100 protein-coding genes and 1 tRNA gene (1 of these 101 only partly in view) are annotated in these 114864 nt (G+C 67.1%); 48 read left to right on the plus strand and 53 right to left on the minus strand.

Annotated elements, in window-relative coordinates; translation table 11 throughout:
• Nucleotides 1-426: 426 nt before the first annotated feature.
• A complete protein-coding gene (gene parC, locus PKE75_RS05285; RefSeq protein ID WP_271167664.1) occupies nucleotides 427-2667 on the plus strand; it encodes a DNA topoisomerase IV subunit A in 2241 nt (746 codons plus the stop codon).
• Nucleotides 2668-2703: 36 nt separating this feature from the next.
• Here the strand turns inward: parC and PKE75_RS05290 are convergent, their stop codons facing one another.
• The 3 genes from PKE75_RS05290 to PKE75_RS05300 form a co-directional block, all read right to left on the minus strand.
• A complete protein-coding gene (locus tag PKE75_RS05290) occupies nucleotides 2704-3339 on the minus strand; it encodes a hypothetical protein (protein WP_271167665.1) in 636 nt (211 codons plus the stop codon).
• A gap of 4 nt (nucleotides 3340-3343) precedes the next feature.
• Nucleotides 3344-4096 (minus strand): arginyltransferase, encoded by a 753-nt coding sequence (locus PKE75_RS05295; protein ID WP_271167844.1) that lies wholly within the window; start codon nucleotides 4094-4096, stop codon nucleotides 3344-3346.
• Nucleotides 4097-4183: 87 nt separating this feature from the next.
• A complete protein-coding gene (locus PKE75_RS05300; RefSeq protein WP_271167666.1) occupies nucleotides 4184-4684 on the minus strand; it encodes an RDD family protein in 501 nt (166 codons plus the stop codon).
• A 210-nt stretch (nucleotides 4685-4894) separates the two neighbouring features.
• Here PKE75_RS05300 and PKE75_RS05305 point away from each other — a divergent pair, with 210 nt between their 5' ends.
• Entirely contained in the window at nucleotides 4895-6496 is a 1602-nt protein-coding gene (locus PKE75_RS05305; protein ID WP_271167667.1) for a class I SAM-dependent methyltransferase, read from the plus strand.
• A gap of 83 nt (nucleotides 6497-6579) precedes the next feature.
• Nucleotides 6580-7260: a glutathione S-transferase N-terminal domain-containing protein gene (locus tag PKE75_RS05310; protein WP_271167668.1), complete on the plus strand. Its 681-nt coding sequence runs from the start codon at nucleotides 6580-6582 to the stop codon at nucleotides 7258-7260.
• A 70-nt stretch (nucleotides 7261-7330) separates the two neighbouring features.
• Here the strand turns inward: PKE75_RS05310 and katA are convergent, their stop codons facing one another.
• Together katA and PKE75_RS05320 are read right to left on the minus strand one after the other, a co-directional pair.
• Nucleotides 7331-8827, minus strand: coding sequence for a catalase KatA (gene katA / locus PKE75_RS05315; RefSeq protein WP_271167669.1), 1497 nt, complete (start codon nucleotides 8825-8827; stop codon nucleotides 7331-7333).
• On the minus strand, nucleotides 8824-9090 hold the full coding sequence (locus PKE75_RS05320; protein ID WP_271167856.1) for a hypothetical protein: 267 nt from the start codon (nucleotides 9088-9090) through the stop codon (nucleotides 8824-8826). Before PKE75_RS05320 ends, katA begins: the two co-directional genes overlap by 4 nt.
• On the opposite strand from PKE75_RS05320, the gene PKE75_RS05325 reads away from it, so the two are divergent.
• The 3 genes from PKE75_RS05325 (at nucleotide 8983) to PKE75_RS05335 (ending at nucleotide 11257) form a co-directional block, all read left to right on the plus strand.
• Complete coding sequence (locus tag PKE75_RS05325) at nucleotides 8983-9921, plus strand: hydrogen peroxide-inducible genes activator (RefSeq protein ID WP_271167670.1); 939 nt, start codon at nucleotides 8983-8985, stop codon at nucleotides 9919-9921. The genes PKE75_RS05320 and PKE75_RS05325 overlap by 108 nt on opposite strands.
• An 82-nt stretch (nucleotides 9922-10003) precedes the next feature.
• Nucleotides 10004-10426, plus strand: a complete 423-nt coding sequence (gene ndk / locus PKE75_RS05330) for a nucleoside-diphosphate kinase (RefSeq protein ID WP_271167671.1) — start codon at nucleotides 10004-10006, stop codon at nucleotides 10424-10426.
• Between the two features lie 78 nt (nucleotides 10427-10504).
• Complete coding sequence (locus PKE75_RS05335) at nucleotides 10505-11257, plus strand: TerC family protein (protein ID WP_271167672.1); 753 nt, start codon at nucleotides 10505-10507, stop codon at nucleotides 11255-11257.
• A 6-nt stretch (nucleotides 11258-11263) separates the two neighbouring features.
• Here the strand turns inward: PKE75_RS05335 and purN are convergent, their stop codons facing one another.
• Nucleotides 11264-11908 (minus strand): phosphoribosylglycinamide formyltransferase, encoded by a 645-nt coding sequence (gene purN, locus PKE75_RS05340; protein ID WP_271167673.1) that lies wholly within the window; start codon nucleotides 11906-11908, stop codon nucleotides 11264-11266.
• Entirely contained in the window at nucleotides 11905-12987 is a 1083-nt protein-coding gene (gene purM / locus PKE75_RS05345; RefSeq protein ID WP_271167674.1) for a phosphoribosylformylglycinamidine cyclo-ligase, read from the minus strand. Before purM ends, purN begins: the two co-directional genes overlap by 4 nt.
• Before the next feature lie 145 nt (nucleotides 12988-13132).
• Here purM and PKE75_RS05350 point away from each other — a divergent pair, with 145 nt between their 5' ends.
• The 5 genes from PKE75_RS05350 (at nucleotide 13133) to ppx (ending at nucleotide 19441) form a co-directional block, all read left to right on the plus strand.
• On the plus strand, nucleotides 13133-13684 hold the full coding sequence (locus PKE75_RS05350) for a CDP-alcohol phosphatidyltransferase family protein (RefSeq protein ID WP_271167675.1): 552 nt from the start codon (nucleotides 13133-13135) through the stop codon (nucleotides 13682-13684).
• 30 nt (nucleotides 13685-13714) lie between these two features.
• Nucleotides 13715-14878, plus strand: a complete 1164-nt coding sequence (locus PKE75_RS05355; protein WP_271167676.1) for an AI-2E family transporter — start codon at nucleotides 13715-13717, stop codon at nucleotides 14876-14878.
• Complete coding sequence (locus PKE75_RS05360) at nucleotides 14878-15564, plus strand: P-loop NTPase family protein (RefSeq protein ID WP_271167677.1); 687 nt, start codon at nucleotides 14878-14880, stop codon at nucleotides 15562-15564. The genes PKE75_RS05355 and PKE75_RS05360 overlap by 1 nt, the downstream gene beginning before the upstream one ends.
• Nucleotides 15565-15660: 96 nt before the next feature.
• On the plus strand, nucleotides 15661-17862 hold the full coding sequence (locus tag PKE75_RS05365) for an RNA degradosome polyphosphate kinase (protein WP_271167845.1): 2202 nt from the start codon (nucleotides 15661-15663) through the stop codon (nucleotides 17860-17862).
• Between the two features lie 37 nt (nucleotides 17863-17899).
• Nucleotides 17900-19441 (plus strand): exopolyphosphatase, encoded by a 1542-nt coding sequence (gene ppx / locus PKE75_RS05370; protein ID WP_271167846.1) that lies wholly within the window; start codon nucleotides 17900-17902, stop codon nucleotides 19439-19441.
• Nucleotides 19442-19527: 86 nt separating this feature from the next.
• On the opposite strand, the gene rnd is transcribed toward ppx, so the two are convergent.
• Nucleotides 19528-20766 (minus strand): ribonuclease D, encoded by a 1239-nt coding sequence (gene rnd, locus PKE75_RS05375; RefSeq protein ID WP_271167678.1) that lies wholly within the window; start codon nucleotides 20764-20766, stop codon nucleotides 19528-19530.
• Nucleotides 20767-20916: 150 nt separating this feature from the next.
• Here rnd and aspS point away from each other — a divergent pair, with 150 nt between their 5' ends.
• The gene (gene aspS, locus PKE75_RS05380; RefSeq protein ID WP_271167679.1) at nucleotides 20917-22704 is read left to right on the plus strand and encodes an aspartate--tRNA ligase; all 1788 of its coding nucleotides are present in this window, start codon (nucleotides 20917-20919) and stop codon (nucleotides 22702-22704) included.
• 14 nt (nucleotides 22705-22718) lie between these two features.
• Here aspS and PKE75_RS05385 read toward each other — a convergent pair whose 3' ends face one another.
• Nucleotides 22719-24701 carry a hypothetical protein gene (locus tag PKE75_RS05385; RefSeq protein ID WP_271167680.1) on the minus strand — a complete coding sequence of 661 codons (1983 nt, stop codon included), beginning with the start codon at nucleotides 24699-24701 and terminating at the stop codon, nucleotides 22719-22721.
• 251 nt (nucleotides 24702-24952) lie between these two features.
• On the opposite strand from PKE75_RS05385, the gene PKE75_RS05390 reads away from it, so the two are divergent.
• Nucleotides 24953-27277 carry an NADP-dependent malic enzyme gene (locus PKE75_RS05390; protein ID WP_271167681.1) on the plus strand — a complete coding sequence of 775 codons (2325 nt, stop codon included), beginning with the start codon at nucleotides 24953-24955 and terminating at the stop codon, nucleotides 27275-27277.
• A 188-nt stretch (nucleotides 27278-27465) separates the two neighbouring features.
• Nucleotides 27466-27750, plus strand: a complete 285-nt coding sequence (locus PKE75_RS05395; protein WP_271167682.1) for a YMGG-like glycine zipper-containing protein — start codon at nucleotides 27466-27468, stop codon at nucleotides 27748-27750.
• Nucleotides 27751-27808: 58 nt separating this feature from the next.
• On the opposite strand, the gene trpE is transcribed toward PKE75_RS05395, so the two are convergent.
• Entirely contained in the window at nucleotides 27809-29329 is a 1521-nt protein-coding gene (gene trpE / locus PKE75_RS05400) for an anthranilate synthase component I (protein WP_271167683.1), read from the minus strand.
• 8 nt (nucleotides 29330-29337) lie between these two features.
• Nucleotides 29338-31227 (minus strand): SurA N-terminal domain-containing protein, encoded by a 1890-nt coding sequence (locus PKE75_RS05405; RefSeq protein WP_271167684.1) that lies wholly within the window; start codon nucleotides 31225-31227, stop codon nucleotides 29338-29340.
• Nucleotides 31228-31412: 185 nt separating this feature from the next.
• Here PKE75_RS05405 and tpiA point away from each other — a divergent pair, with 185 nt between their 5' ends.
• Both tpiA and secG read left to right on the plus strand, forming a co-directional pair.
• Nucleotides 31413-32180, plus strand: coding sequence for a triose-phosphate isomerase (tpiA, locus tag PKE75_RS05410; protein ID WP_271167685.1), 768 nt, complete (start codon nucleotides 31413-31415; stop codon nucleotides 32178-32180).
• Nucleotides 32181-32310: 130 nt separating this feature from the next.
• Nucleotides 32311-32841 carry a preprotein translocase subunit SecG gene (secG, locus tag PKE75_RS05415; RefSeq protein ID WP_271167686.1) on the plus strand — a complete coding sequence of 177 codons (531 nt, stop codon included), beginning with the start codon at nucleotides 32311-32313 and terminating at the stop codon, nucleotides 32839-32841.
• Nucleotides 32842-32945: 104 nt separating this feature from the next.
• On the opposite strand, the gene PKE75_RS05420 is transcribed toward secG, so the two are convergent.
• Nucleotides 32946-35537 carry an Rne/Rng family ribonuclease gene (locus PKE75_RS05420; protein WP_271167687.1) on the minus strand — a complete coding sequence of 864 codons (2592 nt, stop codon included), beginning with the start codon at nucleotides 35535-35537 and terminating at the stop codon, nucleotides 32946-32948.
• A gap of 677 nt (nucleotides 35538-36214) precedes the next feature.
• On the opposite strand from PKE75_RS05420, the gene PKE75_RS05425 reads away from it, so the two are divergent.
• Nucleotides 36215-37444: an N-acetylmuramoyl-L-alanine amidase gene (locus PKE75_RS05425; protein ID WP_271167688.1), complete on the plus strand. Its 1230-nt coding sequence runs from the start codon at nucleotides 36215-36217 to the stop codon at nucleotides 37442-37444.
• Between the two features lie 144 nt (nucleotides 37445-37588).
• A complete protein-coding gene (locus PKE75_RS05430; RefSeq protein ID WP_271167689.1) occupies nucleotides 37589-40048 on the plus strand; it encodes a penicillin-binding protein 1A in 2460 nt (819 codons plus the stop codon).
• 40 nt (nucleotides 40049-40088) lie between these two features.
• Here PKE75_RS05430 and PKE75_RS05435 read toward each other — a convergent pair whose 3' ends face one another.
• A complete protein-coding gene (locus PKE75_RS05435) occupies nucleotides 40089-40397 on the minus strand; it encodes an EthD family reductase (RefSeq protein WP_271167690.1) in 309 nt (102 codons plus the stop codon).
• A 150-nt stretch (nucleotides 40398-40547) separates the two neighbouring features.
• Between PKE75_RS05435 and prfB the strand changes: the two genes are divergently transcribed.
• Nucleotides 40548-41679 (plus strand): peptide chain release factor 2 gene (prfB, locus tag PKE75_RS05440; protein WP_271167691.1). Its coding sequence is split into 2 segments (ribosomal slippage): nucleotides 40548-40616 and nucleotides 40618-41679, totalling 1131 coding nucleotides; the frame shifts between segments, so codons are not numbered across the junction.
• 6 nt (nucleotides 41680-41685) lie between these two features.
• Here the strand turns inward: prfB and PKE75_RS05445 are convergent.
• Complete coding sequence (locus PKE75_RS05445) at nucleotides 41686-42879, minus strand: M23 family metallopeptidase (RefSeq protein WP_271167692.1); 1194 nt, start codon at nucleotides 42877-42879, stop codon at nucleotides 41686-41688.
• Between the two features lie 64 nt (nucleotides 42880-42943).
• On the minus strand, nucleotides 42944-43414 hold the full coding sequence (locus PKE75_RS05450; RefSeq protein WP_271167693.1) for a peroxiredoxin: 471 nt from the start codon (nucleotides 43412-43414) through the stop codon (nucleotides 42944-42946).
• A 233-nt stretch (nucleotides 43415-43647) separates the two neighbouring features.
• On the opposite strand from PKE75_RS05450, the gene PKE75_RS05455 reads away from it, so the two are divergent.
• The 9 genes from PKE75_RS05455 to nusB all read left to right on the plus strand — a co-directional run bounded on the left by PKE75_RS05455 (nucleotide 43648) and on the right by nusB (nucleotide 53651).
• Complete coding sequence (locus PKE75_RS05455) at nucleotides 43648-47013, plus strand: YhdP family protein (RefSeq protein WP_271167694.1); 3366 nt, start codon at nucleotides 43648-43650, stop codon at nucleotides 47011-47013.
• Between the two features lie 378 nt (nucleotides 47014-47391).
• Nucleotides 47392-48615, plus strand: coding sequence for a L,D-transpeptidase family protein (locus PKE75_RS05460; RefSeq protein ID WP_271167695.1), 1224 nt, complete (start codon nucleotides 47392-47394; stop codon nucleotides 48613-48615).
• Nucleotides 48612-48836, plus strand: a complete 225-nt coding sequence (locus tag PKE75_RS05465; protein WP_271167696.1) for a DUF6898 family protein — start codon at nucleotides 48612-48614, stop codon at nucleotides 48834-48836. Before PKE75_RS05460 ends, PKE75_RS05465 begins: the two co-directional genes overlap by 4 nt.
• Before the next feature lie 200 nt (nucleotides 48837-49036).
• Complete coding sequence (gene glyA, locus PKE75_RS05470) at nucleotides 49037-50344, plus strand: serine hydroxymethyltransferase (RefSeq protein WP_271167697.1); 1308 nt, start codon at nucleotides 49037-49039, stop codon at nucleotides 50342-50344.
• Nucleotides 50345-50372: 28 nt separating this feature from the next.
• Nucleotides 50373-50858 carry a transcriptional regulator NrdR gene (gene nrdR, locus PKE75_RS05475; protein WP_271167698.1) on the plus strand — a complete coding sequence of 162 codons (486 nt, stop codon included), beginning with the start codon at nucleotides 50373-50375 and terminating at the stop codon, nucleotides 50856-50858.
• Nucleotides 50858-52018, plus strand: coding sequence for a bifunctional diaminohydroxyphosphoribosylaminopyrimidine deaminase/5-amino-6-(5-phosphoribosylamino)uracil reductase RibD (ribD, locus tag PKE75_RS05480; protein WP_271167699.1), 1161 nt, complete (start codon nucleotides 50858-50860; stop codon nucleotides 52016-52018). The genes nrdR and ribD overlap by 1 nt, the downstream gene beginning before the upstream one ends.
• A gap of 36 nt (nucleotides 52019-52054) precedes the next feature.
• The gene (locus PKE75_RS05485; RefSeq protein ID WP_271167700.1) at nucleotides 52055-52669 is read left to right on the plus strand and encodes a riboflavin synthase; all 615 of its coding nucleotides are present in this window, start codon (nucleotides 52055-52057) and stop codon (nucleotides 52667-52669) included.
• A gap of 30 nt (nucleotides 52670-52699) precedes the next feature.
• Entirely contained in the window at nucleotides 52700-53182 is a 483-nt protein-coding gene (gene ribH, locus PKE75_RS05490) for a 6,7-dimethyl-8-ribityllumazine synthase (protein ID WP_271167701.1), read from the plus strand.
• A 4-nt stretch (nucleotides 53183-53186) separates the two neighbouring features.
• Complete coding sequence (gene nusB, locus PKE75_RS05495; protein ID WP_271167702.1) at nucleotides 53187-53651, plus strand: transcription antitermination factor NusB; 465 nt, start codon at nucleotides 53187-53189, stop codon at nucleotides 53649-53651.
• Nucleotides 53652-53753: 102 nt separating this feature from the next.
• On the opposite strand, the gene PKE75_RS05500 is transcribed toward nusB, so the two are convergent.
• Both PKE75_RS05500 and PKE75_RS05505 read right to left on the minus strand, forming a co-directional pair.
• Nucleotides 53754-54257, minus strand: a complete 504-nt coding sequence (locus tag PKE75_RS05500; protein WP_271167703.1) for a CinA family protein — start codon at nucleotides 54255-54257, stop codon at nucleotides 53754-53756.
• Nucleotides 54254-55480, minus strand: coding sequence for a bifunctional 2-C-methyl-D-erythritol 4-phosphate cytidylyltransferase/2-C-methyl-D-erythritol 2,4-cyclodiphosphate synthase (locus PKE75_RS05505; RefSeq protein WP_271167704.1), 1227 nt, complete (start codon nucleotides 55478-55480; stop codon nucleotides 54254-54256). The genes PKE75_RS05500 and PKE75_RS05505 overlap by 4 nt, the downstream gene beginning before the upstream one ends.
• A gap of 131 nt (nucleotides 55481-55611) precedes the next feature.
• On the opposite strand from PKE75_RS05505, the gene dusB reads away from it, so the two are divergent.
• The 12 genes from dusB to PKE75_RS05565 all read left to right on the plus strand — a co-directional run bounded on the left by dusB (nucleotide 55612) and on the right by PKE75_RS05565 (nucleotide 70861).
• Nucleotides 55612-56640: a tRNA dihydrouridine synthase DusB gene (gene dusB / locus PKE75_RS05510; protein ID WP_271167705.1), complete on the plus strand. Its 1029-nt coding sequence runs from the start codon at nucleotides 55612-55614 to the stop codon at nucleotides 56638-56640.
• Nucleotides 56637-57764, plus strand: coding sequence for a two-component system sensor histidine kinase NtrB (locus PKE75_RS05515; RefSeq protein WP_271167706.1), 1128 nt, complete (start codon nucleotides 56637-56639; stop codon nucleotides 57762-57764). Before dusB ends, PKE75_RS05515 begins: the two co-directional genes overlap by 4 nt.
• A 7-nt stretch (nucleotides 57765-57771) precedes the next feature.
• Nucleotides 57772-59211 carry a nitrogen regulation protein NR(I) gene (gene ntrC / locus PKE75_RS05520; protein ID WP_271167707.1) on the plus strand — a complete coding sequence of 480 codons (1440 nt, stop codon included), beginning with the start codon at nucleotides 57772-57774 and terminating at the stop codon, nucleotides 59209-59211.
• Between the two features lie 279 nt (nucleotides 59212-59490).
• Nucleotides 59491-61728, plus strand: coding sequence for a sensor histidine kinase NtrY-like (locus PKE75_RS05525; RefSeq protein ID WP_271167708.1), 2238 nt, complete (start codon nucleotides 59491-59493; stop codon nucleotides 61726-61728).
• Nucleotides 61729-61768: 40 nt separating this feature from the next.
• A complete protein-coding gene (ntrX, locus tag PKE75_RS05530; protein WP_271167709.1) occupies nucleotides 61769-63133 on the plus strand; it encodes a nitrogen assimilation response regulator NtrX in 1365 nt (454 codons plus the stop codon).
• Between the two features lie 138 nt (nucleotides 63134-63271).
• A complete protein-coding gene (locus tag PKE75_RS05535) occupies nucleotides 63272-64135 on the plus strand; it encodes a D-amino-acid transaminase (RefSeq protein ID WP_271167710.1) in 864 nt (287 codons plus the stop codon).
• A gap of 188 nt (nucleotides 64136-64323) precedes the next feature.
• On the plus strand, nucleotides 64324-64596 hold the full coding sequence (hfq, locus tag PKE75_RS05540; protein ID WP_271167711.1) for an RNA chaperone Hfq: 273 nt from the start codon (nucleotides 64324-64326) through the stop codon (nucleotides 64594-64596).
• Between the two features lie 13 nt (nucleotides 64597-64609).
• Complete coding sequence (gene hflX, locus PKE75_RS05545) at nucleotides 64610-65965, plus strand: GTPase HflX (RefSeq protein ID WP_428979113.1); 1356 nt, start codon at nucleotides 64610-64612, stop codon at nucleotides 65963-65965.
• A gap of 604 nt (nucleotides 65966-66569) precedes the next feature.
• Nucleotides 66570-67715, plus strand: coding sequence for an acyltransferase family protein (locus PKE75_RS05550; RefSeq protein ID WP_271167712.1), 1146 nt, complete (start codon nucleotides 66570-66572; stop codon nucleotides 67713-67715).
• On the plus strand, nucleotides 67712-69301 hold the full coding sequence (locus PKE75_RS05555; protein ID WP_271167713.1) for a GMC oxidoreductase: 1590 nt from the start codon (nucleotides 67712-67714) through the stop codon (nucleotides 69299-69301). Before PKE75_RS05550 ends, PKE75_RS05555 begins: the two co-directional genes overlap by 4 nt.
• A 13-nt stretch (nucleotides 69302-69314) precedes the next feature.
• On the plus strand, nucleotides 69315-69731 hold the full coding sequence (locus PKE75_RS05560) for a hypothetical protein (RefSeq protein ID WP_271167714.1): 417 nt from the start codon (nucleotides 69315-69317) through the stop codon (nucleotides 69729-69731).
• Complete coding sequence (locus tag PKE75_RS05565) at nucleotides 69728-70861, plus strand: acyltransferase family protein (RefSeq protein WP_271167715.1); 1134 nt, start codon at nucleotides 69728-69730, stop codon at nucleotides 70859-70861. Before PKE75_RS05560 ends, PKE75_RS05565 begins: the two co-directional genes overlap by 4 nt.
• Nucleotides 70862-71049: 188 nt before the next feature.
• Here the strand turns inward: PKE75_RS05565 and glnA are convergent, their stop codons facing one another.
• On the minus strand, nucleotides 71050-72465 hold the full coding sequence (glnA, locus tag PKE75_RS05570) for a type I glutamate--ammonia ligase (RefSeq protein WP_428979108.1): 1416 nt from the start codon (nucleotides 72463-72465) through the stop codon (nucleotides 71050-71052).
• A 63-nt stretch (nucleotides 72466-72528) separates the two neighbouring features.
• On the minus strand, nucleotides 72529-72867 hold the full coding sequence (locus PKE75_RS05575) for a P-II family nitrogen regulator (RefSeq protein ID WP_271167716.1): 339 nt from the start codon (nucleotides 72865-72867) through the stop codon (nucleotides 72529-72531).
• A gap of 290 nt (nucleotides 72868-73157) precedes the next feature.
• On the opposite strand from PKE75_RS05575, the gene PKE75_RS05580 reads away from it, so the two are divergent.
• Nucleotides 73158-74642, plus strand: a complete 1485-nt coding sequence (locus tag PKE75_RS05580) for an NAD(P)H-hydrate dehydratase (RefSeq protein WP_271167717.1) — start codon at nucleotides 73158-73160, stop codon at nucleotides 74640-74642.
• 149 nt (nucleotides 74643-74791) lie between these two features.
• On the opposite strand, the gene PKE75_RS05585 is transcribed toward PKE75_RS05580, so the two are convergent.
• Genes PKE75_RS05585 through PKE75_RS05605 form a run of 5 tightly spaced genes read right to left on the minus strand, consistent with a single transcriptional unit; the run spans nucleotide 74792 to nucleotide 79476 of the window.
• Complete coding sequence (locus PKE75_RS05585) at nucleotides 74792-75205, minus strand: ester cyclase (RefSeq protein ID WP_271167718.1); 414 nt, start codon at nucleotides 75203-75205, stop codon at nucleotides 74792-74794.
• 12 nt (nucleotides 75206-75217) lie between these two features.
• Nucleotides 75218-76021, minus strand: coding sequence for an MBL fold metallo-hydrolase (locus tag PKE75_RS05590; RefSeq protein WP_271167719.1), 804 nt, complete (start codon nucleotides 76019-76021; stop codon nucleotides 75218-75220).
• Nucleotides 76018-76833, minus strand: coding sequence for a TatD family hydrolase (locus PKE75_RS05595; RefSeq protein WP_271167720.1), 816 nt, complete (start codon nucleotides 76831-76833; stop codon nucleotides 76018-76020). The genes PKE75_RS05590 and PKE75_RS05595 overlap by 4 nt, the downstream gene beginning before the upstream one ends.
• Complete coding sequence (metG, locus tag PKE75_RS05600; RefSeq protein WP_271167721.1) at nucleotides 76830-78380, minus strand: methionine--tRNA ligase; 1551 nt, start codon at nucleotides 78378-78380, stop codon at nucleotides 76830-76832. Before metG ends, PKE75_RS05595 begins: the two co-directional genes overlap by 4 nt.
• A gap of 31 nt (nucleotides 78381-78411) precedes the next feature.
• A complete protein-coding gene (locus PKE75_RS05605) occupies nucleotides 78412-79476 on the minus strand; it encodes a DNA polymerase III subunit delta' (RefSeq protein ID WP_271167722.1) in 1065 nt (354 codons plus the stop codon).
• A 93-nt stretch (nucleotides 79477-79569) separates the two neighbouring features.
• On the opposite strand from PKE75_RS05605, the gene PKE75_RS05610 reads away from it, so the two are divergent.
• Nucleotides 79570-79950, plus strand: coding sequence for a DUF427 domain-containing protein (locus PKE75_RS05610; protein WP_271167723.1), 381 nt, complete (start codon nucleotides 79570-79572; stop codon nucleotides 79948-79950).
• A 6-nt stretch (nucleotides 79951-79956) separates the two neighbouring features.
• Here PKE75_RS05610 and PKE75_RS05615 read toward each other — a convergent pair whose 3' ends face one another.
• The 4 genes from PKE75_RS05615 to PKE75_RS05630 form a co-directional block, all read right to left on the minus strand.
• Nucleotides 79957-80967 (minus strand): LLM class flavin-dependent oxidoreductase, encoded by a 1011-nt coding sequence (locus tag PKE75_RS05615; RefSeq protein WP_271167724.1) that lies wholly within the window; start codon nucleotides 80965-80967, stop codon nucleotides 79957-79959.
• Nucleotides 80968-81121: 154 nt separating this feature from the next.
• The gene (gene tmk / locus PKE75_RS05620) at nucleotides 81122-81772 is read right to left on the minus strand and encodes a dTMP kinase (RefSeq protein WP_271167725.1); all 651 of its coding nucleotides are present in this window, start codon (nucleotides 81770-81772) and stop codon (nucleotides 81122-81124) included.
• The gene (locus PKE75_RS05625) at nucleotides 81772-82986 is read right to left on the minus strand and encodes a D-alanyl-D-alanine carboxypeptidase family protein (protein ID WP_271167726.1); all 1215 of its coding nucleotides are present in this window, start codon (nucleotides 82984-82986) and stop codon (nucleotides 81772-81774) included. The genes tmk and PKE75_RS05625 overlap by 1 nt, the downstream gene beginning before the upstream one ends.
• Nucleotides 82987-83086: 100 nt before the next feature.
• Nucleotides 83087-84265, minus strand: a complete 1179-nt coding sequence (locus PKE75_RS05630) for a septal ring lytic transglycosylase RlpA family protein (protein ID WP_271167727.1) — start codon at nucleotides 84263-84265, stop codon at nucleotides 83087-83089.
• Nucleotides 84266-85025: 760 nt separating this feature from the next.
• On the opposite strand from PKE75_RS05630, the gene PKE75_RS05635 reads away from it, so the two are divergent.
• Nucleotides 85026-85115 (plus strand) — tRNA-Ser (locus tag PKE75_RS05635).
• Between the two features lie 261 nt (nucleotides 85116-85376).
• Here PKE75_RS05635 and PKE75_RS05640 read toward each other — a convergent pair.
• Together PKE75_RS05640 and PKE75_RS05645 are read right to left on the minus strand one after the other, a co-directional pair.
• Nucleotides 85377-85985 carry an NIPSNAP family protein gene (locus PKE75_RS05640; protein ID WP_271167728.1) on the minus strand — a complete coding sequence of 203 codons (609 nt, stop codon included), beginning with the start codon at nucleotides 85983-85985 and terminating at the stop codon, nucleotides 85377-85379.
• A gap of 3 nt (nucleotides 85986-85988) precedes the next feature.
• Complete coding sequence (locus tag PKE75_RS05645) at nucleotides 85989-86324, minus strand: YciI family protein (protein WP_271167729.1); 336 nt, start codon at nucleotides 86322-86324, stop codon at nucleotides 85989-85991.
• 106 nt (nucleotides 86325-86430) lie between these two features.
• Here PKE75_RS05645 and PKE75_RS05650 point away from each other — a divergent pair, with 106 nt between their 5' ends.
• On the plus strand, nucleotides 86431-87360 hold the full coding sequence (locus PKE75_RS05650; protein WP_271167730.1) for a LysR family transcriptional regulator: 930 nt from the start codon (nucleotides 86431-86433) through the stop codon (nucleotides 87358-87360).
• A gap of 52 nt (nucleotides 87361-87412) precedes the next feature.
• Here the strand turns inward: PKE75_RS05650 and PKE75_RS05655 are convergent, their stop codons facing one another.
• Nucleotides 87413-88651: an MFS transporter gene (locus PKE75_RS05655; protein WP_271167731.1), complete on the minus strand. Its 1239-nt coding sequence runs from the start codon at nucleotides 88649-88651 to the stop codon at nucleotides 87413-87415.
• A 108-nt stretch (nucleotides 88652-88759) separates the two neighbouring features.
• Here PKE75_RS05655 and PKE75_RS05660 point away from each other — a divergent pair, with 108 nt between their 5' ends.
• On the plus strand, nucleotides 88760-89212 hold the full coding sequence (locus PKE75_RS05660; protein ID WP_271167732.1) for a winged helix-turn-helix transcriptional regulator: 453 nt from the start codon (nucleotides 88760-88762) through the stop codon (nucleotides 89210-89212).
• Between the two features lie 376 nt (nucleotides 89213-89588).
• Here PKE75_RS05660 and PKE75_RS05665 read toward each other — a convergent pair whose 3' ends face one another.
• On the minus strand, nucleotides 89589-90551 hold the full coding sequence (locus PKE75_RS05665) for an SDR family NAD(P)-dependent oxidoreductase (protein ID WP_271167849.1): 963 nt from the start codon (nucleotides 90549-90551) through the stop codon (nucleotides 89589-89591).
• Nucleotides 90552-90681: 130 nt separating this feature from the next.
• Between PKE75_RS05665 and PKE75_RS05670 the strand changes: the two genes are divergently transcribed.
• The gene (locus PKE75_RS05670; RefSeq protein WP_271167733.1) at nucleotides 90682-91611 is read left to right on the plus strand and encodes an AraC family transcriptional regulator; all 930 of its coding nucleotides are present in this window, start codon (nucleotides 90682-90684) and stop codon (nucleotides 91609-91611) included.
• Nucleotides 91612-91735: 124 nt separating this feature from the next.
• Here PKE75_RS05670 and PKE75_RS05675 read toward each other — a convergent pair whose 3' ends face one another.
• From PKE75_RS05675 to rpoZ, 21 genes are all read right to left on the minus strand, one after another.
• Nucleotides 91736-93919, minus strand: coding sequence for a putative bifunctional diguanylate cyclase/phosphodiesterase (locus PKE75_RS05675; protein ID WP_271167734.1), 2184 nt, complete (start codon nucleotides 93917-93919; stop codon nucleotides 91736-91738).
• 443 nt (nucleotides 93920-94362) lie between these two features.
• Nucleotides 94363-95007 (minus strand): outer membrane protein, encoded by a 645-nt coding sequence (locus PKE75_RS05680; RefSeq protein WP_271167735.1) that lies wholly within the window; start codon nucleotides 95005-95007, stop codon nucleotides 94363-94365.
• Nucleotides 95008-95184: 177 nt separating this feature from the next.
• Complete coding sequence (locus PKE75_RS05685) at nucleotides 95185-96150, minus strand: NAD(P)H-dependent flavin oxidoreductase (protein WP_271167736.1); 966 nt, start codon at nucleotides 96148-96150, stop codon at nucleotides 95185-95187.
• 90 nt (nucleotides 96151-96240) lie between these two features.
• Complete coding sequence (gene lipA / locus PKE75_RS05690) at nucleotides 96241-97224, minus strand: lipoyl synthase (protein ID WP_271167737.1); 984 nt, start codon at nucleotides 97222-97224, stop codon at nucleotides 96241-96243.
• 156 nt (nucleotides 97225-97380) lie between these two features.
• Nucleotides 97381-97638, minus strand: a complete 258-nt coding sequence (locus tag PKE75_RS05695; RefSeq protein WP_271167738.1) for a GlsB/YeaQ/YmgE family stress response membrane protein — start codon at nucleotides 97636-97638, stop codon at nucleotides 97381-97383.
• A gap of 91 nt (nucleotides 97639-97729) precedes the next feature.
• The gene (lpdA, locus tag PKE75_RS05700; RefSeq protein WP_271167739.1) at nucleotides 97730-99169 is read right to left on the minus strand and encodes a dihydrolipoyl dehydrogenase; all 1440 of its coding nucleotides are present in this window, start codon (nucleotides 99167-99169) and stop codon (nucleotides 97730-97732) included.
• A gap of 3 nt (nucleotides 99170-99172) precedes the next feature.
• A complete protein-coding gene (locus PKE75_RS05705; RefSeq protein ID WP_271167740.1) occupies nucleotides 99173-99700 on the minus strand; it encodes a nucleoside 2-deoxyribosyltransferase in 528 nt (175 codons plus the stop codon).
• A gap of 4 nt (nucleotides 99701-99704) precedes the next feature.
• Nucleotides 99705-100085: a tautomerase family protein gene (locus PKE75_RS05710; protein WP_271167741.1), complete on the minus strand. Its 381-nt coding sequence runs from the start codon at nucleotides 100083-100085 to the stop codon at nucleotides 99705-99707.
• Nucleotides 100086-100118: 33 nt separating this feature from the next.
• Complete coding sequence (locus PKE75_RS05715) at nucleotides 100119-101465, minus strand: pyruvate dehydrogenase complex dihydrolipoamide acetyltransferase (RefSeq protein WP_271167742.1); 1347 nt, start codon at nucleotides 101463-101465, stop codon at nucleotides 100119-100121.
• Between the two features lie 10 nt (nucleotides 101466-101475).
• Nucleotides 101476-101784 carry a DUF5076 domain-containing protein gene (locus PKE75_RS05720; RefSeq protein WP_271167743.1) on the minus strand — a complete coding sequence of 103 codons (309 nt, stop codon included), beginning with the start codon at nucleotides 101782-101784 and terminating at the stop codon, nucleotides 101476-101478.
• Entirely contained in the window at nucleotides 101781-103253 is a 1473-nt protein-coding gene (locus tag PKE75_RS05725; protein ID WP_271167744.1) for a pyruvate dehydrogenase complex E1 component subunit beta, read from the minus strand. Before PKE75_RS05725 ends, PKE75_RS05720 begins: the two co-directional genes overlap by 4 nt.
• Nucleotides 103254-103350: 97 nt before the next feature.
• Entirely contained in the window at nucleotides 103351-104454 is a 1104-nt protein-coding gene (gene pdhA / locus PKE75_RS05730; RefSeq protein WP_271167745.1) for a pyruvate dehydrogenase (acetyl-transferring) E1 component subunit alpha, read from the minus strand.
• Nucleotides 104455-104613: 159 nt separating this feature from the next.
• On the minus strand, nucleotides 104614-104937 hold the full coding sequence (locus PKE75_RS05735) for an FtsB family cell division protein (RefSeq protein WP_271167746.1): 324 nt from the start codon (nucleotides 104935-104937) through the stop codon (nucleotides 104614-104616).
• 25 nt (nucleotides 104938-104962) lie between these two features.
• Nucleotides 104963-106798, minus strand: coding sequence for a potassium/proton antiporter (locus tag PKE75_RS05740; protein WP_271167747.1), 1836 nt, complete (start codon nucleotides 106796-106798; stop codon nucleotides 104963-104965).
• 170 nt (nucleotides 106799-106968) lie between these two features.
• Nucleotides 106969-107895 carry a GTPase Era gene (gene era, locus PKE75_RS05745; RefSeq protein WP_271167748.1) on the minus strand — a complete coding sequence of 309 codons (927 nt, stop codon included), beginning with the start codon at nucleotides 107893-107895 and terminating at the stop codon, nucleotides 106969-106971.
• Nucleotides 107892-108602, minus strand: a complete 711-nt coding sequence (gene rnc / locus PKE75_RS05750; RefSeq protein WP_271167749.1) for a ribonuclease III — start codon at nucleotides 108600-108602, stop codon at nucleotides 107892-107894. Before rnc ends, era begins: the two co-directional genes overlap by 4 nt.
• Nucleotides 108599-109363: a signal peptidase I gene (gene lepB, locus PKE75_RS05755; protein WP_271167750.1), complete on the minus strand. Its 765-nt coding sequence runs from the start codon at nucleotides 109361-109363 to the stop codon at nucleotides 108599-108601. Before lepB ends, rnc begins: the two co-directional genes overlap by 4 nt.
• A 97-nt stretch (nucleotides 109364-109460) precedes the next feature.
• Entirely contained in the window at nucleotides 109461-109862 is a 402-nt protein-coding gene (gene acpS / locus PKE75_RS05760; protein ID WP_271167751.1) for a holo-ACP synthase, read from the minus strand.
• Complete coding sequence (locus PKE75_RS05765; protein WP_271167752.1) at nucleotides 109859-110614, minus strand: pyridoxine 5'-phosphate synthase; 756 nt, start codon at nucleotides 110612-110614, stop codon at nucleotides 109859-109861. Before PKE75_RS05765 ends, acpS begins: the two co-directional genes overlap by 4 nt.
• Nucleotides 110615-110739: 125 nt before the next feature.
• Nucleotides 110740-112953 carry a RelA/SpoT family protein gene (locus tag PKE75_RS05770; RefSeq protein WP_271167753.1) on the minus strand — a complete coding sequence of 738 codons (2214 nt, stop codon included), beginning with the start codon at nucleotides 112951-112953 and terminating at the stop codon, nucleotides 110740-110742.
• A 156-nt stretch (nucleotides 112954-113109) separates the two neighbouring features.
• Nucleotides 113110-113499, minus strand: a complete 390-nt coding sequence (rpoZ, locus tag PKE75_RS05775) for a DNA-directed RNA polymerase subunit omega (RefSeq protein ID WP_271167754.1) — start codon at nucleotides 113497-113499, stop codon at nucleotides 113110-113112.
• 191 nt (nucleotides 113500-113690) lie between these two features.
• On the opposite strand from rpoZ, the gene PKE75_RS05780 reads away from it, so the two are divergent.
• Nucleotides 113691-114278, plus strand: a complete 588-nt coding sequence (locus PKE75_RS05780) for a LabA-like NYN domain-containing protein (RefSeq protein ID WP_271167755.1) — start codon at nucleotides 113691-113693, stop codon at nucleotides 114276-114278.
• A gap of 15 nt (nucleotides 114279-114293) precedes the next feature.
• Nucleotides 114294-114864, plus strand: the 5' portion of a protein-coding gene (locus tag PKE75_RS05785; RefSeq protein ID WP_271167756.1) for a uracil-DNA glycosylase. The gene runs 86 nt beyond the window's last position; only the first 571 of its 657 coding nucleotides appear in the window; its start codon is at nucleotides 114294-114296; its stop codon lies off the right edge, out of view.

Here is a 114864-nt window from a genome sequence, read left to right on the forward strand (position 1 = left end):
TCGCCGCGCGCGGAGCGCCGGGCGACCGACTAACGGAAATGCCCCACGACGGTGGCCCGGCGCTCTGCGCCTTCCCCGTTACGTTCGTGGCGTTGACCAGAGCGAGGACTGAAGCCAGCCGCGGGCGCTCGAGCCGGCGGCGGATTTGGCGCGCCGTCATTCCGGCTGGAGCGTCAGCGGAATGCCGGAATCCAGACGCGTGACGCCGCCGGAAGAGGCGCGGCGGCGGAAGCGCCTGTTTCTTCGAGCGTTGCGGCTCTGGATGTCGGGACAAGCCCGGCATGACGGCGGAGAGGGCGGGCGCCACGTCCTGAGGACGATCCCGGCTATCCGCTTCGCTCCGGCCGGGATGACGCTTGCCAGGCCGCCGGCGCTTGTTCCCAAGCGCTTCTTGTCCCGAATCACCCCAGCGCTTAAGCCCTCGATATGAGCGACCTCAGCCCCCCGCCGGAGGACGGCGTCCTTCCCGTCGAGCTGCGCGCCGCGCTCGAGGAGCGCTACCTCGCCTACGCGCTCTCGACGATCACCCAGCGCGCGCTGCCCGACGTGCGCGACGGGTTAAAGCCCGTTCATCGTCGCGTGCTGTGGGCGATGCGCGAGCTGAAGCTCGATCCGGGCGCCGCGTTCAAGAAATGCGCCCGCGTCGTCGGCGACGTCATCGGCAAGTATCACCCGCATGGCGACCAGTCGGTCTACGACGCGCTGGTGCGGCTCGCGCAGGACTTCGCCCAGCGCTGGCCGCTGGTCGAGGGCCAGGGCAATTTCGGCAATGTCGACGGCGATAACGCCGCCGCCATGCGGTACACCGAGGCGCGGCTGACCGAGGTCGCCCGCCTGCTGCTCGACGGGCTGGAAGAGGACGCGGTCGACTTCCGCCCGACCTATGACGGCTCGGAAGAAGAGCCGATCGTGCTGCCGGGCGCCTTCCCGAACCTGCTCGCGAACGGGTCCCAGGGCATCGCCGTCGGCATGGCGACCGCGATTCCGCCCCACAACGTCGCCGAGCTTGTCGACGCCGCACGGCTGCTGCTCGCGAACCCGAAGGCCGAGACCGACGAGCTGCTGGCCCATGTGAAGGGCCCGGATTTCCCGACCGGCGGCGTGATCGTCGACGGCTTGGCCTCGATCGCCGAGGCCTACCGCACCGGGCGCGGCTCGTTCCGGACGCGGGCGCGCTGGTCGGTCGAGGATCTCGGCCGCGGGACCTGGCTCGCCGTCGTCACCGAGATCCCCTGGCTGATCCCGAAGAGCCGGCTGGTCGAGCGCATCGCCGAGCTGATCAACGACCGCAAGCTGCCGCTGGTCGTCGACGTGCGCGACGAGTCGACCGACGTGATCCGCCTCGTGCTTGAGCCGCGCGCCCGCACCGTCGATCCGGTCGTGATGATGGAGTCCGTCTTCAAGCTCACCGAGCTCGAGACCCGCATCCCGCTCAACATGAACGTGCTGGTGCGGGGGCAGACGCCTGTCGTGCTCGGCCTCAAGGACGTGCTGCAGCATTGGCTGGACCACCGCCGCGAGGTGATCCAGCGCCGCGCGCAGCACCGTCTCGACGCCATCGTCCGCCGGCTGGAGATCCTCGACGGCCTGCTGATCGCCTATCTCAACATCGACGAGGTGATCCGGATCGTCCGCGCCGCCGACGACCCGAAGGCCGACCTGATCGCGGCCTTCGCGCTCACCGAACTGCAGGCCGACTCGATCCTCAACATGCGCCTGCGCTCGCTCGCCAAGCTCGAGGAGATCGAGATCAAGCGCGAGCACGACAAGCTGTCGAAGGAGGGCGACGAGCTGCGCGCGCTGCTCGGCTCGGAGGCCCGCCAGTGGAAGCGCGTGGGCAAGGAGCTCGACGGGCTCGCCAAGAGCTTCGGCCCCGACACGCCGCTCGGCGCGCGTCGCACCACATTCGAGGCGCCGCCGTCGGTCGCCGCCGACGCAGCCGACGCCTTCGTCGAGCGCGAGCCGATCACGGTCGTCGTCTCCGAGAAGGGCTGGATCCGCGCGCTGAAGGGCCACGTTCAGGATCTGTCGGGGCTGACCTTCAAGGCCGACGACGCGCTGAAGCTCTCCTTCCACGCCGAGACGACGGCGAAGCTGATCGTCGCGACCGACAACGGCAAGGCCTTCACGCTCGACGCCGCCAAGCTCCCCGGCGGCCGCGGCGCCGGGGAGCCGGTCCGGCTGATGGTCGACGTCGACGAGGGCGCCGAGATCATCGACGTCTTCGCCTATCGGGCGGGGGGCAAACGGCTGGTCGTCACGACGACGTCGCGCGGCTTTATCGTGTCCGAGGACCAGCTGCTGAGTTCGACCCGCAAGGGCCGCCAGGTCGTGAATCTCGAGGCGGGCGCGACCCTGCTCAAGCTCGCGCCGGCCGACGGGGACACGGTCGCGATCGTCGGCCAGAACCGCAAGCTGCTGCTGTTTCCGCTCGCCCAGATCGCCGAGATGGCCCGCGGCGCGGGCGTGCGCCTGCAGCGCTACAAGGACGGCGAGGTGTCGGACGCCAAGGTTTTCACGCTCAGCGAGGGGCTGAGCTTCACCACCAATGGCGGAGTGCCGAGGCGGGTGTTGGGCGAGGATTTGCGGGACTGGATCGGAAACCGCGCTGAGGCGGGACGGTTGCCCCCGCACGGCTTTCCGAAGTCGAACAAGTTCGTGGGGTAGGTCGCGGCGCTCCCCCATACAATCGCGGCTAGCCTCCTATCCACAGCTGGTCTCCAGAGCGAGCCGTGGCTCAGAGGCCTGCTCAGGAGGAACAAACCTGATCTCATTTCCCCTTCCGCCTGATCGAACCAAACCGAACCGGCCCAAGTATCTCAGGTCGACGTAGTATTTCGAGTCCGGCGGGGAAGCCGGAATCTCACCATGGGATTGATCTCGTTCCACATATCGAAAGAGATGCTCGGAGGCGGGGTCGATCCTGTCTGCATCAACTCTTTCGGCCTTAGCCAGCCGCTCGCCGAGTTCGCTGCGGCGCGGCGCGCCCTCAGAATCGCAGGACGATCTCAGCTCCCCACTTTTCGTATCGAGGGTAAAGAGCCGATAGATGGCCCCAAAGTAATATTCGCCGTTCTCTTTGGAGCGATAGATAGCCACGCCGGAGTTATAAGGTTTCTTCCAAAGAGAGAGCCATTCGCTGGACGGCCCTGAGAAATCGAACCAACGCCGTGTCAGGCTAAGCCTCTCGTCCATCCCCCATCCCCAAGCCATCATGTATGAGAGGCTGAAACCGCTGTCTTCAAGCCGGACGGTCTTGGAGCGCGTCATCAGAAGGCCCCAGGCGACATAGCTTGCTGCAATCATGGCAAGGCCAACCAGGACGCAACGGCCCAGCACCGGCTCACTCGCCCTCGCGCAGCGTCCAGCCGGCGGGCGCCAGAAACTCCTGCGGGCGGAAGCGGCGCTTGTAGTCCATCTTCGGCGAGCCATCGACCCAGTAGCCGAGATAGAGATAGGGCAGGCCGAGCGTCTTGGCGCGGGCGACGTGGTCGAGGATGACGTGGGTGCCGAGGCCGCGGTCCTGGGCGTCCGGATCGTAGAACGAGTAGACCAGCGACAAACCGTCGGAGAGCCGGTCGACCAGAGCGACCGCGAGCAGGGGACCCGCGCCGCGGCCGTTGATCGCGGTGTCCGGCCCGCGCCGGCGGTATTCGACCAGCCCGGTGCGGACGTGGCTGTCCTCCACCATGGTGGCGTAGTCCATCACCGTCATGTCGACCATGCCGCCGTCCGCGTGGCGGCGGTCGAGATAGGCGCGGAACAGGGAATACTGCTCGGACGTCGGCGTCACGCCGACCTCCGCGCTGACGAGATCGCAGTTCACCGCGCGGTTCCGGCGAAACGCCTTGGTCCAGAGGAAATCGTCGACCCGCACGCGGACCGAGACGCAGGCCCGGCAGCCCTCGCAGGCCGGCCGATAGGCGATCGTCTGGCTGCGACGGAAGCCGCCGTGAGTGAGAAGATCGTTCAGCGGCGCGGCCTGCTCGCCCACGAGATGGGTGAACACCTTCCGCTCGAACTGACCCTTGAGGTAGGGGCAGGGCGAGGGCGCGGTCAGGTAGAATTGCGGCGTATCACGCGAGTGGGCGGTCAAGGCGTTCAACCTGGGACTCGCCGCGGTCCCGCCCGCGGCGCCGGTCCGGCCGAGAGGATATCAGGCGCCGGACGCCCGGCAAGCGGTTCAGGCGCGGCCTTCGAGAAGGCCGCGATCCACGAACAGCGTGCCAAGCACGAGGTCGTGCAGCAACTGCTTGCGTCGCGTGAACAGGCCGACGAGCAGAACGAAGGGCGTGAGCAGCGAGATCGAAAGATAGAGGAACACGACGTGTGCGGCTGCGATGACGAAGCCCGGCTTGCCGCCGTGCCAGAGCCGGGCGGTGAGGCCGGTCAGCCGCATGCCCCAGGTCGCCGCGCGGTCGCTTCCGAGCGTCGCGCCGGAATAAAGGATGGCGGCCGCCGGGAACACCATTCCGTAAAGCAGCCACGCAAGCCCCAGCGTGAACACGCCGAGCACGCCAATCACGACGCTCGCGATCGCCGTCAGCGTCAGCACCACGAAGAAGTCCACGCAGAACGCGAGGACGCGGCGACTGAGCACGCCGTCGTAGAGCCGCGGTTCGACCAGCGGATCGAACGCGTCGCGCGGCGCGATGGCGGTCGGGTAGGGAGCGGAAGAGTTCATTGGATAGCCGGGTCTCTTGGAACGGAGGGCATATCGCCGTTGCGGGAACATGGCGTCTCAAAAGCATCCCCGCAAGCGCGCTCGCCCCAACCGACTTAGCCTATTGGTTGAGGCCGGAAAGCTTGCTTGCGTCGCCGTCCCCCTCCAGACATATTTTCGTCCGGGCGCTTAGATCGACCGCAAAAAGCATTGATCATAGGATTCGGATTAATGCAGATTTCCGATATTGATCTGAAATCACTCAAGAAATTCCATTATAAGAGCAAATGGATCGAGCAGTTTACGTCGTTCGGTCGAGTGCCGCCCCGAGCTATTTTCCGGGACGAGAAATACTTCTATAAAATATGGGACGAACGATACATTGAACATAAAATTCTGATTTTTGCAGGGGAGCGCCTTACCGTCGATAACAGGAATGCTGCGGGCGACGAGGTTCTCCTGGGGTATCTATTCGGGCTTTATGACAATTCAGTTTGTCCAGCGTTCGTTGATCACATTTACGACGGCTCGCGTCTTGCCGGATACCGAACGCTCGCTGGCGAGATTCCGAAAACGTTTTCGGTTGAAGAGTCTGCGGCGAGCGCTTTTATCCAGCAGTTTATTCAACGATCGCTTAGTTCGGGTTTCGTACACCGAGACTTTAAACGGCGGAACATAATTAAACTTTCAGATGGAAGACTGTCGCTCATTGATCTCGAAACTCCGATAGTCGCTCTTGCCAAACTCAAGCGACGGAGCAAGTCAGGAACCCGCCTGCTCCCGACGCTTATTCACAAGGACTACCTTGAGTTCATTCATTCGTTCATCGATGGCTCGACCAAGGATCCGGAAATACTCTCGGCGCGTCGAAGGTGGAAAACGCCGCCTCCATTCAGGGTAATTTTATCCGAGAGCAGTCCGACCGAAGCAGAGACGAAGATTGTGAGGGTTGCAGACGTGAAAGAACCACCACTAATCGGGGGAATTCGACTTCCGTCTGGAGAGGTCACGCCGGGACGGAGAGCAAAGGGAACGTTGAGACGGCGGAACGCGGTCGTCGCATCCTCCTTTGATCTGAAAGGCAAGCGCGTTCTCGACGTGGGCTGTTCTCACGGCCTCTATTCTCTTTCGATGGCGCGGGTCGCAGACGAGGTGGTCGGCATAGATCATCGAATATCCAAGATCGAATTGGGCCGCAACACTGCCGAAAAGCTTGGCATCAAGAACGTAACTTTCGACTATGGCGACGTGAGAGATCCAAACCTGCTTAAGAAACACGGTAAGTTCGATCTCATCATCGCTTGGGGGTTTCTTCACCGTGTCAGTGACCTTTTCTCCCTGCTGTACGGTCTGGAGCCGCTCTCGGACACTATCTCTTTTGAATGGCGCACCCCCATCATCCCGTTGATGTCTACGATGAGCATCGCATATCACCCGCCATTCGGCCCGAAGCTGGATCCGATGAACGTCGGATCCGGTCACGAAATCGAGAAGGTCGGTGACGCCGAGAAAATTGAAGGCGGCACCGCTTTTTGGGAGCCGACGATCGGCGCTGTCTCCGCGATCATGAAGCGGCTCGGCTACGAGCATTCACGCCTGCTGGGCTTTGACGACAAATTGCAATCTGAAGAGCGGACGTTGCTGCGCTATTGGTACGGCCACCAACTCAGGGTGAACGAAGGCAAGGCGCGTCTCGACCATCTTCCGCGGGCGCGCGTCCATATGATCTACGAGAAACAGCCGAACTCGATCACGCTGCAACCTTTCAGGGGCGCCGAGCTGCGCTTTCCCGAATGGGATTACGCTCTGCAGCAGCGCTACGGCGTCAAGTAGAACGCCGGGGCCCAAGGGCGGCGACGTGCTCTGCGACGAAAGTTCGCCAGTCGCCCCGTCCCCTCGACCCGAAAGCGGATTTCATGACGGCCCACATCCATGATCTCGCCACCGCGGACGGTCGCCGGCTCAGCCCGTATTGCTGGGCGGCGAAACTGGCCCTCGCGCACAAGGGCGTTTCGTTCGAGACCACGCCGACGCGCTTTATCGACATCCCGAGCATCGGAGGCGGCGGATTCCGGACCGTGCCGGTGACGGAGCTCGGCGCTGACAGGATCGGCGACTCGTTCGACCTTGCGTTGAAGCTTGAGGAGGCTCATCCCGATCGCCCCGCCTTGTTCGCCGGGCCTGGAGGTGTGGCGCTCACGCGCTTCGTCGGGGCGCATATGGCGCATGTCATGGGCAAGATCGCACGGGTCATCGCAGTGGACATCTGCGCGGCGCTCGATCGGGAGAACCAGACGTATTTTCGCACTTCACGCGAGAAGATGCTGGGCGGCCGCCTCGAGGACGTCGCAGCCGACCGCGCGGGCGGCGTCGCGGCGGTGAAGGATGCGTTGAAGCCGCTTCGCATCATGCTGCGGGGCCAGCCCTTCATCGGCGGGGAAGACCCGTTCTTCGCCGACTTCCTGTTCGCGGGCGTCGTGCAGTGGACAAAGATCGTCGGGACGGTGGACTTTCTGGAGGGAGAACAGGCGATCGCCGACTGGTTCGGCAGGATAGAGGCGCGCTACGGCGCGGTGCTCCGCGCGACGAGAGGGTAGCTAAAGCGCCAAACGAAAGGCGGCGAGCCGGAGGCCCGCCGCCCATCGTCCGTTCGGTCGGTTCAGCCGATCACTCCGCCGCTTGCTGCGGGGTCGCTGGCGTCACGGAGATCGCTGGCTCGCGGCCGGTCAGCGTCGCGCGCGCCGTGCGGACGCCGGCGGCGTAGGCCGGATGCACCCTTTCGAAATGCACGAGTTGGCGCTCGGCGATCTCCTCGGGGATTCCGCTCATCGCCGCCGCGATGTTCGCGAACAGCCGGTTCTTCTGGCCGTCGTCGAACAGATTGAACAGCGCGGTCACCTGCCCGTAGTCGTCATTGCCGTCACGGTGGTTGTAGCGCGCGGCGTCGCCCGAAATTTTGAGCGGAGGCTCCTCGGCCGATTTGTCCTCGACCGGGCCGTTGAACGAGTTCGGCTCGTAATAGGCGTCGGGGTGCCCGGTCTTGATCCCGCCATAGACGTTCATCTGGCCGTCGCGATGATAGTGGGCGACCGGGCACTTGGGCTGGTTCACCGGGATCGTCTCATAATGCGTGCCGAGACGATGGCGGTGGGCGTCCGCATAGGAAAATACGCGCGCCTGCAGCATCTTGTCGGGCGAGTAGCCGATGCCAGGAACGATGTTCGACGGCGAGAACGCGGCGTTCTCGATCTCGGCGAAATAGTTTTCCGGGTTCCGGTTCAGCTCCATCACGCCGATGTCGATCGGCGGATACTCACCGTGCGGCCACACCTTGGTAAGGTCGAACGGATTGTACGAGGTCTTCTCGGCGTCGAGTTCGGGCATGATCTGGATCTGGACTTTCCAGCGCGGGAACTCGCCCCTATCGATCTTGCCGAAGAGGGCCTCCTGATAGCTCTCGCGGGTCTTGCCGATGACCTGGTCGGCCTCTTCGTTCGTGTAGTGCTTGTGGCCCTGCTCGGTCTTGAAGTGGAACTTGACCCAGTAGCGTTCGCCCGCGTCGTTCCACAGCGAGAAGGTGTGGCTGCCATAGCCGTTCATGCGGGTGGGATCGACCGGGATGCCGCGATCCGACATCAGGATCGTGACCTGATGGAGGCTTTCGGGGGAAAGCGACCAGAAGTCCCACATCGCCGTCGGCGAGCGCATGTTGGTCTTCGGATGGCGCTTCTGGGTGTGGATGAAGTCCGGGAATTTGTAGGGATCGCGGACGAAGAACACCGGCGTGTTGTTGCCGACGAGGTCCCAGTTGCCGTCCGGCGTATAGAACTTGAGCGCGAAGCCCCGCACGTCGCGTTCCGCGTCGGCCGCGCCCATTTCGCCGGCCACCGTCGAGAAACGCGCCAGCATCGGCGTTTCGGCGCCAGGCTGCAGCACCTTGGCCTTGGTGTATTTTGAGATGTCGCCCGTGATCTTCAGCACGCCGTGCGCGCCCCAGCCCTTGGCGTGGACCACCCGCTCGGGGATGCGCTCGCGGTTCTGGTGGGCGAGCTTTTCGATCAGCTGATAGTCCTGCAGCAGCACCGGGCCGCGCGAACCTGCCGTCTGTGTGTTCTGGTTGTCCGGCACCGGCGCGCCGGCCGACGTGGTCAAGCGATCGGTCATGAAAAGCCTCCGTCTTTGACGCCCGTCTTCGCAAGTCCGCCTACGCCTTCGGTAGGCGGCGCGATCATGCGGCGTTTGATGCGCGCACTGTGCTCCGGCTCTTCCATAAGGGCAAATAAGATTGAACCAGTTCTAAAATAAGATAATCTGATCGCATGCTGACCCTTAGACAACTCCGCTATTTCGAGCACCTTGCGCGCGAACGTCATTTCGGACGCGCCGCCGAAGCCTGCGCTGTCACGCAGCCGGCGTTGTCCATGCAAATTCGCGAGCTCGAGGCTGTCTTGGGCGGTCGCCTGGTCAACCGGACACGCGAGGGGGTGAGGCTGACGGAGCTCGGTGAGGACGTCCTGTCCCGATCCGCCTCGATCCTTGCGGCCGTTCGAGATCTCGAGGTCCGCGCGCGGATGGGGCGATCCGAGCTCTCCGGGCCGATCAAGCTTGGCGTGATCCCGTCGATCGCGCCCTATCTTCTACCAAGACTCTTGCCTGAAATTCGCGAACGGCATCCGCTGGTGCAACTCTCCCTTCGAGAGTCGCAGACGGCGGTCCTCGTCAAAGAGCTGCTTGCCGGCGCTCTCGACGCAGTCGTGATGAGCTTGCCGATCTACGAGCCGGACGTCGAAACCGAAACGCTGTTCGACGACGCCTTTCTTCTCGCCGCCGCCGTCGGCAGCGCGACAGCTCAACGTTCGATAGCGACAGCGGACCTCCTGGACGACGATGAGCTCTTATTGCTCGAGGACGGGCACTGCTTCCGTGATCAGGCGCTGACCGTTTGTCGGACCATCGATCCGCGACGACTGAAAAGCTTCGGCGCCACGAGCCTCTCGACCTTGCTGCAGCTGGTGGCCAACGGGCAGGGGATCACGCTGCTGCCACGCTTGTTCGTGGATTCCGAGGCTCGCGAGGATCCGCGCGTGAAGCTGCTGCGTTTCGCCGATCCCGAGCCCAAGCGAACGTTGGCGCTCGCTTTCCGACGGACGTCGCCGGCCAAGGCGGCGTTCCGGGCTCTCGCCGAGACAATAAGAAGCGCTCATGCCGACAGGTCGCCGGCCGTGGGGCCTTCCGCGCCGGCGCCCACCGCGTTATAAGCCGCGCGCTTCCGGCAATCTTGGCGCGGCCGGCCGGCGTTTCGCCCGCAGTCCAGCGCTCTTCCAACGAACAAGGCGTCTTATGGCCCTCGAACGCACTTTCTCCATCATCAAGCCTGACGCCACGCGCCGGAACATTACGGGCAAGGTCCTGTCCTATATCGAAGGCGCGGGCCTCCGGGTGATCGCGCAGAAGCGCATCCACATGTCGAAGGCGCAGGCCGAGGGCTTCTATGCGGTTCACAAGGAGCGGCCGTTCTTCGGCGAGCTCGTCGAATTCATGATCTCCGGCCCGGTGGTCGTGCAGGTTCTCGAGGGCGAGAACGCGATTGCGAAGTATCGCGAAGTGATGGGCGCGACCAACCCGGCGAATGCTGCTCAGGGCACCATCCGCAAGGATCTGGCCGAGTCGATCGAGGCGAACACGGTCCACGGCTCCGACGCGCCTGAAACGGCCGCTCAGGAGATCGCCTACTTCTTCAAGGACGACGAAATCGTCGGCTGACGATCTCTTCGTCACTGCTGCGAGACATGGGCGGCCGCCGACGAACCTTCGCGGCGGCTGACCCGACAAGGGACGGGAATGGAATTCAGTTTCGCCTTCGACCAGCCGTCCTTCTGGATCTCGTTGCTCCAGATCGTCTGGATCGACCTTCTCTTGTCGGGCGACAACGCCGTCGTCATTGCGCTCGCCTGCCGCAAGCTTCCCCCCGGACAGCGGAAGAAAGGCATCCTTCTCGGCGCCGGCGCGGCCGTCGTCCTGCGCATTCTGTTCGCGTTCGGAATCACGTTCCTGCTCGCTGTCCCGTTCCTCAAGATCGGCGGCGCGCTGCTTCTGTTCTGGATCGCGGTGAAGCTGGCGACCGACGACCATGAGGCCCATGACGACGTGGAGGCCGCGGCCAGCCTTTGGGGCGCGGTGCGGACGATCGCGATCGCCGATGCCGTGATGAGCCTGGACAACGTCGTGGCGATCGCCGCGGCGGCTAAGGGCCACCCGGAGCTGTTCATCTTCGGACTGCTGCTCACGATCCCGCTGATCGTCGCCGGTTCGTCGGTGCTGACGAACCTGCTGACGCGCTATCCCGTCCTTGTCTGGTTCGGCGCGGCGCTGCTGGGCTGGATCGCCGGCGAGATGCTGGTTGGCGACGTGAAGGCGATCGAGTGGCTGCAGGGCTACGACCCGTCGCTTGTGACCCCGGATCCGGAGACGCCCGGCGTCTTCACGACGAACAAGCCTTTGCACTATGGCGCAGCCGCGGTGGGCGCCGCGGCTGTGCTCGCCATCTCGTATCTCGTGAAGAGGCGCGGGCGGAGCGCCAAGGCGAGCGTCTGACCGTCGTCAGGGCCAGACCAGCGCCTCGCCCGGCGCGTTCTCGTCTTTGATAAGGACCCGGTCGCCATCGAGCCTGGCGCGTCCGGTCGCCCACAGCGCGAGCGCGCGCGGAAAGAGCTCGTGCTCGGCCTTCAGCACGCGGGCGGCGAGCGTCGCCTCGTCGTCGTCGGTCAGCACCGGAACGGCCGCTTGGGCGATGATCGGGCCGGAATCGACGTCCAGCGTCACCAGATGAACCGTGCAGCCGTGCAGCTTCACGCCGGCCGCGAGCGCGCGTGCGTGGGTGTCGAGCCCCTTGAAGCTCGGCAGCAACGCAGGGTGAACATTGATCAGCCGACCCGCCCAGCTTTCGATGAAGCCCGCCGTCAGTAGCCGCATGAAGCCCGCAAGACAGACGACGTCCGGCTCGAACGAGCGGATCGTCCTGTCGAGCTCGGAATCGAAGGCCTCCCGGTTCGGGAAGGATCGGTGGTCGACCACGGCGGTCGCGACGCCTGCCTGACTGGCGATCGCCAGAGCGCCGGCCCCCGGGCGATTGGAGACCACGGCGACGATCTCCACCGGGTAGTCGGGATCGAGCGCTGCGTCGATCAAAGCGGCCATGTTCGAGCCGCGGCCAGAGACCAGGATCGCGACCCGCAGCTTCGTCATGCGAAGCCGAGCGACCCGATGAACCGAACCGGCTCGTCCGCCTTGTCGATCGGCGCTATCTCGCCGATCCGCATCACGGTCTCTCCCTCCAGGGCGAGCAGCGTGGTTAGGCGATCTGCCTCATCCCGCGCCGCCACCACGACCATGCCGACCCCGCAATTGAAGGTCCGCAGCATCTCGGCCTCCGCGACGCCGCCGGCTTGGGCGAGCCACCCGAACACCGGAGGCGACGAAATCGTCGAGAGGTCGATTACGGCGCCGAGACCATCCGGCAGCACGCGGGGAAGGTTGTCCGGCAGTCCGCCGCCGGTGATGTGCGCGAGCGCCTTGATCCCGAGACCGGCCTTAAGCGCGGCGAGAAGCGAGCGCACATAGATCCTGGTCGGCGTCAGCAGCGCGCGGCCGAGAGGTTGCGACGGCGCGAACGGCGCGGGCGCATCCAGTTCGAGACCTGCCCGCGCGACGATCCTGCGGACGAGCGAGAAGCCGTTGGAATGCACGCCCGATGAGGCCAAGCCGAGCAGGACGTCGCCCGGAGCGACGTCACGGCGCGGCAGCAACCGGCCGCGTTCCGCGGCGCCGACCGCAAAACCCGCGAGATCGTAGTCGCCGTCCGCATACATGCCCGGCATCTCGGCGGTCTCACCGCCGACGAGCGCGCAGCCCGCCTCCATGCAACCCGTCGCGATGCCCTTGACCACCTCGTACGCCGTGTCGCCCGACAACCGGCCGCAAGCGAAATAGTCGAGAAAGAACAGCGGCTCAGCGCCCTGAACGATGACGTCGTTGACCGACATCGCCACAAGGTCGACGCCGACCGTGTCATGGATGCCGGTTTCGATCGCTATCTTGAGCTTGGTGCCGACGCCGTCGTTCGCGGCGACGAGCACAGGATCGGAAAAGCCCGCCGCTTTCAGATCGAACAGCCCGCCAAACCCGCCGATCTCGGCGTCCGCTCCGCTCCGCCGCGTGGCGCGCACCAGCGCCTTGAGCCGCTCGACAAGCGCATTGCCCGCGTCGATATCGACCCCGGCGTCCGCATAGGTGAGGCCGGCGTCTGTCGTCTGAGATCCGGCCATGACCGCCTCTATGCTACGTCGCCGCCCCCTTAGACCGCCGGGGCGCCCCGCGCAACCAAAGCATGTCGTTCGCCTTTGCGACGGGCGGCCGGCGGCTTATGTCCCCCTGAGGCGCCAGCGTCGGCGGCGTCCGGGAGGCGCGCTCGTGAACCTGCCGAACATCCTCACCGTCGGCCGGATGCTCGCGGTTCCACTTGTGGCGTGGTTCATCTCGAACGGACAGCATTTCCTGGCGTTCTGGCTGTTCGTGCTCGCGGGCGTCACAGACGCGCTGGACGGCGCGATCGCCCGGAGGTTCGACCAGCGAACCGAGCTCGGCGCGTATCTCGATCCCATCGCCGACAAGGCGCTGCTGGTCTCGATCTATGTGACGCTTGGGATGCTGGGCGAAATCCCGGCCCTGCTGGTTATCGCGGTCGTCTTCCGCGATCTGGTGATCGTGGCGGCGGTCGCTCTCGCCTGGGCGATCGAGAAGCCTCTGCCCATTACGCCGCTCGGCGTCAGCAAGGCGAACACGGTCGCGCAGATGATCTTCGCGGGGGTCGTGCTCGGCGCAGACGGCTTCGCGCTCGATCTGAGCATCATCGAGCGGCCGGCCGCCTATCTGGTCGGCGGCTTGACGCTCGGCTCGGCGGGCGCATATCTCGTGGCCTTCATCCGCCATATGGCGCTGACGGAACCAACGCCCGACGCATGATCGCAGCCGGGCGCAAGGAGAGCGCGCGCGATGACCTTGCAACGCCAGGCCCTCTTCTGGACCGCCGCGTTTCTGGCGCTGGCCTTCTTCCTCTACCTTTTTTCAGGGATCCTGCTGCCCTTCGTCGCGGGTCTGGCGCTCGCTTACCTGTTGGATCCGGTGGCGGACCGGCTGGAAACCTTCGGCGTCCCGCGGGTCGCCGCGACCATTCTCATTCTGGCGTCCGTGGTGCTTGTCATCGTGTTCGCGATCGTTCTGATCGCGCCGGTTCTGTTCGCTCAGCTTTCGGGCTTCATCGAACGACTGCCCGAAACCGTGGCGCGGCTGCAGGAGCTGCTGGCGACGCAAGGCGACAGCTGGCTCGGCAGGATCGTCGGGCAGGGACTGGGTCAGGCGAAGGCGTCGCTCGGTGCGGTGGTCAGTCAAGGCGTGGCCTGGATCACGTCGTTCCTGGGGTCGCTCTGGGCGAGCGGCCAGGCGATCATGTCGGTGGTCAGCCTTCTGGTGGTCACGCCCGTCGTCGCATTCTACATGCTGATCGATTGGGACCGCATGGTCGGCACCATCGACGCCTGGACCCCCCGACGGCACAAGGAGGAAATCCGCCAGATCGCGCGCGAGATGGACGAAAGCATCGCGGGCTTCGTGCGCGGTCAGGCGCTCGTGTGCCTGATCCTCGGCACCTTCTATGCGATCGCCCTTACGCTCGTCGGGCTCAACTTCGGGCTCGTCATCGGGCTGAGCGCCGGCCTTATCGGCTTCATTCCCTATGTCGGTTCGCTGACCGGGCTCATCCTCTCGGTCGGCGTGGCGATCGTGCAGTTCTGGCCGGACTGGACGATCGTCGCGCTCGTGCTCGGCATTTTCGTGGTCGGCCAGTTCGTCGAAGGCAACATCCTGCAGCCGCGGCTGGTCGGCCGGTCGGTCGGGCTTCATCCCGTCTGGCTGATGTTCGCGCTCGTCGCCTTCGGCTACCTCATGGGGTTCGTCGGGCTGCTCGTGGCGGTTCCGCTGGCGGCTGCGGTCGGCGTGCTCGTGCGTTTCGCCGTGCAACGATATCTTGAGAGCCCATTCTATACGGGCGAGCAGGGCCCATCGGTGCTTCCCGGCGGGCAGCGAGGCGCAGGCCTGTTCGCGCCCCACACCCGGCTTCAGAAGCCCGAGCCGCCCGCGGCACCGCCCGAGAGCAGCTAATGGTCCGCGACGCGCCGCGGCAATTTCCTCTCGCCTTGCCATATGAGGCTCGGTTGGGGCTCGAGGATTATCTCGTCGGCGCTCCCAACGCCGCGGCTCATGCGCTCGTGACGTCCTGGCCGTCCTGGCCGGACAGGATCCTGCTGCTCGTCGGCGAGGAGGGCTCGGGAAAGACCCATCTGGCCGAGATATGGCTCGCCATGAGCCACGCAGAGAGGGCGGTCGATCCCGACTCGGCGATGCGCGCCGTCGTCGCTCGGCGGGACGCCATTCTGCTTCTTGAAGATGTCGACGCCGCCGTCGGAGCAGAGACGGCGCTGTTTCATCTGTTGAACGCTGCGCGCGAGCATGACGCGCGCTTATTGCTCACGGCGCGGTCGGGCCCGACGCTGTTGTGGCCCATGCTGCCGGATCTCGCTTCGCGCCTCCGAGCTCTTCCGGTGGCGAGGCTTGACGCTCCAGACGAAGGCATGGTTCGCGCCGTCCTCGTGAAGCTGCTCGACGATCGACAGCTCCGCGTCGATGCGGAAGTCGTGGAGTTCGTCGCGCGCCGGTGCGATCGTTCGCTCGGGGCCGTGAGACGGGTCGTCGCGGCGCTGGACCGGGAATCGCTCGCACGGGGCCGAGCGGTCGGAAAGGGCCTGGCTGCGGACGTCTTGGCCCGCCTGTTGGAGGACGAGGACTGAATGGACGTTGCGAAGCCGTCACACGAACGTCGTAAGCAGCCTCGCGGCCGCCGTCGGCCCGCGCAGAAGCGAGAGCCTTCCGTGAAAGACGATTCGATGACCGAGATCGCCCAGGTGCCGCCACGCGCGGCGATCGCCGAAGCCCAGCTCGCGGCGCCCGCGGAGCCGGAGCCCAAAGTCCCGGCCGGCGACCCCTCGCGTTTCATGAACCGCGAGATCTCCTGGATCGGCTTCAACCGAAGGGTCTTGGAGGAGGCGTCCAACCTCAACCACCCCGTGCTCGAGCAACTGCGGTTCCTGTCGATCTCCGCGAACAACCTCGACGAATTCTTCATGGTCCGCGTCGCTGGCCTCAAGGGTCAGCTGCGCAGCGGGCTGACGGAGCTTTCGCCCGACGGGCTGTCGCCCGCCGAGCAGCTGGCCCGCATCGGCGAGGTGGTTTCGACTCTCGCCCACGACCAGCAGACGCGCTGGCTCGAGCTGCGCAGGCAGCTGATCGACGCCAAAATCCTGCTGATCGAGGGGCCAGGTCTGACGAAGTCGGAGAAGGTCTGGCTTGAGGACTATTTCCTGAACTACGTTTTCCCGGTGCTGACGCCGCTCGCCGTCGACCCCGCGCATCCGTTCCCGTTCATACCCAATCTCGGCTTTACGATTGCGCTCCAGCTCGGACGCCAAAGCGACGGCCGGGCGCTCAACGCGCTGATCCGCATGCCCGCCCGCATCGAACGCTTCATCCGCCTGCCGGACGGCGAGTTCGAGGGCGCGCGCTTCATCAGCCTCGAGCAGGTGATTGGCCTGTTCATCGGGCGGCTGTTTCCCGGCTATCAGGTCAAGGCGCAGGCCGGCTTCCGTGTGATCCGCGACAGCGATCTCGAAGTCGAGGAAGAGGCCGAGGATCTCGTGCGGACCTTCGAGAGCGCGCTGAAGCGTCGCCGACGCGGTTCGGTCATCCGTCTCGAGATCGAAAACACGATGCCGCCGGATCTCCGCGCCTTCATTGTCGACGCGCTCGACGTTTCGGACGATGAGGTGTTCGTTGTCGACGGGGTGCTCGCGCTCGGAGACCTGTCGCAGATCGTCTCGATCGACCGGCCGGACCTCAAGTTCAAGGTTTACAACCCGCGCTTTCCCGAGCGCGTCCGCGACGCCGGCGGCGACTGCTTCGCGGCGATCCGCGAGAAGGACTTCATCGTCCACCATCCGTATGAATCGTTCGACGTGGTGGTGCAGTTCCTGAACCAGGCGGCGCGCGATCCGAACGTCGTCGCGATCAAGCAGACGCTTTACCGTACGTCGTCCGACAGCCCGATCGTGAAGGCGCTTGCCGAAGCGGCGGAGGCTGGCAAGTCGGTCACGGCATTGGTCGAGCTGAAGGCTCGGTTCGACGAAGAGGCCAACATCCGCTGGTCGCGCGATCTGGAGCGGGCGGGCGTGCAGGTCGTCTTCGGCTTCATCGAGCTGAAGACGCATTCAAAGCTGTCGCTGGTGGTGCGCCGGGAGGCTGGCGGTCTGACGACCTACTGTCATATCGGCACGGGCAACTATCACCCGGTCACCGCCAAGATTTACACCGACTTATCGTTCTTCACGGCTGATCCGACGATCGGACGCGACGTCGGGCGGCTGTTCAACTTCATCACGGGCTATGCGGAGCCTGCCGAACTCGAGCGTATGGCGGCGTCCCCGAATACGCTGCGCAAGGTCTTCCTCGCTCATGTCCGCGAGGAGATCAGCCACGCGAAAGCGGGGCGGCCGGCCGCGATCTGGGGCAAGTGCAACAGCCTTGTCGATCCCGAGACGATCGATGCGCTCTACGAAGCGAGCAAAGCCGGGGTCCAGGTCGATTTCGTGGTGCGCGGCATGTGCTCGTTGAGGCCTGGCGTGCCGGGGCTGTCCGAGAACATCCGGGTGAAGTCGATTGTCGGGCGTTTCCTGGAGCACAGCCGGATCTATGCGTTCGGCGGGGGCCATGGTCTGCCTTCGCCTCAGGCGCATCTCTACATCTCGTCGGCGGATCTGATGCAGCGCAACCTCGACCGCCGGGTCGAAGTTATGCTGCCGATCCTCAATCCAACCGTGCACGAACAGGTGCTCGATCAGATCATGGTCGCGAACCTCAAGGACAATCAGCAGAGCTGGGCCATCCTTCCCGATGGCTCATCACGGCGCATCGTTCCGGCCGAGGGCGAAGAGCCGTTCAACGCCCACCAGTACTTCATGACCAATCCGAGCCTCTCGGGACGGGGCAAATCCGTTAAGACGAGTTCTCCGAGGCGGTTGGCCAAGCGTGGATAAGCGGGACAAGAAGATCGAGGAGAAGGGCCCGCCTCCGATGGCCGAGCTCGAACGTGTTTCGGCCACGGGCAAGCCTCCGCTTGCGCCCGGCCGCCTGCCCTATGGCCCCCCCGTCGCCATCGTCGATATCGGGTCGAACTCGGTGCGCCTGGTCGTCTACGAAGGCATATCGCGTTCGCCCGCCGCCATGTTCAACGAGAAGGAGCTCTGCGCGCTCGGGCGCTCGCTCGCCAGCACCGGTCGCCTCTCCGACGATTCCGCCCAGAAAGCGCTGGGCGCGCTTCGACGTTTCCGCACCCTCGCCGACGGACTTGGCGTGGGGCGGATGCACGTGCTCGCGACCGCGGCCGCCCGCGACGCGGCGAACGGAGCCGAGTTCATCCGGGAGGCCGAAGTGATCTGCCGGGAGCCGATCGAGGTGCTCTCGGGCAAACGCGAGGCGCGGTTGTCGGCGCTTGGCGTCGTCTCCGGCGTCTTTCGTCCGGACGGCGTCGTCGGCGATCTCGGCGGCGGCAGCCTCGAACTCGTGGATGTCGCGAAGAGCCGCGTCGGCCCGGGAGTGACCTATCCGCTCGGCGGCATCCGACTGCAGGACGTTTCGGACCGTTCGATCAAGAAGGCTGATCGCATCGTCCGCGACGCGCTTGATGAATCGGGGCAACTGGCCAGGCTGAAGAACCGCGCATTCTATGCCGTCGGCGGCACATGGCGGGCGCTCGCCCACATGCACATGGTGCAGAAGAATTATCCGCTCCACGTTCTCCACGGCTACACGATCCCGGCGCGCGAGGCCCTGGAGTTCTGCCGTCTCGTTCGCCGCGTCGATCCCGACACGCTGACCGCGGTCTCGGTCGTCGCCTCGGAACGTCGACCGCTGCTCGCCTATGGGGCGCTCGTGCTCGAGCACATTATCCGGATCGGCAAGCCGCGTGAGGTGGTGATGTCGGGACTGGGCGTGCGCGAAGGGCTGCTCTACGAACTGCTCGACGACGAGGGCAGGCGCGAGGACGGTCTGCTGGCGTCCGCGCGCGACCTTGGATGGCTGCGCGCCCGGGCGCCGCGGCATGGCGACGATCTGGTCGACTGGACAGATCGTCTGTTTCGCAGCGCCGACATCGACGAGAGCGCCGAGGAGCGACGCTGGCGTCACGCGGCGTGCTATCTCGCCGACATCGCCTGGCGGGTGCACCCCGACTACCGCGGCGAGCAGGCGCTCGACGTCATCGCCCACGCCGCATTCACCGGCGTCGATCACCCTGGCCGGGCCTTCATGTCGCTCGCGATCTTCTACCGCCACATGGGCCTGCTCGACGACGAGGCGTCCCCGCGGATCCGCGAACTCGCTTCGACCCGCATTCTCGATCGGGCCAGGACGCTCGGCGCGGCGATGCGGGTCGCGTACATCGTCTCCGGTTCCGTCGCCGGGATCCTGCCGCGGACGCCGCTAGTGCTGAAACGGGAGACCCTGACCCTGAAGCTGCCGACCGAACTCAGCGATCTCGCCAATGAGCGCCTGAAGAACCGGCTGCAGAAGCTCGGCAAGCTGCTGGCCCGGCGCACCGCGATCGTCGTCGTCTAGGCTCGGCGACGCGGCGTTCGCGGACAGAGGCGGTAGCCCGGGGATGTTCTGGGGAGTGAGGCCGGCCTCGCAACCGTCTGACGCTCTTAGTCGACGGACGGCGCGGCCACCTTTTCCGGCCGCCGTTCGCCGCGGTTGCGGCGCGGCTTTGGAGCGGGCAGGGGACCGTCCTCACCCGGATCGCGCTCCAGCGTCACCACGCGGCCGCGCTCGATCGCGAGCGCCAGCGTGCCGGCCTTGAGCTTGAGCGCCTGTTCGCCGAACAATTCGCGACGCCAGCCGCTGAGCGCCGGGACGCCGGCGTCGTCGTCGGCCGCGATCTGTTCGAGATCGTCGACGTTGGCGATGATCTTTGAGGCCACCGCGTTGCGCTCCGCGATCATGCGCAGCAGCACCTTGAGCAGTTCGACGGTCGCAGGGTTCGCCCCGGCGCCGCCGCGCTCACGCTCGATCGCGGGCAGGGATGCTGGATCGAGCGCGAGCCCTCGCGCGACCGCCTCAAGGATTTCCTGGCCAGCGCGCGACCGCTCGTAGCCGCGAGGAAAAGCCCGGAGGCCGCCGAGCGCATCGACGGTGCGTGGCGCACGCGTCGCCACCTCGACAAGGGCGTCATCTTTCAAGACGCGCGAGCGTGGGACGTCCCGCGTCTGCGCCTCGCTTTCGCGCCACGCCGCAAGCTCCATCATCACCGCGAGATCGCGGGGCTTGCGAAGCCGGGAGCGGAAGCGCTGCCAGGCGTCCTCCGGATGCGCGGCGTAGGTTGCGGGAGACGTCAGCGTCTCCATCTCCTCGACCAGCCACTCGGCGCGGCCGCGCGCCTCGAGGTCCTTCGACAGCTTGCCGTAGACGTCGCGAAGATGGGTCACGTCCGCGATCGCGTAGGTGACCTGGTCGTCCGAAAGCGGCCGGCGGCTCCAGTCGGTGAAGCGGGACGACTTGTCGAGCACGACGCCGGTCGTGCGCTGAACCAGCTGGTCGTAAGAGATCGAGTCGCCGAAGCCGAGCACCATCGCCGCGACCTGGGTGTCGAACACCGGGTGCGGCACGTGGCCGGAGAGATGGTGAAAGATCTCGATGTCCTGACGGCCGGAGTGGAAGACCTTCAGACAGGTCTCGTCCGTCATCAGATCGAACAGCGGAGCGAGGTCGACGCCCGGCGCGAGCGCGTCGATCACGACGGGGCCCTCATCGTCCGCAAGCTGCACCACGCACAGCTTGGGCCAGAAGGTGGTCTCCCGAAGGAACTCGGTGTCGACCGTTACGAATGCCGCGCGCGCCATCCGAGCGCAGACGCTTGCGAGTTCTTCTGTCGTCGTGATCATCATCGCGCCCGCATATAGCGGAGAGCATGCCCATTGTCTTGCGTGGCGCGACCCTGAGCCTCACGTCCTTGACAAGGCAGGGGCCTCATGCCGTGGTCCGGCCGCTTTTGAAGGCGGAGCGCGCCGCTTCTCCGCAATCCGGGACGTTTCACGATGCATCGCTACCGCACCCACACCTGCGGCGAACTCCGTCCGGAGCATGTCGGCCAGACTGTTCGGCTGTCCGGCTGGGTGCACCGCGTGCGCGACCATGGCGGCGTGCTCTTCATCGATCTGCGCGACCATTACGGTCTGACGCAGGTCGTGGTCGATCCCGACAGCCCGGCCTTCAAGATGGCCGAGACGGCGCGCTCGGAATGGGTCATCCGCGTCGACGGCAGGTTGCGCGCGCGTCCGGCGGGCACGGACAACACGGAACTGCCGACCGGGCAGGTCGAGGTCTATTGCACCGAGATCGAGGTTCTCGGCCCCGCCGCCGAACTGCCGCTGCCTGTGTTCGGCGATCAGGACTATCCCGAGGAGACGCGCCTTCGTTATCGCTTCCTCGATCTGCGCCGCGAGAAGCTCCACAAGAACATCATGACCCGCGGCGCGATCATCGACTCGATGCGCGCGCGGATGAAGGGGCAGGGCTTCTTCGAGTTCCAGACGCCGATCCTGACCGCTTCGTCGCCGGAGGGCGCGCGCGACTTCCTCGTGCCGAGCCGTCTCCATCCAGGCAAGTTCTACGCGCTGCCGCAGGCGCCGCAGCAGTACAAGCAACTGATCATGATGAGCGGCTTCGACCGCTACTTCCAGATCGCGCCCTGCTTCCGCGACGAGGACCCGCGCGCCGACCGCCTTCCCGGCGAGTTCTATCAGCTCGACCTCGAGATGAGCTTCGTCGAGCAGGAAGACGTGTTCGCCTCCGTCGAGCCGGTGATCACAGGCGTCTTCGAGGATTTCGCAGGGGGCAAGCCGGTCACGAAGAACTGGCCGCGCATCCCTTACGCCGACGCCCTGCGCAAATACGGCACCGACAAGCCGGACCTGCGCAATCCGCTCGTCATGCAGGACGTCTCCGAGCACTTCCGCGGCTCGGGCTTCAAGGTGTTCGCGCGGATGCTCGAGACCGAAGGCAATCAGGTCTGGGCGATTCCTGCGCCAGGTGGCGGCTCCCGCGCGTTTTGCGACCGGATGAACTCATGGGCGCAGGGCGAAGGCCAGCCAGGCCTTGGCTACGTCATGTGGCGCGAGGGCGGCGAGGGCGCTGGACCAGTCGCCAACAACATCGGACCGGAGCGGACGGAGGCGATCCGCACTCAGCTCGGCCTCAAGGACGGCGACGCCGCCTTCTTCGTCGCGGGCGATCCATCGAAATTCGTGCGCTTCGCCGGCATGGCCCGCACCAAGGTCGGCGAGGAGCTGAAGCTCGTCGACTTCGACCGTTTCGAGCTCGCCTGGATCGTCGACTTCCCGATGTATGAGTGGAACGAGGACGACAAGAAGGTCGACTTCTCACACAATCCCTTCTCGATGCCGCAGGGCGGCCTCGACGCGCTGAACGGTCAGGACCCGCTGACCATAAAGGCGTTCCAGTACGACATCGCCTGCAACGGCTACGAGATCGCGTCCGGCGGCATCCGCAACCATCGTCCGGAGGCGATGGTTAAGGCGTTCGAGATCGCGGGCTATGGCGAGCAGGAGGTCATCGATCGCTTCGGCGGCATGTACCGCGCCTTCCAGTACGGCGCGCCGCCGCACGGCGGCATGGCTGCGGGCGTCGACCGCATCGTGATGCTGCTCTGCGGGACGAACAATCTCCGGGAGATCTCGATCTTCCCGATGAACCAGCAGGCGCTCGACCTGCTGATGGGCGCGCCGAATGAAGCCTCGCCCAAGCAGCTGCGCGATCTGCACATCCGGACCAGTCTTCCCGCCTCGGCCGCCAAGACGGGCTGAGCGGACGCGTCGGTTCAGCGCTTGTTGAGAACTGTGACGTCGATGGTTTGGGCGATTCCCGCAGGCCCAAGCGCCAGCGACCGAATGAAGTCGATCAGCGTCACGTCCGGCGACTTGGGGTCGATCGACACGACGATCGACCGCGGTTCCCGGATGAAATCGGCGAGCGCCTCGCCGGACTGAGCCGCGGGCGGGCCGAACAGCCGCAGAAGTTGCGCGTCCGCCTGAACGGCGGTCGCCTCGCGGAACTGCTCCGCCTCGGCGCCGGACTGCTCCGCAGCGCGGCGCAGCAACGTTTCGAAGCCGCCATCATTTCTGGCTGTGAATTTGAAGGACTGGATCACGATCGCGGAGAGCTTGTCGACGAAGTCGGCACCCTTGGAAATCGCGATCGTCGGGTCGACCTTGGCGAGGGAGCCCTTCGCTGTAATCGCGCCAATCCCCTCAAGGCGCGCTTCGAGCGCATCGAGTTCGAGTTTGTTGTTGGTCGGATTCAGCGCCAGCGTCAGGGTCGCGGCGCCGCGCAGCCGTTCGACCGCAGCGGAGCGCAGCGCCTCCGCAAACCACGAGCCGCTGGATGGCGCGACGTCTAAAGCGTCGAACTTCATTGCGAGACGTTGGGGCACGGCGTCGAGCGGCGCGTCGATATCGACGCTTGCGCCTGCGACGTTCAACTCTCCCAGCGAGCTTCTGAAGCCCGCCCGCGTCAGGGCTATCCGTTCGATCCGCGGTGCCGTGAGGATCACGTCCTCCGCGGTGGGCCTCGTGGTCAGCATGATTTCGTCGCGTCCCACTCTGGCGCCGTAGGCGGCGAGCCTGGTCGCGTCGAGCTTGACGAGATCGAACCGCTCGATCGCCGCGGAGACGCCCGCCCCGTCGTCATAGGTGAGGCCTTGCGCTGTTATGTTCGCGAGACGCGCATCGACATAAGGACCGATCTCGAAGGACTTCAGCGCGGCCGAAACCCTGCGTCCGTCAGGCAGTAAAGCCTGCGCCTGGGTCTCCTTCGCGCCGATCGCCCCGAAGGAGAAGGCCGAGGCCGCGTCCACCACGATCGACGCCTGCCGGCGAACGTCCGCCGGCGTCGGCGCTTCGCCGCGCCGCAGCTTCGCGACGACGTCGTCGATCACGGTGAACGGAAAAGCGAGCGCCCTGAGCTGCAGAGCCTTCGCATAGAGCAGGTCCGAGCGGATCGTCATGGAGCCGCTCGGCCTCAATCCGAACGTCACCGAGGCCCGCGACGCCGACACCATTTCGGCGAGCGGTTCGCGGTCGCCCGCTCCGTCGCCCGCGAAGAACCTCCATAAGATCGGAAGGCTCAACCGCTCGGCGACGAGTTCGCCGGCGGTCAACTCGAGTTCGCGAGCTTGCTTAGGCGCCGGGCGTAGGTCCGGAGCGTCGATCGTGGCGCGGGACACCGTGACCCGACTGACCAGGCCTCCATCGACCCGTCCGATCGAGACCCGATCGAGCGTGCGCCGAACGCCCGTCTTTTGATCCGCTATCTCGATCGAGGGAATATCCGCCCCGGCGCTGGAAACTTGACCGATGACGTCAGCCTGGCTTCGCGCAATCGCTCCGATGCCCGGGGTCGCGACGAGACCGCGGGCGGGCCCCGAATAGCTTCGAATAGCGATTCTTGGGGCTGTCGTGATGGCGAGGGGCGAGGTGACGGTCACGCCTTCCAGCACGACTTCGTCAGCGGACAGGCGTTCATTGCTTTTCCATGGCCGCCTAAAGGTGAGCGCGGCGATCCGCACCTTGGACCCATCGCCAGGCGGTTCGATCGAGAGATCGCGAATGGTGACCGATCGCTTCGCGATATCGACCGATACGTCTCCGCGGTTCGCTACCGCGGTGCTCTGACGGCGGATAAGCCTCAGCGCGTCATCGACCTCGGCCTCGGCGACATACCGGGCGATGATCGGGCAGGCGAGCGCGACAGCGCCGACAAGGGCCGTCACGCAAACGGCGACGATAGCGAGCTTTCGCTTCATGCAGGTCGATCCATCCCGCGCATATGGCGTCGAATCAGAGTCATGTGGCGGCGCCTGATTACCGTCCCGAACAAGTGTGTCACGTCCGCGACATACGATCCCAGCGCGTCGGCGGCGGCGGGAAGCATGCCGGACTGGAATCGTGGTCCAGTACGCTGCTTCGGCTTGACGCTTCGCCACCGCAGGCGCCAATGCCCTTAGCCGTCCCTCCACCCACGTCGCACGAGAACGACGCCTCCCGGGAGCTCGCCATGGCCAGCCAGATGTCAGACGATCTACGCACCGGGGCTCTGGTGTATCATCGCGGATCGACCGCCACCGGGGCCAGACCCGGGAAGATCGAGATTCAGGCGACGAAGCCGCTCGGAAATCAGCGCGACCTCGCGCTCGCCTACTCGCCGGGCGTGGCGGCTGCGTGCGACGCGATCGCCGAGAATCCCGAGCAGGCGGCGGAGCTCACCGTTCGGCAGAATCTTGTGGCGGTGCTCTCGAACGGCACGGCGGTGCTCGGCCTTGGAAACATTGGTCCGCTCGCCAGCAAACCCGTGATGGAGGGCAAGGCGGTCCTGTTCAAGAAATTCGCCGGCATCGACGTGTTCGACATCGAGGTCGCCGAGAACGACGCCGCCCGACTGATCGAAGTGGTCTGCGCCCTCGAGCCGACGTTCGGCGGGATCAACCTCGAAGATATCAAGGCTCCCGAGTGCTTCGAGGTCGAGGAAGCCTGCCGGGCCCGGATGGGCATACCGGTGTTTCACGACGATCAGCACGGAACAGCGATCATCGTGGCCGCGGCGATCACCAATGGGCTGGAGCTCGCGGGCAAGCATCTGAGTTCGGTCAAGATCGTGACCTCGGGCGCCGGCGCGGCCGCGCTCGCATGCCTCAACCTGCTCGTGACGCTTGGCGCTAAGCGCGAGAACATCTGGGTCACCGACATCGAGGGCGTCGTCTATGAGGGCCGTGAGGCTCTCATGGACCGCTGGAAGAGCATCTATGCGCAGCCGACCGACAAGCGGACGCTCGGCGAGGTGATCGACGGCGCAGACGTGTTCCTCGGGCTTTCGGCCGGCGGGGTGCTCAAGGTCGACATGGTGAAGCGCATGGCGCCGAAGCCGATGATCATGGCGCTCGCCAACCCTTCCCCCGAGATCATGCCGGACGAGGCCCGAACCGCGAGCCCAGGCGCGATGATCTGCACCGGCCGGTCGGATTTCCCGAACCAGGTCAACAACGTCCTGTGTTTCCCTTACATCTTCCGCGGCGCGCTCGACGTGGCGGCCACCACCATCAACGAAGCGATGAAGGCGGCGGCCGTGCGCGCGATCGCCGCGCTCGCCCGCGAACCGTCGTCTGATGTCGTGAGCCAGGCCTATGGCGGTGTGACGCGCCTGTTCGGACCCGACTCGCTCATTCCGAGCCCGTTCGATCCGCGCCTGATCCTTCGGATTGCTCCGGCCGTCGCCCGCGCAGCGATGGAGACCGGCGTCGCAAAGCGGCCCATCGCCGATTTCGCCGCCTACGAAGAGCAGTTGAACCGCTTCGTGTTCCGCTCAGGCTTCGTCATGAAGCCGGTCTTCGCCGCCGCGCGCGCTGCGCCGAAGCGGGTGATTTTCGCGGACGGCGAGGACGAGCGGGCGCTCCGTGCCGCCCAGGTCGCGATCGAGGAGGGAATCGCGACGCCGATTCTGATCGGTCGACCGCACGTCATGGACGTCCGCGCTCGCCGTTTCGGCCTGACGTTCAAACCCGGCGTCGATGTCGAGACGATCAATCCGGAAGACGATCGCCGCTACCGTGACTACGTCTCGCTCTACGTCGAACTCGCCGGCCGCCGCGGCGTCACCCCCGACCGCGCGCGAACCGTCGTGCGCACCGACGCCACCGTGATCGCGGCGCTCGCCGTCCACCGCGGCGAGGCCGACGCGATGATCTGTGGCCTTGAGGGGCGGTTTCGCGATCACCTTCAGGCGATCGACGAGGTGATCGGCCGCGCCCCAGACGCGCCTGACTATTCGACCTTGTCCCTGCTGATCAGCGGTCGCGGCGCCTATTTCCTGGCGGACACGTACGTGACGCCGGATCCGGATGCGCGCAGCGTCGCCGAATGCGCGATCCTCTGCGCCAGGACGGTTTCGCGGTTCGGCCTCACTCCGAAAATCGCTTTGCTGTCGCACTCGAACTTCGGTTCGGAAGACACTCCGTCCGCGATCAAGATGCGGGACGCGCTCGCCATCATCCGGGCGACGGCCCCCGAACTGGAGGTCGACGGCGAGATGATGGGCGACGTCGCGCTACAGCCCGCCCTGCGCGAGCGCGTGATGCCGAATTCGGCGCTGTCGGGCGAGGCGAACCTGCTCATTTTCCCGAACCTCGACTCGGCGAACATCGCGTCTCAACTCATCAAATCGCTCGCCGACGCTCTGCCCGTGGGGCCGATCCTGATCGGCGCCGCCAGACCGGCGCATGTGCTGACGCCCACTGTCACCGCCAGAGGGGTCGTGAACATGACGGCGCTCGCCGTCGTCGAGGCCCAGGTGGCCGTTCCGCCCCTGTCTGCGGACGACGCCGCTTAGGCGGTCGAGGCGATGACGCCCCCACGCCAAGACGGCGGCGGATAGCCGCTCGCCCGCGGCTGGAGCGGCCTGACGCTGCTGCGGCGCCGGTGCATGCGACAGAACAGTTCACCAGTTCGGCACAGCCCTCTGGTCGCGACCGCCGGATAGGCTAAAATAGCTGCATCGCAATCGGAGCCCTGACGCCCATGAAGAAGACTGCCACGATCATCGCGGTTTCCGCCCTCGCCCTCGGTCTCGCCGCCTGCGGCGAAACCCGCAACGAACGCACCCTGAGCGGCGCGCTCATCGGCACCGGCGTCGGCGCAGCAGCCGGCGGCATCATCGGCGGCAACGCCACCGGCGCGCTTGTCGGCGGCGCTCTCGGCGCCGGCACCGGCGCGGTCATCGGTTCGCAGCAGCCCGGCCCGCGCCGCGCGAAGTGCTACGAAACAAATCGCTATGGCGAGCGCTACCGCGTCCCCTGCAACTGAGTTCTGATACTCTTCTGGGCGGGCGACATCGACGGACGCTCTTCGGAGCGTCCGTTTTTTATTGCCCGCGGCGCGCGCCGCTCGCGAAGCGACGGGCCTCGTCGGCGGCGCGGAACAGCGCCTTGGCCTTGTTCACGCACTCCGCCTGCTCGGCGGCCGGCGATGAATCGGCGACCACGCCCGCGCCTGCCTGGACATAGATCCGCCCGTCCTTGACCACGGCGGTGCGCAGCACGATGCAGGTGTCCATCTCGCCATTGGCGGCGAAATAGCCGACGCAGCCTGCGTAGACGCCGCGCTTCTCCTTCTCCAGTTCGTCGATGATCTCCATCGCGCGCACCTTCGGCGCGCCCGAGACCGTGCCGGCGGGAAAGCCCGCGACGAGAGCGTCCAGCGCGTCATGGGGAGCGTCGAGCCGGCCCTCGACGTTCGACACGATGTGCATGACCTGGCTGTAATATTCGAGGAAGAACTGGTCGGTGACCGTGACCGAGCCGATCTCGGCGACACGGCCGACGTCGTTCCGCCCGAGATCGAGCAGCATCAGATGCTCGGCTCGCTCCTTGGGATCGGCGAGAAGCTCCGCCGCGAGAGCCCGGTCGGCGGCGGGGGTGGCGCCCCGCGGCCTGGTGCCGGCGATCGGACGGATCGTCACTTTTCCGTCCCGCACCCGGACAAGAATTTCCGGGCTCGATCCGACGATCTGGAAGCCGCCGAAATCGAGATGGACCAGGAAGGGCGCCGGGTTCGTCCGCCTCAACGCGCGATAGAGCGCGAAGGCCGGCAGATCGAAGGGGGCCTGGAAGCGCTGCGACAGCACGACCTGGAAGACGTCCCCGGCCGCGACGTACTCCTTCGCCCGCACCACCATGGCCTCGTATTCCTCGGGCGTGGTGTTGGATGTCAGCGCGTAGCCGCCGTCGGGCGCGGGCGTAGCCGCCGCGACCTCCTTCGGCGCCGGCCGGTCCAGCCCGTCGACGATCTCCGTCAGCCGATCGACCGCGCGCGCGTGGGCGATTTCGGCCGAGACGCCCGGAGCCGGGCGCGCCGGCGTGACGATGGTGATCTCGTCCTTCACGGAATCGAACACCACGATCACTGTCGGCCGCATCATGACGGCGTCTGGCGTGTCCAGCACGTCAGGGTTCGGGGAGCCGATCTCCTCCATCTCCCGAACCATGTCGTAGCCGAGATAGCCGAAGACCCCCGCCGCCATCGGAGGGAGGCCCTCGGCGAGGTCGATGTGCGATTCCGCGAGAAGCGCGCGCAGCGATGCGAGCGGCGGCTCAGCCTGCGGCTCGAAGGCGTCGAGCTCGGTCAGCGCGGTCCGGTTGATTTCGGCGCGGCCCGAGCGCGAACGCCACAGGATGTCCGGTCGGAGCCCGATCATGGAATAGCGCCCGCGCGTCGCGCCGCCTTCGACCGACTCCAGCAGGAATGCGTTAGGCCGGCCCTCCGCCAGCTTCAGATAGGCGGAGACCGGCGTCTCAAGATCGCCGACGAGCGTCGTCGAGACGACCTGGGGGACGCCGGCGTCATAGAGGCGCGCGAAATCCTCAAGGGCAGGGGACATCACCATCGCCGGACCTAATTCACGCCGCCGGCCACCTGGGCGATCGCCGCAGCGTCGAAGCGCGTGCCGAGGTCGTTCCGAAGTTTCTGGACGAAGGCCGAGACCACGTCGTTGCCGAGACCCTGTGCGATCTTGTCGAGCTGACCCGACGTGTCGGGCGCCGAGGGATCGAACGGGCGGATGTTCTCCGACGTCACGTGGAAGACGAGCCGCGAGCCGGCTTCGTCGGCGGCTGTCGAGCCGAAGCCTTCGACGGGCGCCTTGAACACAGCTGTCGCCTGCGCCGGCTTGATCGAGGGCGCGCCGCCGCTTCGCGTCGTCTCGGCCTGGTCGATCTCCAGCTTTTGCGCTCCTGCGACCTGCTCGAGCGACTTCCCGCTTTGCAGATCCTTCAGCATCGCGTCGGCGCGAGCGTCGAGGCGCTTGCGAGCCTCTTCCTCCCTCCAGGCCTGTTCGACCGCGGCACGGGCTTCCTCGAGCGAGCGGTCGCGGGGGGGCGTAACGCCGCGCACGTCGTACCAGACATAGGCGTCGTCCGCGGCGATGACGTCGGTCTCGGCGCCCACCTCGGTCTCGAAGGTCTTGGAGAGCAATTGAGTCGGCTGGGGCAGATCGTCGACCGGCGATCCGTCCGGCGCCTTGCCGCTGCGGTCGATGGCGTCGACGATCCTCAGAGGGACGTTCTGGGACTTCGCGATTTCTTCGAGCGTCGCGCCGCCGAGACGCGCTTCGTCGATCTTGTCGTGGATGGCTTGGACCTGAGACTTCGCGCGGTCCAGAGCGATCGCCGAGCGTATGTCGTCCCTGACGGCCTCGAACGGCTTGACCTTCTCCTGCTGGACGCCGGTCACACGAAGCAGCGCCACCGCGAAGCTCCCCTGGACCGGCTCGCTGATCTCATCCTGCTTCAACGCGAAGGCGACGTCGGCGACCTTCTTGTCGAACACCTGCGCCTTGGTGAGGTCTCCGAGATAGGCGTCCTCGGGCTTTATCTTGCGCCGGATCATGATCTGCTCGAAGGGCGCGCCCTTCTTGATCTCGTCGTAAGCCGCCTTCGCCTCGTCCATCGTAGGGAATGTGATCTGCTCGATCGAGCGCTTCTCGAGGTCGGCGTATTTGGGTTTGTTCGCGTCGTAATAGGCCTTGATCTCGCTATCCGGCACGTCTGCGGACGCCGCAAGGCTGTTCGCGTCGAGCGACAGGAATGCGAGCTTGCGGTATTCGGGCGACCGGAAGCTCGCCTTCCGCTCCTCATAGAACGCCGTGAGATGATCGGGCGTGGGCGCGGGCACTGCGGAGGGGGCCTCCGGCTTGAGCTCGACATAGGAGATCGAGCGGCTGTCGGCTTCGAAAGCATGAAGCGCCTGCCTCAGGGCGATCGGCGTCGCGATGTTCGCAGTCAGCGCGTCGGTCAGCTGCTTGCGGGCGCTGAAGGTGCGCTGGAGCCGGACGTAGTCGTTTTCGGTCAGATTGTTCTGCCGCAGGATTTCCTGGAACGTCGACCTGTCGAACGTGCCCGTAGGACCGCGGAAAACCTCGTCGGCCTGAACTTCGCGGGCCACCTGCTCGTCGCTGACCGAAAGTCCCAGCTTTTCCACGCGCGAGTCGATCGCCGCCTCGTTCACGAGGTTGCCGAGCACGCGCGGCCCTATGCCGGCGAGCCGCGCCTGCTCCGGAGTGATGACGCGCTTCGCCTGCTGGCTGATGCGCCGCATCTCCATCGAATAGGCGTTGCGGAACTCCTCGACCGTGATCTTGCGGTCGCCGACGACGGCGGCGTTCTGCCCGCCGCCGCCGATCCGGAAGATGTCGGCGATTCCCCAAACCCCGAAGCTCAGCACGAGCACTCCGAGAAAGACTTTGGCGACCCAGCCGGCGGCGCCTTTGCGGAGCGTCTGAAGCATCAGAGGTGACGTCTTCCTGTTCGAGGGGCGGCGGCGCGCGCGCCGCTTGACGGGGGCGGGACCTTAATCAGCCGCCGCCAGCCGCCGCAAATCGCAAGAGCGGGAGGAATTTGCAAGCGCGACGACATCTGGTACGTCGCGACCGCCTTCCGCGCATCAATTCACGCCTCTGAGGAGACCGCCCGATGTCCAGCCCCGAGCGTAAGCCTCTGATCGCCGGCAACTGGAAGATGAATGGTCTTGGGGCTTCCGCGCCGGAGTTCGTGCGGGTGGTGGGCGCCTATATGGGACCGCTCAGGAACAGCGTCGACCTGATGGTCTTCCCGCCGGCGACGCTTCTGACGAGCTTCGCGACATCGACGCGGGGCGCCGGCGTTCTGGTCGGGGCGCAGGATTGTCACGCCGAGCCGTTCGGCCCTTACACCGGCGACATCTCAGCGGAAATGATCGCGGACGCCGGCGGCAAAGCGGTCATCGTCGGACATTCGGAGCGCCGGGCGTGCCACGGCGAGACCGACGCGCAGGCGCGCGCAAAAGCGGAGGCGGCGCTGCACGCGGGCTTGATCGCGGTGATTTGCATCGGCGAGACGGAAGCGGAGCGCAAGGCCGGACAGGCGCTGGAGATCGTCCGGAGCCAGCTCGAAGGATCGCTTCCCGACGCGGCGACCCCGAAGACCGTGGTGGTCGCCTACGAGCCGGTCTGGGCGATCGGGACCGGTCTCACCCCGACGATCGACGAGGTCGCGGAGATCCACGGCTTCATCAGGGGCGAACTGGCGCGGCGCTTCGGCGACGAGAAGGCGGCGGCCTTCCGTATCCTTTACGGCGGCTCGGTGAAGCCCGGGAACGCGGCCGAACTGCTCCACGTCGCCGACGTCGATGGCGCCCTTGTAGGCGGCGCCAGCCTCAAGGCCGACGATTTCCTGGCGATCGCAAACGCTGCGGCAGGCTGATTCCGCAGGTCGTCTCCCAAAAAGCGGAGCGCTGGCCGAGCTGTCGGTAGCCGGGCGCGCCGTGCTGGTGTAAACAGCGGCGCCTTGCGCGCCTTGACTGCGCGCGTCTCCTATCGCCGATGCGAGCCCTATGCAGACCGTCCTGATCGTTATTCACCTCATGATCGTCCTCGCGCTGGTGGTGGTCGTGCTGCTCCAGCGCTCCGAGGGCGGCGCCCTTGGCATCGGCGGCGGCAACGGATTCATGGCCGGTCGCGGGCAGGGCAACCCGCTGACGCGTCTCACCGCCTATCTCGCGGGCGGCTTCTTCGTGACCAGCATGGCCCTGACGATCGTCGCCGGATATGGCGGCGGCTCGGTGTTCGATCGCCTGCAGCCGACGACCACGACGCCGCAGCCGGCTCCCGGCGGTCCTTCCGCGCCGCTCGGGAACGGCAAGGGGGGCATTCTTCCGATGCTGCAGCAGCAGAGCGGCCAAGCTGGCGCCGCCGCTGGCGGCGCTCCCCAGCCCGCGGGCGCGCCTCCGCAGCCGCAGGAGGCTCAGCAGCCGGCGTTCAGCGCCCCCACGGCCGGACAGCAGCCCGAGCCCGCGCCCGCAGAGAAGGCTCCGGAGCCCGCGGCCCCGACGGCGCCTGAACCGGCGAAGCCGCAGCAGCCCTGAGGCGGAACGGATCGAGCCGAGGCGCTTTTCCAACCCGATCAACGCAGCAACGCAAAAGGCCCGGATCGCTCCGGGCCTTTTTATTTGTCTGAAGCGGCGAGGGCTTATTCGCCTGCGGCCTTGCGGCTCCACCAGCCGGTGCGCCGAGGACGAGCCGGCGCGTCTGCGGCGGGCTCAGGCTGGACGTACTGCTCAATCGCCTTGGGCGCTTCCGGCTCAGGCTCCGAGGCCAGCGGCGCGGGCGACGTCACGACCTCAGCCGAAGCGACCGTCGGTCCGTCTTTCGCGATCGAGGCGGAGGACTCCTCTTCCGGAGCCTCCGTCTCCGGCGTCAGCACGGCAGCCTCGACCGCAACGATCTGCTCCTCCTGGACTTCAGCGTCGCTCAGGTCGCCGGACGGGACGTTCGCCGCGGGCTCGCCGTCCTCCGCCACCGCGTCGTCCTGCTCGCCGCGCCGATTGCGACGACCGCCACGACGACCGCGGCGCCGTCGTTTGCCCGCCTCGTCCTCGGACGAGTCCGTCGCTACCTCCTCGCCCGACTCATCGGGTTCGGCGGCGGTGACGGCCGGCTTCACTTCGTCGGAGACATCGCTCGCCTTGGCTTCGGCGTCCTCCCCGTCCTCTTCGGTTCCCTCGTCGGCGCCGAGCACGCCGTCGCGCTCACCGCCGCGACCGCCGCGCCGCCGCCGCCGACGGCGCCGCCGACGTCCGTTTCCGCCCTCGAGAGCGTCATCTTCCTCGGCTGAAGCCGCGGCGGACCGGGGGGCTTCGACGTGCTCCTCGGCGGCGTCCTCGACCACCACGTCCTCAACCTCGTCGTCGGTCTCGTCCGGGAGGATGCTGTCGACCTGCACCTGGGTCACAGGCGCACGGGCCTCGCCGCTCGCAGGGTCGGTGCGCTCGACGATCGCGTGCTGTCCGGGCGCGAGATGCTCGTCGGCGGAGAACACGACGACGACGCCGAAGCGGCTCTCGATCTCGCGAATGTGCCCGCGCTTCTGGTTGAGCACGTAAAGCGCGACCTCGCTGCGCGTCTTCACGAGGAGGTTCCGCGAGTTGTCCTTGCGCAGGTGGTCCTCGACGATCCGCAACACATGCAGCGCGACAGACGGCACGGACCGGACCGTGCCAACGCCGCTGCAGAGTGGGCAGACCTCGCTCGAGCTCTCCAGCACGCCGGTGCGGATGCGCTGACGCGACATCTCCATCAGGCCGAAGTGAGAGATCCTGCCAAGCTGTATCCGGGCGCGGTCGTCCTTCAGGCAGTCCTTCAGCTTCTTCTCGACCGCCCGGTTGTTCCGGCTCTCCTCCATGTCGATGAAGTCGATGACGATCAGGCCGGCGAGGTCGCGCAGCCGCAGCTGACGGGCGACCTCCTCGGCCGCCTCCATGTTGGTGCGGAGCGCGGTGTCCTCGATGTTGTGCTCGCGGGTCGAACGGCCGGAGTTCACGTCGATCGCGACCAAAGCCTCGGCCTGGTTGATCACCAGGTAGCCGCCGGACTTCATCGTCACGGTGTTCGAGAACATCGCATCGAGCTGAGCCTCGACGCCCATCTTCGAGTAGAGCGGCTGGCTGTCACGGTACGGCTGAACGGTCTTCGCGTTGCTCGGCATGAGCATCCGCATGAAGTCCTTCGCCTCGCGATAACCGTCTTCGCCGGCGACCAGAACTTCGTCGATGTCCTTGTTGTAGAGGTCGCGGATCGAGCGCTTGATCAGCGAGCCTTCCTCATAGACGAGCGCCGGAGCGGTCGACTTCAACGTCAGGTCGCGCACGGTCTCCCAGAGACGCATCAGATATTCAAAGTCGCGCTTGATCTCGGGGCGGGTGCGGCTCGCGCCCGCGGTCCTGAGGATGACGCCCATGCCCTCCGGCACATCGAGGTCGCTGACCAGATCCTTGAGGCGTTTGCGATCCTGCGCGCTGGTGATCTTGCGCGAAATGCCGCCGCCGCGCGCGGTGTTGGGCATCAGGACCGAATAGCGGCCGGCGAGCGACAGGTAGGTGGTGAGCGCCGCGCCCTTGCTGCCGCGCTCTTCCTTGACGACCTGGATCAGCAGGATCTGCCGGCGCTTGATGACTTCCTGGATCTTGTAGGAGCGGATGTTGCGGCGATAGCTGCGCTCCGGCATTTCCTCGAGGGCGTCTCCGGCGCCGATCGATTCGACCGGATGGTCCTCCTCGTCCGAGTCGCTCTCCTCGACCTTCTCCTCCTGCTCCGAGACGTGCTCGGCGACAGCGGCTTCCGCGTCGAAGGACGATTCCGGTTCGACCGGCTTGGCGCCGGCTTCGGCCGACACGACGTCCTCGCCGTCGGCGCTGGCGGCCTTCGGACGCGCGCGGCCGCGGCCGCGGCGGCGCGCGCCGGCCGGCTTCTCCTCGGCTTTGTCCTCTTCGGCCTGAGCTTTCTCGTCCTCGGCGATCAGCGCCTGCCGGTCGGCGACCGGGATCTGGTAATAGTCCGGATGGATCTCGCTGAAGGCAAGGAAGCCGTGGCGGTTGCCGCCATATTCGACGAACGCCGCCTGGAGCGACGGTTCGACCCGCGTCACCTTCGCGAGATAGATGTTTCCGCGTAGCTGCTTGCGGTTGGCGCTCTCGAAATCGAACTCCTCGACCCGTGAGCCCCGGACGACGACCACCCTCGTCTCCTCGGGGTGGGTGGCGTCGATAAGCATCTTATTGGCCATTTACGAAACTCTTGGGTACGGCCGGGCAGGCCGCCGGTCGTCGAAATCGACGACGCGGGCGGGGCGCTCAATGCGCGCAAGCGCTCGGCGGTGGTTGAATGGGAAGAACCGAAGCCGTGCAGGCTCTTCGGAAGAGCGGCGCACGTATTCGGCGAACGCCGGCGAGGCCGGCGGATCGAGAGTCCGGACAGAGCGAATGCGGCGTGTTTCGCCGTGCGCATAGTCCGAACCACCTCGCAAATCTGGGACGGGCCGGGACGAACCCGAGAGCGTCTAACGTTGCAGCGAACCCGGCGACGGCGTCGCGGGCGCTCACGACGCTGGGCGGTCCGGTCCGACATCGCCCGTCGCGCCGCAGGCCAGTCCCTGACTTAACGTCTTGGAATGGCTCGCTACGCTCGGAGCGGCGCTTCGAGAGCCGCGAAGGCGGGACAAGTCTGGATCGAGACTCGCTCCGTTTCGCCGTGAGCGTCGATTTCTAGCGGACGAAGTGCAGCATTGACAAGCGTCACGCTTTTTCGTGCGCGGGCGGCAGGCGCCGGCGACGTGAATTTCGGGTTTAGCGGACGCATAATCCGGTTAATCGACAGCGGCGGGTTTAATGACCGTTAACCCTGGGCTTTTAACACCGTAGACGACGCCCGATAATCGCGCCGCCTGGGAGGCGTCACGACCGAATGATCCGCACGACGCTGTTGGCCCTAGCGTGTCTCGCCACGCTTCTGACCGTCACGCCCGGGCCGGCCGCAGCCGAGGACGCCGATCGGCGACCGGTTGCGCTGGACGCCCGGCTTGCGGGCGACGAACAGCGGACGCGGCTGGTGATCGACCTGTCGGCCCCGGCGCAGATCAAGGCGTTCACCCTCGCCGACCCCTACCGCGTCATCATCGACCTTCCCGAGATCGCCTTCCGCCTGCCGGAAAAAGCGGGGCGCGAGGGCAGGGGATTGATCAGCGCCTATCGCTTCGGCGTCCTCGCTCCCGGCCGTTCGCGCATCGTGGTCGACGTCAAGCGACCGGTCGCGATCGACAAGGCGTTCGTCCTCGATCCCGTGGAGGGCCAGCCGGCGCGGCTCGTGCTCGACCTGACCCCGAGCGACCGAAAGACGTTCCTGCAGTCGCTCTCCGCCCGCGAGGGCGACCCCACCGGAACGGCGACCGCCGCCAAGGCCGCGGCCGTCGAGCCGGAGAAGCGCGACCTTCCGGTGGTGGTGATCGATCCCGGCCATGGCGGCGTCGACCCCGGCGCGGCCGGGCCGAACGGCGCGAGCGAAAAGGACATCGTGCTCGCCTTCGCCAAGCGCTTGAAAGCCAAGATCGAGGCGAGCGGCGAGCGGCGAGCGGTCCTGACCCGCGACGACGACACGTTCATATCGCTGCCCGCTCGCGTGAAGATCGCCCGCGAAAACGCGGCGGCGGTGATGATCTCGATCCACGCCGACACGCTGGCCGATCCGTTCGGGGTCCGCGGCGCAACGGTCTACACCCTTTCCGAGAAGGCCTCGGACAAGCTGGCCGAGCGCCTCGCGGACAAGGAGAACCGCGCCGACATGATCGCCGGCGTCGATCTGTCCGACGAGCCGGAGGAGGTCGCGGGCATCCTGTTCGACCTGACGCGGCGCGAGACCAAGACCTTCACCACCGAGTTCTCGAAGGGCCTCGTGCGCGAGCTGAAGGCCGCGGCGAAGCTCAACAAAAATCCGCTTCGCTCCGCAGGCTTCCGCGTGCTCAAGGCGCCGGACGTGCCGTCGGTGCTGCTCGAGCTCGGCTATCTCTCGAGCCCCGAAGACGCGAAGCTGATGATGTCGGAGGCCTGGCAGGACCAGGCGACCGGCGCGGTCGCCCAGGCCGTCGACCGCTATTTCGCGACGCGTATCGCGCAGGGCACACCCGGCCGCGTAAATTAGACTCCGGCGGTCCGGTCGCCCCATATTCTCCACAAAGCAGCCTGATCCCGTGGCATAGCAAAAGCGCGACTGCGCTTCGGCGGCGGGCGGCCTTTCCGGAAGGCCTCGACGCCATACCGGCGCCGCCAGACCTGCGAGGAACGCTTGCGCCTTCTTGTCCGCTTCATCGGCTTTCTGTTTGCGACCGCTTCGCTGGTCGCCCTGGCGGGCGCGGCCGCCGTCGGCTTTTTCGCTTGGAAGTACTCGCGCGATCTGCCCGACTACGAGCAACTGGCGAAGTATGAACCGCCGATCATGACCCGGCTGCACGCTAATGACGGCCGACTGATCGCGGAATATGCGCATGAGCGCCGGCTGTTCGTGCCGATCCAGTCGGTGCCGAAGCGCCTGATCCACGCCTTCACCTCGGCCGAAGACAAGAATTTCTATGAGCATGGCGGCCTGGACTTCACAGGCATCGCCCGCGCGGCGTTCTCGAATTTCCAGAATCAGGGCCGGCGGCCGCAGGGCGCCTCGACGATCACGCAGCAGGTCGCGAAGAACTTCCTGCTGACGAACAAGCAGGACTACGAGCGCAAGATCAAGGAAGCGCTGCTTTCTCTGCGGATCGAGCAGACCTACTCGAAGGACCGCATTCTCGAGCTCTATCTGAACGAGATTTATTTCGGACTTGGCGCATATGGCGTCGGCGCTGCGGCGCTGGTCTATTTCGACAAGTCGGTGAGCGAGCTCACCCTGGCGCAGTCCGCCTATCTGGCGGCGCTGCCCAAGGCGCCGAACAATTATCATCCGTTCCGGTTTCCCGAGCGGGCGATCGAACGGCGCAACTGGGTGATCGACCGCATGGTCGAGAACGGCGACGCGACGCCGGAGGAAGGCGCCGCCGCCAAGAAGGAGCCGCTGGACGTCAACCCGCGCCCGACCGGCAACCAACTGCCGGCGAGCGAGTACTTCAACGAGGAAGTCCGTCGGGTGCTCTACGAGCGTTATGGCGAGAAGGGCCTCTACGAGGGCGGGCTGTCCGTCCGGACCACGCTCGATCCGGAGCTGCAGGTGCTGGCGCGCAAGTCGCTCAACGCCGGCCTGGTGCGGTTCGACGAGTCGCGCGGCTGGAGGGGACCGGTGCGCGAGATCGATCCGAAGGGGGACTGGGGCGCGGCGCTGGCCGACGTGCCGGCCTATGGCGACATCAAGCCGTGGCGGCTGGCCGTTGTGCTCGACGCCGGCTCAAGCGAGGCGACGATCGGTCTCCAGCCGGGCCGCGAGCGCTCGGGCGGCGTCAGTCGCGAGCGCGTCACAGGCAGGATCACGCTCGAGGGCATGCGCTGGGCGAAATGGGCCAAGGGCCCAGACCGCGGCCGCGCTGTGAAGACCGCTTCGCAGATTCTCAATCCCGGCGACGTCGTCTATGTCGAGCCGACCTCGGAAGGCTCGTCCGACTACCGCCTGCGGCAGGTGCCCGAGATCTCCGGAGGCCTCGTCGCGATGGATCCGTTCACCGGCCGCGTGCTCGCGCTCGCTGGAGGCTTCTCCTACGACGAAAGTCAGTTCAACCGCGCGACGCAGGCGCTGCGGCAGCCTGGCTCGTCGTTCAAGCCGTTCATCTACGCCGCCGCGCTCGACAACGGTTATACGCCGTCGAGCGTGGTGCTGGACGGGCCGATCGAGATCGACCAGGGCGCCGGCATCGGCGTCTGGCGCCCGGAGAACTACGGCAAGAAGTTCTACGGGCCGCAGACGCTCCGCTTCGGCATCGAGAAGTCGCGCAACGTCATGACCGTGCGGCTGTCGCAGGACATGGGGATGCCGCTGATCTCCGAATACGCCCATCGCTTCGGCGTGATGGACGACCTGCCGCCCTACCTCTCGATGGCGCTCGGCGCCGGCGAGACGACTGTCCTCAAGATGACCGCCGCCTATTCGATGTTCGCCAACGGCGGCAAGCGCATCACGCCGACGGTGATCGACCGCATTCAGGACCGCACCGGCAAGACCGTGTTCCGCCACGACGACCGCCAGTGCGAAGGCTGCACGGCGACGGCATGGGCGCATCAGGACGAACCGACCCTGGTCGACGGCCGCGAGCAGGTGCTCGACCCGATGACCGCCTACCAGATCACGTCGATGCTGGAGGGCGTCGTGCTCCGCGGCACCGCCACGGGCGTCAAGGCGGTCGGCAAGCCGATCGCCGGCAAGACCGGAACCACCAACGACTACAAGGACGCGTGGTTCGTCGGCTTCTCGCCCGATCTCGTCGTCGGGGTCTATGTCGGTTACGACAAGCCGCGCACGATGGGCGAAGGCGAGACGGGCGGCGAGGTCGCCGCGCCGGTGTTCACCGATTTCATGAAGACCGCGCTCGCCGACAAGCCGGCGACGCCGTTCCGCGTGCCGCCCGGCATTAAGCTGATCCGCATCAATCCGTCGAACGGCATGCGCGCCTCGGCCGGGGACGGGAAGGTGATCCTTGAGGCGTTCAAGCCCGGCACCGCGCCGCCGGACAGCTATTCGATCATCGGGCAGGCGAGCCCGACCGATCGCCCGCAGAGCGTGACGCCCGACCAGGACCGCGCGCTGCGTTCCGGCACGGGCGGTCTCTACTGAGGCGGCCGCACGCGGGAACGCACGGCCGCCGTCCCGAGGCTCAGACGTCGGTGGAGTCGATCACCGCGATGGTCGGAGCGTCCGGCGAATAGTTCGGGATGTCGGCCACGGCGGTCTGGCCTTCCGGAGACGACAGCGCCGCGCCGAGCGCGTCCTTGCTGTCCCAAGTCCCGACGAAGATCCAGAAATACGGCCCTTCGCCGCCATCCGGGCCGCTCACCGGGCCGAAGCTGGAGCTTCTGAGCCCCGGCATCTTCGCGACCAGCGGCGCGTGGGTTCCGCGGAAATAGCTGTCGAACTGCGCGGGATCCGCGGGCTTCGGATACATGACGACGAGCTTGGTGCTCATGGATTGGTCCTTTCGAGGGCTTGCCGGCCGATCAGGGCCGGAGTTCCGACATAGAGCGTCGGAGCCGGTTCGTCGCGGTTTGCGGCATTGCGCGCGACGGGCTAACAGTCGCGCCCGATCGCAACGCGAACCCGAATCCGCCGAAAGCCCATGCGCGCCGAAATCGAAACCCTCGTTCAGGACATCGAGCAGTCAGTCGGGCTGCTGAGGAGGCATCTTTGACTGGGAACCGTCACAGGCCCGGCTCGAAGAACTGAACCACATCGCCGAGGATCCCACCCTCTGGGAGGATCCCGAGCGAGCCCAGAAGATCATGCGCGAGCGCACGTCGCTCGAGGACGCCATGAGCGGCGTCGTGCGGATCGAACGTGACCTCAAGGACAATCTGGAGCTGATCGAGCTCGGCGAGATGGAGAACGACGAGAGCGTCGTCGCCGAAGCCGAGAAGGCGCTGAACGCGCTGAAGGAGGAGGCCGCGCGCCGTCAGCTGGAGGCGCTGATCTCCGGCGAGGCCGATTCTTTCGACACGTTCTTGGAGGTCCACCCCGGCGCCGGCGGCACCGAGAGCCAGGACTGGGCCGAGATGCTGCTCAGGATGTACACCCGCTGGTCGGAGCGGCGCGGCTTCAAGATCGAGGTCGTCGACCACCAGAACGGCGAACAGGCGGGCATCAAGTCCGCGACGCTGCAGATCAAGGGGCACAACGCCTTCGGCTGGCTGAAGACCGAGGCCGGCGTCCATCGCCTGGTGCGGATCTCGCCTTTCGATTCGAACGCGCGGCGTCAGACCAGCTTCGCCTCGATCATGGTCTACCCGGTCATCGACGACTCGATCAAAATCGAGATCAACGAGAGCGACGTCCGCACCGACGTGATGCGTTCCGGCGGCGCCGGCGGCCAGCACGTCAACAAGACCGAATCGGCGGTGCGCCTCGTGCACAACCCGACCGGCATCATGGTGGTGAGCCAAGGCGACCGGTCGCAGCACAAGAACCGCGCGACCGCGTGGGACATGCTGCGCGCCAAGCTCTACCAGCGCGAGTTGAAGATCCGGGAGGAGGCCGCCGCCGCCGACCAGGCCGCCAAGACCGACATCGGCTGGGGCCACCAGATCCGGTCCTACGTGCTGCAGCCCTATCAGCTCGTGAAGGACCTTCGCACCGGCTACACGTCGACGTCGCCGCAGGACGTGCTCGACGGCGACCTCGACGGCTTCATGGAGGCGACGCTCGCGCAACGCGCCTATGGCGGGGCCGACGAAGAGATCGAGGACGTCGACTGAGAAGGTTCAGTCGGCGGACGCGGCGAGCATCCGGCCGGCGTTGAGGAAGCGGATCGGGTTGACGGCCTCGCCGCCGATCCGCGTCTCGTAATGCAGGTGCGGGCCGGTCGAGCGGCCGGTCGAGCCGACGCGCCCGAGGGTGGCGCCGATCGTCACCTGCTGGCCGGGGACGACGGCGATCGACGACATATGGCCGAAGCGCGTGGTCAGTCCGCCGCCATGGTCGATCTCGACCATATTGCCATAGCCGCCGCTCGGGCCCGCGGCCGTCACGCGGCCGGCGGCGGTCGCGCGCACCGGCTCGCCATAGCTCTCCTCGAAATCGACGCCGGCGTGGAAAGCCGGACGGCCGAGGAACGGATCGCTGCGCGCGCCAAAGCCGCTGGTGATCGGGGCGCCGGGGGCGGGGGTCCGGATCGGCACGCGGGTCAGCCCGCGGTCGAGCGCGTCGATCGCCTCGCGTTCGGTCGCAATCTCCTCGACGCGGGCGTCGAAGGTCAGCGCGCGGGCGGGGAGCGGCTCGAACGGTCCGCCGCGACCATGGGCCTCGTCGGGCTTCGGGGCGCGGACGGCGTCGTAAACCTGTTCGAGCCTGCGGCGGCGGTCGGCGGTCTTGGCCGCGAGCGCCTCAAGCGCGCGCGCCTGGGTCGCCTCGATCGCGTCGAGGCCGGCGCCGAGTTTTTCCGAGGCGTTCGAGGCTCGGGCGCGAAGCGGGGCTGCGCCTTCGATGTCGTCGAACGCGCGTGGCGGCGCATCGAGCGGCAGCGGCTTCTCGGAATAGGCGAGCGCCGCCGCGCCGTCGCCGGCGTTCGCAAGGACCGGCTGGGCGAGCGCGGCGAGCTGGAGCTGCCGCTTCTCCAGCGTCTCCTGCCTGCGGCCGAGCTCGGTGAGGCGTTCGTCGACGCCCGCGCCCTCGACCATCCGGCGGGTGCGGACGCGCTCGAGCTCGTCCCGGAGCGCGGCGATCTGCGCCTCGTAGCCCTTCTCGGAGGCCCGAGCCCCGCGCCGGAGCTCTGCGACGACGGTGTCGTGGAACAGGACGTAGCCGCCGGCGCCGAGGGACCAGACGAACAGCCCGGCGATCACGGCGCAGAGCGCCAGCGCGCCGTGGCGGGGAAGGGTGACGATCGTGCGCCGCCGCCCGACCTCGAGGACGATCCGGTCCGCCGTGCGGCTTCCGCCATTCCGCTCGATCGGCATGCCGTTCTCCGACGATGATCTCGCAGGAAAACGTAAGTTGTTAGGGTTAATCCGGCGCTAACGGTCAGATTGCGCGCGCCGCCGCAAGCACCTCCTCGGCGTGGCCTGCGACCTTCACCTTGGGCCAGACGCGCGCGATCCTGCCTGCGCCGTCGATCAGGACGGTGGTGCGTTCGACGCCCATATATTTGCGGCCATACATGCTCTTCTCGCCCCAGACGCCATAGGCGGTCAGGGCGGTCTTCGCCTCGTCAGCGGCGAGCGGCAGGTCAAGGTCGTACTTTTTCGCGAACTTGTCGTGGCTCGCCACGCTGTCCGGCGAAACGCCGATCACCACGGCGCCGGCCTCGGCGAAAGCGCCTTTCATGCGGCTGAAGTCCTTCGCCTCGAGCGTGCAGCCGCTGGTGTCGTCCTTGGGGTAGAAGTAGAGCACGACCTTCCGGCCCGCGAAGTCCTTGAGCCGCAGCGTCCCGCCGCCGCCCGCCGGCAGCTCGAAGTCCGGCGCCGGCTGGCCTTCCGTCAGGGTCGTGGGCATCGATCTCTCCGTCTTCATGAAAACGTCGGCATAGTCTCGCATAGCCTTGCCGATTCAATGTCGATGACAGAGTTTCGCATCGGGGTCAGAATCAGTTTCGCCGACGTGATCGGCAAAGGGCGCCTGCGCGCGACCCGCGACGGAGGACTCAACCTCAGCCGATGGGGGACGCAAAAAAGCCCAGTCGATTCGCGCGCGCCGCTGCGGCGCCCTGGCGCGGCCACGGCGCGCGGATGAGGGCCGACGGACGGCCCGCCTCTCCGAAGCCGACCGCGCGCCGGGCGCTCAGCCTCGCGATGGGCGGCCTCCTCGTCCTCGGCGTGGTCATCGCGGGCGCGTGGCTCGCGATCCTCTACATGCCGCTGCCGGCCTCGCAGGTCATTCCGAGGGTCAAGGCGGCGATCGAGGAGCGCCTCGGCCCGGACTACGCCGTCGACATCGCCGACGCCGAGCTTCACCGCGGCGGAGACGGGGTCGAACTCCGGCTCGTCGACCTGTCGATCGCAAAGGCCGGGGGGCCGGTGGTCGCGAGCGTGCCGCGCGCCGAGCTCCGGCTCGACGGACTCAGCCTGCTCGGCGGCGAGGTCAGGGTCCGTTCGGTTCACGTCACCAGTCCCAAGCTCGACATGCGTTACGACATGACCGTCGACGCGGCGTCAAAGAACTCCGACCTGCCTGATCGGATTCTCGCCGCTGTCGGCGATCTCGACCGGCTGCTCGGCGCAGACGGCGCAGCTGGAGCGCTGGAGGAGGTCTGGGTCACGGACGCGACGCTGCTCGTCGCTCCGCGCAGCCGGGCGCCGTTGTCTCTGGAAGGGGTGGACCTCCGCCTGTCGCGGGGCGGCGGCGGCGCGATCGCGCTCACCGCCTCCTCCGCGCGCGCCGACGACCGCTGGACGACGGCGATCACCGTCAGCTCGCCGGACGCCGACAAGGCGCGGCTGATCGATCTCGGCGTCGAGAACCTCGACCTCGCGCCTTATTCGGCGCCGCTGGCGGAAAAGGCGGGAGCCTCTCCCTTGACGGGCCGCGTCTCGGGACATTTGAACGCCCGCATCGGCGCCGACGGAAAGTTGCTCGCCGGCGACGGTCGGCTCGACGCCCGCACGCTGCAGCTGTTCCTCCCCGGGCCGTCCGACAGCGACGACCCTGCGGCAGGCCCCAAGCAGGTCGGTCTCGACAGAGTTCAGCTCGACCTCCGCTGGGACGCGCAGGCGCGGGCCCTCAGGATCGAGCCCTCGCAGATTCGCGGTCGGGGAGGGCAGATGAGCTTCACCGGGGCGTTCGTCGCGCCGCCGGGACCCGGAAAGCCCTGGACCGCGCAGATCGAAGGTCACGACATCCTGCTGTCGGGAGAGACCGCCTCGGAGCCGCCGCTGCGGCTGGACCGGATCGACCTCGAGGCGAGCTTCGATCCGGCGGCAGGCGTTCTCGAAGTGAGCAAGGCGCAGTTTCTTGGACCGACGGCCAGCGCGGCGTTGACCGGCCTTGTGCGTTTCGGGGGCGACAGCCCCGCAATCAGGCTCGGTCTCGTCGGGGCGCCGATGCCGGCCTCCGCGGTGAAGCGGCTGTGGCCGTTCTTTCTCGCATCCTCGGTGCGCGGATGGGTGGTCGAGAACGTCAGCGCCGGGCGCGTCGACGGGGTGTCGCTTACGATCGACCTGCCGTCCGGCGCTCTCGCCAAGCTGAAGCCTCATGAGCCGTTCCCCGAGGGCTCGGTCTCGCTGGAGGTTCGGTTCTCCGACGGCGTGCTGCGCGGCCGTCCCGGGCTCCCCTGGATCGAAGGCGCGACCGGCAAGGTCGAGGCGACGTCGCGCCGGGTCGACGTCGAAGTCGGGCAAGCCTATGTCGCAGGCGCCGGCGACGACGGCGCGCTGTCGGTTTCCGACATCCGCTTCACCGTGCCTGATCTGAAGCCGCGCTTTCCGCCCGCGACGCTCACGCTCAAGGCCGAAGGCTCGCTGCGCAAGGCGATGGCGCTGGTGTCGTCGGGCGCATTCGGGCGCAATCCTCTGCCGAGCCAGCTCGAGGTTCAAAACGTTTCGGGCCGCATCGTCTCGGACGTCACAGTCGGGCTGGAGCTGGACCATCCTGGCGCGGAGGGGCCGCCGCCCGACATCGGCCTGACCGCCGACATCCGCGACGTGAAGATCGCGAACCTGTTCGCCGGCCGGTCCTTCGACAAGGGCTCGTTCCAGCTCAAGGTCGCGGACGGGCCGCCGACCATGACCGGGAAGGGCTCCGTAGGCGGCGCGCCGGCGACGGTTTCGCTGATGGAGGAGCCCGCAGCGGGCGCGGCCCCGGCCAAGCGCAAGCTGGCCGTGACGCTGACTGCGGCCGCGAGCGACCTGACGCGCCTCGGCATGGACGTGCCGGGCGTGCTGAAGGGCGCAGTCCCGCTCAGCGCCGAGATCTATCTCGACGAGCCGTCGGCGCCGATGGTGGTGAAGGCGGATCTCGCCGGCGTGGGCATCGACGGGCTCGTGCCCGGCTTCGTAAAGCCGGCGGGCCGGCCTGGCCGGCTCGGCTTCATTGTGGAGCGCGGACCAGACAAGACGGTGATCCGGGACTTCGTGCTGGAGAGCGGGGACCGCAGCGTGCGGGGCGTCATCACCTTCGGGCCGAAGGGCGACCTGCTTTCGGCCGCGATGCCGATCTATCGGCCGGGCCCCGGCGACGACGCCAAAATCGACATCGACAAGGTCCGCGGCGGGATCACGAAGGTCGCGCTGCAGGGCGCGTCGCTGGATCTGCGCCCGCTGATCGAGGCCTACCGGAAAAAGTCGGCGGTCAAATCCGGAGGGGAAGGGGGAGGCGACTCCAGCGAGGTCGCGAAGAACCTCATGGTCTCAGCCAAGCTCGGCACCGGACTGGGATATGGCGGCGAGGCGCTGTCGGGACTCGACCTCAAGCTGAACGTCCGCGACGGCAAGGTGACGGACGCCGACGGCAGCGGGCGCGTCGGCTCCGGCGCCATCAAGCTCTCGACGGGCGATGACGGCCGGCTCAACCTCAGCGGAGGCGACGCCGGCGCGGCGCTTCGCTTCACCGACCTCTACGGCCGCATCGACGGCGGCGCGTTCGACCTGGCGGCGTCGCTTGCGGGCGGCCCGGGCGTCTTGCGCATCCGGGACTTCGGCGTCCGAAACGAAGGCGCGCTCGAACGCGTGAAACAGACGACGGGCGCGGACGCCAACGCTCCAGCTCAGCGGGGCGCCCCGACGCGCTTCGACCGGCTGAAGGTGACGTTCGTACAGTCCGCAGGGCGGATCGCCGTCGACGAGGCGGTGGTCTACGGGCCGCAACTCGGCGCGACGCTTGAAGGCACGGTGAATTACGCCGCCGACAGCGTCGACCTCGTCGGCACCTTCGTGCCCGTCTATGCGCTCAACAATCTGTTCAGCCGGGTGCCGGTGCTCGGGCCGCTGCTCGGCGGAGGCGAGCATGGCGGGCTCCTCGGCGTGACCTTCCGGGTGCGGGGGCCGACAGCTGCGCCGACTGTGACGGTCAACCCGATGTCGGCCGTAGCGCCGGGCTTTCTGCGCAAGCTGTTCGAATTCCGGCAGGCCCAGCCCGCCGCGCCGGCGGCGGCGCAGTAGCGAACCGGGCGTCGAAGGCGCGACGCCGGGTCTTGGTCCGGGCCGCTGTCACACGAACCGTGGCGTGATTGCTGCTCGCGCTCACGAATGCTTGTGGGGGCCGGTCCGGAACGGCCTTAGACATTGTTCCGCCTCAAACCGGTGGCCTTTCGATGGGATTAGGCAGGTCGCCCAAGAGGCTGACGGATTTCGTCGGCCCCGCGCGGGCGCCCCGGACGTCCCAGGTTGCGGTTCGTTAACCACAACCTGACACCTTCCGGGCCGCGAGCGACCGCGCCTCACGGGCGAAGCGCCCGGCGGACGACACGCGGCAGGAGCTTGGGACAAGTGACGGAACGGTCTTCACGGTTCGGAGCGGCGACGCGCCGCGATGCATTGATGCTCGGCCTCGGCGCGGTCGCGACCGGCGCGCTGGCCGGAAGCGCCTCAGCGCAGCAGGCGGAGTGGAGCGATCGCTTCGACGCCGCCGGCGCGCCGGCGACCCGTACGTCGGCCTCCCGCACGCCGACGCTCAGCCCGCAGACCGTCGCGGCCACCGAAAAGGCGATCTCGGACTATAGCGGCATCGTCTCGCGCGGCGGCTGGGCCCGTGTTCCGGACGGGCCGCGCCTCAAGCTCGGCTCGTCGGGCGAGCGCGTGGTCGCGCTCCGCCAGCGGCTGATGGCGACCGGCGACCTCGACCCGAACCTCGGAGTCTCGCCGACCTTCGACAGCTACGTCGAGGGCGGCGTTCGCCGCTTCCAGGCGCGCCACGGACTGCTCCCGGTCGGCGTGGTCGGCGACGACACCCTCACCTCGCTCAATATCCCGGCCGAGACCCGTCTCCATCAGCTCGAGACCAACCTCGTGCGCGTCCGCACTATGGCGATGGGCAATATCGGCCAGCGCTATTTGATGGCGAACATCCCCGCCGCCGAGGCCGAGGCGGTGGAGAACGGCCAGGTGGTCGCGCGCTATACGACTGTCGCCGGCAAAGCCGACCGCGCCTCGCCGGTTCTCGACGCCAAGATCCTGCAGGTGAACTTCAATCCATTCTGGACGGTTCCCGCCTCTATCGTGAAGAAGGATCTGATCCCTCTGATGCAGAAAGATGCGGAATACCTCAACAAGAAGCATATTCGGATCTACGACCGTCAGGGCAACCAATTGGCCTCGGATCAGGTCAACTGGAATTCCGACGAGGCGATGAATTACATGTTCCGCGAAGATCCCGGCGTGGACAATTCGCTCGGCACCGTTCGTATCAACATGTCCAACAAATACGGCGTCTACATGCACGACACGCCGTCGAAGAACCTGTTCGGCGGCAACGACCGCTTCCAGTCGTCGGGCTGCATGCGGGTCCAGAACGTCAAGGACCTGGTGGCGTGGCTGTTGAATAACCAGCCGAACTGGGACCGCCGCGCAATCGACGCCGCGATCAAGACCGGCGATCGGATCGACGTGCAGGTGAACCCGAACATTCCGGTCTACTGGCGCTATATCTCGGGATGGGGCTCGGCCGACGGCACGGTGCAGTTCCGGGAGGACATCTACGGCATGGACGGCACCGGCGAGCTCGCCATGGCCGGCGGCGGCGCGTCGGCCGCGACCGGCCAGTGAGACGGCCGCTCGGCGGCGGCGATCCGGCTGCGCGCCGGGCCGTCGCGGCGCCGGGCGAGGTTCTGTTCGAAATCGTCGCGCGCGGGAACGCGTCGCGTTGCGCCGCGATAGACGTCTCCACTGGACTGGAGGTCGTCGTAATCGGTCCCGCCGACGGGGCCGACGCCCATCTCAGGGCCGTGGCGCTTCGCAAGCTGCGGATGCGGCTGGGGAAAAGCTGAACCGGAAGGCGCCTCCTCCGAAGGTTGCATTCGCTGCGCTGCGTCAGGCCGACGCCTGCCTTTTCCCGCATTCGCGACATATGATAGGCAGGGTTTTCAACGATCACGGCGCGCCGGCTGTTCGGCTCGGGCGTCCGGTCCTGAAGTATCGCGGCGCCAACGTGCGTCAGCCGCCAGCACCGGCTAGGAGGGAAACGACCATGTCCATAAGCGAAGCGCATGCCCAGGGGGCGGAAAGCCGCTTCTTCCAGGCGAGCCTCGCCGAAGTCGATCCGGAGCTCGCCGATGCGGTGAAGTCCGAGCTCGGCCGCCAGCGCGACGAGATCGAGCTGATCGCCTCCGAGAACATCGTCTCCAAGGCGGTGCTCGAGGCGCAGGGCTCGGTGCTCACCAACAAGTACGCCGAGGGCTATCCCGGCCGCCGCTACTATGGCGGCTGCCAGTTCGTCGACGTCGCCGAGCAGCTCGCAATCGACCGCGCCAAGAAGCTCTTCAACTGCCAGTTCGCGAACGTGCAGCCGCATTCCGGCGCGCAGGCGAACACGGCGGTGTTCTTCGCGCTGATGCAGCCGGGCGACACCTTTCTCGGCCTCGACCTCGCGGCCGGCGGCCACCTCACCCACGGCGCCAAGGCGGCGCTATCCGGCAAGTGGTTCAACGCGGTCAACTACCACGTCAAGCCGGAGGATCACCGGATCGACATGGAGGAGGTCGCGCAGCTCGCCGAGCAGCACAAGCCGAAGGTGATCATCGCCGGCGGCTCGGCCTATCCCCGGCAGATCGACTTCGCGGCGTTCCGCGAGATCGCCGATCGCGTGGGCGCCTATTTCTTCGTGGACATGGCGCACTTCGCGGGCCTCGTCGCCGGCGGCCAGCATCCGAATCCGCTGGATCATGCGCATGTCGCGACGACCACCACGCACAAGACGCTGCGCGGCCCCCGCGGCGGCATGATCCTCACCAACGACGAGGCGCTCGCCAAGAAGTTCAACTCGGCGGTGTTCCCCGGACTGCAGGGCGGCCCGCTGATGCATGTCATCGCCGCCAAGGCGGTCGCCTTCGGCGAGGCGCTGAAGCCGGACTTCAAGATCTACGCGAAGAACGTCATCGCGAACGCCAAGGCGCTGGCCGAGAACCTGAAGGGTCACGGCTTCGACATCGTGTCCGGCGGCACCGACACGCATCTGATGCTGGTCGACCTTCGCCCGAAGAAGCTGACGGGCAAGGTCTCCGAGCTCGCGCTCGGCCGCGCCCACATCACCTGCAACAAGAACGGCATCCCCTTCGATCCCGAGAAGCCGATGGTGACCTCCGGCATCCGCCTCGGCACGCCCGCCGGCACCACTCGCGGGTTCGGCGTCAAGGAGTTCCAGGAGATCGGCGACATGATCTCCGAGGTGCTTGACGTCATCTCGCAGAAGGGCGTTGAGGAAGACGCCGAGGTCGAGGCCAAGGTCCGCAAGCAGGTGTCGAGCCTGGTCGAACGCTTCCCGCTCTACGCGGACTGACCGAGACAGGCGATACGGGAGATCCTTGATGCGTTGCCCGCACTGCGGCGCGCCTGACAGTCAGGTCAAGGACTCCCGTCCGGCCGAAGACGGCGCCGCGATCCGCCGAAGGCGGGTCTGCGGCGCCTGCGGTCAGCGCTTCACCACTTTCGAGCGCGTGCAGCTGCGCGAACTCGTGGTGATGAAGCGCTCAGGCCGCCTCGTTCCGTTCGATCGTGACAAGCTGCATCGCTCGGTCACGATCGCGCTGCGCAAGCGGCCGGTCGAGCCCGAGCGCATTGAGACGATGGTGTCGGGAATCGTGCGCCAGCTCGAAAGCAGCGGCGAGACCGAGATCAGCGCCGAGGCGATCGGCCGGCTTGTGATGGACGGCCTCAAGGCGCTCGACGACGTCGCCTATGTGCGCTTCGCGTCCGTGTACAAGAACTTCTGCGAAGCCAAGGATTTCGAAACGCTTTTGGGCGAGCTCGCCGGCGATGGACCGCCCTCCTCGGCGCTCGAACGACCCCGGTGATGGACGCCGGTTCAACGGCGTCGCTCGGCCGGTTCTCCTTCAGCGCGCAGAACGAGGACGACCGCTGGATGGCGGTCGCGCTCGCTCTCGCCCGGCGCGGCCTCGGCCGGACGGCGCCCAATCCGGCGGTCGGCGCGGTGATCGTGGCGCCTGGACCCGACGGCGGCCGCGTCGTCGGCCGTGGCTGGACAGCGCCCGGCGGCCGGCCGCACGCCGAGACCGCGGCTCTCATTCGGGCCGGCGACGCCGCACGCGGCGCGACGCTCTATGTGACGCTGGAGCCGTGCAGCCATTACGGGCGCACGCCGCCCTGCGCGGACGCGGTGGCGCGCGCCGGCGTGGCGAGGGTCGTGGTCGCGGTGGCCGATCCCGATCCGCGCGTGAATGGTCAGGGCCTCGCTCGCCTGCGGGAGGCGGGGGTCACGGTCGACCTGCTTCCCGAGAGCGCCGAGGCGCGGCGGCTCAACGCCGGCCATGTCTCGCGCGTCACCCGCGGCCGTCCGCGTGTCGCGCTGAAGCTCGCGGTGTCCGCCGACGGCAAGGTCGCGCCGCCCGGCGGAGGGCCGGCGGCGATCGGCGGCGAGCGGTCGCGCGCCCGCGTCCACCTGATGCGCGCCGAGGCCGACGCGATCATGATCGGCGTCGGCACGGCGCTCGCCGACGATCCGGCACTGACCTGCCGGCTGCCGGGCATGGCCGATCGGTCGCCGATCCGGGTCCTGCTCGACGCGAGCCTGCGCGCGCCGGTCGAAAGCCGCCTGGTCGCAACGGCCGGCGAGATTCCGACATGGATCTTCTGCGCGGTCGGCGCCGACGAACGCCGCGAACGCGCTCTGCGTGAATCAGGCGCAGAAGTGTTGAGAATCGCGACGGGGGATGATGGCGGCGGGGTGTCTCTGCCCGAGGCGCTCAAGCTGCTCGCGCTTCGCGGCGTCACGCGGCTGATGGTGGAGGGCGGTCCAACGCTCGCGTCGGCGCTGCTCGACGCCGACCTGGTCGATGAGGCGACGATCATCGGCGGACCCGGGACGCTCGGGGCAGACGCCATCGATGCGCTTGCCGGACGGCCGCTCGCCGCGCTGACGGAGTCGCCGCGCTTCGCCCCGTTCTTGCGGGAGCAGGTCGGCGACGACATCTGGACGAGCTACGAGCGGTCGTAGAGAAGACGCGTCTGCAGCAACGGATCTGAAGTCCTCATGTTCACCGGCATCGTCACCGACATCGGCGAGATCGTCGCCCGAGAAAAGCGAGGGGACGTCACGCGCTACGCGATCTCATCCCGCTATGACCCGGCGGGCATCGCGCTCGGCGCCTCGATCGCCTGCGACGGGGTCTGCCTTACGGTGATCGAGGTCGAGCCGACGTCCGACGGGGCGACCTTTTCGGTCGAGGCGGGACCGGAGACCCTCAACCTGACCACGGTCGGTTCGTGGACTGTCGGCTCGCGGCTGAACCTCGAGCGCGCGCTGAAGATGGGCGACGAACTCGGCGGTCACCTCGTGCTCGGCCATGTCGACGGCGTCGCCGAGATCGCGGCGCGCGACGACTTCGGCGACACCGTGCGGTTCTCGCTCGTCGCGCCGCGCGCAGTCGCGAAATTCGTCGCGGTGAAGGGCTCGATCTGCCTCGACGGGACGTCGCTCACCGTCAACGAGGTCGACGGCGAGCTCTTCTCGGTTCACCTCATCCCGCACACGCTGGCCGAGACCGCTTGGGCGAACCGGCGGGCCGGGGACCGCGTCAACCTCGAAGTCGATATGATGGCCCGCTACGCCGCGCGCCTTGCCGAGGCGAGCGCGCTCGGATACTGACGCCCCTCAGCATTTCGAGGCACTTTTTCAATGGTCGATAACCACCGGCGCCCCGGCGCCGTCGAGCCGACGCGGGCTCGGGCGCTCGTCGTCGAGGCCCGCTTCTATGACGAGATCGCCGACGCCCTGCTCGAAGGCGCGACGGGGTATCTTGAGAAGGCCGGCGCGACGTTCGACGTCGTCACGGTCAACGGGGCGCTGGAGCTGCCCTCGACCATCGCGATCCTGCTCGACGCCGCCGCCGAGAAAGGCGAGCCCTACGACGCCGCGATCGCGCTCGGCTGCGTCATCCGCGGCGAGACCACTCATTACGAGATCGTGTCGAACGAGAGCGCCCGGGCGCTGATGGAGCTGTCGGTCGCCCGCAAGCTGCCGCTCGGCAACGGGATCCTGACCGTCGAGAACGAAGCGCAGGCCTTCGCCCGCGCCCGCGTCTCCGAGATGGACAAAGGCGGCGGGGCGGCGGAGGCAGCGCTTGCCGTGCTGCGTCTCAAACGCCGCGCCGAGGGCTGAGGTCATGGCCAAAGGCGAGAAACGTTCCGCCGCCCGCCTCGCGGCCGTGCAAGCGCTCTATCAGATGGACATCGCCGGCACGCCGCTGCCGGATACGCTCGCCCAGTTCGAGTCGCACTGGCTCGGCAAGGAAGTCGACGGCGACGAATACAAGCCCGCCGAAGCCGCCTTCTTCCGCGACCTTGTCGGCGGGGTGCTGAAGGAGCAGCGGGCGCTCGACCCGCTGATCGACGACACGCTTCAGGCGGGCTGGCCGCTGAAGCGCGTCGAGGCGATCATGCGCGCGATCCTGAGGGCCGGGACGTTCGAACTCGGCAAGCGCCGCGACGTGCCGGTGAAAGTTGTCATCACCGAATATGTCGACATCGCGCACGCCTTCTTCGAGCGCGACGAGGCCGGGATGATCAACGCCGTGCTCGACGCGATCGCCCGCGTGGTCCGAGAGCAGGATTTCGCGAAGGGCGCGTGAGAATGCGCCCGATAGGGACCCTGAGTTCCGCGCCTCCGGCCCTCGGCTCATCCTGAAGCGACGCTCGCCCCGGCCGCCTTTCGCTCGGCGGAGGGAAGGGCGTCACGCGACGCCTTCCGCGCCCGCCGCCTCCATCAGCAACTCCAGCGCCGTCAGGACGGATTGGCGGCGCACTTCGCTGCGCCCGAGATCGCCGAATCTCCGTTCGCGATGCAGCGTCGGTCGATCGACGCGCGCGGCCGCGAAATGAACGAGGCCGACGGGCTTTGTCTCCGTGCCCCCGCCGGGACCCGCGACGCCCGTAATCGCGACCGAAAGGCCGGCGCCGCTGGCGCCAAGCGCGCCCTCAGCCATCGCCCGCGCGACCTGTTCGCTGACCGCGCCATATCGGTCGAGCATCTCCTCGGGCACGCCAAGCATCGCTGTCTTGGCGGCGTTGGAATAGGTGACGAAGCCGCGGTCGACCGCGGCGGACGAGCCCGGGACCTCGGTCAGCGCGCCGGCGACCAGGCCGCCGGTGCAGGATTCGGCCGTGACGATCGTCAGTCCGGCGCCCCGCGCGAGACGCAGGACCTCCTCGGCGAGGTCGTAGGCCGTCCGCGTCATAGCCCGTCCTCGTCGCGGAACGGCAGGCGAATCGTGGCGGAGGCGAGCGCCGCCAGCCCTTCCCGGCGGCCGGCGAAGCCGAGGCTTTCCGTTGTCGTCGCCTTCACGCCGACCCGCCCGATGGCCACGCCGGCGATCTCGGCGATACGCGCGCGGATCGCCTCGCGGTGGGGGCCGACCTTGGGGGATTCTCCGATGACGGTGAGGTCGAGATGCGCCACCGCGCCGCCGGCCTCGCGCACCCGGCGGCAGGCGTCGGCGAGGAACTGCGCGGAGTCCGCGCCCTTCCAGGCGGCGTCGGAGGGTGGGAAATGCGCGCCGATGTCGCCGTCGCCGAGCGCGCCGAGCACGGCGTCGGTCAGCGCATGCAGCGCGACGTCGGCGTCGGAGTGGCCCATCAGGCCGAAGGCGTGCGGCACGCGCACGCCGCCTAGCATGACATGGTCGCCCGGACCGAAGGCGTGGACGTCGAATCCGGAACCGGTGCGCACGTCTCCCTGTGCGAGGAAGGCGCGGCCGGCGCGGCGCAGCAAGTCGTCGTCGAACTGGTCTTGCGTCGTCAGCTTGATGTTGCGGGCCTCGCCCTCGAACAGCGCGACGCGCCCGCCGGCCCATGCGTAGAGCGCGCCGTCGTCGGTGAAGTCGTCGCGGCCCTCCGCCTCAGCGCGGGCGTGAGCCGCGACGAGATCGGCGTAACGGAAGGCCTGCGGCGTCTGCAGCGCGCGCAAGGCGGCGCGGTCGAAGGTCTCGCCGCGCGAGCCGTCGGCGGCCGCGACGCAGATCGTGTCGGTGACGGGCGCGGCCGGAACGGCGCCGCCGTCTCGCAGCGCGGCCTCGATCGCGCGGTCGATGAGGCCCGTTGAGGCGAAGGGGCGGGCGGCGTCGTGGACCAGCACGATGTCCGGCGCCTCGGCGTCGAGGGCGGCGAGACCTGCGCGCACCGAGGCCTGACGGGTCGCGCCGCCGATCGAGGGGGCGCCAAGCCTCGGATCGCTGAACCCTGCTACGGCGGCGTCGTAACGCGCGCGCTGGCCGGCTCCGATGACGACGTTGAGGTGGCCGACGCGCGGATGGTCCAGGAAAAGCCGGACGGCCGAGGTGAGCATCGCCTCGCCGCCGATCTCGCGGAATTGCTTGGGCTCGGCGCGTCCGGCGCGGGAGCCGGCGCCTGCCGCGCAAATCACCGCAGCGACACGGGGACCAGCTTCGAACTGTCGATCCATAGCCTACGCTTTCAGCAATTTACGACCTTCGTTCTAGCCGAGACGGGTCACTATGTCCCAGAGCAGGATTGAGTCGTTGTGCGAAACATGGATTTGTCTAATATGTGGGCAGCACCTGTCGCGGCTATTTTATGAGCACTGACCTTTTGACCAATTCGCAGCCGCTCGTCATCGCCGATCTCGCCGCGCGCAACGCCGTCATGCTGGCGCCGATGTCCGGCGTGACCGACCTCGCATTCCGGCGGATCGCCGCCCGGCTTGGAGCGGGCCTGGTGGTGTCCGAAATGGTCGCTTCCGCCGAACTCGCCCGCGCCGACGACGAAGCGCGGCTGCGCGCGGAGGGCGACGGCCTCGACCTTCACATCGTGCAGCTCGCGGGCCGTGATCCGGCCTGGATGGCGGAAGCCGCGCGGGTCGCGGTCGGCGCCGGCGCCGCGATCGTCGACATCAACATGGGCTGCCCGGCGAAGAAGGTGGTCGGCGGCCATGGCGGCTCCGCACTGCTGAAGGAGCTCAACCTCGCTGTGCGGCTGATCGCGGCCACCGTCAAGGCGGTCGACGCGCCAGTCACCGTGAAGATGCGGCTCGGCTGGGACGAAACCTCGATCGTCGCGCCTGAGCTCGCCGCGCGCGCGGAAGGCGAGGGCGCCGCGATGGTCACGGTCCATGGCCGTACGCGCTCGCAGTTCTACGAGGGCCGGGCCGATTGGGGCGCGATCCGCGCGGTCAAGGAGCGGGTGTCGATCCCAGTCATCGCAAACGGCGACCTCGTCGCCCTCGACGACGCGCCGGCGATGCTGGCGGCCTCCGGCGCGGACGGCGTCATGATCGGCCGTGGCGCGCAAGGGCGGGCGTGGTTTCCGGGCGCCGTCGCGGCCTTCCTCGCAACCGGCTCACGAAGCGGTCCGCCCTCGCTCGAGACGCAGCGGGCGCTCGGCGTCGAGCATTACGACGGGCTGCTGTCGCTCTATGGCCGCTCCGTCGGCGTGCGCCACGCCCGCAAGCATCTCGGCTGGTGTCTCGACGCGGCGGCGGAGAGCGTGGGCCTGATAGTTCCCGCGGCGCTGAAGGCCGCCGCCATGACGGCGCCGACGGCCGAGACGGCGCTGGAGGCGTTCGACCAGGCGTTCGACGCGCTGGCGTGGAGGGAGGCGGCATGAGCGTGTCGGCCGTCGACAAGCCCCGCACCGGCGCAGGCGCGGCCGAAGCCGTGCTGAACGCCCTGCCGCATCCGGTGATCTGCGTCGCCGAGGACGGCTCGATCGTGGACGTCAACGTGTCTGCGGAAGCCTTCTTCGAGGCCAGCGCCAACGTGCTCCGCAAGCGCGACATCCGCGAGTTCGTGCCGTTCGGCTCGCCGATGATCCAGCTGCTCGAGCAGGCGCGGGAGCGCAACGCCCCGGTCAACGAATACCGCGTCGACCTCGGCACGCCGCGCAACGGCGGCGAGCGGATCGTCGACGTCCACGTCGCGCCGCTGGGCGACAAGCCCGGCGTGCTGATCATCGTCCTGCAGGAGCGGACGATCGCCGACAAGATGGACCGTCAGCTGACCCACCGCGGCGCGGCGCGCTCGGTCACGGCGCTCGCCGCGATGCTCGCCCACGAGATCAAGAACCCGCTGTCGGGCATCCGCGGCGCGGCGCAGCTTCTGGAGCAGGGCGCGACCGACGAGGACCGCGCGCTCACCCGCCTGATCTGCGACGAGGCGGACCGCATCGTGAAGCTGGTCGACCGCATGGAGGTGTTCTCCGACGAGCGGCCGATCGAACGCGAGGCGGTCAACATCCACGCCGTGCTGGAGCACGTGAAACGGCTCGCGCTCTCCGGATTCGGGCGCAACGTCCGGATCATCGAGGAGTACGATCCCTCGCTTCCGCCGGTGCTCGCGAACCGGGACCAGCTGATCCAGGTCTTCCTGAACCTGGTGAAGAACGCCGCGGAAGCCATTGGCGATTCGAACGATGGCGAGATTCACCTGACAACGTCGTTCCGGCCGGGGGTGCGCCTCAGCGTGCCCGGCTCGACGACCCGCGTCAGCCTGCCGCTGCAGTTCACGGTGCGCGACAACGGCCCCGGCGTGCCGGAGGACCTGATGCCTCATCTGTTCGATCCGTTCGTGACGACCAAGCCGACCGGCTCGGGGCTCGGCCTCGCGCTGGTCGCGAAGATCGTCGGCAATCATGGCGGCATCATCGAATGCGAATCCCAGCCTCGGCGCACGGTGTTCCGCGTGCTGATGCCCATGTTCGTCGGCGCTGACGCCCGCAACCCCAGGAGCTGAGCCGCCCATGCCGCAAGGCAGCATCCTTGTCGCAGACGACGACGCCGCGATCCGCACGGTTCTCAACCAGGCCCTGAGCCGCGCCGGCTACGAAGTCCGCTCCACCGGCAACGCGGCCACGCTCTGGCGCTGGGTCAGCCAGGGCGACGGCGACCTCGTGATTACCGACGTCGTCATGCCGGACGAGAACGCGTTCGACATGCTGCCGCGCATCAAGAAGGCGCGGCCCGACCTGCCGGTCGTGGTGATGAGCGCTCAGAACACCTTCATGACGGCGATCCGCGCCTCGGAGAAGGGCGCCTACGAATACCTGCCGAAGCCCTTCGACCTGAAGGAGCTGATCGCGATCGTCGGCCGCGCGCTGACCGAGCCGCGCGGCCGGCCGAAGCGCATGGACGATGTCGAGACCGACGAAATTCCGCTCGTCGGCCGCTCGCCCGCCATGCAGGACATCTACCGCGTCCTCGCGCGGCTGATGCAGACCGACCTCACCGTCATGATCTCGGGCGAGAGCGGCACCGGCAAGGAGCTGGTCGCGCGCGCGCTGCACGACTACGGCAAGCGCCGCGCCGGCCCCTTCGTCGCGATCAACATGGCCGCCATCCCGCGCGACCTGATCGAAGCGGAGCTGTTCGGCCACGAGAAGGGCGCGTTCACCGGCGCTCAGGCGCGCTCCTCCGGCCGCTTCGAGCAGGCGGAAGGCGGCACGCTGTTCCTCGACGAGATCGGCGACATGCCGATGGAGGCGCAGACCCGTCTGCTGCGCGTCCTGCAGCAGGGCGAATACACCACCGTCGGCGGCCGGACCGCGATCAAGACCGACGTCCGGATCGTGGCCGCCACCAACAAGGACCTGCGTCTGCTGATCCAGCAGGGGCTGTTCCGCGAGGACCTGTTCTTCCGCCTCAACGTGGTGCCGATCCGGCTTCCGCCGCTCCGCGAGCGCGCGGAGGACGTCCCCGACCTCGTCCGTCACTTCTTCGCGCTGGCGCTGCGCGAGGGCCTGCCGGCCAAGCAGATCGACGGCGCGGCGCTCGACCGGCTGAAGCGCTACCGCTGGCCGGGCAACATCCGCGAACTCGAGAACCTGATCCGCCGGCTCGCCGCCCTCTACCCGCAGGAGATGATCGGCGCCTCGACGATCGACGCCGAACTCGCCCAGCCCGCCACCAACAGCCTTGGCGAGGATTCGTCCGCTGCCGAGACCATGGGCGGCTCGGTCGAGCGGCATCTGACGAGCTATTTCTCCGAATTCGGCGAGAATCTTCCGCCTCCCGGCCTCTATCACCGCGTGCTCCGGGAGGTGGAGTATCCGCTGATCTCCGCTGCGCTGGCCGCGACCCGGGGCAACCAGATCAAGGCGGCGGAACTCCTCGGCGTGAACCGCAACACGCTTCGCAAGAAGATCCGCGACCTCGACGTGCAGGTCGTGCGCCTGACGCGCTGAGACGCGCCCTCTCCGCAAAAGCGGGGAGGGCGATCGGGCACAGGGCGCAACGCTGTTCCGGTCCCTGCCGAACCGGACGTCCGAGGTCCAGCGCGCTCAGCCGAGCGGCGAAGGCCCCCGCGAGGCCGCCTTCTCACCCTGACATCCATCGAAACACGTCAGAGCGCCCAGAAGTTGTCGCATTCCGACAACAGTGTGGTAGCGCTGCATCAGCGTGCGCGTCCTGATTCACGCATCGGCGGCCCTGCCGCGTTTCAAATCCGTTCGTCAGAGGCCCCATTGGTCGCCGAAATCTCCCCAGAGCGCGAACCCAACGGACACGAACGCCGCGGTCCTGGCGTTATCGGGCCGATCTGCGTCGTCGCGGCGCTGATCTCGGCGTTGGTGACCTTCATCGTGTTGACGGGTCGGGCGGATTTCGAACCGACCGAACGCGCGAGCCGGATCGCGATCTACGTCAATGGCGGCTTCGTCGCGCTGCTCGTGATCATCATCCTCTGGGAGGTGCGCGCGTTCGTTCTGGCGCGATGGCGCGCGCAGGCCGGCTCCCAGATCCACGGCCGGCTGGTGGCGCTGTTTTCGGTCGTCGCAGTGACGCCGGCGGCGCTGCTCGCGGTGTTCGCGCTCGTCACCATCGACAAGGGCTTCGACAGCTGGTTCTCGACCCGCGTCCGGGAGATCGTCGACAATTCGCTGGTCGTGGCGCGCGCCTATCTCAACGAGCATGCGCGCTCGATCCGCGGCGAGATCCTCGCCATGGCGAACGACGTCAACCGGGCGCGGCCGCTGTTCGACAACGACCGGCAGCGCTTCTCGGAGTTCTTCACCGCCCAGGCCACGATCCGCGGCCTGCCGGAGGCTCAGCTTCTGAAGCCAGACATGACGGTGGTGGAGCGGGCGAAGATCGACATCGGCCGCGCCTTCCCGCGTCCGCCGCAAATCGATGTCCAGAACGCGCCGACCGACGAACCGACGCTCCTGGCGCCCGGCAAGCAGAACGCTATCGGCGCGGTGCTGAAGCTCGCGAACTACGACGATCTGGTGCTGTTCGTCGCGCGCCCCGTCGACCCACGGGCCAATGAGTACATGCAGCTCGTCGAGCAGGGATCGACGGAATACAAGTCGCTCACCCTGCGTCGTCAGGGCATCCAGGCCACCTTCGCGCTGCTCTATCTGCTGGTCGCGCTGTCGCTGCTGCTCGCCGCCATCTGGCTTGGCCTCGCCTTCGCCAACCGTCTGGCCTCGCCGATCCGCCGGTTGATCACCGCCGCCGACCAGGTCAGCAAGGGCGACCTCTACGTTCAGGTTCCGATGAAGCGCAACGACGGCGACCTCGGCGCGCTGGCGGAGACCTTCAACAAGATGACGTCGGAGCTGCGCAGCCAGCGCAACCGCCTGCTGGAGGCGGCCGAGCAGATGGACAGCCGCCGTCGCTTCACGGAAGCGATGCTGGCCGGCGTCAGCGCGGGCGTCATCGGCATCGACCCGACCGGTGCCGTCACCCTGATGAACCGCGGCGCGGAAAAGCTGATCGCCGCGCCGGAAGAGGATCTGCTCGGGCGCCCGCTGCGGGACGCCGCCCCGGAACTCGGGCCGATGATCGACGCCGCTCTCAGCCGCTCGCAGCGGCTGGTGCAGGGTCAGGTGACGATCCTGCGCGCCGGTCGCGAGCGAAATCTCAACGTTCGCTTCACGACGGAGACCTCCACGGCCGACGAGCACGGCTACGTCGTGACCCTCGACGACATCACCGAACTCGTCTCCGCGCAGCGCACTTCGGCCTGGGCCGACGTCGCGCGCCGCATCGCCCACGAGATCAAGAATCCGCTGACGCCGATCCAGCTCTCCGCGGAGCGGATTCGCCGCAAATACGGCAAGGTGATCGTCGAGGAGCGCGAGATCTTCGACCAGTGCACGGACACGATCATCCGCCAGGTCGACGACATCAAACGCATGGTCGACGAATTCTCCTCCTTCGCACGCATGCCGAAGCCCACGATCGAGGAGGAGGACCTCGCCAACGTCGTGAAGCAGGGCGTGTTCATGATGCGCGTCGGCTATCCCGACATCCGCATCGAGGCGCACGGCGCCGACGAGCGCGTGCCCGCCAAGTTCGACCGCCGGCTGATCGCTCAGGCCGTCACCAACATCGTGAAGAACGCCACCGAGTCGGTCCAGGCGGTCCCGGACGACGTAAGGGGAGAGGGGCGGATCGACGTCTCTGTGCGGCGCGAGGGCGACCTCGCGATCATCGAAGTGGTGGACAACGGCGCCGGTCTGCCGACGGAAAATCGCCAAAGGCTGCTCGAGCCCTACATGACCACCCGCGAGAAGGGCACGGGGCTCGGCCTCGCGATCGTCGGCAAGATCATGGAGGAGCACGGCGGCGGGGTTGAGCTGCTGGATTCGCCGGAGGTCGCGACCGGCGGCCGCGGCGCGATGGTGCGGCTCTGGTTCCTGGCCCGCAGCCCTGGTCCGTCCACGACAGCCCCCGCCGCTTCGGCCCCCGCCGCCTGATTTCTCGTTAACCCATTATTCCGGAGACGATTTTCCTCTCATGGCGACCGACATCCTCATCGTCGACGACGAGGCCGACATCCGCGAGCTCGTCGCCGGCATCCTTCAGGACGAAGGCCACGGAACGCGCACCGCGCGGAACTCCGACGAAGCGCTGGCGGAAGTCGCGAAGCGCCGGCCGCAGCTCGTCTTCCTCGACATCTGGCTGCAGGGCTCGAAACTCGACGGTCTTGAGATTCTGGATGCGATCCACAAGGAGCATCCCGACATCCCGATCGTCATGATCTCGGGCCACGGCAACATCGAAACCGCCGTCTCCGCCATCAAGTCCGGCGCCTACGACTTCATCGAGAAGCCGTTCAAAGCCGACAGGCTCGTGCTGATCGCCCAGCGCGCGCTGGAATCTTATGCGCTTCGTCGCGAGCTCAAGGACCTCAAGCGCGGCTCCGGCCAGGCGACCCGATTCGTCGGCAAGTCGACCGTCATCAACCAGCTCCGCGGCGCGCTCGACCGGGTGGCGCCGACCAACAGCCGCATTCTGATCGCGGGCCCCTCGGGCTCCGGCAAGGAGCTCGCGGCCCGTCAGATCCATCTACGCTCAGGCCGCGCAAGCGGGCCCTTCGTCCTGATCAACGCCGCGGCGATCACGCCCGAGCGGATGGAGGAGGAGCTGTTCGGCGTCGAAGGCGCCGACGGCCAGCGCAAGGTCGGCGCGCTCGAGGAGGCGCATGGCGGCACGCTGTTCATCGACGAAGTCGCCGACATGCCGCGCGAGACCCAGAACCGCATCCTGCGCGTGCTCGTCGAGCAGACCTTCACGCGCGTCGGGGGCTCCACGAAGGTCCATGTCGATGTCCGGATCATCTCATCCTCGTCGCGCGATCTCGAGGCCGAGATCGCCGAGGGACGTTTCCGCGAAGACCTGTTCCACCGCCTCGCAGTAGTGCCGGTGCGGGTGCCGGGCCTCGCCGAGCGGCGCGAGGACATCCCCGAACTGATCGAGTTCTTTCTCGACCAGATCTCGGTCGCGACCGGCCTCGCCAAGCGCAAGATCGGCGAGGACGCGATGGCGGTGCTTCAGAGCCACGACTGGCCCGGCAACGTCCGTCAGCTCCGCAACAACGTCGAGCGGCTGATGATCCTTGCGGGCGGCGATCCGGACGCTGTGGTCACGGCCGACATGCTGCCTTCGGAGATCGGCACCATGGTGCCGCCGACCCCGAGCGGCGCCGGCGGCGAGCAGCTGATGGGGCTCGCGCTGCGCGAGGCCCGGGAGATCTTCGAGCGCCAGTACCTGCTCGCCCAGATCAGCCGGTTCGGCGGCAACATCTCCCGCACCGCCGAGTTCATCGGCATGGAGCGCTCCGCGCTGCACCGGAAGCTCAAGGCGCTCGGGATCGGGTGATGTATCCGATTTAGCCCAGTCTTTGGCGCCCAGCTCCGTCGTCCTCCGCTTGACCGGAGAACTCACGTTCGAGCGCAGCGCTCCACGCGCCGAACCATGATGAGCATTATTTCGAACTGAACAGACCGGAACCACCCCATGTCCCGCATCGCCTACGTCAACGGCCGCTACGTCCCGCATGCGAAAGCCGCGGTGCATATCGAGGACCGCGGCTACCAGTTCGCGGACGGGGTCTATGAGGTCTGCGAGGTGATGGACGGCGTGCTGATCGACGAGACCCGCCATCTCGCACGTCTGGCCCGCTCGCTGAGCGAGCTCCGTATCCGGCCGCCGATGCCGGATTCCGCGCTGAAGGTCGTGCTGCGGGAGACGGTGCGCCGGAACCGCGTGAGGGATGGCATCGTCTATCTGCAGGTGACCCGCGGCGTGTCGCGTCGCGACCACTATTTCCCGCCGGAAAGCGTGGCGCCGTCGATCGTGGTCACCGCCCGCTCGGCCGACCGCGCCAAGGCGAACAAGGCCGCCGAGGCGGGCGTCGCCGTCATCACCCTACCGGAGAATCGCTGGCCGCGCGTCGACATCAAGTCGGTCGCGCTGCTGCCGAACGTGCTCGCCAAGCAGCAAGCGAAAGACGCCGGCGCGAAGGAGGCCTGGTATGTGGACGCCGATGGCTACGTCACAGAGGGCGGTTCGACCAACGCCTGGATCGTGACGGGGGAGGGGGTCATCGTCACCCGCTCCGCCGAAAGCGGCATACTTCGCGGCGTCACCCGGACGACGCTGTTCGACATGGCCCGCGACCTCCAGATGCGTATCGAGGAGCGCGCCTTTACGGTCGAGGAGGCGAGCGCCGCCAGCGAGGCGTTCATCTCCGCCGCGACCGCATTGGTGACGCCGGTGATTTCGATCGACGGGCGGCCCGTCGGCGACGGCGCGCCCGGTCCCGTGGCGAGCGGCCTGCGTCGCCGGTTTCACGAATTCGCCGAGCGCGCAGCCCCGTAGCGGGTCTTTGCCGCGCCTCGCTCTCTTGCAGAACCCTGTCGCTCCGGCGTTAATAAGGACGGCGTCGGTGCGACCGGGCCGGCGGCGGAAGGAGGCGACGGCGGGGGATCATTCTCCGTGTGAGCCGTTCTGCGCGCCGGGCGGAGAGGCTTCACGTCACGCTTGAGCTCTAACGAAAGAACAAGAACATGGCCGCCGAGCGCGCTCAGAATCTCCAGGACACCTTCCTCAACAATGTCCGCAAGAACAAAGTCCCTCTGACCATTTTCCTCGTGAACGGCGTCAAGCTGCAGGGCGTCGTCACCTGGTTCGACAATTTTTGCGTGTTGCTCCGTCGCGACGGGCACTCGCAACTCGTCTACAAGCACGCCATATCGACGGTGATGCCGGGCCATCCGATCCAGCTCTTCGAGCCGGAGGACGCCGACGCGGAGCCGGCGGCGGGACGCGCCGCACGATAAGGACGCAAGATTGATCGAAACGACGGAGTTTTCGAGGCCGGCCGAAGACAGGCGCGGACCCAGAACGCGCGCTCTGGTGGTGACGCCAGTTCTCGGCGGCCGGCATGCTCCTGCGCTGGCCCGCGGCAACGACGCAAGGCTCGAGGAAGCCGTCGGCCTCGCGCTCGCGATCGACCTCGACGTCGTGGCGAGCAAGCTGGTCACGCTGAGCGAGATCCGGCCCGCGACCTTCATGGGCAAGGGCAAGGTCGAGGAGTTGGCCGAGCTCGCGAAGTCCGAAGAGGTCGAACTCGTCGTGGTCGACACGGCGTTGACGCCGGTCCAGCAACGCAACCTTGAAAAAGCGTTCTCCGCAAAGGTCATCGACCGGACGGGCCTGATCCTGGAGATCTTCGGGCAGCGCGCCCGCACCCGGGAAGGCGTGCTCCAGGTCGAGCACGCGCATCTCACGTGGCAGAAGAGCCGACTGGTGCGGTCCTGGACCCATCTCGAGCGCCAGCGCGGCGGCTTCGGCTTCCTCGGCGGCCCCGGCGAGACGCAGATCGAGGCCGACCGCCGGATGATCACCGAGCGGATCCTCAAGATCGAGCGCGAGCTCGAACAGGTGAAGCGCACGCGCGGGCTGCACAGGGCCGGACGCAAACGCGTGCCGTACCCGGTGGTCGCGCTCGTCGGCTACACCAACGCCGGCAAGTCGACGCTGTTCAACCGGCTGACGCGCGCCGACGTCACGGCCGTCGACATGCTGTTTGCGACCCTCGACCCGACGCTGCGCCAGATCCGCCTGCCGCACGGCGCTCACGCTATCCTGTCGGATACGGTGGGTTTCATCTCCGAGCTTCCGACCCAGCTGGTCGCGGCGTTCCGCGCCACGCTCGAAGAGGTGATCGAGGCGGACGTCATCCTTCACGTCCGCGATATCTCCCACGAGGATTCCGACGCACAGTCGGCCGACGTCGCGGCCGTGCTGCGCGACCTCGGCATCGACCCGGAAACCGACGAGCGGGTCGTCGAGGTCTGGAACAAGGTCGATCGGCTGGACTCCGCCGCCCGCGGCGTGCTGGCCGCGACCGCCGCCCGCCGCGATCCTGACAACCGCCCCGCTCTCATGTCCGCGCGGACAGGGGAGGGCGAAGCCGCCCTGCTGTCGGCTGTCGAGGAGCGGCTGTCCGCCCGCCGCGAGACTGTCGTGGTGACGCTGGAGCCGACCGACGGCGCCGGCGAGAACTGGCTGCACCGCCATGGCGACGTCATGGACCGCCGCGTCGGCGACGACGGCGCGGTGTCCGTCACCGTGCGCGTGGAGCCGGAGCGGGTGGAAGGCATCCGGCGACGCTTCGCCGCCGTCGACCTGCCGCCCAGCGTCTGAAGCGGATCTCAAGCGAGGAGCGCCGGCGCCCGCCGGGAGACTGCAAAGCGCCGGGTCGCGGCCGACACCCTTTTCGTGCGCCGCAAAACGAAGAAACGCCCCGCAGGCGAACCGGCGAGGCGTTTCATGACAGTCGATGAGGCAGGTTCTCACGGATGTGGGCCGGCCCGCGAAGGGCGCTCGGCTGGGTATGAACCTGGCGCTTCGTCGATCTAATCCGAAGTCATCGCTCTCTCCGCGAAATTCAATGCTCCGCCGTTCCGATCCTTCGGCGACGCTATGAAGTCGAGAGAAAGAACTTCCTCGGCAATAATCTTTTGATTTTCTAACGGCCGCAGCTCTTTGCGCTCCGGATGCGCATCACCGCGGTACGTCTACACGCTTCGGCGGAGTCATTTTTTTAGACCTCCGGTGTCTGTGTTGACATTCGAAAGATGCGCTCGACGCGACGGGTCGTCAAGCCCCTATCGATTCGACGAGGCTCGCCGACCAGGCGCGGGATTCCACGCGCAGCTAAGCGTGCATTAATCGTCTTCGCGCAACCTCCCGGAGGCGCGCTTCGGAATTCCGCGGACCGCGCCGGTCTTCTCGGGGCGTCTCGATCATGGCGAACGGCCAGACACTGCAGCCGGGACGGCTGTTGCCGGAGTTCGTCGCGACCCGCGGGATCGCGGCGGTCTGGGTGGTGCTCGCCCATACGCTGGCGGCGACCCTGCGCGGCCACATGGAGGTTCCGGCGCCGGTCGAATACACCCGGCTGGTGGTCGACTTCTTCTTCGTCCAAAGCGGCTTCGTTCTCGCCCACATCTACGATCCCGCCTGGCGGGAAGGGCGCTTCCGCTACCTCGAATTCCTCGGCAAGCGTCTGACGCGTCTGTGGCCGCTCCATGTCGCGACGCTGCTCGCGGTCGCGGTCCTCGTCGTCGCCGGGCGCCTCGTCGGCATCGACACCGGCAATCCCCACACGATGTGGACCTTCGGCGTCACGTTTCTGATGCTGCACTCCGCGTGGCTGACGAGCGACCTAGCCTGGAACTGGCCGTCATGGTCGGTGAGCGCGGAATGGTGCGCCTATCTCGCGATCCCCGGGTTCTTCCTGTGCGCCGACCGGGTGCGCGGCACGCTGTGGCGCGCGACCGCGGCGCTCGCGGTGTTCGTCGCGGCCGCCGCCGTCGCCGAGCTTTTCCTCGGCCAGAACGTCGTCGCGCTCACCTTCGACGGCGGCGCGTTCCGCATCGCGCCTTCATTCTTCGCCGGCATCCTGCTGCGTCGCATCTTCGACGAGGAGCCTTCGCTCCTCCTCATGACGCCACGGATCTATGCGGGTTTCATCGCCGCGATCGCCGCGGTCTGCGTCATCCTCGTCGCGATGAACGCGCCATACGACGCGCTCTGGCCGCCGATGGTCGTGCTGGTCGGCGTGCTCGCGTCGCGAAGCGCCCGGGCGGGACCGGGGCTGCTGCGGGGCAGGGCGCTGGCGTGGCTCGGCGAGCTATCCTACGCGATCTATCTCACCCACGCGATCGTCCTGCAGGTCGTGTTCACGGGCGCCAAATTTTTAGGTTTGGCCGATAGCCTTCCGAATCGGGCTCTGCTCGGATGCGTCTCGGTCTTCGCCACGCTCGCGGCGGCGCAGTTCGCTTACGTGCTCGTCGAGAAGCCCGGTCGAGGCGTCATGGTGCGCCTCCTCCAGCGCAACAAACCTGAGCCCGCGCTCGCCAAGACGGAAAAACCGGGTGTCACGACATGATCTCTGACCTCAGGTCCGGGTCGGCTCCGGCCGAATTGACAGGCGACGTCTGCGTGGTCGGGACCGGACCGGCGGGCATTACGCTGGCGCTCGAGCTGTCGAAGAAAGGGCGCTCCGTCGTCCTGCTCGAGGGCGGCGGGGCGTCTTACGAGGCGGATTCGCAGAGTCTCTATCGCGGCTCCGTCATCGGTCACGACAACATCGACGTGGCGAATTCGCGGCTGCGCCAGTTCGGGGGCACCTCCGGTCACTGGACGGGCATGTGCGCGCCGCTCGACCCCCTCGATTTCGAGCCGCGGACGGACGTCGCGCATCACGGCTGGCCGATCACCCGCGAAGATCTCAACCCGTTCTACGCTCGCGCCCAGAGCTATCTCGACCTCGGGCCGTTCAAGTACGACTTCGCGGACTGGCAGGCCATGCTTCCCGGCAAGGCCCTGCCGCTCGACCCGGCGAAGGTGTTCACGGACATCTACCAGCAGAGCCCGCCGACCCGCTTCGCAGAGAAGTTCGATGAGGCGATCAAGACCGACCCGCGGATCGACTGCTGGCTTCACGCCAATCTGACGGACATCGTGCTTAAGGACGGGTCCGACGCGGTGCAGCGGGTCGTCGTCAGCACGCTCGACGGCCGCAGGACGAGCGTGAAGGCGAAGACCTTCGTCGTCGCCTGCGGCGGCATCGAGAACGCCCGCATCCTGCTCAACTGCCGCAACCAGCGGCCGGCCGGCATCGGCAATCAGAACGACCTGGTCGGCCGTTACTACACCGACCACATGACGATCGAGACCTCGACGATCCTGTTCAACGAAGGCGTCGACACGGCCATCTATCCGGAAGAGATCGACGTCGAGGGCGCGCGCCTCGCAATCGGGCTGAAGGTCAATCCGGACCTCGTCAAGCAGCTCCACCTCAACAACAATTCGGCGTTCCTCGTCGCCCAGTACGACAAGGACGTCTACAATGACGATTTCCGGAACTATGGCTGGATCGGCTTCACCACCATGGTGAAGACGTTCAGCCGCGGCCACCTGCCGGACCGCTTCGCCGAGCATTACTGCGACGTGATCGACGACTTCGGAGCGGTCGCGACCGGCGTCTACCGCCACGCGGTCCGCAAGGTCGCGCCGCCGTCGCGCGCCGCCGCGTTCAAGCTGCGCCAGGACGCCGAGCAGTCGCCGAACCCGGACAGCCGCGTGACGCTGATCGCCGACAAGGATCCTCTCGGCTTCAACCGCGTCGCGCTCGACTGGCGGGTGACGTCGGAGGATCTGCTCAAGCTCCGCCGGACGCACGAGGTGATCGGCGCCGCGATCGGGGCCGCGGGCCTCGGCCGCATGCAGCTCGGCATCTCCGAGACGCCCGACCTCGAGATGGCGTTCTCCGCCTACCACCACATGGGCACGACGCGGATGCACGCCGACCCGAAGCAGGGCGTCGTCGACGCCGATTGCCGGGTCCATTCGGTGAGCAATCTCTATATGGCGGGCAGTTCGACCTTCACGACCGGCGGCTGCGCCAACCCGACGCTGACGGTGACGACGCTCGCCATCCGCCTCGCAGACCATCTCGCTGTCGCCGTCTGAAGGAGAAGCACCCATGGGAACGCTCACCCGCCGCGCGCTTCTCGGATCCGTCGGCGCCGTCGCGTTGGGCGGCCTCGCCTATGGCGGCAGCCGCATCGGCTGCACTTTCGTGCCGCGCAACCATCCTGACTTCTTCTCGCTGCTCGACGTCGTGCCCGACGACGCGGTCGCGCGGCGCATCGGCCGGAACGCTCTGACCCTCGCAAGCATTTCCGACAATCTTCCGGCACTGTCCGCATCGCTTACCGAGCAGCCGCTGATCCGCCAGGCGATCGAGGAATCCTGCCCGACCGCCCGGATGAACCTCGTGCAGGATCAGTGCGCGCTCGATTTCGCCGAGATGAAAACCGTGGTGGTCGACGGCTGGGTGCTGTCGGAAACAGAAGCCAGCCTCTGCGCCGCGCGCGTGCTGGGCTCAGCCAGCGCATGAACCCTCCCGCGCCCGAACCGATGCCGCTCGGGCGTGGCGAGATGCTCGAGCTGACGTCGGCCCGCGGGATCGCGGCCTTGGCGGTCGTGCTCTATCACGTCGACGCCTATTGCGGCGGGGTGATCTACCGGGCGTTGCCGACCCCGTATTTCGGACCGCTCGCGGTCGACTTCTTCTTCGTGCTCAGCGGCTTCGTGATGGCCCATGTGTACGGCAGGAGCTGGGCCGAGGGGCGTTACAGCCATGCAGGCTTCCTCGTCCGCCGCTTCGCGCGGATCTGGCCGTTGCACATGGCCTGCCTGCTGCTGGTCGCGGCGATCGTCCTGGGCGGCGCGAAAGCTGGCCTCGCGCCGCAGTGGGAGCCAACCTGGAGCTCCTTCCTCGCGCACGCCGCAATGCTGCACGCGACGGGACTGTCGCCGGAAAAGGCCTGGAACCAGCCGTCATGGTCGGTGTCGGCGGAGTGGACCGCTTACCTCGCCTTTCCGCTCTACCTCATGCTAGCCAACCTCTTCCGCAGCCCAATCGCCAAGCTCGCGGCGGCGGCGGGGCTGCTCGCGGCGCTGTGGCTCTGCCTCAAGGCGCTGTTCGGCCTCGACTTCTTTACCCTGACGACATTTGGCGCGCTTCGCATCATCCCTCTGTTCTTTGCAGGGATCGTGCTGAGGCAGATCATGGGACTGGGCTATGGCCGGGCTCTCGACGTCTCGGCGCTGAACCGTCTGCTGCTCGCGGCCGTCGCCGCGCTCTATCTCGGCATGGCCTTCCAGGCGCCCTTCGCGGCGATGTGGGTGCTGCTGCTCGCGCTGCTCTATCTGCTCGCGCTGCGTTCGCAGCGCGACGCCGGCGACGTCATGCGGTCCGCCCCGATGGTTTGGTCGGGAGCGATCTCCTATGCGCTCTACCTCGTGCATGGGCCGGTGCTGATGGTCGTCTACGGCCTGGGCTCGAAGCTCGCCGGGGTCTCGAGCGATCTCGGCAAGCTGGCGCTGGGCGGGGTGGCGATCGTGATCGCCGTGACCGGCGCGGCCATCGCCCATCACCTGATCGAAGTTCCAGCCCAGCGCCTAATCCTGCGCATCGGCCATCAGGCGAAGCGACCGCAGCCGGCCGCCGAACCCGCCGCCTGACGGCTGAACTCTGGCCGCTTTGAGTTTCCTGTCGCCTTCATCCTTCGACGCTCCCGGCGCGGGAATGGCCGGATGAGCGGGCAGGGACCTTCCCCTCGGCCTTCCTCCCGCGACCCAAACGAAAAAGGGGACGCCTTGCGGCGTCCCCTGTAGGCGGCGGGCTATGGCGGGCCCGCAGGGAGGATGTGTCAGACCGAGTAGTACATGTCGTACTCGACCGGGTGCGGCGTGTGCTCGAACCGGATGACCTCCTGCATCTTCAGCTCGATGAAGCTGTCGATCTGGTCGTCGGTGAACACGCCGCCCTTCTTGAGGAACTCGCGATCCTTGTCGAGCGAGGTCAGCGCCTCGCGGAGCGAGCCGCACACGGTCGGGATCTTCCTCAGCTCCTTCGGCGGCAGGTCGTAGAGATCCTTGTCCATCGGCTGGCCGGGATCGATCTTGTTCACGATGCCGTCGAGGCCCGCCATCATCAGCGCGGAGAAGCACAGATAGGGGTTCGCCGAGGGATCGGGGAACCGCACCTCGACGCGCTTCGCCTTGGGCGATGTCGTCCACGGGATGCGGCAGGAGGCCGAGCGGTTGCGCGCGGAGTAGGCGAGCAGCACCGGCGCCTCGAAGCCCGGGACGAGACGCTTGTAGCTGTTCGTCGTCGGGTTGGTGAAGGCGTTGATGGCCTTGGCGTGCTTGATCACGCCGCCGATGTACCAGAGGCATTCCTGGCTGAGGCCGGCGTATTTGTCGCCGGCGAACAGCGGCTTGCCGTTCTTCCAGATCGACATGTGGCAATGCATGCCCGAGCCGTTGTCGCCGTAGACGGGCTTCGGCATGAAGGTCGCCGACTTGCCGTAGCTCTGCGCGACCTGGTGGATGCAGTACTTGTAGACCTGCGTGTGGTCGGCCATCAGCACGGCTTCCTCGAACTTGAGGCCGAGCTCGTGCTGGGCGGACGCCACCTCGTGATGGTGCTTCTCGACCTTCGCGCCCATGGCCGCCATCGCCGCCAGCATCTCGCCGCGCATGTCCTGCGCGCTGTCCATCGGCGGCACGGGGAAGTAGCCGCCCTTGGTGCGGATGCGGTGGCCGAGGTTGCCGGTGTCGTATTCGGCGTCGGAGTTGGTCGGCAGTTCGTCGCTGTCGACCTCGAAGCCGACCTTGTAGGGGCTGGTCGAGAACTTCACGTCGTCGAACACGAAGAACTCGGCCTCGGGGCCGAAATAGATCGTGTCGCCGATGCCGAGCGACTTGAGGTAGGCCTCGGCCTTGACCAGCGTGCCGCGCGGATCGCGCTCATAGGGCTCGTTGGTGGTCGGCTCGAGCACGTCGCAGACGACGGAGAGGGTGGTCGCCGCGAAGAACGGATCGAGGCAGGCGGTCTTCACGTCCGGCATCAGCAGCATGTCGGACTCGTTGATCGCCTTCCATCCGGCGATCGACGAGCCGTCGAACATCTGGCCTTCCGTGAAGAAATCGTCGTCGACCATCGTTATGTCGAACGTGACGTGCTGCCACTTGCCCTTCGGGTCGGTGAAGCGAAGGTCGACATACTTGACGTCATTGTCCTTGATGAACTTCATGACGTCGCTGGACGATTTTATCGCCATTGTTTTGATCCTTCTTATTGTGCGCTTCCGACGTCCGCCCCCCGCGAACGCGGTTCGGGCGGGTCAGATCGCTTCGACGCCCATCTCGCCGGTGCGGATGCGGATCGCTTCCTCTACTGGAGAGACGAAGATCTTGCCATCGCCGATGCGCCCGGTGGCGGCAGCCTTGCGGATGGCGTCGACGGCGCGTTCGACCATCTCGTCCGAGAGCACGACCTCGATCTTCACCTTGGGCAGGAAATCAACGACATATTCGGCGCCGCGATAGAGCTCGGTATGGCCTTTCTGACGGCCGAATCCCTTGGCTTCAGTGACGGTGATGCCCTGGACGCCGACCTCCTGAAGCGCTTCCTTCACCTCGTCGAGCTTGAACGGTTTGATGATCGCTTCGATTTTCTTCACGATACAGGGCCTCCTCGCGTCGTGCGGCCGTTCGGGTTTCGTCCGACGCAACCGGCCGGGACGTCGCCTCTTAGCAGCAAGCGTGCCAATGCTGTAGCCGCGTTGGAGCTATAGCGCACTCCAAGCGGTCCTAGGGTGAAGACTTCTCACCGCTGTCGGGCGATCAGCGCGTATGATGAAAATAACGGCATTATGATCACGAATTGCGCGTCAATCCTTCGGCATCGCTGCTGCAAAAGCGCGCGAAATGGGCAAATGCCTCCCGATTGCCCCGCCCACGGCCGCCGCCGATGAGCCTCGAACTTCTGACCCCCGCTGAAATGACCCGGGTCGACGCCGCCGCGCCCGCCGCGGGCGCAAGCGGGTCGGCCCTGATGGAGCGCGCGGGCGGGGCTGTGGCGGCCGAGGTCGCGAACGGCTGGCCAGACGCCCGCCGCATCCTCGTGCTTGCGGGACCCGGCAACAATGGAGGCGACGGCTTCGTCGCAGCCCGAAAACTGGCCGAAGCGGGGAGGGAGGTCCTGGTCGCCCTTCTCGGCGACCGCGAGTCCCTGAAGGGCGATGCGGCCGTGGCGGCGGCGCGCTGGACCGGCGAAACCGGCCCGCTCCCGAACGCGCCGTTCGAGGCCTGCGACCTCGTCATCGACGCCCTGTTCGGGGCAGGGCTCGGCAGACCGATCGAGGGCGCTGCGGCGGACGCGGTGTCCGCCGCCAACGCGTCCGGTCTGCCGATCGTCTCGGTCGACGTGCCGAGCGGGCTCGACGGCGCGACCGGGCGGCCGCTCGGCGACGCATGCGTCAGGGCCTCGCTCACGGTCACCTTCGTGCGGCTGAAGCCGGGCCATGTCCTGACGCCGGGCCGCTCGCTCTGTGGCCGCGTCGTCCTAGCCGACATCGGCATGCCCGAAGACGCGGTCGCCGGGATCGGCGCGAGGGCCTTCCTCAACAGGCCGGCGCTCTGGCGCGACCAGCTGCCCGCGCCCTCGATCGAGGGCCACAAATATTCCCGCGGCCATGTCGCCGTCTGGAGCGGGCCCGAGCTTTCGACCGGCGCGGCCCGGCTGTCAGCGCTCGCGGCGCTGCGCTCTGGGGCAGGGGCGGTCACCCTTCTCGGCCAGCGCGCGGCGCTGAAGGAGCATGCGGCCCACCTCACCGCCGTCATGCTGCGCGAGGCGGAGAACGACTGGGCGGAGTTCCTAACGCAGCGGCGCGTCTCGGCGGTCGTGGTCGGACCCGCCGCCGGACCGACGGAGCGCACGGCAAAGGCGTTGACGGAAGCGATCGAGGCCGGCTGCCACGTGGTGATGGACGCCGATGTATTCTCGCTGTTCGCCGGCCGTCCCGACGATCTCGCCGCTCTGATCGCGCGCGGGAGCGGGCAGGTGGCGCTCACCCCCCACGAGGGCGAGTTCGCGCGGGTGTTCGGCGTGGACAAGACGGCGTCCAAGCTCGAGCGCGCCCGGGCCGCTGCCGCACGCTCGGGGGCGACTGTGCTGCTGAAAGGCGCAGACACCGTCGTCGCCACGCCCGACGGCCGCGCGACCGTCGCCGACAACGCGCCGCCATACCTTGCGACCGCGGGCGCGGGCGACGTGCTGGCTGGGCTCTGCGCCGGTCTGCTGGCGCAAGGCGCTCCGGCCTTCGAGGCGGCCTCGGCCGCCGTCTGGCTGCATGGCGAGGCCGCGACCGCCGTCGGGCGCGGCCTGATCGCCGACGACCTGCCGGGTGCGATCCCGGAGGCGCTGAGGCGGATGGAGGAGCGGGCGGCCGGCTGACGGCGTCGCGCTGGTGCGATGTGGCGTTCGGCGCGTAAGGCTTCCGGCGCCGGGATCCGCCTGGAGACAGGCTCCCCGGCTGAGCCCGCCACGAGTCGCATAAGATATATTATGGAACTTACCCTCGGGGGCGAACCTCCGATAGGCCGCTACCGAGCTTTGAGTTGTGCGAGGACGCTCGGGAGATTGTTGATCCCCCAATGCTCGGCATAGCGTCCGTCCGCCACGCGCACGATGTCGATGACATCGATGGCGACCCGTCGGCCGGTCGGCTCCACGCCCATCAGGGCGCCGGTATGGGTGCCGGTGATCGTCTTGCGGGTCGTCACCATGTCACCCTCGGCGATCTGATCGTGAATCGTGACCGACAGTTCGCTAAGCGCGGGGCGAAGGATTGTCTGAAACGTATTCCACATGCCTTCCGGCCCTGCGTCCGCTCCGGCAGGAGCAGATCGATTGATGAACGTCGGCTCCATCAGGGCGTCAAATGCGACACGGCGCCCTTTGGCGATCACCTCTTCGTTGAATCGGCGGACCACGGCTTTGATATCTTGCAACGACACAGGCAGGCCTCCTCAGACGCTCTCGATCTTGAAGGTCATCCCGTCATAGGCCGGCTCCACGCCGGCCGGGAGCCGCGCCTTCAGCGTCGCATAGTCCATGTCGGTGTGGAGATTGGTCAGCACGGCGCGGCGGGGCTTCAGCCGTTCGATCCAATCGAGCGCCTGGGCGAGCGTGAAGTGGCTGGGATGCGGAGCCTCGCGGAGCGCGTCCACGATCCAGAGATCGAGGTTTTCAAGAGTTGAAACAGCAGCTTCCGGGATGTCGTTGACGTCAGGCGTATAGGCGACGCCATCGAAGCGGAAACCCAGCGCCCGCTCGCGGCCGTGAATGAGCGCGATGGGCAACGCCTCGATCACGCCTCCCGGACCTTCGATCGACGCGGCTTCGCCCGCGGTGAGACGGCGTTCGTTCAGGATCGGCGGATAGACGCTGCCAGGCGGGGTCTCGAACACGTAGCCGAAACGGTCGTTGAGGAACTTCGACATCTGCGCGTCGCACCAGATGTCGACGCGTCCGTGGGCGTGGATGGCGAGCGGCCGGAGATCGTCGATGCCGTGGGTGTGGTCCGCATGCTCATGCGTGTAGAGCACGCCGTCGACCCGGTCGACGCCCGCTCCGAGGAGCTGGTCGCGCAGATCCGCGCCGGTGTCCACGAGCACGCGCGTCACGCTGGCGTCGGACGTCCGCTCGACCAGGAGAGAGCAGCGTCGCCGGCGGTTCTTCGGCTCGTCGGGATCGCAGGCGCCCCAGCCGGACGCGACACGGGGCACGCCGCCGGACGAGCCGCAGCCGAGGATCGTGACGGCGAGGCTCATGCCGGAATCGCACCTTCGTAAGAGACAAGAGCATTTCTGTCGGTCTTGTTGAAAAGACGGAAGAAATTGTCTGTCGTCACATCGCGTGTCCGGGCCTCGTCCCAACCCCGCACCTTGGCCAGAACCGCTGCGGTGTTCGCGGTGTGAGCCGGCTCGTTGCGGCGGCCTCGGAACGGTTCGGGGGCGAGGTAGGGGGCGTCGGTCTCGACCAGCAGGCGATCTTCCGGCACTTCGGCTGCGATCGCGCGCAGGTCGTCGGACCGCTTGAAGGTCAGAATGCCGGAGAACGACACGTAGAGGCCCAGCGCCACGCCCCGGCGCGCGAGCTCGGCGCCCGAGGAGAAGCAGTGCAGAACGGCCGGGAAGGCCCCCTTCCCCGCCTCGTCCTCCAGGATCCCGATCATCGCCTCGTCGGCGGAACGCGCGTGAATGACGAGCGGCAACCCGGTCTCGCGGGCGGCGGCGATGTGGGCCCGGAAGCCATGCTCCTGCGCGGCGTAGTCTCCGGGATAATGGAAGTCGAGGCCCGCCTCGCCGAAGCCGACGATCTTCGGATGCTCGGCGAGCGTCACCAGCTCCTCGGTCGTGACGTCGACCTCCTCATGCGCGTTCTGCGGATGGGTTCCGACGGTGCCGAAGACGCTGGGGTAGCGCTCGACCAGCCCGAGAATCTGGTCGAAGCGGCGCACACGGGTCGAGATCGTGACCATCAGCCCGACGCCGGCGGCGTGAGCGCGCGCGACCACCGCGTCGCGTTCGGCCTCGAAGTCCGGAAAGTCGAGGTGGCAGTGGCTGTCGACGAGAGCCGTCACGCGGCCGCCTCCGGCTCGACATAGCGCGGGAAGACAGGCTCCGGCGGCGGCAGCGGCGCGCCCGGCGTCAGGCGTCCGCCAAGGCTCGCGAAGGCGCGTGCTTCTTCGGCGACGCCGAGCGCGTCGAGCAGCTTGGCGGCCGACGTCGGCATGAACGGCTGCACGAGGATCGACACGCTGCGCAGCACCTCGAGCGTCACATAGAGCACCGTCGCCATGCGCTCGGGATCGGTCTTCCGAAGCGCCCAAGGTTCGTGGTTGGCGAAATAGCGGTTGGCGTCGGCGACCACCGTCCAGATCGTGGCGAGCGCCGCGTGGAGCGCGAGATCGTCGAACGCGGCGGAGACTTTTCCGTACAGCGCGTCGGCGCTTGCGAGCAGCGCCTCGTCGGCCTCGGTGAACGCGGCGGGCGAGGGCGCCCTGCCCTCGCAGTTCTTCGCGACCATAGAAAGCGAGCGCTGCGCAAGATTGCCGAGGTCGTTCGCGAGGTCGGCGTTGATGCGGCCGACGATCGCCTCGTGGCTGTACGAGCCGTCCTGCCCGAACGGCGCCTCGCGCAGCAGGAAGTAGCGGACGGGATCGACGCCGTAGCCTTCGGCGAGCGCGAAGGGGTCGACGACGTTGCCGACCGACTTCGACATCTTCTCCCCTCGATTATAGAGGAACCCGTGCGCGAACACGCGCTTGGGCAGCGGCAGCTCGGCGGACATCAGGAAGGCGGGCCAGAACACCGTATGGAACCGGATGATGTCCTTGCCGATGACGTGGAGGTCGGCGGGCCACACCCGCTCGAACGTCGCCATGTCGGCGGGGAAGCCCGCGCCGGTGATGTAGTTCGTCAGCGCGTCGACCCAGACATACATCACGTGCCGGGCGTCGTCGGGAACCGGCACGCCCCAATCGAAGGTGGTGCGGCTGATCGAGAGGTCCGATAGGCCCCGCTTCACGAAGGCCAGGACCTCGTTCCGCCGCGCGTCCGGACCGATGAAGCCTGGCTGCTCCTCGTAGAGTTTCAGCAGCCGGTCCTGATAGGCGGAGAGGCGGAAGAAGTAGCTTTCCTCGACGACCCACTCGACCGGCGCGCCGGTCGGCGCCTTGCGGGAGCCGTCCTCGGCCAGAACCGTCTCGCTCTCGTCGAAATAGGCCTCGTCGCGGACCGAGTACCAGCCCTCGTATTTGCCGAGATAGACGTCGCCGGCCGCCTTCATCCGCCGCCAAAGCTCCTGGCTCGCGGCGTAATGGTCCTGGTCGGTCGTGCGGATGAAGCGGTCGAACGACACGCCGTAGAGTTCGTCCATCGCCTTGAAGCGCGCGGCGTTCTTCGTCGCCCATTCTAACGGCGTCACGCCTTCGCGCGCGGCCGTCTGGGACATCTTCAGCCCATGCTCGTCGGTGCCGGTGAGAAAGCGGACCTCACGGCCGTCGAGCCGGTGGAACCGCGCGACCGCGTCGGTCGCGATCGCCTCGTAGACGTGGCCGATATGCGGGACGCCGTTGGGATAGGCGATCGCGGTGGTGACGTAATAGGGCGGTCTGGCGTCCGTCATCGCGGGCTCTGGTCTCGACGGAGCTTGGCCGTCACCGGCTGGCGAGGCCGGCGAGCTGGGCGAGCGTCTCAAGGACGAAAGGCCGGCGATCGAGGTTGAACACCTCGATCTCACGGGCCGAGCGGGCGGTTTTTTCCCACAGCTCCGCAACGCGCGCAAGACGCGGCTCCCGCAATGCGGCGCCGCTGGCGACGCGCTCGTGAAGCCAGTCGCCGACAAGCGTCACGAACAGGCCGAAACGCTCCTCCCCTCCCCGCCGCGCAAGATCCTCGGCGAGCGAGTGAGCCGCCCTGACGTCGATCGCGGGAAGTCGCTCGAGCAGGCCGCCGACGATCTGACGAAGCGCCGCGCCGTCGCTCGCCAGCAGCGAGATCGCGCGCGACACGCTGCCCTCCGCAAGGTCGGCTGCGGCCGCAAGGGCTTCCGGCTCGTGCTCGTCGGCGATGTCCGGGAGGCCGGTCAGCACTCGAAGCGTCTCCGAGGCCGAAAGCGGATCCAGCCGAAGCGAGCGGCAGCGCGATCGGACCGGCGCCGGGAGCGCGCGCGGCGTCGCGCTGAGCAGCAGGAAGATGGCGCGCGCCGGCGGCTCCTCCAGCGCCTTCAGCAGGGCGTTGGCCGCCGCTCCGTTCAGGTCGTCGGCGGTGTCGACGATCGCCACCCGCCAACCGCCCTCGCCGGCCGTGGACCCGAAGAACGACACGGCGCGGCGCACGTCGTCGACGCGGATCTCGCCATAGAAGGTCTTGCGCTCGGCGTTCCAGCCGCGGCGCAGCACGAAGAGGTCGGGATGCGCCATCCGCGCGATCCGCCGAGCGGCCGGATTGTCGGGCGGGACGTACAGGTCGGTCGCGTTAGCGACCTCCGGCGACGCTGGGTTCTCATGGGCGAGCGCGAAGCGCGCGAGGCGATAGGCGAGCGTCGCCTTGCCCACGCCCACCGCCCCCGAGATCAGCCAGGCGTGGTGCATGCGGTCGGAGCGGAAGGCGTTGAGCAGGTCCTGCTCGGCGGCGCGGTGGCCGACGAGCGCGCTGGTCTCGCGCGGGTGCGGGCAGTCGTCGCGGCGGTCGGATTCGGGCAGGCCGTCGGCTTCGATCATGGCCTGATCCTATTGCAGGCTTTTCGCTTGCAGTCAGGCGCCTGCGCCCTCACGTCCAACGAGGCCGTTTCCACAATAGCAGGGCAGATCGCCATGTCCGTCAGGGCCATGAGACTTCCGGATGACGATCATCCGATCAGCATCACCCCGAATCCGAACCGAATCGTCGTCAGAGTCGGAGGCCGCGTGCTAGCCGACACGCGGAACGCGCTGTCGCTGAAGGAGGCGTCATATCCCCCCGTCCAGTACGTGCCGCGCGCCGACGTCGACATGGCGCTGCTGCAGCGCACGGACCATTCGACCTACTGCCCCTTCAAAGGCGACTGCAGCTATTTCAGCATCCCGTCGGGCGGCGATCGCGCGGTGAACGCCGTCTGGAGCTACGAGGCGCCCTATGACGCCGTCGCGGCGATCAAGGGCCACCTCGCCTTCTACCCCGACCGGGTCGAGATCACGGAGGAACCGATCGGCTGAGGGTCGTCACGCGACGGCGCGCGCGGCCTGCCCGAGGCGGTCGCGAACGTCGGCGGTCAGCTCGAGCGAGCGCAGCCGCGCGGCGGGCTCGAAGACGTGGCCCGTCACCATCAGCTCATCCGGGCGAAGCTCCGCGATGAAGTCCGCCAGGCCGCGTTGCACCGTGTCGGGCGAACCGACGAAGGAGCGGCTGAGCATCTGGCGCAGGCCCGCCTTCTCGGCCGGCGAGCAATAGGCGTCAATGTCCTCGATCGGCTTCGGCAGCAGGCCCGGCGCGCCGCGGCGGAGATTGATGAAGGCCTGCTGCTGGGATGTGAACAACCGGGCGGCCTCGGCGTCGCTGTCCGCCGCGAGCACGTTGACCGCCGCCATCGCGTAAGGCGCCGCGAGCCGCTCCGACGGTTTGAAGCGCTCGCGATAGACCGCGAAGGCGTCGACGAGGTCGGCCGGCGCGAAATGCGAGGCGAAGGCGAAGGGCAGGCCGAGCATCGCCGCGAGCTGGGCTGAGTACAGGCTCGAGCCCAGCAGCCAGACCGGCACGTCGAGTCCCGCCCCCGGCACCGCGCGCACGCCCTGCCCCGGAGCCGCAGGCTCGAAATATTCCATCAGCTCGACCACGTCCTGCGGGAAGGAGTCGGCGCCGCCCAGACCCCTGCGGAGCGCGCGCGACGTCATCATGTCCGTGCCGGGCGCCCGGCCGAGCCCGAGATCGATACGGCCGGGGTAGAGCGTGGCGAGCGTGCCGAACTGCTCGGCGATGATGAGCGGCGCATGGTTCGGCAGCATCACGCCGCCGGAGCCCACGCGGATCGTTTCGGTCGCGCCGGCGACATGGCCGATCACGACGGCGGTCGCCGCGCTCGCGATGCCCGTCATGTTGTGGTGCTCGGCGAGCCAGAAGCGCTCGTAGCCGAGACGTTCCGACGCCTTGGCGTAGGCGACCGAGTTGCGGAACGCGTCGGCCGCAGTCGAGCCTTCGGCGATCGGCGCGAGATCGAGGACGGAGAAGGGGATCATGGGACCATGCCTTTGCCGGACGAATCGACCGGCCGAGAGTGGGATGCCAGCGCCGCGCGGCGCGCCGACTTTTTCATTCCCTAGATTGGCATGCCGAGGCCTGACCGAAAGTGCGCGTGGCGCATGCATGGGGTTGCGTCGGCGAGCGGGTGGATCAGAGAGCGACGCCGATCGACCGGCCGATCGCCGAGATCGCGGCCGCCTGCACCTCTGCGGGCGTCCGGGCCGCGTCGATCACCACGGCTTTCTCGCCGAGCGTCCGCGCCTGGTCGAGATAGGATTCGCGGACGCGGGCATGGAAGGCGAGGTCGAGCCCTTCGAAGCGGCCTTCGTCGATCGCGCCGGCGTCGAGCCGCCGCTTGCTGCGTCCGATCCCGACGACCGGCTCGACGTCGAGGAACACCGTCAGGTCGGGCCAGAGATCGCCCACGGCGTCGCGATGAAGACCACGGATGAACGCCTGCGACAGGCCCCTCCCCGCGCCCTGATAGGCGATCGTCGAGCCGACATAGCGGTCGCTGACGACGATCTCGCCCTGCGCCAGCGCCGGCCTGATCACGCGCTCGACGTGCTGGACGCGCGCCGCGGTCATCAGCAGGAGTTCGGATCGGGCGTCCCAGACCGCGCCGGTCTCGGCGAGCAGGAGCCCGCGCAGCGCCTCGCCTTCGGGCGTGCCGCCCGGCTCGCGGGTCGCGGTCACCGTTCGGCCGAGCGCCCCGAGACGACCGACGATGGCGGCGATCAAGCCGCCCTTCCCCGCTCCGTCGCCGCCCTCTACGGCGATGAAGACGCCGCTCTCGGGCATCAGATCCGGGCCGCGATCTGGTCCACCCAGCCGTTGACGAGTTCGACCGCCCCGTCGAAGGCGCGGCGGCTCAGCGCGCCGACTGGGACGTCGTCGCCCGCGAGCAGCGGCGTCTCGAGCGTCAGCGTGTCGGCGCGCCAGACCCGCAGCGTGGCGACGCGGGCGCCCTTGGCGATCGGCGCCGCCAGCGGGCCGTCATAGCTCACGCGCGCCACGATCCGGGTCTGATCGCCCTTCGGCGTCAGCAGTTCGACGCGCCGGCTGGCGACCAAGGGCACGTTGAGCGTCGACCCGCCGAAGACGCGCGCCTCGGCCACGACCTCGCCCTCCGAGAACAGCTCGCGACGGTTGAACGCGTCGAAGCCCCAGTCCAGCAGCTTGCGGGCCTCCTGCGCGCGCTGTTTCGCGCTCTCGAGCCCGTTCAGCACGATGATCAACCGCCGCCCCTCGCGCTCCACTGAGCCGACGAGCCCGTATCCCGAATCCTCGGTGTAGCCCGTCTTCAGCCCGTCGGCGCCGGGATAGTCCGCGAGCAGCGGATTGCGGTTGCGCTGGGTGATCTTGTTCCAGGTGAATTCCGGCTCGGCGAAGATCTTGTAGTCCTGCGGATAGGTCTCGATCAGGTGCAGCGCGAGGCGCGCGATGTCGCGCGCGGTCATCTTCTGCGTGGGGTCCGGCAGGCCGGTGGCGTTGCGGAACGTCGAGCGCGACAGGCCGAGTTCGCGCGCCCGGGCGTTCATGAGGTCGGCGAAGGCGGGTTCGGAGCCGGCGACGGCGACGGCGAGCGTGATCGCCGCGTCAGCGCCTGACTGCACGATCAGGCCGCGCAGGAGATCGGGCAGCGGAACGTCCGAGTTGAGCTTGGCGAACATGGTCGAGCCGCGTGACGGCGCGCCTCCCCGCCGCCAGGCGTCTTCGGTGACCCTGAAGCTGTCTTCCGGTTTCAGCTGGCCCTCGCGCATCGCCTTGAAGACGAGCTCGAGCGTCATGAGCGTCGCCATGCTGGCCGGCGGCGACGGCAGGTCGGCCTGCCGCGCGAACAGGGTGGCGTCGGATTCGACGTCGTAGAGATAGGCGATGGGGGCGTCTGTCGGGCCGGCGGACGCAGCAGGCGTCGCGGCCCAGGCGGGTCCGCCCGCCCAACCGAAAAGGAGCGCTACGGCGAACGCCGCACGCGAGCGATCCCTGAAGCCCGCGATCAATGAACAGAGCATCGCTACGCCGCTCTCTACGCCCGGACGTCGAGAATAAGCCGGGAAACGGCGCGGCACAATCGAGCGCGCGCCTCGCAGGCGGCCAAGTTTGGCGGAAGGGTTAGCGGAAAGCTGAGTAGGCGCTCGCTGTCGCGCCCGGATCGCCCTGTCCGTCGGCCTGGGCGAAGGCGTTCGATCCGCCGAAGCTGTCGAAGGCCGACGAGATGCGCGAAGCGACCGCGGCGCCGCTCGGCGCTTCAGCGACCGTCTCGGCCGTCGGCTGCGCCTTAGGCTGCTTGCCGAAGTCCGGCGTCGAGCTCGCCAGCACCGGCTCCGCCATCTTCACCACGCGCTTCGAGGGCTTGGCCGCGGCGACCACTTCGCGGGCCGCCGGCTCCCTGGCCGCCACCGCGACTGGCGCGGGCTTCGATACCGAAGCGACAGCCGCAGGAACCGTCTTCGCCGGCGTCATGGGCTTCGTCAGCCCGACGGAAGCCAGCTCCGGCTCGACCGAAGCCGCCGCCTTGGGCTGCGACGCGACGGACGCGACAGCGATCGGCGCAGGGGCCGGAGCGACATGCGTCTGCACCGTCGCCCGGGCGACCGTGGCGGGAGCGGCGCTCGCCACCAGCGTCTCGCCGGCGACGCCGGCCTCGCCCGCCAGCTCGGCGTCCGTCACCGGCTTCAGCGCCGCGACCTGCACGCCTTCGGGCGCGCTCGGGCGGCCGAACTCCTGATAGGTCGCAAGCAGCTTGCGATCGTCGCGCCCGCCTGCGGGCGCCATCGCGATGTAGTCGACCTTCACGTTGCCCACTCCCGCGCCGCGAAAGCCGAGCGCGTCGGCTGTGCGGCGGGAGACGTCGATCAGCCGGCCCTTGTGGAACGGTCCGCGGTCATTCACGCGAACCACGATCGAACGGCCGTTCGTGACGTTGGTGACGCGGGCGTAGCAGGGCAGCGGCAGGGTCGGATGGGCGGCGGTGAAGCCCGCCATGTCGAAGGTCTCGCCGTTCGCGGTGCGGCGGCCCTGGAAGCCGTCGCCATACCAGGACGCGAGGCCGACGCCGACCTTTCCGGGCTTCCTCGCCTTGATCGGGACATAGGTCTTGCCGGCGACGACGTAGGGCTTGGTCACGCCGCCGGACGAAGCGACCGGAACCGCGGGAACCGGCGCCGGTTCGGCGGACGCCACCGGCGTAAGTTTCTGGGCGGAGCAGCCGGCGATCATCGCGCACCCGGCCGCGATCAGAGCGAGACGCAGGGCGGCCTTCTGAGGCGCACGCTTTATCGGATCGATCAAGGAGCTAGCGGTGGGTTCCTGATGCTTCGCATCAGATCGCTTCGCCGCAGCGTTCATTCCGGCCGTCCCCGTATTCGCCGCGGACGATGCATGCCGTGGGCCCAGGATTAAGCCCGTGGTCATGAGGCTGAAAGCCTGGAGGCTTCAGCCTGTTTCCCCCGCCGCGTGACGCACATGTGTCTGTGCGGCCACGTTCCGCTGACAAAGAGGGGGTTCAATTGAGGCAAGAATGCGGCACGTCAGCACATTCTTAACCTCGGTTAAGAGCCCGTGAGGGCGGTTCATTCGAGATCGCGGTCGCGCAGCCGACCGATCAAGCCGTCGTGCGGATCCGACCACGAAGCAAAAATTGTTTGCCGTCGAACCAAGTTCCTTGGCTTCTGGCGGACGTGTCGCCCTGAGAAAAGCATTCCCCAGTCGTTTGGCCTCATATGCCTGACGAATTCGACCGCCTTGCAGAATCCGTCAGCTCCACCTCTGGCGCGATAGTTGAGGGGAAACGCGCCCGCCTCACGGTGTTGTAAGACCGATCTCATTCCCGCTGATCGTTTGCTCAAGAGCCGCGCTGCAAAGTTCTCGAACCGGACGCGGCCGGCGCTGGCCCCCGGGGAATGCGCGAAGAAGAAATGCTGAGACGCCGTTCGCCTTGGCTGCCACGCCGTTCGAAAAGAATTCGGACTCGTTTGGACGCGGGCGGCCCAAGCGGCGTTTTGGTTGCGCGCCGGACCGCTCTGACGCAATGATCCGGCCTACGCGACGCGGAAGGGTGGCCGAGCGGTTTAAGGCAGCGGTCTTGAAAACCGCCGTGCGGGCGACCGCACCGTGGGTTCGAATCCCACCCCTTCCGCCAGTACCGCCGATTATGCGCTATGGCGCGATATTGTGCGCGATCGCGGCTCAATCGCCGTCGATTGCCGCACGGCATATCCAATCCAGACTTCGACGTTTGACTTGCGGCGACAACGGATTGGATCGACGGAAAACAGGCGAAAACGCGTTTCCGGCTTCCTAGCTTTTTAGGAAGGCGATATCGCCAGTTGTCGCTGACTGCCGGGGTTTTGCAGCAAGCTGTTAGCTGCGTGCATTCGGCACGGTGATATGAAGGGACAGGTCACTCGCTCTCAGGCAGTGCGATGACCGACATCGCCTCAAGGATGTTTTCAGGTCCGCCTTTCGGCGGCCAGATTCCCGCCGAATAGGCGGCGGTTCGTAAGGCTCCACGCTGTGCGAGGCTGTCAAATCCCCAGATATGAGTGATCCGGGGCGGCCCGTCGAGCGCATACATGTTGATCATCAGGTGCGCCGTGTAGTCCCGGGCAGGCTCGATCGCGGCTTCCCAGCCGGCGAGCGTCGGCGGAAGTCCACCCGGCTTCAGCTTGTAGGTGCGGAATTCATAGACCGCGTCAAGGGCGACAGGTTGTGCCGGCGGCAGGAAGGAGAAGGGCATGTAGCTGTCCATCTCCAACGCCGTTATCACGCCACCGGCGTTGAACGGATTGGAGCTCAATAAGGCTCGGCGCCGCTCCCGCTGCAGGGCGGCGGCGGCCTCGAAGCGGCGCAGGATCAGCATGCGGCCGAGCGGCCCCATCTCCGTGCGCCAGCACCCCAGCAGGGTGCCGTCGGCATCGGGCATCGAGATCCATTCCCGCGCGGCCTTCGCTACCTCCGCGGCGGAGAGAAGCGGAAAGGCCAGTGTCGTGAGCTCGTAGAGTTCGCGCATGGATCAGGCTTCCTGCAGAAAAGGCGAAGGGAGCCCGGGAAGATGTCCGGAGGATTCGGCCGCGAAAGCGCCGAAAAGCGGGTCCCACTCAGTGATCGTCAGGCTCTCGATAAGACCCTCGACGGCGAACGGATCCGCTGCCACCAGCGCCTCGGCCTTGGTGCGATCCGCCACGGTGAAAATCAGAAATCCGGATCGCAATGGCGTGCCGACCAAGCGGCCGGATGCGCGCAAGCTTCCCTCAGCGACGAGTTCCTTGAGATAAGCGACATGGGCGTCGAGGTGCCGGTTCCACCCATCTCCGTCTGGATGCGACATGGTTGCTATGAAGAAAGCCATTTTTGTCTTCTTTCCAGGACGTGCGGATAGGCAGGAGATAGTTTGACGGGCTTGCGCGATAAAGGGATGAAAGGTTTCATGATTTGAAATCACTGGTTTGGAATAAATGGACCGTCTCACCAGCATGGCCGTTTTTCTAAAGGCGGCGGATCTCGGCTCCTTCACAGCGGCGGGAACGGCGCTCGGCCTCTCGTCGCAGATGGTCGGCAAGCATGTTAGCTTCCTGGAGAACCGGCTGGGGACCCAACTCCTGCAGCGCTCGACCCGGCGCCAGAGCCTGACCGCGATCGGACGGACCTTCTACGAACGCTGCCGCGTGGTGCTCGCCGAGGTCGATGCGGCCGAGGCTACGGCGCGCGAATCCGGCATAACCCCGCGCGGGCGGCTGCGGGTCGGTGCGCCGGTGACCTTCGGCAGCATCGCGCTCGCACCCCTCGTAACGGACTTTCTGCGCATCCATCCCCAGGTCGAGGTCGCACTCGACCTCACCGACCGTTACGTCGATGTCGTCGGGGAAGGATATGACGCCGTCATCCGCCTCGGGCCGCTCAAGGATTCCAAGCTTACATCCCGCGCGCTCGCTCCTTATAAGCTGATCGCATGTGCCTCGCCCGGCTATCTTGCCGCCCGGGGCGCACCACGCACGCCTGCCGACCTCTCGGAGCATGACTGCCTCGGCTTCGTTTTCGCCTCCGGGCAGCCTTTCGCCGAATGGAGTTTCGACAAGCAGGGCAAGGTTTACGAGGTGCAGGTTCGCAGCCGGTTTCAGGTGAATGACGCGCGCGTGCTGCAGTCAGCCGCGCTGGACGGGCAAGGCATCATTCTCCAGGCCGATCTGATCGTGGCCGATGACTTGGCGGCAGGCAGGTTGGTGCAGGTCCTGCCCGATTATGAAACGCCCACGCGCCCCATGCATATACTGTTTGCCGCGACCCGCCCGCCGACGCAGACGCTGCGCCGTTTCATCGACCACGTTGTGGACCGTTTTGGAAAACGTTCCGGTCCCGGAAAGCATCAACCAAGCCGAGGGACATAGGACTGCCCGCAGTCTCTCCCATTCGGCTAGACACCGGCCAGGAAGGGGATCCCTACTCGCCTCCTGCGCATATCGTACTCTCTCGGCTGATCGGTAAGCGAAGCGTGGTTCCCCAAACCAGCAAGGCGATCGCGCTAAAGCCCGCTCCGAGCATCGACACGCCGAACCATCCCGCATGGGCATAGGCCATTGTCGATGAGATGGCTCCGATGGCGCTGCCGATGGAGTAGAACACCATATAGCCCCCCACGAGACGGCTGCTCGCTTCAGGATGGCGGTCGAATATGATGCTCTGATTGGTGACATGAACGGCCTGTACGGCCAGATCGAGCAGAACGACGCCGAGAAGGAGAAGGGGCAACGATGCCGGCAGCATCGCAATCAGCGCCCATGACGCCAGCAACAGCGCGAGCGACACTCCCGTAGTCCAATTCCCGAGACCGCGATCCGCGAGCCGGCCTGCGCCTGTCGCTGCAATCGCCCCTGCCATGCCGACGAGGCCGAACAAGCCGATCTGAGTATGGGAATAGGAGCATGGCGGGGTGCTGAGCGGCAGGACCAGCGCCGTCCAGAACGTGCTGAACGTTGCGAAGATCAACAGGGCAAGAAGGCCGCGAACCAACAATATCCGGTCGCGCAGAAACAGAATGGGGATCGAGCGCAGCGTGGCGGCGTAGCTGTCGGTGCTGTCCGGCGAAAGCTGGCGCGGCAGGACACGGATCAGCATTCCGACCATTGCCGCCGTCAGAATGGCCGAGGTCAGATAAACCGCGCGCCAGCCACCGAGATCGGCCAGCAATCCAGCGATGAAGCGGGCGGCAAGGATGCCGGTCACCACGCCGCTCGTCACCATGCCGACTGCCCTGCCACGCTCGGCAGGCGTTGCCAGCGTCGCGGCGAACGCCACCAGGATTTGCACTACGACGGCAAGCAGGCCCATTGCAGCCAGACTGACGAACAGGATCGCCTCTGTTCTCGCCGTCGCGACGGCGACCAAAGCAATGACCGACAAGACGCCTTGGCCGACGATCAGGCGGCGGCGGTCGATCAGATCGCCAAGCGGGACAATGAAAATCAGCCCCAGCGCGTAGCCAAGCTGCGTCAGCGTTACGACGAGACCGATCGCAGACGGTGAGATCCCGAAATCCTGCGCTATCGAATCGAGCAACGGCTGGGCGTAGTAGATACTTGCGACGCTGAGTCCGGCAGTGACGGCGAAGATCAGCGTGGTGATCCTCGATAGCCCCCTGCCTGTTTCGCGTCGCGTCCTGCTTTCGTCTCCGTGCTGCATGACGGCCCCGTTCGTGAAACTCAATCTAGTTCTATGTTAAGACCATTTGTGCGGACAAAATTCCAGTTCTATTTTGAAACCAGAATCGACGGACGGAGATCGAAGATCATGGTCAAGCGGGTCAGCCTGTGGGATGCCGGGTGTCCGGTAGCGCGCGCGCTGGACGTCATCGGCGACTGGTGGTCGCTGCTGATTATCCGCGACGCTTTCGATGGCGTTCGGCGGTTCAGCGAATTTCAGACGGGCCTCGGCATCGCCAAGGGGATGCTGGCGACGCGGCTGCGTGACTTGACCGAGCGCGGCATTCTGGAGTCCGCTCCGGCCTCGGACGGGACCGCCTATCGGGAATATGTCCTGACCGCGAAAGGGCGCGGTCTTTTCCTCGTCATGGTCGCGCTGCGTCAATGGGGCGAAGATCATCTCTACCGCCCGGACGAACCAAAATCCTCGCTGGTGGACACAGAAACCGGCATTCCCGTCGCCCGTCTGGAAATGCGCACAGAGGACGGTCGACCTATGGACTGGAACAATACGCGAGTGAAGAAAATCGAAGATCGCTGACCGGAGGCCGGCACGGCAACGGAAGCACATGCAGGAGCTCGACCCCGATCGCCGCAGCGGATAAAGGACCAATGAGCGCCTTAGCCGGTTTCGGGCGGCGTTAGAGGGCTATGGCGTAGACATAGTGCTCATCTTCATCGGGCGCGGCCCGCCACCTGCCCTTTCGGGCCTTGCGATTTCAGCATCTTAGCTTCCAATTTCGCTAACCTTGGGCTTGGGTTAGCAACTTCTGTTCCCGTTTCGAACGGCCCTACCGGCGAAATTGACCGCATCGCGCTCTTAGCCATGACGCCATATAGCTGAACGGGCAGACGAGATCTGACCAGATCTCGACCCGCGGTGCTCCGTCGGTTTCGGTCTACGCCTGCCCTCCCGATCAGAACGTTTCGCCCAGAAGCGATTCGGCTTTTGCCCAGAGCAGCTTCGCGCGTTCCGGATCCAGTGCGTGCGACATCGCGCCGAAACGGATGCCCGGCGCATTGTCGATCGGGGCGATCTGGCAGTCCTGCGCGTACTTGCCGCCGATGGCGTCGCCATCCGCCACGACCGCCGACCAGATGGCTGTCGCCGCGACCTGCGGAATCGTCTTGAAGGCGAAGCTCTGGCCCGACGTGCCAAGTTCGGCCGCGATCCGCTTGCCGAGCGCGGCGAGGTCGTCCGGCGAAAGGTGGCTCGCCAAGCCGGTTTGCGAAACACCGGGCATCAACGACGAGGCGCGGATCCCGCGATCGCGGTGGCGCCTGTCGAACTCGACGGCGAACAGGACGACAGCGGTCTTCGAGCCGCCATAGCTGATCCAGGGATCATAGGGGCGTCTCTCGAAGTTCGGATCCTCGATGTTGATGTCCGCCCAACGCAGCGCGTTCGACGAGACCGTGACCACGCGGCCTCCTTCGCGGATCAGGGACGCGATCCGGTTCACCAGAAGGAAATGGCCCAGAAAGTTGGTGGCGAACTGGGTCTCGAAACCGTCCTTCGTCCGCCCCTGGGGCAGCGCCATCACGCCGGCGTTGGCGATGACGCCATCGAACGTCCCGCCGTCGGCGACGAGCCCGTCGGCCGCCGCGCGCACGCTGCGGAGATCCGCCAGATCGAGTTCGATCACGGAAAAGCCTGCGCCCTGTTGCTGCGCTGCCTCTCGCACCACGCCGGTGGCGACTTCTGCCTTCGCCAAGTTGCGCGCAGCGCCGACGACGTACGCACCACGGGCCACCAAGGCACGCGCCGTCTCGACGCCCATCCCGGACGAGACGCCCGTGACGAGGTAGCGCTTGCCGCGCAGATCAACGCCCTCGAGCACCTCGTCGGTCGTCGAGGTGGCTCCGAATTGTCGTGTCATGGTCCTATCCTTCCATCCACCGCGGCTGCGGCAGCAGGCTTGCAACGATCGACGCTGATATGAAGTTCGCGACGCCTTTCTGCATGTCAGATCGGATCGACTTATTGCCTAATCCGATCACGGCGTTGCCTTGGTCACCGATCGCGCCTACAATCCTGCGATGCAGGACTTGCTCAATCGGATGACCGACCGCGTGTTGCGCCATACCGAGGGCATGCGGATGGAAACGCCGCTTCCGCACGTCGGCATCGGCGTTCTGTGGCCGCAATCCTCACCGACGCTGAACGGTTGCGGCGCCGGCGTCTGTCTGGTCCTTCAGGGCGGCAAGGAAATGATCGTCGGAAACCGCGTGCTTCGCTATGGCGCGGGTAGCTGCTTCGCGTCGCTGATCGAATTGCCGACCACGAAATCGACCTTCCAGACCGACGATGGCAGGCCTTATGTCGCGACCAGCCTCAAGCTGGACGAGGCGCTGCTGATCTCGCTCCTCACCGAACTTCCGCGAGGCGCGGCGACGAAGGCTGCTCCCAGCTTCAGTACGGCGATGGTGTCGCCAGCGCTGTTGCAGTCGTGGGATCATTATCTGGCGTTGCTGGATACGCCGGAAGACATCCCGTTTCTTGCAGCGGCGCGCGAGCGGGAGCTGCTCTATCGCCTCATCCAAAGCGATCACGGGCCGATGCTGCGTCAGATCGTGGGCGAGGAAGGCCCGCTTGCGCGGATCAGGCGCGCGATCGGATGGATACGCGAGAACTTCGACCGGCCGATCGCGGTCAAGGCGCTCGCCGAGATCGCCGGCATGAGCGTTCCATCGTTCAACCGGCATTTCCGGGCGGCCACGTCGACCAGCCCGCTCCAGTATCAGAAGACCCTGCGCTTGCAGGCGGCGCGTCGCTTCATGGCGTCAAGCCCCGACGCCACGCGAGCCGCATTCTCTGTGGGATATGAGAGCGCCTCACAGTTCAGCCGGGAATATGCCCGCCTGTTCGGACTGCCGCCCAAGCGGGACTCCAACGGAATCCGCCAACATCGCGGTTCGGTGTCGGATATCCTGATCTGACTGCGGTCGGGTAATTCTCACGGCCGCCGGAGCGCAGGTCAGAAGAGGCGTTTCACTCTTCATCGCCATCCTGCAGCCGACCGCCGCCGCAGCCCGGGCGCCTACACGGGGATAGCGCTGCGGATCACTGTTTTCGAATGAACCTGGCTTCGAACTCAGACGCGGGAACCGGCCTTCCGAGTAGATAGCCCTGCACCTCTGGGCAGTCGTTCTGTTTCAGAAAACGAAGCTGAGCTTCGGTCTCCACGCCTTCGGCGATAACCTCCATGCCAAAGCGTCGGCCAAGGTAAAGCACCGCCATCACGACGGCTTCGTCGCCCGGATTGACGTGAACGTCCCGAATGAAGGAGCGGTCGATCTTCAGGCGCGACACCGGATAGCGCTTGAGCAGGCTGAGGGAGGCGAAGCCGGTGCCGTAATCGTCGAACGCAAGCCCGACGCCGAGCTTGCGGAGATTATTGAGCAGCTTCAGCGTGCCGGCGTCATTGCGCAGCAGGACGTTCTCGACGATCTCGAGTTCAAGCGCTTCCGGAGCAAGGCCGAACTCGGCGAGTGCGTCCCGAACGTCCGTCAGAATCCGCCCGGATCGAAACTGCGCTTCGAACAGATTGACGCCGATCCGGAAGTTGGGGACCCGAGCGCGCCAGAGCGCCGCCTGCCGGCAGGCGGTGCGGAGTATCCACGCGCCGACGTCCCCTGCCGACGGTTTGTGGCTGAGCACTTCGATGAACGAAACCGGCGTCAGCAGCCCCCTTTCGGGGTGGTTCCAGCGGATGAGCGCCTCGGCTCCCGTCAGACTGCGATCCGCCGTCGAGAATTGCGGCTGGTAGAACAGCTCGAAGTCTTTGTTCTCGAACGCCCGCTTCAATTCCTGCTCGAAAGCGCGTCGGGCCAATGCCACTTCGCGAAAAGCGGGAATAAAGACCTCGTATTGTCCCTTGCCCGCGGCCTTGGCGCGATAGAGGGCCAGATCGGCGGAGCCCAGTAATTCTTCGCCTCGTCCGCCGTGCTGCGGGGCAAGAGCGACGCCTATGCTGACGCCGACGTCGATGTGCTGGCCCGCGAACTCGTAGGGTTCGGAAATCGCGGAGACCAGCCGCGCCGCAAACGCCCGCGCATAGCGCGCGTCGTTGCCGGGCAGCAGGGCGACGAACTCGTCGCCGCCGAGCCTTGCGACCATGATCGCGTCTTCGCAGGTCGCGACGAGACGCGCTGCGACGTCCCTGAGGACCGCGTCGCCCGCGGAATGACCGAGCGTATCGTTGACGTCCTTGAAGCCGTCGAGATCCAGCAGCAGCACGGTGGCCGGCCGGCCGGCGGCGAGCGTTTCATCCAGGCATTCCCGCCAGGCGCCGCGGTTCGGCAGATCCGTCAATGCATCGAGAGAAGCGAGCCGGAACAGCCGCTCCTCATTCTGGCGCCGTTCGGTGATGTCGCGAACGATGGCGCCGACGCTGGTGGTGTTCCCCTCCTGCCATGTGGACAAGGAAAACTCGGCTGGAAACTCGGCGCCGTCCTTTCGAAGCCCGGACAGTTCGATGGTCCGGTCGGCGAGCTCCATCTTCTGGCCATGCCGGAGCCGCTCGATCTCGGCCTCGTAGATGCGCATCCAGCTATTGGGGACGATGACCTCACTGGTGCGATCGATCATCTCACCGGCGGTATAGCCGAAGAGTCTTTCCGCTGACCGGTTCCAGAAGGTGACCTCGCCCTCAGCATTCGAACAGATGATCGCATCCGGCGATGTCTGGGCGATGTTTTCGAAGCGCGCCTGGCTCATCGACCGGATGTATTCCAGTCGGCGCATTTCCATGCGATCCATGATCAGCGCGGCGATGTCGGTGAGGTTTTTGCGGTCTTCCGCGGTAAAGCTCGCGCGTGGCTCGCTGTCGATCAGACAGACGGTGCCGATCTTCTCACCTGTCGGCGTCACCAGAGGCTTGCCGGCGTAAAAGCGGATGAAAGGCGGTCCCAGGACGAGGGGATTGGCGGAGAACCGTCGATCCTTGGTCGCGTCGGGAATAACCAGGATGTCGTCCTGCACGATCGCATGGGCGCAGAACGAAACTTCTCGGCTGGTTTCGCAAACGTCGAAACCGACGTGAGCCTTGAAGAACTGCCGGTCGCGTTCAAGCAATGAAACCAGAACGATGGGAACGTCAAACAGCCTGGACGCCAGCCCCGCCAACCGATCGAAATCCCCCTCGGGAGGAGTGTCCATCAGATGGTACTCGTCCAGCGCGTCCAGACGGGCTTCTTCGTTCTCCGGCAACGGATATGACATAGTCAGCTTATTTTCGTAGGCCATCCTGGTTTACTTGGTCCGTGCGCCGCCCCGCCAAGAAAGATCAACGTCCGACGCCGCAAAAGGTTTGGAAGTCGACGAAAGCGCCAACCCGTCGCCTCAGCATATTCAGAAAGGCCTTAACCATTATGCTGCGCCGGTTCGATCCGGACGCTAGCGCGCGCCGTCAGCGTGGCGCGCCCCGCCGCGCCTGGAGGACAAGCGCTCCATTGGACGTCCGCAATGAACGCGGGAGCATGTGCGGCCGCCGTAGGCTTATGGCCTCATAGGCCTATCGGCGCCGATCGTCGGCTATGGCGCCGCCGCTGCTGCGATCAAGCGTCTTGCGCCCTGAAGCATCGCAGACCCCGAGCATGCCAGTCTGTCGATGCGGCAAGCTGAACAAAAAAGCCCGGCGGGGGATCCGCCGGGCTTTCTGATTGACCGTATCGGTCAGGCGGTGAGGTTCACCAGCCGAACTTGTAGGCCACGCCGGCCATCACGCGGTTCTCGGTGTAGTCGTTCCGGGTGGACGCGCCGTTCAGCTTGAAGTTGTCCTTGCCGAAGTCGGAGTAACGATAATCGACGCGGGCGACGATGTTGTCGGTCGCAGCGTACTCGACGCCGCCGCCGACGGTCCAGCCGAGCGCGGTCTTGCTGTCCTTGCCGAAGCCGGAGGCCTTGACCTCACGGTCAGCGTAGGCGAGGCCGCCCGCGCCGTAGACCAGGAAGTGGTCGAACGCGTAGCCGATGCGGGCGCGGGTCGCGCCGGTCCAGTCGGTCGACGCCTTGGCGATGCCGGCCTTGTCGTCGATGTTCGCCCAGTTGAAGTCGGTCTCGATGCCGACGACCACGGGAGAAGCGTCGAACTGGTAGTTGTAGCCGGCGTAGCCGCCGAACACGCCGCCCTTCGGCTTCACGCGGCCGAGATTGGTGTCGCCCCAGCTGTAGCCCGCCTGCGCGCCGATATAGGCGCCCGTCCAGGTGAACGAGGAAACCGGCGCGGAGACCTGCGGAGCCGGCTCGTAGGCCGGGAGATCCGCGGCGTAGGCGGCGGATGCGAAGGCCAACGCTGCGACGGAGGCCGCGCAGACCAGAAGCTTACGTGTCATGATGAAACCCAATCAGCGATTTTCAATGCGCATCCCCCGAGACGGGTCTGCATGCTCCTAACGACCATGAGTTCGGGGCGTTCCTGTGTCGACACGGCGCCGACGACATGCGCGGAGCCGGTGAGGCTTTTGGGCAACTAATCAGACGCTCACCACTGCAAACTGAGCCTTTCTATCTCAGATTTTCGCTGTCATATGAGCGACATGATCACGACGGGCGCGAAATTCCGTGACCATTTTCGCCACGATTTGCTCAACCGGAGCGATGTCGTGGATCGCCCCCACGCCCTGCCCCGCTCCCCAGATGTCGCGCCATGCTTTGGCGGCCGATCCCAGATCCATCCGACCCTTGTCGCCCACGGACAGCGCGTCAGGATCGAACCCGGCCGCCGCGATCGAGGGCCGCAGATAGTTGCCGGCGACGCCGGTGAACAGGCTGGAATAAACGATGTCGACGGCCGCGCTGTCGATCAGCATCTGCTTGTAGCGGGGGTCGGCGTCGGCCTCGGCCGCCGCGATGAAGCGCGTGCCGACGTAAGCGAGGTCGGCGCCTGCGGCGAGCGCCGCGAACACCGCCCCGCCCGTGGCGATCGCGCCTGAGAGCGCGATCGGCCCGTCATAGAACGCGCGGACCTCCTGAAGCAGAGCAAACGGGCTGAGCGCGCCGGCGTGGCCTCCGGCGCCGGCCGCCACCAGGATCAGCCCGTCGACGCCGGCCTGCAGCGCCTTTTCGGCGTGCCGCACCGAGATGACGTCATGCAGCACGATTCCGCCCCAGCCGTGGACGCAGGCCACCACCTCGTCCGGTGGGCGGAGCGATGTGATCACAATCGGCGGTCGGCGGCGCTCGCAGACGCGCATGTCCTCGGCGAGCCGGGCGTTCGACGAGTGGACGATCTGGTTGACGGCGTAGGGCGCGACGCGACTATCCGGGTTGGCTTCCGCGAAGGCCGCGAGCTCAGCCTCGATCCGCTTTAGCCAGCGGTCCAGCAACTCCGTAGGCCGAGCGTTCAGCGCCGGGAACGACCCCACGATCCCCGCCTTGCACTGCGCGATGACCAGATCGGGCGACGAGACCATGAACATCGGCGCGCCGATCACCGGCAGCGACAGTCGGCCTTCGAGCACTGTTGGGAGAGGCATCTGGTTCGCTCGCGGGACCGGACTTACAGCCTAGGCCGCGCGGGTCCGGGCGTCGATCCGCAGGCGCAAGCCCCGGCCAACCGCCCTCGCCTACTCCGCGGCGATCACGGCCGGCGCGGCGCGCTTTGCGGCGCGGGCGGCGGTGAGCCTGGCGAAGTCCTCGCCGGCGTGGTGCGACGAGCGCGTCAGCGGGCTCGCGGAGACCATCAGGAAGCCCTTGGCGAACGCCGTCGTTTCATACGCCTTGAACTCCTCGGGCGACACGAAGCGGGCGACCGCATGGTGACGGCGGGTCGGCTGCAGGTACTGGCCAATGGTCAGGAAATCGACGTCCGCCGAGCGCAGGTCGTCCATCAGCTGAAGCACTTCGTTTCGTTGCTCGCCGAGGCCGACCATGATGCCGGACTTCGTGAACATGGACGCGTCGAGCTCCTTCACGCGCTGCAGCAGGCGAAGCGAGTGGAAATAGCGGGCGCCGGGGCGCACGGTCAGATAGAGCGACGGCACACATTCGAGATTGTGGTTGAACACATCCGGCCGCGCCTCGACGACGAGCTCGAGCGCTCCGGGCTTGCGCAGGAAATCGGGCGTCAGCACCTCGATCGTCGTCGCCGGGCTCGACGCGCGGATCGCCCGGATGACGTCCGCGAAATGGCGCGCACCGCCGTCGGCGAGGTCGTCGCGGTCGACGGACGTGATCACGACGTGGCTGAGGCCGAGCTTCGCGACGGCGTCGGCGACGCGCGACGGTTCGCCGATGTCCACGCCCTCGTCGGGCATGCCGGTCCGCACGTTGCAGAAGGCGCAGGCGCGCGTGCAGGTGTCGCCGAGAATCATGAAGGTCGCGTGCTTCTTCGACCAGCATTCCCCGATGTTGGGACAGCCGGCCTCCTCGCACACGGTGACCAGCTTGTTCGCGCGGACGATGTCCTGGGTCTCGCGGTAGACCGCCGACCCCGGCGCGCGCACGCGGATCCAGTCCGGCTTCTTCAGCGGCTCGCTTTCGGGGCGACGCGCTTTTTCCGGGTGACGGGGCCGCCGCTGGCCGGCTGTCAGGTCGAGCACGGTGACCATGAGCGCTTCGTCGGTCCCTCTCGCCGCGAGGCGGCGGACGTGAAAAGGGAGAGCCCGGCGGTTCGCCGAACTCTCCCGTTCAATCCTAAGCCATGCGGCCCGGCCCGTCGATGCGCGCGCTCAGCCGGCATGGGCGCCTTGAGCGCGGCGCAAGCCTCAGGCCGTGCGGCCGCGGATCATGCGGTAGAGGAAGATCAGCAGGCAGGCGCCGACGACGGCCACCAGGCACTGGATGATCCAGCCGCCGCTGGCGGGAATGCCGATCGCGCCGAGGATCGCGTTCATCACGATCGCCCCGACGATGCCGAGGACGATGTTCATGATCACCCCCATGTCGGACTTCATGAGCTGCTCTGCGATCCACCCGGCGATGCCGCCGAGAACGATCGCCATGAACCAACCAACACCCGTCATGCCACCTGCTCCTGCCCAAGAATTCCGTCGCGGTGAGAACTAGCGGCGGGGACGCCCGGTTCCAGTGCGGGGCAAATAAAATACGAACCCATCAGGTGTGAATGACGCGGCCATAGGCGTCGAGCACGCTCTCATGCATCATCTCGGAGAGCGTCGGATGCGGGAACACCGCATGCATCAGCTCTTCCTCGGTGGTCTCGAGGTTCATCGCGATCACGAAGCCCTGGATCAGTTCCGTCACCTCCGCTCCGACCATGTGGGCGCCGAGAAGCTCCCCGGTCTTCTCGTCGAAGATCGTCTTCACGAAGCCGTCCGGCTCACCGAGCGCGATCGCCTTGCCGTTGCCGGCGAAGGGGAAGCGTCCGACCCTGATCTTGCGGCCCTGCTCCTTCGCTCGTCTCTCCGTCAGCCCGACCGACGCGATCTGCGGCTGGCAGTAGGTGCAGCCGGGGATTTTCGCCTTGTCCATGGCGTGGACCGGCAGCCCCTTGATGCCCTCGACGCAGATCACGCCCTCATGCTCGGCCTTGTGGGCGAGCATGGGCGGCCCCGCGACGTCGCCGATCGCATAGATCCCCTTGACGCTGGTGCGGCCGAGACCGTCGGCGACGACGCAGCCGCGCTCGGTCTCCACGCCGAGCGCCTCGAGGCCGAGATTTTCGACGTTGCCGACCACGCCGACCGCCGAGATCACCCGGTCCGCCTTGATCTTCTCTGTCTTGCCGTCTCCGGTCTCGATCGTGGCGGTGACGTCGTCCTTGCCCTTGTCCAGCTTGGTGACCTTGGCGCCCGTCAGGATGCGGATCCCCTGCTTTTCGAACCTTTTACGGGCGTGGGCCGCGACCTCTTCGTCCTCGACCGGCAGGATCTGCGGCAGCACCTCCACCACGGTCACATCCGCGCCCATCGTCCGGTAGAAACTCGCGAACTCGATGCCGATCGCGCCGGAGCCGACGACGAGCAGCGACTTCGGCATGGTTTCCGGGACCATCGCCTCGAAATAGGTCCAGACCAGCTTCCTGTCGGGCTCCAGCCCCGGCAGCACGCGTGGCCGGGCGCCGGTCGAGATGATGATGTTCTTCGCCGCGTACACTCCCTCGCCGAGCGCGCCCTTCGGCGCCGGCGCGGGCGGCCCCTGAACGGATTTCTTAGGAGCCACGACCTTCACCTCGCCGGCCTTGGTGATCGTCGCCTCGCCCCAGATGACGTCGACCTTGTTCTTCTTCATGAGGAAGCCGACGCCGCCGTTGAGCTGGGCGGAGACGCCGCGCGAGCGTTTGACGACCGCGCCCATGTCGAAGCCGACCTTTTCGGCGGTCAGGCCATAGACGTCCGGATGCTGGAAGTAGTGGTAAACCTCGGCCGAGCGCAGCAGCGCCTTGGTCGGGATGCAGCCCCAGTTCAGGCAGATGCCGCCGAGATGCTCGCGCTCCACGACCGCGGTCCGAAAACCGAGCTGCGCCGAGCGGATCGCCGCGACATAGCCGCCGGGACCGCCGCCGATGATGAGGACGTCGTAGGGGTCAGCCATGGTCTAGAGCGCCATCCGTCGCTGTGATTGGGGGGCGTCGCCGAGCGCCTGCGCGGCCATCGCGACGCAGGCCTGGAAGACGGCGAGGTCGCCCAGAGGGAGCGGTCGCCCGTCAGGCGGCGAGACGAAGCCGCCCAGGGCCTCCGTCAGCATGAGATTGTCGAACCCGCCGAAGTCCTCGATCGCCATGCCGTCCGGCGTGGCGCGCTCTGAGTAGGAACGCGGCTCGTTCGAATAGGCGAAGACCGGCTTGCCGATCGCGAAGGCGGCGCCGACCTCGAAGGCGGTGCCGACATCGGCGCTGACGCCGCGGAACGGCGTGAGGTTCGCCAGCACGAGGTCGCAGGATCGGATCAGCCCGATGTTGGCGGCGAAGATCCGCCGCGCGGCCGCCCCGCCCTCGCCGACCACGGAATCGTCGATGGGATAAAGCCCCTCGAACCGGTGAGCCCGGCAGATCGCCTTCTTGCGCGCGCCGATCTCGACGGCGTCGGGCAGGAAGACCTCGGGTCCGGCGAGATAGGCCTTCATGGCGTCACGCGTACTGCGCCACGCCGTCGCCGAACGACCAGTTCTCCTTCGGCACGTCGATCAGATTGATCAGCACGTTGCGCGGCTCGACGCCGGCGCCGGATTCGAGGTTGTCGGCGATCGCCTTGTAGAGCGCCTGTTTCTGCTCGACGGTGCGGGTGTTGTTCGCGGTGATCTGCACGATCACCAGCCGGTCGTCGCGGGCGATGTCGAGATAGCTCGGATCGTAGATGAAGGTCGCCGCGTCGTGCTCGTGGATCAGCACGAAGTTGTCCTTCTCCGGGATCTTGAACGCCTCGCGCAGCGCCTCGTAGACCCCGGTCGCAAGCGCCTGCTTGTAGATGTCGGTTTCGCCGGTGCGGATCGAGATGCGGACGAGGGGCATTGTTCGCCTCTTGGTTTGGATTTCGGACCGGCGTCACGCCAGCATGGAGATCGGTTTTTCGATCAGCTTCTTGATCTCCGCGATCAGTGTGGCGCCCAGCGCGCCGTCGACCGCGCGGTGGTCGCAGGTGAGCGTCAGACTCATCACGGTCGCGATCTTGATGTCCGAGCCCTTCACGACCGGCCGCTTCTCGCCGCCGCCGACCGCGAGGATCGTCGAATGAGGCGGGTTGATAACGGCGGTGAAGTCCTTCACCCCGTACATGCCGAGGTTTGAGACCGCCGTCGTGCCGCCCTGATACTCTTCGGGCTTGAGCTTGCGGTCGCGGGCGCGGGCCGCGAGGTCCTTCATCTCGAGGGCGATGGCCGAGAGCGTCTTGCTCTCGACCGCGCGGATGATCGGCGTGATGAGCCCGTTGTTCGGCAACGCCACCGCGACGCCGACGTCGGCGTGCTTGTGGCGGAGCATCGCGCCTTCGGTCCAGGTGACGTTGGCGGCGGGAACGCGCGCCAGCGCGACCCCGAGCGCCTTCACCACGATGTCGTTCACCGACACCTTCCAGGCGGGTTTGCCGTCCTTCTCCGGCGCCGCGGCGTTCACCTGCTCGCGCAGACTGAGCAGATCGTCGATCACGCAGTCCGCGGTGACGTAGAACTGGGGCACGGTCTGCCGCGCCTCCGTCATCCGGCGCGCGATGGTCTTGCGCATGCCGTCGTGCGGGATCTCCTCGAACGAGCCTTCGGGGAAAAGCTTTCTGAGCGCTTCGTCCGAGGCTCCGGCGGGCGCTGCTGCGGGCGCAGCCGTCTTCGCGCCGCCCGAGGCCCTGGCTGCGTCGACGTCCGCCTTGACGATGCGGCCGTGGGGACCGGAGCCCGAGATCGCGTTCAGCTCGATCCCGGCCTCCTTTGCGAGCCGGCGGGCGAGCGGCGAGGCGAAGACGCGCTCGCCCTTGTCGTGCCCGTTCGCGGAGGGTTTTCCCTCGGGCTTCGGCGCCGCATCGCGCTTCGCCTCGCTCGGACGCGGCGCGGGCTTTTCAGCCTTCGGCTCTTCCCCGGGTTCATCCTTGGGCCCGTCCGCCTTGGCGGGCGCCGGCGCAGCCTTGGCCTTCGGCGCCCCGTCGAGAGCGCTCTTGTCCTCGCCCTCCTCCAGAAGGATCGCGATCAGCTCGTTCACGGGCACGTCCGCCGTGCCTTCCGGCACGACGATCTTGCCGACCGTGCCCTCGTCGACCGCCTCGACCTCCATGGTCGCCTTGTCGGTCTCGATCTCGGCGAGGACGTCGCCGGACTTGACGGCGTCGCCCTCCTTCACGAGCCACTTGGCGAGGTTCCCCTTCTCCATCGTGGGGGAAAGCGCGGGCATCAGGATGTTCGTGGGCATGGGCGCTGACCTATTGAACCGCTTGAAGCGAACCGTCGTCGTCGGTCGGTTTGTCCCACTCGGCGTCGAGCATGTCCTTCATCGCGGAGAGCGCGTGCTCCTCGGAGCAGACGCCTTCCGTCTCGAAGACCCGGGCCGCGTGTCGCGCGATATCCGTCAGCAGAATCCCCCAGACGCCGGGATCGTCGAAGCCCCGCTGGAGGGAGACCTGCAGACCGTTGTCGATGACCCAGGCGCGCAGCACCTCGGCCGCGGCCTTGGCGTTATGGGCCTCGGGCGGGATGGCGAGCTGCCGAGGTCCGGCTTTCGTGGCGCTCATCGGTAGCATACCGCCCGCGCCGCCTCGACGACGTCGGCGACGCTCGGCAGCGCGAGCTTCTCGAGGTTGGCGGCGTAAGGCATCGGCACGTCCTTGCCGGACACGCGCGTGACCGGCGCGTCCAGCCAGTCGAAAGCGCGCTCCATGACGCGCGCCGCGATCTCGGCGCCGACTCCGGACTGCGCCCAGCCCTCCTCGACCGTCACGCAGCGGCCGGTCTTCTTGACCGACTCGATGATCGTGTCGGTGTCCATCGGACGGATGGTGCGCAGGTCGATCACCTCGGCCTCGACGCCGTCCTTCGCGAGCTCTTCCGCCGCCTTCAGCGCGTAGCTCACGCCGATCGACCAAGCGACGATCGTCACGTCCTTGCCTGGCCGGGCGATCCTGGCCTTCCCGATCGGCACGACGTAGTCATCGAGCTTCGGCACCGGAAAGGTCTGGCCGTAGAGGATTTCGTTCTCGAGGAAGACGACCGTGTTGTTGTCGCGGATCGCGGCCTTCAGCAGGCCCTTGAAGTCGGCCGCCGTGTAGGGCGCGACCACTGTCAGGCCCGGCACGTTCGAATACCAGGCGGTATAGTCCTGGCTGTGCTGGGCGGCGACACGGGCCGCGGCGCCGTTCGGACCGCGGAACACGATCGAGCAGCCCATCTGCCCGCCGGACATGTAGAGCGTCTTCGCGGCGGAATTGATGATCTGGTCGATCGCCTGCATGGCGAAGTTGAAGGTCATGAATTCGACGATCGGCTTCAGGCCGGCGAGCGCGGCGCCGACGCCGACGCCCGCGAACCCGTGCTCGGTGATCGGCGTGTCGACGACGCGCGCTGCGCCGAACTCCTCGAGAAGCCCCTGGCTGACCTTGTAGGCGCCCTGATACTCCGCGACCTCCTCGCCCATGAGGAAGACGCGGTCGTCGGCGCGCATCTCCTCGGCCATGGCGTCGCGCAGCGCCTCGCGCACCGTCTGCTGGATCATCTCCGTGCCTTCCGGCACGTCGGGCTCCGGAAGCGCTTCGGGCTTCGGAGGAGCGGCGACGGTCGAGCCGGTCGCCTTGGCCTCCTGCGGGGGCTGCTTGCCGCCCGAGGAATCCTTTTTCGCGCCCTCCTCGGCGGATTTCTCCGCGGCGTCTCCGCCGGACTGCGGTTCGTCCGCCGGCTCGGCGTCGGGCTTCGCCTGCTTTTCGCCGCCCTTCGCCGCGCCGTTCTTCAGCGCGCTTTGATCCTCTCCTTCGCCCAGGATCAGCGCGATCGGCGTGTTGACCTTCACGTCGTCGGAGCCTTCCTCGATCAGGATCTTCCCGAGCGTGCCCTCGTCGACCGCCTCGACCTCCATCGTCGCCTTGTCGGTCTCGATCTCGGCGATGACGTCGCCGGACTTCACCGGGTCGCCCTCCTTCTTCAGCCACTTGGCGAGCTTGCCCGCCTCCATGGTCGGCGACAGCGCCGGCATGAGGACTTCGATCGGCATGGGGGACGTCCCTCTTTCTGCAGGCTTCTTGTAGGTCCCGGGAACGCGCCGGAACAGTCGCTTGAACCCCGGGCGCGTCGGATGCGCCCCTCAGGCCTCAGCGCAGGATGTCGGTCCAGAGCTCGGACGGATCCGGCTCTTCGTCGTTGGTCGCGAAGTCCGCGGCTGCGCTGACGAGTTCGCGGACGTCCTTGTCGACAGCCTTGAGGTCGTCCTCGCTCGCCCACTTGTTCTCGATCAGACGCTTGCGCACCTGCTCGATCGGGTCATGCGTGTCACGCATCTTCTGGACCTCGTCCTTCGACCGGTATTTGGCCGGGTCCGACATCGAGTGCCCGCGATAGCGGTAGGTCACCATCTCGAGGATGTACGGCCCCTCCCCGCGCCGGGCATAGGCGATCGCGCGCTCGCCTGCGGCGTGCACGGCGCGCACGTCCATGCCGTCGACCTGCTCGCCCGGAATGTCGAAGCTCGCGCCACGGTGGGAGAGGTTGGTCGTGGAGGACGCCCGCTCCACCGACGTGCCCATGCCGTATTTGTTGTTCTCGATGACGTAGACCACGGGAAGCTTCCACAGCTTCGCCATGTTGAAGCTCTCGTAAACCTGGCCCTGGTTGGACGCGCCGTCGCCGAAATAGACCAGAGCGACCTTGCCGTTCTTCTTGTACTTGTTGGCGAAGCCGAGGCCCGTGCCGAGCGACACCTGCGCGCCGACGATGCCATGGCCGCCATAGAACTGCTTCTCGACGCTGAACATGTGCATCGAGCCGCCCTTGCCCTTGGAGTAGCCGCCCCGGCGCCCCGTAAGCTCGGCCATCACGCCCTTCGGGTCCATCTCGCAGGCGAGCATGTGGCCGTGATCGCGGTAGCCGGTGATGATCTGGTCGCCCGGCTCAACCGCCATCTGCATACCGATGACGACCGCCTCCTGGCCGATATAGAGGTGGCAGAAACCGCCGATCAGCCCCATTCCGTAGAGCTGGCCCGCCTTCTCCTCGAAGCGGCGGATCAGCAGCATCTCGCGATGCGCGTGGAGCTCCTGCTCCTTGGAGAACGTCAGGCCGCCGGATGTCGCGGCGTCGCCGTCCGAAGCCTTCTTCGGCGAAGACGCCTGGCGCGCGCGTTGAGGCTGCGCGGATTTCGAGCCGGCGGTCTTGGCGGCGCGTTTCGACGGCTCTTTCTTGGCGGCTGTGGCTGCCATGTCGATCCCTGGCTTGTTTCCGGCAGTTTCTTATTGCGAAGCTAGCGCGGAGCCACGGCGAAGGCGAGACGCGGCGGCCGCGCGGCCGCTTCACCGTCAGGTGTGCCAGAGATAAGACGAAAGTCGCAAGCCCTTGCGCGGGTTTTTCGCGCGAAGCGCTCAGCGCGTCGTGATCACCCGATCATCGGGATTGATCCAGCCCAGGTCCGCGCGGGCCTGCTCGTCCAGCAGGTCGGGGTCGAGGCGGTCGGTGCTGAGCAGGTCGATCCGGTGCTCGATCGCCGCGCGCTCGGCTTTCAGCGCGTCCAGCTTGGCGCTGAGCGCGGCGATCTCGATCTCGGTGGTGCGGCTCGCGACGAGACCATGCGCGCCGACATAGGCCTGCTGGCCGAAATAGCTCACCGCGCCTGCGGCGATGATCCAGAGGGCGAGCTGAGCGGCGGCCATGCGCCATTTGGTGCGGACGATCATGGGTCTCAACATGGCCTACGCATGGTTACGCAAGCGTTTACGAGGCGCGGCGCAGCTTCTCGCGGACGGACGCGGTGAAGCGCGTGAACCGGGCGTCCGCCCGCTCCATGGAGCGGTTCGACGACGCTTCGCCGGAATCGCCCTGATCCTCGATCCGAAGCCCCGCCCGCACCACCTTGCCGTCGTCCACGCCGCGCACGATGAGGGTGGCGGGTCCGAAATCCGCGACGTCGCCCAACGCCGGCTCGTTCTCGAACCGGCTCGCGAAGATGTCCGCGACGGTGCGCTGGCGATCCTCCGGCGCGACATCGAGACCGTAGAGCTGGGCCAGCATCGCAAGCGCGGTGTCGCCGCGGAGGGGAAATTCTCCGAGCGCGGGGCGCGCCCTCCCCGACTCGCTTGCGGCGAACAGGCCGTCGAGCTGGGCGACGCGCTCGGGCGCGGCGAGAAAATAGGCGTAGTCGCCGGCCTTCAACGCCCCCGCGTCGCCGGGGTCGAGGATCTGGTCGTCGCGCACCACCATGATCGAGCGAGCCCAGCGCGGAATCGAATCGCGGGCGAGGATCGGACAGTTGGGCGTCACGGCGTAGCCGACCATCTCCTGGGCGAGCTGGCCCGGAAGGTCGATCTCGACGCGGTGGACGGCGCGAGCGGTGCGGCGGACGGCGAGGTTGAGGCGCTTGGCGAGCGGCGTGATCGTCCACCCCTGCACGATCAGCGAGACGATCACCACGACGAAGGCGACGTTGAAATAGATCTGGGCGTTCGGAGCCTGGGCGAGCGTCGGGATCGCGGCGAGGAAGATCGAGACCGCGCCGCGCAGGCCGACCCAGCCGACGAACGCCGTCTCCTTGAGCGAGAAGCCGAACGGGAGCAGGCAGGCCGCGACGGCCAGCGGCCGCCCGACGAAGATCAGCAGCGCCGCGATCGCGAGCGACGGCAGCAGCGACGACATCAGCTGCGACGGCGTGACCAGCATGCCCAGCACGATGAACATCACGATCTGGCAAAGCCATGTCACCGTGTCGTGGAACGCGATGATGCTGGGGAGCGCGCGGACCTGCTTGTTCCCGACCACGATTCCCGCGAGGTAGACGGCGAGAAAGCCCGATCCGTGCATGACCGCCGCGAGCGAGAACAGCGCAACGACGAAGGCGATCACGAACAGCGGATGAAGGCCTGACGGCAGGTCGACCCGGTTCAGCACGAAGGCGAGCGCGAAGCCGCCTGCGACGCCCGCCGCTCCGCCGATCACCGCCTCCTGCAGGAAATGGCCGATGATCGAGAGGCCGGCCCCCTCGCCCGGCGACGCGACGAGCCCGACCAGCATGACGGTCAGGAACACCGCGACCGGATCGTTGGTGCTCGATTCGATCTCGAGGGTCGCGTTCACCCGCCGCTGAAGCTGCATGCCGCTGGAGCGGATGAGGAAGAACACCGCCGCGGCGTCCGTCGAGGCGATCGTCGCGCCGACCAGCAATCCCTCGAGCCACTGCAGCTGGAGCGCCCAGGCCGCGAACAGCCCGACGATCCCGCCTGTCAGCAGCACGCCGACGGTCGCGAGCATGACGGCCGGCGCGAGCGCGCCGACCACATGCGACAGCCGCGTCCGCAACCCGCCGTCGAACAGGATGATGGCGAGCGAGATCGAGCCGATGAGGTAGGTCAGCCGGTAGTTGTCGAAGGCGACGCCGCCGGGCCCGTCCTGTCCGGTCAGCATGCCGATGACGAGGAACACCAGCAGCAGCGGAGCGCCGAAGCGCGATGCGACAAGCGACGAAAGGATGCCGACCAGCATCAACGCCGCGCCGAACAGCAGGATCGCGTTGACGATCGCGATGTTGTCCATGTCCACCCGGTATGCGGCGGCCACGGCCCGTCGGGCGCCTGCGCGATCCGCGGGCGTCTTCCGAGCGCCGAAGCCTCAGATTGGAGGCCGGAATTTCACACGAGGAATGGCGCCATATCAAGGCGTGCATCGCCTGAGCGCGCCGATAGCTCCGCGCCGGGCGCCTTTTGGCGCGAGGCCGGCCGGGACCCGCGTCAGCTTCTGGGGAACTCCAGTCCCATCTCCCGATAGCGCTCGGGGTCGTCGCTCCAGTTCTCGCGGACCTTCACGAACAGGAAGAGGTGCACCACCGTGTCGGCGATCTCCGAGATCTCCTTACGGGCCTCGGTCGAGATCTGCTTGATGGTCTGGCCGCCCTTGCCGATCACGATGCGCTTCTGGGTCTCGCGCTCGACGAAGATCGTCTGCTCGATGCGCACCGAGCCGTCGTCGCGGGCCTCCCACTTCTCGGTCTCGACGGTGGACGCATAAGGCAGTTCGTCGTGCAGCCGCGCGAACAGCTTTTCGCGGGTGATCTCTGCCGCCAGCGCGCGGAGCGGCAGGTCGGAGACGTCGTCGGCCGGATAGAGCCAGGGACCGACCGGCATCTCGTCGGCCAGGAAGGTGGTGACGTCCTTCACGCCGTCGCCGTTCAGCGCCGAGATCATGAAGATGCGCTGGAACGAGACCCGCGCCGAGGCCTCCTGGGCGAGCGCCAGCAGAGCGTCGCGGCGGATTAGATCGATCTTGTTCAGCAGCAGGATCTTGCGGCGCGGATTCTCGGCCAGGCGGTCGAGGATCGCGAGGTTTGAATCGTCGAGGCCTTTCCGCGCGTCGATCAACAGCGCGATGACGTCGGCGTCGGCGGCCCCGCCCCAGGCGGTCGAGACCATCGCGCGATCGAGCCTGCGTTTCGGCGCGAAGATGCCCGGCGTGTCGACGAACACGATCTGCGCGCCCTTCTCGATCACCAGCCCGCGCACCAGGGCGCGCGTGGTCTGCACCTTGTGGCTGACGATCGAGACCTTGGTCCCGACCAGCGCGTTGACCAGCGTCGACTTGCCCGCGTTCGGCGCGCCGACGAGGGCGACGAAACCACAGCGCTTCTCGCCTTCGTGGCCGTCTTCGATGTCACCGGTCATTCGCCATCTCCTGCGGCGAGGCCTTCACGAGCCAGCAACTCGAGCGCAGCCGCCTGTTCAGCGATGCGTTTCGAGGCGCCGTCGCCTTCGGCCTCTCCGAATCCTTCGACCGTCACGGAGACGCGAAAATGCGGATTGTGATCCGGTCCCGAACGCGAGACCTCACGATAGCACGGCGTGGCCAGTCCGCGGCCCTGCGCCCATTCCTGCAGCTCGGTCTTCGGATCGCGCAGCGGTCGGCGCGGCGCCAGCATGCGGGCCCGCCAGAACCGGTCGACAAGTTTGAAGGCGGCGTCGAACCCGCCGTCCTGATAGACGGCGCCGATCACCGATTCGCAGATGTCGGACAGGATCGCGGTCTTCTTCCGTCCGCCCGAGCTGGCTTCGCCCGCGCCAAGCCGGATGTGGGGCGCAAGATCCATCGCCTCCGCGACCTCGGCGCAGGCCTCGGCGCGGACGAGTTCGGCAAGGCGCCGCGACAGCTCGCCTTCCGTCGCCTTCGGGAAGGTCTCGATCAGCATCGACGAGATCGCCAAGCCGAGCACCCGGTCGCCAAGAAACTCCAGCCGCTGATAGCTGCCGAGCCGGCCCTCCGCCGAGGTCGCCGCGCTGATATGCGTGAGCGCGCGGTCGAGAAGAGTCCTGTCCGCGAACGCGTGACCGAGCCGCGCCTCGACCTCCGCGTACGCGACTGAGCGGCGTTTCATTCGAGCAGCGTGCCAATCCGCGACCAGCGCACCGTCCACGGCCATTTCCAGATCGCCCAGGCGTGCTCGCCCCGATCGACGGAGAAGAACAGCATTTCGGCCCGGCCGACGAGGTTCTCGACCGGCACGTAGCCGACAGCGGACTGCACGCGGCTGTCGGTCGAGTTGTCGCGGTTGTCGCCCATCATGAACAGGTGCCCCTCGGGGACCTGATAAACAGGCGTGTTGTCGAGGAAGCCGTTGGGGTCCATGTCGAGGACCTCGTAGGAGCGGCCGTTGTCGAGCGTCTCCTTGTAGCGAGGAATATGGCGCGCGGCGCCGCCTTCGCCGTCGACGTAGTCGTTCGGCAGGCGGACCTTCGGCACCGCCTTCTCGTTGATGTAGAGGACGCCGTCGATCATCTGGATGCGGTCGCCCGGCAGGCCGATGACGCGCTTGATGTAATCGGTCCAGCCGTCCTGCGGGACCCAGACCTTGAACACCGCGATGTCGCCGCGCTTCGGCAGGGCGCCGAGCACGCGGCCCGAGAAGATCGGAGGGCTGAAGGGAAGCGAATGGTGGCTGTAGCCGTAGGCGAACTTGTCGACGAACAGGTAGTCGCCGACGAGCAGCGTGTCCTCCATCGAACCGGACGGGATGTTGAAGGGCTGGAAGACCAGCGTACGGATCACGACGGCGATCAGCAGCGCCTGGACGCAGATCTTGATGATCTCGACCACGCCGCCTTCGGAGCCCTGCTTCTTTTCCGTCGTCACGCTCATGGCCGTCCTGTCCAAATCCCGCGCCGGCCAAGCCTCGCGTCGGCGCGTGATAGACCCGGCGGGGGCCCCTTGCAAACGAGGCGTCCCGCCGCGCCGCTCACGCTTTCGGCGACGCGCTGATGACGACGACGGCCGCGGCGAGCGGCTCTTCGTCCGTGAGCGTCAGATCGATGCGGGCTTCGTAGCCGTCCGGCGTCATCTTATCGAGATGGGCCTTGGCGCCCCCAGTCAGGGCGAGGGTCGGGCGCCCCGAGGGCAGGTTCACCACGCCCATGTCGCGCCAGAACGTGCCGTTTCGGAAACCTGTGCCGAGCGCCTTGGCGCAGGCCTCCTTGGCCGCGAAGCGCTTGGCGAGCGTCGCCGCCGGAGCGCCCTTGGCGAAGGCGCGGCGCCGCTCGACGTCGGTGAAGACGCGATCGAGGAAGCGGTCGCCGAACCGCTCCAGCGTGCGCTCGATCCGGCGGATGTCGCAGAGATCGTTACCAATGCCGAGAATCATGCCGCCGCCTTCCGCCGGCCGCGCGCCATCGCGGCCTTCATGAGGGCGATGGTCTCCGGCAAGCCGACGGACAGCGCCTCGCCGATCAGGAAATGGCCAATGTTTAGCTCCGCGATCTCCGGCAGGGCGGCGATGGTCTCCGCGCCGCCGTAGTCGAGCCCGTGGCCGGCGTGAACCTCGAGTCCGAGGCCAGCCGCGAGCGTGGCCCCGGCCCTGAGCCGCGCGAACTCGCGGGCCGCGCGCTCGGTCTGACCGGTGGCCAGCGCCTCGCACCACGAGCCGGTGTGAAGCTCGACGATCGCCGCCCCCATCAGCGCCGCGTGCTCCAGCGCCTCCTCGTCGGGCTCGACGAACAGCGAGACACGAACGCCCGCCGCGCCGAGCTCCTTCACGATCGGCGCGACCTGCGCCTTGTTGCCCACGACGTCGAGGCCGCCCTCGGTGGTGCGCTCCTCGCGCTTCTCGGGCACGAGGCAGGAGGCGTGCGGCTTCACCTTGAGCGCGATCGCGAGCATCTCGGGGGTCGCCGCCATCTCGAGGTTCAGCGGCAGGCCGACCTCGGCCCTGATACGGTCGATGTCGGCGTCGCGGATGTGGCGGCGATCCTCGCGCAGATGCGCGGTGATCCCGTCGGCGCCCGCCTGCGCCGCGATGAGCGCAAGCGTCGTCGGGTCGGGATGCGCGCCGCCCCGCGCGTTTCTGACGGTTGCGACGTGGTCGATGTTCACGCCGAGCCTGATGTGTTCCGCCATGCCGTTCCGCTTTTCTACTTCGGTCGTTATGCGCTCAATCTCAGTATCGGGCGCGGGTCTTCACCTCTCCCCGGCGGGGGACAGGCGAAGACCCGCGCCCGCGTGACCTCTCCAAACTCGTCTTTCTATCCGTTGACGCGCTCGACGTTGCTGACGACGGGCGCCTGCCGCAGGTCCGCGATGATCGCGCCGAGGTGCTTGGCGTCGAACACGCCGAGATCGAAGAAGATGTCGTGGAAATCCGGCGAGCGCGAGATCATGCTGACGTCGTCGATGTTCGCCTCGTAGTTGCTGATGATGTTCGTGATGAGCGCGAGCGAGCCCGGCTCGTTGATCGACGTCACCGTGATCCGTACGGGAAAGCGCTCGCGCTTCGACAGGTCGAGGTCCCAACGCACGTCGAGCCAGCGTTCCGGGTGGTCGTCGAAGTCCTTCAGCGCAGGCGACTGGATCGGGTAGATCGTGATCCCCTGCCCTGGATCAAGGATCCCCACGATGCGGTCCCCAGGCACGGCGCCGCCGTTCGGCGCGAAGCGGACCGGCAGGTCGCCGCGCAGACCGCGGATCGGAAGCGAAGGCCCCTGCCCGTCGGCGGGCTCGACGCCGGGCGCCTTGAAGCGCAGCGCGCCGGCGTGCTCCAGGCCGAACCAGCCATCGGCGGGGGCCGGCACCCCGAGCGACGTCTTCGGCCGCTCGTCCTTCACGTCGGGATAGACCGCGCGCACCACGTCGATCGAGTGCATTTCGCCGCGTCCGACGGCCGCGAGCACGTCCTCGACGGAGACGCGGGCGAGGCGGTGGAGCGAGGCCTTCAGCCGATCCTCGGCGAACGGCTTGCCTGAGCGCTCGAAGGCGCGCTGCACGATCTGGCGGCCCAGCCCGGCATATTGCGCGCGCACCGCGGAGCGCGTCGCGCGCCTGATCGCGGAGCGCGCCTTGCCGGTCACGACCAGGGCCTCCCAGGCGGCCGGAGGCGTCTGCGCCTCGGAGCGGATGATCTCGACCTCGTCGCCGTTCGTCAGCGGCTTGACCAACGACTCCGAGTGGCCGTTGATCTTCGCGCCGACGCATTCGTTGCCGACATTGGTGTGCACGGCGTAGGCGAAGTCGATCGGTGTCGCGCCGCGGGGCAGCGCGATCAGGCGCCCCTTGGGCGTGAAGCAGAACACCTGGTCGTTGAACAGCTCGAGCTTGGTGTGCTCGAGGAACTCCTCCGGGTTGTCGCCCTCCGCCAGCAGCTCGACGGTCCGCCGCAGCCAGCCATAGGCGCGGCTTTCGCGCGCCAGCCCGTCATTGTCGCCGCTGAGGCCGTCCTTGTAGAGCGCATGCGCGGCGATGCCGTATTCGGCGAGCCGCTGCATCGCCTCGGTGCGGATCTGAAGCTCGACGCGCTGGTGGCCGGGGCCGACCACCGTCGTGTGGATCGAGCGGTAGTCGTTCTCCTTCGGCGTCGAGATGTAATCCTTGAACCGACCGGGCACGGTCGGCCACGCCGCGTGAATGGCGCCGAGCGCGCGGTAGCAGTTCGGAACGTCCGAGACGACGATGCGAAAGGCGAAGATGTCCGAGAGCTGCTCGAACGCCACCGACTTTCGCTCCATCTTCCGCCAGATCGAGTAGGGCTTCTTGGAGCGGCCGGTGATCTTCGCCTCGATGCCGCCCGCGGCGAAGCAGTCCTCGAAATTGGTCTGGATCGTCTGGATCGCCTTGACGTTCCGCGCGGCGAGCCGGTTCAGCCGCCCGACGATCGTCTCGTAGGCCTCCGGGAACAATGTCCTGAAGCAGATGTCCTCGAGTTCCTCGCGCAGCGCCTGCATCCCCATGCGCGCCGCGAGCGGCGCGTAGATGTCGAGCGTCTCCTGCGCTATCCGCGCGCGCTTCGAGGCCGGCACGAAGTGCAGCGTGCGCAGATTGTGCAGCCGGTCGGCGAGCTTCACGAGCAGCACGCGCACATCGGCGGCGATCGCGAGCAACAGGCGGCGCAGATTCTCCGCCTGCGCGGCCTCCTTGGTGACGAGATCGAGCCGCTTGAGCTTGGTCAGCCCCTCGACCAGCGACCCGATCTGCTCGCCGAACAGCGCGTCGATCTCGCCGCGCGTGGTGTCGGTGTCCTCGATCGTGTCGTGCAGCAGCGCTGCGACGATCGTCGCGTCGTCCAGCCGCAGATCGGTCAGGATCGCCGCGACCTCGAGCGGATGCGAGAAATACGGGTCCCCGGACGCGCGCAGCTGCTGGCCGTGCGCCTTCATGGCGTAGACGTAGGCGCGGTTGAGCAGCGCCTCGTTGGCGTTCGGATTGTACGCCTTGACGCGCTCGACGAGCTCGTATTGCCGCATCATGTGGCGAATGCCGGGGGTTCACTGCGCTGGATTCGCTCGACGATATCGTCGAGCGACCTGCTCCGCACAAGAATTCAGGATTACGGCGCGAAAACGCCGCCGGGACGAATCCGCGGCGGCGCTTCGGAATGTCGCTGATGGGAGAGCCGGAAGGCCTCAGCCCTCGTCGTCGTCGGTCTCCGCCGGCGGCACCAGACCGTCGAGGCCGCGGAGGAGATCCTCCTCCGTCATGCGGTCGAACGCGATGCTGCCGTCATCCTCGGCCTGGCCCGCGGTGCCGGCGAGCGCCGGAACGGTCTCGGCCTCGGGCTCGTCGACCTCGACATATTTCTGCAGGGAATGGATCAGATCCTCGCGCAGATCGCCCGGAGAGACCGTCTCCTCGGCGATCTCGCGGAGCGCGACGACGGGGTTCTTGTCGTTGTCGCGATCGATCGTGATCTGCTGACCAGCGGAAATCAGCCGGGCGCGATGGCCGGCGAGCAGAACGAGATCGAAGCGATTCTCGACCTTGTCGATGCAATCCTCGACGGTGACGCGGGCCATGGGGCCATCGCTCCTTTGGATGAGGCTCGGTGCAGGATGAAGCCGGTCTTTACCGCGGGGCCGTTCCCGTGGCAAGGCTCCTGTATTGAAGCCTTTGCTCCGCAGTCGCATCAGCCTGAGGGGCGAACCAGTCCCTGCACGCGACGCAGCAAGACCATTCCAGCGATTTATGACCTGAGAGATCTTCGACCATGTTCTATTCAGACGAGCGCCTCGGCCTGTTCATCGACGGCGCCAATCTCTACGCCACCGCACGCGGCGTCGGATTCGACATCGATTTCCGCCGCCTGCTGCGCGAGTTCCAGGGGCGCGGCTATCTGATCCGCGCCTATTACTACACCGCGCTCGCCGAAGACCTCGAGGTCTCGACCATCCGGCCGCTGATCGACTGGCTCGACTACAACGGCTACACGGTCGTCACCAAGCCGACGAAGGAGTTCACCGACAGCCAGGGCAGGCGGAAGGTGAAAGGCAACCTCGACATCGAGCTCGCGATCGACGCGCTGGAGATGGCCGGGCACATCGACCACATGGTGCTGTTCTCCGGCGACGGCGACTTCACGCCGCTGGTCGCCGCCATGCAGCGGCGCGGCGTGCGGGTGACGGTCGTCTCCACCGTCACGACCCAGCCCGCGATGATCGCCGACGACCTGCGCCGCCGGGCCGACCATTTCCTCGACCTCGCCGAGCTCTCCTCCAAGATCGGCCGCGACCCGCAGGAGCGCGTCGCCCGCGAGGCGCGCCGGCAGGCCGCGATCGACACCACGCCCGAGGCCTGACCGGCCGCGACCGCCATGGCGCAGCAGGTTCTCTCGGCGGTCGAGCCGGCCGCGCCCTCGCGCGACTGCCCGCTCTGTCCCCGCCTCGTCGCGTTCCGCGAGGAGCAGCGCGCGAAGCGACCGGACTGGCACAACGCGCCGGTCGCCTCGTTCGGAGAGGTCGGCTCGAGGCTGCTGATCGTGGGGCTCGCGCCCGGCCTGCAGGGCGCGAACCGCACCGGGCGGCCGTTCACCGGCGACTACGCCGGCGAACTGCTCTACGCGACGCTGATCAAGTTCGGCTTCGCCGAGGGCCGCTTCGAGGCGCGGCCCGACGACGGCCTTCGCCTGATCGACGCGCGCATCGCCAATGCGGTGCGCTGCGTGCCGCCGCAGAACAAGCCCGAGCCCGTCGAGATCCGCACCTGCCGCATCTTTCTCGAAAGCGAACTGGCGGCGCTGCCGGACGGCGGCGCGGTCGTCGCGCTCGGCCGCATCGCCCATGAAAGCGTGCTTCGCGCGCTCGGCGTCCCGCTCAAGGCGGCGCCGTTCGGGCACGCCGCGGAGCATGAGGTCGGCGGCGTCGCGCTCTTCGACAGCTACCACT

The organism is Hansschlegelia plantiphila, from assembly GCF_027922265.1.
Classification (GTDB): domain Bacteria; phylum Pseudomonadota; class Alphaproteobacteria; order Rhizobiales; family Methylopilaceae; genus Methylopila; species Methylopila plantiphila.

Coding starts and splice junctions, on each gene's coding strand:
- trpE (WP_271167683.1), bottom strand. CDS start 29,329: ATGGTGATGTCCCCTGCCCTTGAGGATTTCGCGCGCCTCTATGACGCC.
- PKE75_RS05610 (WP_271167723.1), top strand. CDS start 79,570: ATGTCCGTCAGGGCCATGAGACTTCCGGATGACGATCATCCGATCAGC.
- PKE75_RS05325 (WP_271167670.1), top strand. CDS start 8,983: ATGCTGACCCTTAGACAACTCCGCTATTTCGAGCACCTTGCGCGCGAA.
- PKE75_RS05300 (WP_271167666.1), bottom strand. CDS start 4,684: ATGAACTCTTCCGCTCCCTACCCGACCGCCATCGCGCCGCGCGACGCG.
- PKE75_RS05695 (WP_271167738.1), bottom strand. CDS start 97,638: ATGACGGGTGTTGGTTGGTTCATGGCGATCGTTCTCGGCGGCATCGCC.
- glyA (WP_271167697.1), top strand. CDS start 49,037: ATGTCCATAAGCGAAGCGCATGCCCAGGGGGCGGAAAGCCGCTTCTTC.
- PKE75_RS05685 (WP_271167736.1), bottom strand. CDS start 96,150: ATGCCTCTCCCAACAGTGCTCGAAGGCCGACTGTCGCTGCCGGTGATC.
- PKE75_RS05515 (WP_271167706.1), top strand. CDS start 56,637: ATGAGCGTGTCGGCCGTCGACAAGCCCCGCACCGGCGCAGGCGCGGCC.
- PKE75_RS05425 (WP_271167688.1), top strand. CDS start 36,215: ATGATCCGCACGACGCTGTTGGCCCTAGCGTGTCTCGCCACGCTTCTG.
- secG (WP_271167686.1), top strand. CDS start 32,311: ATGCAGACCGTCCTGATCGTTATTCACCTCATGATCGTCCTCGCGCTG.
- PKE75_RS05720 (WP_271167743.1), bottom strand. CDS start 101,784: ATGAGCGCCACGAAAGCCGGACCTCGGCAGCTCGCCATCCCGCCCGAG.
- tmk (WP_271167725.1), bottom strand. CDS start 81,772: ATGCCCGAGAGCGGCGTCTTCATCGCCGTAGAGGGCGGCGACGGAGCG.
- PKE75_RS05725 (WP_271167744.1), bottom strand. CDS start 103,253: ATGCCGATCGAAGTCCTCATGCCGGCGCTGTCGCCGACCATGGAGGCG.
- PKE75_RS05565 (WP_271167715.1), top strand. CDS start 69,728: ATGAACCCTCCCGCGCCCGAACCGATGCCGCTCGGGCGTGGCGAGATG.
- PKE75_RS05310 (WP_271167668.1), top strand. CDS start 6,580: ATGACGGCCCACATCCATGATCTCGCCACCGCGGACGGTCGCCGGCTC.
- PKE75_RS05615 (WP_271167724.1), bottom strand. CDS start 80,967: ATGATCCCCTTCTCCGTCCTCGATCTCGCGCCGATCGCCGAAGGCTCG.
- PKE75_RS05625 (WP_271167726.1), bottom strand. CDS start 82,986: ATGCTCTGTTCATTGATCGCGGGCTTCAGGGATCGCTCGCGTGCGGCG.
- hfq (WP_271167711.1), top strand. CDS start 64,324: ATGGCCGCCGAGCGCGCTCAGAATCTCCAGGACACCTTCCTCAACAAT.
- parC (WP_271167664.1), top strand. CDS start 427: ATGAGCGACCTCAGCCCCCCGCCGGAGGACGGCGTCCTTCCCGTCGAG.
- rnc (WP_271167749.1), bottom strand. CDS start 108,602: ATGAAACGCCGCTCAGTCGCGTACGCGGAGGTCGAGGCGCGGCTCGGT.
- ntrX (WP_271167709.1), top strand. CDS start 61,769: ATGGCGACCGACATCCTCATCGTCGACGACGAGGCCGACATCCGCGAG.
- PKE75_RS05560 (WP_271167714.1), top strand. CDS start 69,315: ATGGGAACGCTCACCCGCCGCGCGCTTCTCGGATCCGTCGGCGCCGTC.
- PKE75_RS05450 (WP_271167693.1), bottom strand. CDS start 43,414: ATGCCCACGACCCTGACGGAAGGCCAGCCGGCGCCGGACTTCGAGCTG.
- PKE75_RS05365 (WP_271167845.1), top strand. CDS start 15,661: ATGACCGAGATCGCCCAGGTGCCGCCACGCGCGGCGATCGCCGAAGCC.
- PKE75_RS05735 (WP_271167746.1), bottom strand. CDS start 104,937: ATGTTGAGACCCATGATCGTCCGCACCAAATGGCGCATGGCCGCCGCT.
- PKE75_RS05710 (WP_271167741.1), bottom strand. CDS start 100,085: ATGCCCCTCGTCCGCATCTCGATCCGCACCGGCGAAACCGACATCTAC.
- PKE75_RS05655 (WP_271167731.1), bottom strand. CDS start 88,651: ATGCAGCACGGAGACGAAAGCAGGACGCGACGCGAAACAGGCAGGGGG.
- PKE75_RS05500 (WP_271167703.1), bottom strand. CDS start 54,257: ATGACGCGGACGGCCTACGACCTCGCCGAGGAGGTCCTGCGTCTCGCG.
- PKE75_RS05305 (WP_271167667.1), top strand. CDS start 4,895: ATGCAGATTTCCGATATTGATCTGAAATCACTCAAGAAATTCCATTAT.
- PKE75_RS05550 (WP_271167712.1), top strand. CDS start 66,570: ATGGCGAACGGCCAGACACTGCAGCCGGGACGGCTGTTGCCGGAGTTC.
- PKE75_RS05455 (WP_271167694.1), top strand. CDS start 43,648: ATGAGGGCCGACGGACGGCCCGCCTCTCCGAAGCCGACCGCGCGCCGG.
- PKE75_RS05770 (WP_271167753.1), bottom strand. CDS start 112,953: ATGATGCGGCAATACGAGCTCGTCGAGCGCGTCAAGGCGTACAATCCG.
- PKE75_RS05420 (WP_271167687.1), bottom strand. CDS start 35,537: ATGGCCAATAAGATGCTTATCGACGCCACCCACCCCGAGGAGACGAGG.
- aspS (WP_271167679.1), top strand. CDS start 20,917: ATGCATCGCTACCGCACCCACACCTGCGGCGAACTCCGTCCGGAGCAT.
- rpoZ (WP_271167754.1), bottom strand. CDS start 113,499: ATGGCCCGCGTCACCGTCGAGGATTGCATCGACAAGGTCGAGAATCGC.
- rnd (WP_271167678.1), bottom strand. CDS start 20,766: ATGATGATCACGACGACAGAAGAACTCGCAAGCGTCTGCGCTCGGATG.
- PKE75_RS05715 (WP_271167742.1), bottom strand. CDS start 101,465: ATGCCCACGAACATCCTGATGCCCGCGCTTTCCCCCACGATGGAGAAG.
- PKE75_RS05645 (WP_271167729.1), bottom strand. CDS start 86,324: ATGGCTTTCTTCATAGCAACCATGTCGCATCCAGACGGAGATGGGTGG.
- PKE75_RS05405 (WP_271167684.1), bottom strand. CDS start 31,227: ATGCTTCAGACGCTCCGCAAAGGCGCCGCCGGCTGGGTCGCCAAAGTC.
- dusB (WP_271167705.1), top strand. CDS start 55,612: ATGAGCACTGACCTTTTGACCAATTCGCAGCCGCTCGTCATCGCCGAT.
- katA (WP_271167669.1), bottom strand. CDS start 8,827: ATGACCGATCGCTTGACCACGTCGGCCGGCGCGCCGGTGCCGGACAAC.
- purM (WP_271167674.1), bottom strand. CDS start 12,987: ATGGCCGGATCTCAGACGACAGACGCCGGCCTCACCTATGCGGACGCC.
- PKE75_RS05605 (WP_271167722.1), bottom strand. CDS start 79,476: ATGATCGAAGCCGACGGCCTGCCCGAATCCGACCGCCGCGACGACTGC.
- PKE75_RS05555 (WP_271167713.1), top strand. CDS start 67,712: ATGATCTCTGACCTCAGGTCCGGGTCGGCTCCGGCCGAATTGACAGGC.
- lpdA (WP_271167739.1), bottom strand. CDS start 99,169: ATGGCTGACCCCTACGACGTCCTCATCATCGGCGGCGGTCCCGGCGGC.
- nusB (WP_271167702.1), top strand. CDS start 53,187: ATGGCCAAAGGCGAGAAACGTTCCGCCGCCCGCCTCGCGGCCGTGCAA.
- glnA (WP_428979108.1), bottom strand. CDS start 72,465: ATGGCGATAAAATCGTCCAGCGACGTCATGAAGTTCATCAAGGACAAT.
- acpS (WP_271167751.1), bottom strand. CDS start 109,862: ATGATTCTCGGCATTGGTAACGATCTCTGCGACATCCGCCGGATCGAG.
- PKE75_RS05485 (WP_271167700.1), top strand. CDS start 52,055: ATGTTCACCGGCATCGTCACCGACATCGGCGAGATCGTCGCCCGAGAA.
- lipA (WP_271167737.1), bottom strand. CDS start 97,224: ATGGTCACCGTGCTCGACCTGACAGCCGGCCAGCGGCGGCCCCGTCAC.
- PKE75_RS05680 (WP_271167735.1), bottom strand. CDS start 95,007: ATGACACGTAAGCTTCTGGTCTGCGCGGCCTCCGTCGCAGCGTTGGCC.
- lepB (WP_271167750.1), bottom strand. CDS start 109,363: ATGAGCGTGACGACGGAAAAGAAGCAGGGCTCCGAAGGCGGCGTGGTC.
- era (WP_271167748.1), bottom strand. CDS start 107,895: ATGACCGGTGACATCGAAGACGGCCACGAAGGCGAGAAGCGCTGTGGT.
- ribH (WP_271167701.1), top strand. CDS start 52,700: ATGGTCGATAACCACCGGCGCCCCGGCGCCGTCGAGCCGACGCGGGCT.
- PKE75_RS05395 (WP_271167682.1), top strand. CDS start 27,466: ATGAAGAAGACTGCCACGATCATCGCGGTTTCCGCCCTCGCCCTCGGT.
- PKE75_RS05640 (WP_271167728.1), bottom strand. CDS start 85,985: ATGCGCGAACTCTACGAGCTCACGACACTGGCCTTTCCGCTTCTCTCC.
- PKE75_RS05765 (WP_271167752.1), bottom strand. CDS start 110,614: ATGGCGGAACACATCAGGCTCGGCGTGAACATCGACCACGTCGCAACC.
- ppx (WP_271167846.1), top strand. CDS start 17,900: ATGGCCGAGCTCGAACGTGTTTCGGCCACGGGCAAGCCTCCGCTTGCG.
- ribD (WP_271167699.1), top strand. CDS start 50,858: ATGGACGCCGGTTCAACGGCGTCGCTCGGCCGGTTCTCCTTCAGCGCG.
- metG (WP_271167721.1), bottom strand. CDS start 78,380: ATGACGGACGCCAGACCGCCCTATTACGTCACCACCGCGATCGCCTAT.
- PKE75_RS05335 (WP_271167672.1), top strand. CDS start 10,505: ATGGAATTCAGTTTCGCCTTCGACCAGCCGTCCTTCTGGATCTCGTTG.
- PKE75_RS05590 (WP_271167719.1), bottom strand. CDS start 76,021: ATGAGCCTCGCCGTCACGATCCTCGGCTGCGGCTCGTCCGGCGGCGTG.
- PKE75_RS05355 (WP_271167676.1), top strand. CDS start 13,715: ATGACCTTGCAACGCCAGGCCCTCTTCTGGACCGCCGCGTTTCTGGCG.
- PKE75_RS05675 (WP_271167734.1), bottom strand. CDS start 93,919: ATGGCCTACGAAAATAAGCTGACTATGTCATATCCGTTGCCGGAGAAC.
- PKE75_RS05460 (WP_271167695.1), top strand. CDS start 47,392: ATGCTCGGCCTCGGCGCGGTCGCGACCGGCGCGCTGGCCGGAAGCGCC.
- nrdR (WP_271167698.1), top strand. CDS start 50,373: ATGCGTTGCCCGCACTGCGGCGCGCCTGACAGTCAGGTCAAGGACTCC.
- tpiA (WP_271167685.1), top strand. CDS start 31,413: ATGTCCAGCCCCGAGCGTAAGCCTCTGATCGCCGGCAACTGGAAGATG.
- pdhA (WP_271167745.1), bottom strand. CDS start 104,454: ATGGCAGCCACAGCCGCCAAGAAAGAGCCGTCGAAACGCGCCGCCAAG.
- PKE75_RS05435 (WP_271167690.1), bottom strand. CDS start 40,397: ATGAGCACCAAGCTCGTCGTCATGTATCCGAAGCCCGCGGATCCCGCG.
- ndk (WP_271167671.1), top strand. CDS start 10,004: ATGGCCCTCGAACGCACTTTCTCCATCATCAAGCCTGACGCCACGCGC.
- PKE75_RS05535 (WP_271167710.1), top strand. CDS start 63,272: ATGTCCCGCATCGCCTACGTCAACGGCCGCTACGTCCCGCATGCGAAA.
- PKE75_RS05780 (WP_271167755.1), top strand. CDS start 113,691: ATGTTCTATTCAGACGAGCGCCTCGGCCTGTTCATCGACGGCGCCAAT.
- PKE75_RS05390 (WP_271167681.1), top strand. CDS start 24,953: ATGGCCAGCCAGATGTCAGACGATCTACGCACCGGGGCTCTGGTGTAT.
- ntrC (WP_271167707.1), top strand. CDS start 57,772: ATGCCGCAAGGCAGCATCCTTGTCGCAGACGACGACGCCGCGATCCGC.
- PKE75_RS05650 (WP_271167730.1), top strand. CDS start 86,431: ATGGACCGTCTCACCAGCATGGCCGTTTTTCTAAAGGCGGCGGATCTC.
- PKE75_RS05580 (WP_271167717.1), top strand. CDS start 73,158: ATGAGCCTCGAACTTCTGACCCCCGCTGAAATGACCCGGGTCGACGCC.
- PKE75_RS05385 (WP_271167680.1), bottom strand. CDS start 24,701: ATGAAGCGAAAGCTCGCTATCGTCGCCGTTTGCGTGACGGCCCTTGTC.
- PKE75_RS05665 (WP_271167849.1), bottom strand. CDS start 90,551: ATGACACGACAATTCGGAGCCACCTCGACGACCGACGAGGTGCTCGAG.
- PKE75_RS05660 (WP_271167732.1), top strand. CDS start 88,760: ATGGTCAAGCGGGTCAGCCTGTGGGATGCCGGGTGTCCGGTAGCGCGC.
- purN (WP_271167673.1), bottom strand. CDS start 11,908: ATGACGAAGCTGCGGGTCGCGATCCTGGTCTCTGGCCGCGGCTCGAAC.
- PKE75_RS05360 (WP_271167677.1), top strand. CDS start 14,878: ATGGTCCGCGACGCGCCGCGGCAATTTCCTCTCGCCTTGCCATATGAG.
- PKE75_RS05505 (WP_271167704.1), bottom strand. CDS start 55,480: ATGGATCGACAGTTCGAAGCTGGTCCCCGTGTCGCTGCGGTGATTTGC.
- PKE75_RS05445 (WP_271167692.1), bottom strand. CDS start 42,879: ATGCCGATCGAGCGGAATGGCGGAAGCCGCACGGCGGACCGGATCGTC.
- PKE75_RS05705 (WP_271167740.1), bottom strand. CDS start 99,700: ATGAAGGCCTATCTCGCCGGACCCGAGGTCTTCCTGCCCGACGCCGTC.